The following is a 115343-nucleotide window of genomic DNA, read 5'->3' on the forward strand; positions in this document are numbered from 1 at the left end:
TGCGCAGCCGAGCGGGAGCAAGCTCCCTCGCCACAAAAGCCCATCAGCCATAGAGAAAAACAACCGTCTTATACATACGGTGTCCACAATTTCCCCGCCGCCCGCGCCGCCACCGTCTAAGCTTCAAACAAGTCCCGATCAATGCGTGAATGGATCAGTCGACTATGGGCGCGTTATGGCAAACCGATTCGAGTAAACCTGTGGGCCCGACTGAACGTATGGAAGAAGCACCTTTACCCCAAAAAAAACGCCGCGCAGGGCATGGCTGGCGAGCGTTCTGGTTGTTGCTGTTGATTATCGTGGTGGTGGTCGGCCTGGCGGTGGCCAAGGAAATGCGCACATCCAGGTTTCAGGCCCGGGAGATCAGCCGGTACGCCGCGTCTCTGACCTATTCGGTGCAACCGGGGCCCAGCGACGCCATCGTCTACCCTGGCGCAGGTCCGTTCGACCGGCGGTTGGGTTACAGCTCGCTGGATGAATTCCTGCCGCGGTTGCTCAAGCGCGATTATGTGATCCAGGCCCAGGCACGTTTCTCCCCGGCCTTGATGAACTACGTCGATAAGGGCCTGTTTGTCCCCTATGCGGAAAAGATCCAGGCCGGCCTGACGATCACCGATTGCCGCGTCGCGCCGCTGTACCAGTTCAAGTACCCGCAGCAACTGTACGCCAGCTTCGAGGCAATCCCCCCCGTGGTGGTGCAAAGCCTGTTGTTCATCGAGAACCGCTTTTTGCTCGACCCCAAGCACCCCCAGGCCAACCCGGCGGTGGACTGGCCGCGCTTCGGCATGGCGGCGTGGTCCCAGGTGGCCAAGCTCCTGAGTTTGCCGGGTCAGTCCGCCGGCGGCAGTACATTGGCTACGCAGCTGGAAAAGTATCGCCACTCCGCCGATGGCCTCACCGGGTCGGGGGCGGAGAAAATCCGCCAGATGATTTCCGCCAGTGTGCGGGCCTATCAGGCAGGCCCACAGACCCTTGAGGCCCGGCAGAAAATCATCCGTGATTACCTCAACAGCGTGCCGCTCTCCGCCGTGCCGGGGCATGGCGAAGTCCACGGCATGGCCGAAGGTTTGCGGGTCTGGTACGGCGCCGATTTCAAGCGTGCCAACGAACGCTTGTCCAGCACCGCGACAGACCCCGCCAGCCTCGCGGAAAAAGGCCTGGCCCTGCGGGAAATGCTGTCGTTGATGATCGCCCAGCGCCGCCCCTCCTATTACCTGTCCAAAGGCCGGGACGAACTGGCGCGCCTGACCGACAGCCACGTCCGGCTGCTGGCCCAGAACGGCGTGATCGACACCTCCTTGGCCGAAGCGACCCTGGCAAGCAAGGTCAGTTATCGCGACTGGGTGCAGCAACCCACCATTCAGCCCAACGAAATCAACAAGGGCATCAGCGCCGCCCGCAGTCGTCTGGCCACGTTGCTCAACCGCTCGTTCTACGATCTCGATCGCCTGGACCTCTCCGCCACCAGCACCTTGCAAAACGACTTGCAGACCCAGGCCACCGATTACCTCAAGCGCTTGGCAGACCCGGCGTTCGCTGCCGAAATCGGCCTGATGGGCGAACGTCTTCTGACGCCGACCAGCACCGCCCAGGTGCGCTACAGCTTCACCCTGCTGGAGCTGACCCCGGACGGCTCGCGCGTGCGCGTGCAGACCGACAGCACCGACCAACCCTTTGATATCAACGAAGGCAGCAAACTGGAACTGGGCTCCACCGCCAAGTTACGGGTGCTCACCACCTACCTGCAGATCATCGCCGAACTGCACGAACGTTATGCCCACGAACCCCCGGCAACATTGAAAAAAGCCGAGATCGCCGACCAGGACCGCCTCTCCCGCTGGGCCGTCGACTACCTGATCCAGCACAGCGATCGCAACCTGCCGACGATGCTGGAGGCGGCGCTGGATCGTACCTATTCAGCCAGCCCCGGCGAGGCGTTTTTCACCGGCGGCGGGCTGCACACCTTCAATAATTTCCGTAAGGAAGATAACGGCCGTAATCCCACCTTGCGCGACGCCCTGCGCGAGTCGATCAACCTGCCATTCATTCGCCTGATGCGTGACTTGGTGCGCTACGCCACGTACGCGGGTCCCGACAGCAGTTCGGAGCTGCTCAAGGACGACAAGAATCCGCGCCGCCAGGAGTACCTGGCCCAGTTCGCCGACCGCGAAGGCACCACCTTCCTGCTCAAGTTCTGGAAGAAGTATCAGAAAAAGGACACGGGCCAGCGTCTCGAAACCTTCCTCGACAGCATGCGCCCCACGGCGATCCGCCTGGCCGCCGTGCACCGCTATTTCTTTCCCGGCGACAGCCAGGAAAGCTTCAACCACTTTGTGCGTTCGCACCTCAAGTCGGCCAAGAGCGCCGAAAAGCTCACCGACGAACGCCTGGAACGGCTTTACCGCAGTTATGGCCCGGGCAACTATGACCTGCCCGACCAGGGCTTTATCGCCAAAGTCCATCCGCTGGACCTGTGGCTGGTGGGTTATCTGCTGAACAATCCTGATGCCAAGTTCAGCCAGATCGTCAAAGCCAGCCGGTTCGAACGCCAGGAGGTCTACAGTTGGCTATTCAAAAGCCGGCACAAGAGCGCCCGCGACAGTCGTATCCGCACCATGCTGGAAGTCGAGGCCTTCCTTGATATCCACCAACGCTGGCAGAAAGTCGGCTACCCGTTCGACCATCTGGTGCCGTCGCTGGCCACCGCCATCGGCAGCTCCGGCGACCGCCCCGCCGCGCTGGCGGAGCTGGTGGGCACCATCCTCAACGACGGCATCCGGCTCCCGGCGCTGCGCGTGGACAGCCTCGACTTCGCCGTCAATACCCCTTATGAGACACGGCTGATCAGCGATCCGGATAACGGCAAACGGGTGATGCCGATGGAAGTGGCCCGGGCCTTGCGCGGTGCGTTGTCCCAGGTGGTCGATGCCGGCACCGCGAAACGGGTGGCCGGCAGTTTCACCCTGGCCGATGGCACGCCGTTATCGATGGGTGGCAAGACCGGCACCGGCGACAACCGCATCGAAGCCGTTGGCGCCGGCGGGCGGGTCATCAGTTCCAAGTCGATCAACCGCACCGCGACCTTTGTGTTCTACATCGGCGACAGCCATTTCGGCACCCTCACTGCCTATGTACCGGGGGCTTCGGCGCAGAATTTCAAGTTCACCTCGGCCTTGCCGGTACAAGTGCTCAAGGGCATGGCGCCGTTCCTCTCGCCGTACTTGCAACCGGGTAGCCATACCCAGTGCCAGCCTTTGGTGGCGCGCCATTGACTCAATCCAACCCCTTAGGAGCGATGGTGGACCGCTAGACCTCCGAATCCCAGATCACCGTCACATTGCCTATGTAACTCTTGGCATCGCCGGCCAGCATTTCCTCGACCTGGTTGCGGGCGACTTCGAAATGCATCGTTCCCGACCGACGCTCGATGTAATGCCCCGGCTGGAACAACTCGGTGCCGCTTCCATCGAGATAGAGCCGACGGCGGTTGACCGGTTGGCCACCAGCGTCGGTCAGGCCATTGGGCAGGGTCACACTGATATTCACCGGTACCATCTGGCCGGAGTTGGGCGCCCAGAGCAGGCAGGTGTTATCACTCGAACCGGCGAATTGGCATTGCAGGCCCATCTTGAAACGCGACGAGGCTGAGATGTGGAAGGTCTGGTCACGAAACAACCGCGTCGGTTTTTGCCCCTGGCTCAACCAGGCCTGCCAACCGCCCTGAGGTTCGAGCACGACCTTGTTGCCGCCAGGAGGCACTTCGACCTTGAGGGTGTGTTCGACATCCAGTTTGAAATTGAACGCGATTATTGAATCATTCGGGATCATCACATCGCCCATATCGAAGTCCTGCCCCGGACCAACGCTATACGTCAGCGAGCCCGTGTATTGACCGGTCGACATGGTCAAGGGATTGGGGGTACGCAGTTCGTAGGCAAAATCCAGATAACGGTAAGTCATGCTGGGGATCAAGTAACGAGCCCTTTTGGCGCACACACCTTCTACCGGGGTGGTCCAGAAAAAACCGTACCAATTGACGTTATAAGGTGCATTACCGCCGAATCGACATGGCGAGGGCGCACTGACCCAGCTAGAACCCCATAACAGGTTATGAGCCTTTAAAGCGTCAACACCTCCACCGACCAAGTCGGCTGCGTTAACAGGAAGTCGGTATTCCGAACCTATGCCGGACAAACGTATTTCAACGACTTCAGTTTCACCCGTACTTGCATGGGTTACTTGTAGAGAGCGCCAACCGGCAGGCACTTTGAACATCGCACCTTGCCGAGCGTCCCCATGATTCGCTTCGATCGGAAGGGTCGAACTGAAAGTGATAGGCAAGCGAATGCTGAACATCGTCTTGCATTGATTTGGAAATGACGCGCAGTAACCCGTGGTCGGAGTGGTATTGCGAAATTTATTCTCCTGAGGCTTAGCTGGGTCCGGCCTGAAGACTGCAGTGATCTCCCGGGTCAGCGCATTGGCCGTCGGAACGCCTGTCAACAACAAGGCAAAAACCGTGACTGCGCGGCACAACGAAACACCGCGCCCGAAGATGTTTGAACGACTCATTTTCACTCCAATAAAACTGCAACGAGCAAGGCCGCTCCCGCAAGGGATCACCTAAACCTCTGAATCCCAGATCACCGTCACATTGCCTATGTAACTCTTGGCCTCCCCAGCTAGCATTTCCTCAACCTGATTGCGGCCGACTTCAAAATGCAGGGTGCCCGGCTTGCGGTCGATGTAGTGCCCCGGCTGGAACAGTTCGGTGCCGCTGCCGTCGAGGTAGAGCCGACGGCGGTTGACCGGTTGGCCGGCGGCGTCAGTCAAGCCGTTGGGCAGGGTCACGCTGACATTCACCGGCACCAGAAGGCCGGAGCTGGGTGCCCAGAGCAGGCAGGTGTTATCGCTCGTATCGGCGAATTGGCATTGCATACGCATCTTGAACCGCGATGAAGCCCAGATATGGAAGGTCTGGTCACGGAACAACCGGGTCGGTTTTTGCCCTTGGTTCAACCAGGCCTGCCAGCCGCCTTGGGGTTCGAGCACGACCTTGTTGCCGCCAGGAGGTACTTCGACCTTGAGCGTGTGTTGGACTTCGAGATTGAAATTGAGCGTGATCACCGAATCGTTCGGGATCATCACGTCACCCATGTCGAAGTCCTGGCCCGGCCCGACGCTGTAGCTCAACGTCCCAGTGTAATGACCGGCCGACATCTTCAAGGGGTTGGGGGTGCGCAGTTCGTAGGCAAAATCCAGATAGGTGTAGCGCATATCGGGCACCAGGTATTTGGCCTGTTTGGCACAGACGCCCTCTTGCGGCGTTTTCCAAAAAAATGCGTACGTGAGCGTGTTGTAGGTCGCAACACCACTGTAGCGGCACGGCGAAGGCGCATACACCCAACTGCCGCCCCATAGCCTGTAATGGGCCGTCTTGAGATCCTCCCCCCCTCCCACCAGCTCGACAGGACTCACGCTGAGGCGATATTGCGAACCGATACCGGATACGCGCACTTCAACCTCTTCACTTTCGCCGGTGCTTGAATTGAAGACGGTTGCCGGACGCCAGTTGGCGGGCACCTTGAACATGGCGCCTTGCCGATTACTGGGGTGGTTGGCCTGAATAGGCGCGGACGAATCAAAGGTAATGGGCATCCGGATACTGAACATGCCCGTGATTTCACATTCCCTGGGGTGCTGGGAACAATACCCACTCACCGGTGTGGTATTGGTGAACTTGTTCTCCATGGGCTTCGCCGGATCAGGCCGGAAACGCGCACTGATCTCCTGGGTCAATGCATTGGCCGTCGGCATGCCTATACACAACAAGACAAAAGCCGTGGCAACGCGGCACAGCGAAACACCGCGCCCGAAGATGTTTGAACAACTCATTTCGATCCACTCCAATAAACCGCAATTGCCCTACGGCGCAATGGCATCGAACACCATGTGCACGGTGCCGAAATAATCCCCAGGCGCATACTCCTCCTCGGTCTTGACGGCGATGATTTCCAGCCCCACACGCCGACCGGGCCGGGCCTCGGCGGCCGAGACCACCTGGGCCGAATCCAGGGTCAGTTGGACGTTGTTGAACGTCACCTGCAGGTCGATGCGCTCACGGCCATTGGACAGGTAAGCCTCTTGCCCCAGACGGGCGCCAATGGCCCCGTTGATGTTCTTCACTTCGTAATTGGCCCGCAGCGGCAGGAGCCCGGAGGTCAGGGTGCTGAACAGCATCGGTTGTTCACGCTCGACCAGTTGCGGGTCGACCGGCAGCACGTGGAAGTCGATCGTCGGGATGGTGACGAAGAGTTCGAACGTTTCCCGCTCCAGCGCTGCCCACGCGGGCAAACCCGGCAGCGTCAAGGCGGTGAACAGGAGAGTACGTAACAGCGTCTTGAACATGATGATTACCTGTGGCGCCAACGGCGGTTCAGTGACGGCATACCGTCAGCCTTTGATCTCAATGGCTTTTTCCTCGCGACCTTCGATCAGGCTGAAGCGGTACTCACGCCCAGGCTCCTTGTCGAACGAAAAGGTGCGACCGGCCATGACGTGGTGCTTGGTGGTCGGCCGGCAATCGTTGTCTTTTTGCGCAGCGCAATCCTTGAACTCATCGATCACCACCACGCTGTTGCCGTTGTTGCGCACCAGGTAGCGATCGGCGCTGTCATCGATGGCCGTCTCGAAACGGGTCTCCTTGGGCCTGACAAAAAACACCGTGCCGAAGCCCGCCAGCACCTTGACCCCGGCGGCGATCCGTTCCTTCTTGTATTGCTCGCGTTCCTCGGTGCTGACGGCGAACTCGTCCTCGGCCTCCGGCACCACCGGTACGAAGCGAACCCGGAAGTACCGCTCTTTGCTGCGATCGCCCATGAACAGCAAACGCGTGCCCTGCATGCCGTTGGCCGGCACGATCAGGCGCGCCGGGCTCGCCATCAGACCATTCCTGGCGAGCACGCCGTCCTGATCCTGCAGCGGCACCTCCAGGTAGCTGCCGTCGTCGCTGTAAAGAATCTCGAGGATGTCGACCTTGACGAATGCGGTGGACGTTCCGCCGTTGAAGATCCGTTTCATGTAGGTGCTCTTGTCGCCTTCGAGATAGTCGTAGACCACCCCAACATTAATCTGCGGCCCGGCCTGGGCCATCAGCGAAAACAGCGACAAACCACACAGAATCAATAAGCGTTTCATTACCAAAACCTCATGAATGGAAGGCGGCCGATGGCGACCGTTTCACGGAACACTGCTTGCAATGCTGAAGGGCGCACCACGCTGGCCGGCGCGCCAGGATCAAGTTCAACCCGCCGTCTCGATCGGGTTGTTGCTGTCGGCCAGGGTGTCTGGCGTGCAGCGCAAATCACCGATCATCAACACATCGCCCTCGCTGTTGGCGTTATCCGGGTCGAGGCGGAACTGGCAAAGCAAGTCATTGCCATAGCGCACTTCAAGCGTCGGGGAGCTGGCGTTCATCTCCATGGAGAAGAAACCGTCCACCTCGCTGACTCCACGGCTGGCGTGGTTGATCACGTGATGGCCCTTGAGCGGCTGGCCCTGCGCGTCCAGCAGACGACCGAGCACGGTCACGCTTCTCATCACGCTGACTTTGCGGTAGTCCACGCCCCCTTTGTTCAAGTGATAGCGGCTGCGTGAAGGCTCTATGTTGGCCGCCGGTGGATGCACGCCGTCGAAGTCGAAGGTCAACAGGCTGTTCTGATAGGCGGTGATGGGCACGAAGTTGCGGCCGGGACGCAAGGTGGTGGTGCCACCCGTCAGGTCGTCGGCGAGCAGGACGATGTCGTCCAGGTCGGTTTCCACATCCACGATCATGCCCGCGCCGCCACTCTGGGGCAGGCCGGTGAAGGCGACTTTCTGGCCACCCACGGCCACCGTGCTGCTCAGGTTCAAGCCACCGGTGAGGTTGTCGTTGTAGGAAGAGCGCTGGATGAAACCGTCGCCGTACACCGTATCGGTGTCGAAACTGGCGAGGCCGGACAGACCCACGCCATAGGTATCGGCCAGTACCGTGGCGGACACGCTTTGCAGCACGTGATCCTGCAGGTCCCGGCGATAGCTCAGCGACCCATTGTTGTCCCGCGTTCCGTCACGGGATGTGCGGGTGCCGATACTGCCTGACCAATACTCGCCCGGCCCGCCCAAGGCCACGCTGACGCTCAGGTCCACGCCGCGATTTCGTCGATCGGCGGTACTGGAGGTGCCCGGACGGTCGAACACCGACCACCGCCAGTTGGCATCGCTGCCGCCAAGCTTGCCACGCTGGGTCCATCCCAGGTCCACACCGGCGCCCTCGACATTGCCTTCGCTGTAGAACAGCCGCCCGTTGATCGACGACTTGTTGCTCAGTCGATGGGAGACCGACAGCGACGAATTGCTGGTCTGGCCGACGAACACGTCGCGCTGGCGGATACGAGTGCCGTCAGGCAGGATTTCGTAAGTGTTGCGCGTGTCCAGCCAACTGCGGTTATGGCTGGCTACCACACTGCCCAGACCGTAGCTGTACAGCGCCTGCAGGTCCATGCCGGTGCCGTATTGCTCGGTCTGGTAAACGTTGGCAAAGAGGCTGGTGTTGTTGGGCAGCGTCCAGTCCACCGAGGTGCCGTACTGCAGCTTGTCCTGCACCTGGCGCGTGGAAAGCCCCAACACCACTCGCGGGTGCAGCAAGTAATTGAGACCGACCCCGGCAGTCGTGAAGCCCGAGGGTTGATCGTCCCAGTTGCTCAGCAGTTTGGTTTCACGGCCGGCAAACAGGTTGTAGCGCCAGCGATCATCGGCGCTGCGCCAGTTGTTGGGCTTGTAGACCAGCTCCTGGGACGTGGCGGTGGTCTGCCCGTCTTCAATCAGCCGCACTTCCACTTCATAGATGCCGCCAGGCAATGGCCGGGTATCCAGGCTCTGCAAGCCGGCGCTGACGGCCTGGGTATTGAGCAACAGGCCGTTGCGATAGATCTCTACCGCCGCCTGACGACTGGCGGTGACATAAATGGGGTACACGCTGGGCTTGGGATTATTGATCACCAGGCTGTCGGAACTGCCGTACATGACCCCCAGCGCGGTATCCGGGTTGGCCCCGAACGAACGGATCTGACGGTTCAAACCATCGGAGCCCGGCATGAAATAACCCAGGCGCAAAAAACTGTCTTGCATCTCGCGCTGGGTGTGCAACTCATGAACGGCGTGGTAGAGCTTATCGTCCGGCCCGCCCAAGCGCGAAAGCTGCAGATCGAACGACTGGGTCCAGTTACCCACGCTGGAACTGGCATTGAGGCCATAACGCCCGCCCGTATCCTGCTCCTGACCACCGTTGAGATTGAGTTGGTTATTGACGATCAAGCCCAGACTGCCCCCCTGTGGCTGATCGTAATAACGTTTCTCCACGCTGCCGCGCTCCACTTTTTCAGTGAGGATCGACACCAGTGAATGTTCAAGGCTGTAATGCACCGCCAGCAGCCCCGCCGTGCATTTGGCTTCGCAGGCACCCAAGGCGCGCCCCTGTTTGAGCAGTTGCTCCCATTGCCCGCGCTCGACGGGCGGGATCGGGCTGTCTTGGGTGTCGGTGAATTCGAGCAAGGTAATACGATCATCGCGTGTCAACACCACCATGGCTTCGCCGAGGTACTGTTGATCGAGTTCCATACGAACCGCCAGAGGCACATCGAAAAAGTGGGCTTCAAACTCCTCCGGCAGCCCCTTGGCCTGGGACAACAGACTTCTGGGCGTCGTACCCGGGGCGGTCGGCGCAGCCAATGCACTGGCGCACAACAACAGCGCCAGCGCACCCACGATGGGTGTCATCGCAAACATCAATGGATTCTCATATCAGCAAACTATCGGGACGTTCCAGATACAGGCCGGCCGGGCGGCCGACCTGCGTTCATGCCCGCAGGACGAGAAAAGCCTCATCGGGCAGTGAAGGGTTTACGGGCGAGGCACCGCGTCGAAGATCACGGTGAAGTCGGCGGTGTATTGACCGACCTGGCTCTCCAGAGGCACGGTCGAGGCCATGATGAGCATGTCGGCCTGGGTACCTGGAGTGGATGCCGCGTCAGTCACCACTTCCTGAGGAAACTCGGTCAGGGTGACATTGTTGAACCGGGTCAGCAGCGGAATGGCGTCCGTACCATTGGTCAGCGAAGCCTGGCCGCCCAGGATATAGGCATGCACCGAACCGTCGGTGTTCTTCACGTCGAAGGTCTGACGCAAAGGGCTCAAGGAGTTGGTTACCGGATTGTAGTGCATGACTTCATCCTTACCGAAGTCAGAGTTGCGTGGCAGTACATGGAACTGCTTGGTGGGAATCGTCGCGGTGATATGAATAGAAGAGCGGGCATCGTCCAGAGCGAAGACCAGCGAGGAACTCAGGGCTGCGGCGATCAGAGCAGTACCGGATACGATTTGTTTGAGCATGTTTGACACCTGTTCATAGCATAAAGAGAAGGCTTGAAGTTGCAGACCCACTACAGCCTGGCCTGACCTCAACGCCGGAGCATGATCCACTCTCTTTAATTAAAAATAAGCAGGCCTATTCCCAAAGGCACGTAGCCAAACCGCCATGCGCAATAACGAAAAATACGTTGTTTTATATAAAACCGAAGTTTGGATGTAAGAAACAACCCACACCTGCAAGCCACACCCTGGATTTAACACTGCGAATGCAGACAGTGGCCTACTTTGCCGCCCGTACAGGCAAGGGATTCGGGTAAGGTCTTATCTTTTTCAAACAATTGGAACCCAACTTCGATATATCTTAGTTCCAAGATATATCGAGGGTCAAAGATATATCTACGGATAAAGATATATCTCAGTTCTATCTTATGCAGAACGGAGAGCAGGCATATGACAGTCCCCCCTTCCCATCCCAGCCGAAAACACGATGAACACGATGGTTTCGAACGTCGACCCGCAGGCCGTGAGCGTGGTAGCCGGGGCCCCCGGGTCTTCGCCTCCGGTGACCTGAAATTGTTGTTGCTGGCGCTGATTGGCGAACAGCCCTGCCACGGCTACGACTTGATCCGCCGGATCGAAAACATGTTCGACGGCGCCTATAGCCCCAGCCCCGGCGTGATTTATCCGACGCTGACCTTCCTGGAAATGGGCGCATTGATCGCCGGCAACGCCGAAGGTGGAAAAAAACGCTACAGCGTGACCGACGCCGGACGTCTATTCCTTGAAGACCAGGCCCCGGCGTTGAATGAGGTACGCATGCGCATTGAAGCGAGCAAGCGCTCCCTGCGCGGCCAAGACCGCCCCCCGGAAATCCACGAAGCGGTGTATAACCTGCGCAATGCGCTGCACAAACACCATGGCCGGTGGAGCCCGGAAGAAACCCTGCGGATTCGCGACCTGCTCAACAACACCGCCAAAGCCATTATCGACGGTCCCGACCGTCCACCTGTTTCGGAGTCCAGCCAATGACTGAAGTCGATCAAAACACCATTCACCGTGTCAGCCACGAGATCAAGCGCCGCCGCCTGCAGGTGTTGCGAGTGCAGGACCTGACCCCGCGCATGCGCCGCATCACCCTGGGCGGGCCGGAACTGGCCGGGTTCACCAGCCTCGGCAGCGACGATCACGTAAAACTGCTGTTCCCGCAGAATGCCGAGGAACACGCCGCCCTGGAAAACTTCGCCCCCGGCGCTGGCAAGGATCAGGGCCCGATGCCGCAAATGCGCGACTACACCCCGCGCCGTTATGACCTGCAGACGCTGGAGCTGGACATCGACTTTGTGCTGCATGGCGATGGGCCTGCCGCGACCTGGGCGACCCAGGCGACGCCCGGGCAATACCTCAACATCGCCGGGCCAAGGGGCTCGATGATTGTCCCGGACATCTTCGACCACTACCTGCTGATCGGCGACGAAACCGCCCTGCCCGCCATCGCCCGTCGCCTGGAAAACCTGGCGGCCAACCGGCGTGCGCTGGTGGTGGTGGAAGTGGAAAACGGCGCCGAGCAGCAAATCCTTCACAGCCCCGCGCAAGTACACGTGATTTGGGTGCTGCGCGAAGGCCGCCAGAACAATCTGCTGACCACCGTGCAGCACCTGGAAATGCCCGGCGGCAAGCTGTACGCCTGGGTCGCCACCGAGAGCAAGGTGTCGCGACAGATTCGCAAGGTGTTGTTGGAGGAGAAAGGGTTGGATCAGGATTTTGTGAAGGCGGTGGGGTATTGGAAGGCGGATGACAGCGAGGAAAATTGAGGGACTAGCGGTGGCTGAAGTACCCTCCACCATTGACTGAACACAGCCCCTGTGGCGAGGGAGCTTGCTCCCGCTGGGCTGCGCAGCAGTCCCCCAAAGCAGTCACCTCGATATATCTGATCCATCGATTTGTCAGGTTTTGGGTCTGCTTCGCAGCCCAGCGGGAGCAAGCTCCCTCGCCACAGGGGCTATCGCACTTTATCCGTCACCACCAGGTACCCCGATCCATGCTTTTCCTGATCGCCTATATCAGCAGCGTCGTGCTGATCAACTTCGCGTTTTCCGCCGCGCCGCACCTGGACATCATCTGGTCGGCCTGGGGCGGGCTGGTGTTTGTCCTGCGCGACATGGTGCAAACTCGATTCGGCCACGGCGCCATCGTGGCGATGCTGGTGGCGCTGGTGTTGTCCTACGTCACCTCCGACCCGACCATTGCCCTGGCCAGCGCCACGGCGTTCGCGGTATCCGAATGCATTGACTGGCTGGTGTTCTCCATCACCAAGCGTCCGCTGCATGACCGGTTGTGGATCAGTTCGGCCCTGAGCATTCCCCTGGACACCTTCATTTTCTTCGGCATGATCGATGCCCTGACACCGGCCGTGGTGATCACCGCGCTGGTCTCGAAATTTGCCGGGGTCACGGCAGTGTGGCTGATCATGGCCTGGCGTTTGCGCAAACAGGCCGTCACCGGCTGAAGCCAAAACCTGCGGTTCATGTAAAATGCCGCGCTTTCTCCCCATGGGAAGCTCGCCCGGCGCGCGACCCTCGACGCTCCGCTCCTGTTTGAGGACCTTCAGATGACCCGTATCGGAACTCCATTGTCGCCCACCGCGACCCGCGTTTTGTTGTGTGGCAGCGGTGAACTGGGCAAGGAAGTGGTAATCGAACTGCAGCGCCTGGGCGTTGAAGTGATTGCCGTGGATCGCTACGCCAACGCGCCGGCCATGCAAGTGGCCCATCGCAGCCATGTGATCAACATGCTCGATGGCGCGGCCCTGCGCGCGGTGATCGAGGCCGAGAAGCCGCACTTCATCGTGCCGGAAATCGAAGCCATCGCCACCGCCACGCTGGTGGAACTGGAAGCTGAAGGCTTCACCGTGATCCCCACCGCTCGTGCCGCGCAACTGACCATGAACCGCGAAGGCATCCGGCGCCTGGCCGCCGAAGAGTTGGGTCTGCCGACCTCGCCGTATTTCTTCGCCGACACCGTGGAAGACTACCGCAAGGCCGTTGAAACCCTGGGCTTCCCGTGCGTGGTAAAGCCGGTGATGAGTTCCTCGGGCAAGGGCCAGAGCCTGCTGCGCAGTGCCGATGACGTGCAGAAAGCCTGGGACTACGCCCAGGAAGGCGGCCGTGCCGGCAAGGGCCGGGTGATCATCGAGGGCTTCATCAATTTCGACTATGAAATCACCCTGCTTACCGTGCGCCATGTTGGCGGCACCACCTTCTGCGCACCGGTCGGTCACCGCCAGGAAAAAGGCGACTATCAGGAATCCTGGCAGCCTCAGGCCATGAGCCCGGTGGCCCTGGCTGAATCCGAGCGCGTGGCTAAAGCCGTGACCGAAGCCTTGGGTGGTCGCGGCCTGTTTGGCGTCGAGCTGTTCATCAAGGGTGACCAGGTGTGGTTCAGCGAAGTCTCGCCGCGCCCACACGACACCGGCCTGGTGACGCTGATTTCCCAGGACCTGTCGCAGTTCGCCCTGCACGCCCGCGCCATCCTCGGCCTGCCGATCCCGCTGATCCGCCAGTTCGGCCCATCGGCCTCGGCGGTGATCCTGGTGGAAGGCCAGTCGACCCAGACCGCTTTCGCCAACCTCGGCGCTGCCCTGGCCGAACCGGACACCGCCCTGCGCCTGTTCGGTAAACCGGAAGTCAACGGCCAGCGCCGCCTGGGCGTGGCCCTGGCGCGAGACGAGTCCATCGACGCCGCCCGCGCCAAGGCGACCCGGGCTTCCCAGGCGGTGAAGATCGAGTTGTAAAACCTGAGGTGGATACAATCCCCTGTGGTGAGGGGGGTGTACTGTGGCGAGGGGATTTATCCCCGCTGGGCTGCGCAGCAGCCCCCAAACAACCACCTCAAACGACCTGATCCACCGAGTTGTCAGATTTTAGGGCTGCTTCGCAGCCCAGCGGGGATAAATCCCCTCGCCACAAAGACTTGTTGCGTTCACAAAGGCCAGTGTGAAATCGAAGCATTAAAAAAGGCGACACCCGCAAAGGTGTCGCCTTTTTCATGAGCGCCGGTTTTGCTTAATCCGGCAGCTTGTAAGCGATCACATAGTCACCCTGCTTGGTACCCAGGGAACCATGGCCACCGGCGACGACCAGCACGTACTGCTTGCCGTCCTTGCCGGTGTAGGTCATCGGCGTGGTCTGGGCGCCCGCTGGCAGGCGGCCTTCCCACAGTTGCTTGCCGTTTTTCACGTCATAGGCACGCAGGTACTGGTCGAGGGTACCGCTCAGGAACGCCAGGCCGCTGGCGGTGGTGAAGGCGCCGCCCAGGCTCGGTACGCCCATGCTCAGCGGGATCGGTACCGGCGAGCTATCACGCACGGTGCCGTTCTTGTGCATCCACAGGGTTTTGTTGTTGGTCAGGTCGACGGCCGCCACATAACCCCAGGCCGGTGCCTGGCAAGGCAGGCCCATTGGCGAAAGCAGCGCTTCGAGGATCACGCCATACGGCGCGCCTTTGTTCGGCTGCACGCCTTCGGTCTCGCTCTTGCGCCCCGGACCGCCGGCCACTTCGGCCGCAGGAACCAGTTTCGACTTGAACGCCATGTAGCTCGGATTGACGAAAGCGATCTGGCGTACCGGATCAACCGAAATACCGCCCCAGTCAAACACGCCGAAGTTACCTGGGTAGACGATCGAGCCTTGCAGCGACGGCGGCGTGAACATGCCTTCGTAGCGCAGCGACTTGAAGTCGATCCGGCACAGCATCTGGTCGAACGGGGTCACGCCCCACATGTCGCGTTCCTGGAGGACCGGCGGCACGAAGTTCAGGTCGGACATCGGCTGGGTCGGCGAGGTGTAGTCACCCTCTACCGCGCCTTGCGGCACCGGGATCTCCTTGATCGGCACGATCGGCTGACCATTGCTGCGGTCCAGCACGTAGATGCTGCCCTGCTTGGTCGATGCCAGTACCGCCGGCTTCACGCCATCGGCGGTTTTCAAGTCCATCAGCGTCGGTTGCCCGCCTACGTCCATGTCCCACAGGTCGTGGTGGGTGAACTGGAAGTACCAGCGCACCTTGCCGGTGGCGATATCCAGCGCGGTCAGGCCGGCGGCGTATTTCTCCGATTCTGGTGTACGGAAACCACCGAACTGGTCGGGCGTCTGGTTACCCATCGGCAGGTAGAGCATGCCGAGTTTTTCATCGACGCTGAACATGGACCACATGTTCGGCGAGTTACGGGTGTAGGTCTGGCCTTCGGCAATCGGCGTAGTGTCGTCCGGGTTGCCGCTGTCCCAGTTCCACACCAGCTCGCCGGTGTGCACGTCATAGGCGCGGATGACCCCGCTTGGCTCGTCGGTGGAGACGTTATCGGTGACGTGGCCACCGATCACCACCAGGTTCTGGGTCACGGCCGGTGGCGACGTGGAGTAGTAACCGCCGGCCGTGAAGCCGCCAATGTTGGCGGTCAGGTCGACCTGGCCCTTGTCACCGAAGTCTTCACACATCTTGCCGGTGTCGGCGTTCAGCGCGATCAGGCGCGTGTCGGCGGTCGGCAGGAAGATCCGGCGTGGGCACACGGTGCTGGCCGGCGTGGTGCTGGCCACGCCGGTCGGGCTCTGCTCGGCCGAGGCGTACACCGCGTCATCGTGATAGGTCACGCCGCGGCAGGTCATGTGGGCCCAGCCCTTGAAGTTTTCCGCTTTCTGCGTGGAAAGCTTCGGATCGAACCGCCAGATTTCCTTGCCGGTTTCAGGCTCCAGAGCAATCACCTGGCTGTGGGGCGTGCACACGTAGAGCATGCCGTTGACCTTCAGCGGTGTGTTTTCCGCCGTGGTCTCACCCGGGTCGTTCGGCCCTGGCAGGTCGCCAGTGCGATAGGTCCAGGCCGGTTCCAGCTTGCTGACGTTCTCGGGGGTGATCTGCGCCAGGGGCGAATAACGGTCACCATGGGCACTGCGGCCATAGGAGTTCCAATCCCCGTCCGGCATCGCCGGGGCGGTGTTGGTCATGCCAGGCACGCTGTCGCGGTCCAGTTGGCCCTCGATTTCACCCGGATTGGTGAACTGGCTGGCGAGCGCGGTGATGCCGGCAATGACCACGGCGGCGCCCAAAGCACGGGTGCCCATGGGCGAAGCGTCGGGGGTCAACAGTGGACGGCGGAACCACGGCAGCAACATGACGATGCCCAAGGCAAACAGCATTGCCAGACGCGGCACCAGTTGCCACCAGTCCAGGCCCACTTCCCACAGCGCCCACACCGTGCTGGCGAACAGCACCAGCGCGTACAGGCCCAGGGCCGCACGCCGGGCCATGATCAGCAGCACGCCGGTCAGCGCCAGGCCGATACCGGCCAGCAGGTAATACAGCGAGCCGCCAAGCGTGCTCAGCTTGATTCCCCCCGCCAACAGGGCCAGGCCCATCAATAGAAGCAGAATGCCGAGCAGGCTCGGTAGCAGACGGCTTCGACTCATAGCACCCTCAGTGCTCATAGTGTGATTCTCCGTGAGGTTTTAAGGAGTCCCGCGCAAGTAGTCACTGTAGATGACGATCTTGAGGGGGCATGGTTCAGTTGAAAGAGGTAATTGGGTTGAAGCGGTTGCTGTGGGAGCGAGCCTGCTCGCGATGGCGGCGTGACAGTCGACTTCAATGTTGGATGTGAAATCGCTATCGCGAGCAGGCTCGCTCCCACAAGGGTCTTGTGCACTGACTAGAACGACGACTGAATCTTGATCCCGCCAATCAGCGCGTCATCGACCTTGTCCACGCCGCCCGGATGGCGGATGTACTGCAGGTTCGGGCGCACGGTCAGCCAGTTCGTCACGTGTACGCCGTAATACAACTCGGCGCTGTACTCGGTGTCCTGGGGTGGCAAAAAGGCCGGGTTGTCGTAACCCTGGGCGGCGCGGGCCTGGTTGGTGGCCTCGGCGTTCTTGCGGTAAGCCGGGTTGACGTGAACCCGAGCCAGGGCAAAACCGATGTCATCCCTGGCGCGGGCGTCGAACAGCCCCTTGTAGACGAGACCGGCCTGGACATAGTGGTCGATGGCGTTGGTTTTCTTGTCGTGCATCGTGGCGTTGGCGAACACACTCAGGCCACGGGAATGGTCACTGGCGAGGCTGGTCAGTTGCTGTTGCGCCCCCAACCACACGCCATGCTTGCTCGACGCGCTGCGATACGCCTCGCCGCTCAGGGCGGCCGGCTGGCCGTTGCGATCCTTGTAGGCGTCGGTGGCATTGGCACTGCTGTAGTAATAACCGGCGCGGTATTCGCCCGGCAGGCCATTGAACTTGGGCGACCACACCAGCTCCACCGGCACTACGGCGCCCTGGGTGCCGCTGCCGCTGAGCTTGAAGCCGTTACCGGTTTCCAGGTTCGAGGGGTTTTGTTCATAAGCCCCGATCTGCGCATACAGCTCAGGCGTGAGGTGATACTTGACCCGCAGCGCCCACTGGCTGACCGGCCAGTTGTACCAGATGCCGCCCACCCAGTTGCCCACTTGCGAGCCGCAGAACGCCAGGTTCTGGAAGTCGCAGGGGAAGCTGTTGAAATCCTCGCCCTCACCGAAACGACCGGCCTTGATATCGAGCCGGTCATCGAAAAATGCCTGCTGATACCACATCTGCGTCAACCGCCAGGTCTGGCCACGGCCCCAGACTTCCTGGGCGGAAGTGAAACCGCCAACGCGCGGGTCGTTGATCCGGTCGTTGCTGATGTTATTGCCGCTGCGCTCGGTGACCGTCAGTTGAAACTCGGCGGCGTGCCAACCGAGGATTTTCTGCAGGTCCAGGTGCGTGCCGAAGGCGAACTGGTCGCTGTAGCGAGCGGTGCGGTCATGGTCGTAGCCGCCGTGCAGGTTGCTGCCCATTTCGCCGGTGTAATCGAACTTGAAGTCGTAGCCTTGTTTCGCGAGTTCGCTTCGCGTGCCGTTCCAGTCACCCAGCATCCAGGGTGAGTCGCTGTCGAACGCGGGAGCGGCCTGAGCGCCGATGGCAATGCCCAAGACGCCGAGACCGGCCATCAGGTGAAGGGTGTTTCTGGCGGCAATACAGTGCCGGACAGCGCTGTCTTGCAGAGTCTGAACATCGAACATAAAGAAGGAATTCTTGATCTTTTTAGGGGAATCGCTGAACGCCGGGGGGCTTTGGCACGGCAGAAGAAGCGTTTCAGCAGGCGGTGCAAGGATAATGTCCTGTTACAAATAGAGAAAGGCCTTTTACTGACATGAATCATTTCGGATTCGGTAACAGTAGGCGTTGCGCAAAGCCGCGAAACAAACAGGCAGCGTTTCAGTGATACTTCCACCACGCGGGCACCTCGGCTAAGGTGCGCGGCTTTACACCTCTTTGCGCGAAGGCCTCCCATGACCGAATCCAACAACAACCCGCTGCACGGCGTGACGCTGGAGCAGATCCTCAACGCCCTGGTGCAGCACTACGAATGGTCGGGTCTGGCCGAGCGCATCGACATTCGTTGCTTCAAGAGCGACCCGAGCATCAAGTCCAGCCTGACCTTTTTGCGCAAGACGCCGTGGGCGCGGGAGAAAGTCGAGCGGCTGTACATCAAGCTGATGCGCACCAAACGACCGGTCTGAGCCGTGGACATTCAGATCCGTCGGCGCCCCGCGCTGCGACAATGTTTCGTGTCAGTGGCGGCCCTGTTGGGCTGGGCGGGGTTGAGCATCCAGTTGTACCTGATCCTGCTCGGTCGCTGGGAACTGGGCGCGAGCTTGCTCGGCGGCCTGGTGAACTTTCTCAGTTTCTTCACCGTGCTGACCAACACTCTGGTGGCCGTGGTGCTGACCTGGGAACTGATCCAGCGAGAATCGCCGGCCCGGCGCTGGTTCTTGCAGCCGGGGGTCAGCAGCGGCATTACCGTGAGCATTACCTTGGTCGGCCTGGCCTACAACCTGCTGCTGCGACATCTGTGGCAACCCGAAGGCTGGCAGTTCGTGGCCGACGAATTGCTGCACGACGTCATGCCGTTGCTGTTCATGACCTACTGGTGGTTCTGCGTGCCCAAGGGCACCTTGCGCATGAAGCACATCGGGCTGTGGATGATTTACCCGGTGGTGTACTTCGCGTGGCTCCTGCTGCGGGGGGAATTACTGGCGGCGTACCCCTACCCTTTCATTGACGTGGCGAACCTGGGTTATCCACAGGTGCTCATCAATGCCGCAGGGATATTGGCGGGGTTTGTCGCGATTGCGCTGGGGGTGGTGGGATTGGATCGGTGGCGTCGCTGAAATAAAGATTTTGGGGAACAGCATCTGTGGAAGCCAAACCTGTGGGAGCAAGGCTTGCCCGCGATGAACGATCTCGCGGTCCACCTGACGACCTGGGTGCCTGCATCGCGAGCAAGCTTTGCTCCCACAGGTATGTGCTCCTACAGAGTCTTGTGTGGGCGTCAGCGCCTCACCGGCAACATCCACACCAACCCACTGGCCTTGGCCCTTTCATGACACAACGCCAGAACACTGCGTCGCTCATCGTTGTCCATCCGGCTCCAACGGGTGATTTCCGCCACGGTGCGCTGGCAGCCGGTGCAGATGTCGTCATCGTCCAGGGCGCAGATGTTCACGCAGGGCGACGGAACCGGGCGTTCTGGCGGGTTCATTGCTCTTGCTCGGCCAAGTCGCGGGCGTAGCGCTGCGCGTTGTGAACATAGTGCGCCGCGCTGGCCTCGAGCATCTTCTTCTGCGCTTCGGTCAATTCCCGCACAACCTTGCCGGGTGAGCCCATCACCAGCGAACCGTCAGGAATCTCCTTGCCTTCGCCGATCAGCGAGTTGGCGCCGATGATGCAGTTCTTGCCGATCTTCGCGCCGTTGAGGATCACCGCATTGATGCCGATAAGGCTGTAGTCCCCCACCGTGCAACCGTGAAGCATGGCGTTATGGCCGATGGTCACGCCGGTGCCGATGGTCAGCGGGAAGCCCATGTCGGTGTGCATCACCGTGCCGTCCTGCACGTTGCTGTTTTTGCCGATCAGGATCAGTTCGTTATCGCCACGCAGCACCGCGTTGAACCAGACATTGGCGCCTTCTTCGAGGCGGACCTTGCCCACCAGTGTGGCGTTGGGGGCGACCCAGCTCTGTGGGTGGGTTTCGACACGGGCATCACCCAGGCGGTATTTCATGAGGTTCCTCGGGGCTTCAGGTATTGATGAAAGTCTTGGGCGGGGTGTGCAGGTCGATGCCGGCGTCGAACATCAGGTTGACCAGCTCGACCACCATGATCGCCGTCAGGCCCCAGATCTTGTACTCGCCAAAACGATAGCTGGGCACATACCAACTGCAGCCCTGGTAGTCGATGCGATGAGTGTGCTCGCGCGGGTCCTTGCGAAAGAACTCCAGCGGTACGCTGAACACCGCGGCGATCTCGGCATCGTTGGCCTGGTATTCGACGTAATCGGGAATCACCCCCACGTAGGGCGTGACCTTGATGCCGTGCAGCGAGATCAAGGGACTGAGGGGGCCGATCACTTCCACCAGGCCGGGGGGCAGGCCGATTTCTTCTTCGGCTTCGCGCAAGGCGGTGAAAATCAGGTCCGGGTCTTCCGGGTCGCGACGCCCACCGGGAAATGCCACTTCGCCGCCATGGGTCGAAAGCCCGCTGGCGCGCAGGGTCAGGACCAGTTCCGGCTCGTCACTGCGGGTAATGGGCACCAGCACCGCCGCTTCAGGGAAACGTCGGTCAGTCTCCAGATCACGTGGGGTATGGTTGCTTACTCGATGCAGTAGCTCGTCCAGCATGAGACTTCTCGATTTATTCGCTACCTTGCATCATGCACCAATCAGGCAAGCCGCCCAACCCCCGCACTGCGACGTGTCGCGAAACGACAACTTGCCGACAGCCGCCCGCAGACGCCAAGATAGGCGCAGCATTCAGGAACCCAAGCATGAAATTCTGCAGCCAGTGCGGTAACCCGGTAACCCAGCGTATCCCCGAAGGCGACTCGCGCTTGCGCTTTGTCTGCGATACCTGCCACACCATCCACTACCAGAACCCCAATATCGTGGCCGGTTGCGTGCCGACCTGGGGCAGCAAAGTGCTGCTGTGCCGGCGTGCCATCGAGCCACGGCGCGGTTACTGGACATTGCCGGCAGGTTTCATGGAGAACGGCGAAACCGTCGAGCAGGCCGCCGTGCGCGAGACCGCCGAAGAAGCCTGCGCCCGCGTGCGCAATCTGAGCATTTATACGTTGATCGATGTTCCGCATATCAGCCAGGTGCATGTATTCTTCCGCGCCGAGCTGGTGGACGAAGATTTCGCCGCCGGGCCCGAGAGCCTGGAAGTGAAACTGTTCGACGAAGCGGACATTCCCTGGGACGAGCTGGCTTTCCGCACGGTGGGCCGTACCCTAGAATACTTCTATGCTGACCGGCGAACCGAGGACTACCCGGTGCGATCCGAATCGATCCCGCCGCTGGCCCAGCCTGCCAATACCTAAAAATCCATAATAGCCGCGACACCTCTAGGGATATCGTTTCAATGCGCTGGTTGCTTGTCCTGTTCTGCTTGTCGTTCGCTGCGGTGTCCCAGGCTTCTGCGGTGGGAACCTACAACGGCAAGACCATCGAAAAAGTGCTGGTGCTCAAGTCCGCCCATCAATTGCAATTGATCAACGACGGCAAACCACTGAAGACCTATCGCATTTCATTGGGCAAAGGCGCCAAAAAAGGCCCCAAGCTCATAGAGGGCGACAAGCGCACGCCTGAAGGTTTCTATTGGCTGGACTGGCGCAAGACCAGTGATCGCTTCTACCTGTCGATGCACATTTCCTACCCCAACATCAGCGACGCCGCCCGCGCCCGCCGCGAAGGCGTGGAGCCGGGGGGCATGATCATGATCCACGGCACCCCGGATTCCGAAGAAAACCCTGAGCAGTTGTTCCACACCCTGGACTGGACCGATGGCTGCATTGCTATGCGCAATGTGGACATGCGCGAGGTGTGGAACCTGGTGCCGGATGGCACCATGATCGAGATCCGTCCATAACTCCACGCCCTTACTGCAAGAAGCCTTTGTGGCGAGGGAGCTTGCTCCCGCTGGGCTGCTCAGCAGCCCCACAGCAGTCAACTCAATTTGCCTGACACACCGAATTGTCAGGTCTTGAGACTATGTCCCTCCCACTTCTTGTTACAAGTCCCCGGAAGCGCAACGCAACCGCCTCACCCACCTTGATCTACCCTCAGGACTGATGTGGTGGGTCGAGGCCCTGCCCAGCAGGTCGCCCCCCGCAGAATCCATAGTGAAACGTGTCACGTCGAAGCATAGGCAGTCATGACGTATGTGATTCGACAGGGCTTCACCGTTCCAGATGAGACATCAAATCATGACAACTCATAACGGTTTTACCCGGGCGACAGCTGTCGTCGCGGTAGCGTGCGCGTGTGTGTGGCAGCCCAGCCACGATGCATGGGGCGCCGGAACACCGGCAGATGGCAAAGAGGAGCCGTGGTATACCGCCTGGCTTCAGGTCACGGCGGATCCGAGCGGTCCAGGGCGCGGATGCGCTTGCCAATGGGTTACGGGCCTGGAACTCTTTGCCAGCGAATTTGAGAGCGGTGAGGTGGCCGGAGTCTCCCCGGGCCCAATCGGTCATTGTGGCATTTCGCGACTATAGCGAAGCCAAGCTCTGGGCAACCCAGGAAGCAGAAAACGGCGGTTGGGTGTATGAAGTCAGGCCTAATGTCACGGCGGTGGATTTGTCGGTACGTAGCGCTGGTTCCCGTGAAGGTGCCTTCGCATTCATCGGCGGTATCAAGGGAGGCCTGTTGATGAATGCACGCCGCTTCGAGAAAGGCGTGAGTGAACCGGTCGAGTGCATTGGCATCGAGAAAGAAGCTTGCCGGCTCGAAAACATCCACCAGTAGTTTTCAAACCCATGCCATCTACCCGACAGGGTGGCTGATGCTGTCACTTGAGGCTTGCTCGCTACAGGTTCAGTGCTCTGCCGGGATTGTTGTATTCATCTTTCGATTTATCGCGAGCAGGCTCGCTCCCACAGTGGATTTGTGGTGTTCACAACTTGTGGTCGACACCCGTCCCTTGTGGGAGCGAGCCTGCTCGCGATGAGGCCGGCACTTACTTGCATCAGGTCCGAAGCTCTACCCGATCCAAAGCCTTGTTCGCCAACAACGTCCCTAATTCAATTATCTGCGCCACTCCCAACAACATGTGCCGCCGCGAGCCTTCCAGATCGAAGGCAAGGTCGCTGAGAATGGCATTGGCTGAAGCAAGGGTTTCGCTGAGGTTGGCTAGCAGGGCTTCGGTATCGACGTTGTCCGAGACGGTGAACAACTGCGTCGAGGGTTGGGGTTCTGGTTCGCTGTCGTCGGGCTTGAGGTAGTGGTCCATCGCACGGTCGGCGGCTTCTTTCAGCTTGTCGGGGGCGTAGTCGCCGTAGGGGAAGGTGGATGCGGGTTTTGGAGGGTTGGGGGTTTCTTTGATCATGTGCAGCTCCTTGTGTTGATGGAGCCACCACCATTTCGCGGTCAAACAAAAAAGTGGCAGCTGTACGCGGGTTGACCGACCGATTCACAAGGAAACCGGCACGTCCGAAGACGTCCCACGCACAGCCGCCGCGACACGATACCTCAGACGAAAGAAAAACGCCTGAAATAGGTCCTGGTGCGCTGGTGCGTCTTGTGAGTTCGGACGGTCAAATCCGGTCGCTGAATTGGCAGCGACACCCAAAGGCTAGAGCCCTCGCTTCCGAGGGACAACCTTAAAAACATGTCGGAAACTTCGGCGCGTCTGACAGACCAGGATCCTTGTGGCGAGGGGATTTATCGTGGGCAATAAAAAACCCGCTGATCTAATCAGCGGGTTTTTCATTCGAGCGGGGGAAGGTCAAAAATCCTCCAACCGCCACACTTCATAAGCCGGTGTCTCATAGGGATGGCTCTGCTTCAACGCCGCCACCGCCGCACGAATCAACTCATCGGCCACGACAAGCTCCACTTTCCATTCCTCGACCTGCTCGACCTGCCCCGCTTCGCCAATGAACGGCTGGCTGCCGTCCAAGGGGCGGAACTGGCCCAGGCCCAGCACTTCCCAGGCGCAGTGATCATAGGCGCCGATCCGTCCGCCACCGGCGGCGAATACGGCGCTTTTGACCACGTCCAGGTGGCTGGCCGGGACGAAGAAGCAGAGCTTGTACACCGTCTTAGTTCACCCAGACGCGGGCGTTGCGGAACATGCGCATCCATGGTGCGTCTTCGTTCCAGTCGTCCGAACGCCACGAGTTCTGCACCGCGCGGAACACACGTTCCGGGTGCGGCATCATGATCGTGACGCGGCCGTCGCGGCTGGTCAGGCCGGTGATCCCGCGCGGCGAACCGTTCGGGTTGGCCGGGTAGGTTTCGGTGACCTTGCCGTGGTTGTCGACGAACCGCAGCGACACGCAACCGGACAAATCGGCTTCGAGCAGGGCTTCTTCGCTTTCGAATTCCGCATGGCCTTCGCCGTGGGCGATGGCGATCGGCATGCGCGAACCGGCCATGCCCTGCAGGAAGATCGAGTTGGATTCCTGGACCTGGACCATCGCCACGCGCGCTTCGAACTGCTCGGAACGGTTACGCACGAAGTGCGGCCAGAACTCGCTGCCCGGGATCAACTCGTGCAGGTTGGACATCATCTGGCAACCGTTGCACACGCCGAGGGTGAAGCTGTCGGTGCGTTCGAAGAAGCCCTGGAACGCGTCGCGGGCGCGGCTGTTGAACAGTGCCGACTTGGCCCAGCCTTCACCGGCACCCAGCACGTCGCCGTAGGAGAAACCGCCACAGGCGACCATGCCCTTGAAGTCGTTCAGGTCGACACGGCCGGCCAGGATGTCGCTCATGTGCACGTCGATCGCGTTGAAACCGGCGCGGTCGAACGCAGCCGCCATTTCCACCTGACCGTTGACGCCCTGCTCACGCAGCACCGCCACTTGTGGGCGAATGCCTTTCTTGATGTAAGGCGCGGCCACGTTTTCGTTGACGTCGTAGCTGAGCTTGGCGCTCAGGCCCGGGTTGTCTTCTTCCAGCAGCGCGTCGAATTCCTGCTCGGCGCAGTCGGCATTGTCGCGCAGGCGCTGGATCTGGTAGCTGGTTTCCGCCCACTGGCGCTGCAACAGACGGCGCTGGCCTTCGAAGACGGTGTCGCCGTTGAAGGTGATGTTGATGTGGGCGTTGTTGATCGGCTGGCCGATCACCGAGACGCAGTCGGCCAGGCCAGCTGCGCTGAACTGGGCAAGGATGTCCGGGGTGGCGTCCTGGCGAACCTGGATCACCGCGCCCAGTTCCTCGTTGAACAGGATGGCCGGGATTTCAGCCGTAGACTCGGCAACGCTGTCGAGGGTCAGGCTCAGGCCGCAATGGCCGGCGAAAGCCATTTCCACCACGGTGGTCAGCAAACCACCGTCGGAACGGTCGTGGTAGGCCAGCAGATGACCGTCGGCGTTGAGGCCCTGGATGACCGCGAAGAACGCCTTCAGGTCTTCGGCATCGTCGACGTCCGGCGCTTGCGAGCCGAGCTTGCCGTGCACCTGGGCGAGGATCGAGGCGCCCATGCGGTTCTGGCCACGGCCCAGGTCGATCAGGATCAGGTCGGTGGTGCCCTTGTCCATGCGCAGTTGCGGGGTCAGGGTCTGGCGGATGTCGGTGACCGGGGCGAAACCGGTGACGATCAGCGACAGCGGCGAGGTGACGCTCTTGTCCACGCCTTCGTCGTTCCAGCGCGTGGCCATGGACATGGAGTCCTTGCCCACCGGAATGGTGATGCCCAGCTCCGGGCACAGCTCCATGCCGACAGCCTTGACGGTGTCGTACAGGCGGGCGTCTTCACCCGGGTGACCGGCGGCGGACATCCAGTTGGCCGACAGTTTGATGTCGGAGATCTTGCCGATGCGCGAGGCCGCGATGTTGGTCAGGGTCTCGCCAATCGCCATGCGGCCCGACGCCGGAGCGTCCAGCAACGCCAACGGCGTGCGCTCACCCATGGCCATGGCTTCGCCGGTGTAGACGTCGAAGCTGGTGGCGGTCACGGCAACGTCGGCCACCGGCACCTGCCACGGGCCGACCATTTGATCACGGGCCACAAGGCCGGTGATGGTGCGGTCGCCGATGGTGATCAGGAAACTTTTGCTCGCCACGGCCGGGTGGTGCAGGACGCGTTCGATGGAATCGGCAACGTCGAGCGTCGACGGGTCGAAATCATCGCCCAGCTCGGCTTCGCGAACGGCCGAACGGTGCATGCGCGGAGCCTTGCCCAGCAGCACTTCCAGCGGCATGTCCACCGGGCTGTTGCCGAAGTGGCTGTCGGTGACGGTCAGTTGCGGCTCGGCAGTGGCTTCGCCGACCACGGCGAACGGGCAGCGCTCGCGTTCGCAAATGGCCTGGAAACGCTCGAAGTCGGCCGGGCCGACCGCCAGGACGTAACGTTCCTGGGATTCGTTGCTCCAGATTTCGTGCGGGGCCATGCCCGGCTCGTCGTTCGGAATGTTGCGCAGTTCGAAGCGGCCACCACGGCCACCGTCGTTGACCAGTTCCGGGAAGGCGTTGGACAGGCCGCCCGCGCCGACGTCGTGGATGAAGCTGATGGGGTTGTGTTCACCCAACTGCCAGCAACGGTCGATGACTTCCTGGCAACGGCGTTCCATTTCCGGGTTTTCCCGCTGGACCGAGGCGAAGTCCAGGTCCGCCGAGCTGGTGCCGGTGGCCATGGAGGAAGCGGCGCCACCGCCCAGGCCGATCAGCATGGCCGGCCCACCGAGGACGATCAGCTTGGAACCGACCAGGATCTCGCCTTTCTGCACGTGTTCGGCGCGGATGTTGCCCATGCCGCCGGCGAGCATGATCGGCTTGTGGTAGCCGCGCACTTCTTCACCGCGAGGGGTGGTGATGGATTGCTCGAAGGTACGGAAGTAACCGGTCAGGGCCGGACGGCCGAATTCGTTGTTGAACGCCGCGCCCCCAAGAGGACCTTCGATCATGATGTCCAGGGCGTTGACGATGCGCTCGGGCTTGCCGTACGGCTTTTCCCACGGCTGTTCAAAGCCGGGGATCTGCAGGTTCGATACGGTGAAGCCGGTCAGGCCAGCCTTGGGCTTGGCACCGCGACCGGTGGCGCCTTCGTCGCGGATCTCGCCACCGGAACCGGTGGACGCACCCGGGAACGGGGCGATGGCGGTCGGGTGGTTGTGAGTCTCGACCTTCATCAGGATGTGCACCGGCTCCTGGACCGCACCGTACTGGCGGGTCTCAGGATTCGGGTAGAAACGCCCGGCGACGTTGCCGACGATCACCGCGGCGTTGTCCTTGTAGGCCGAGAGCACACCTTCGTTGTGCATCTGATAGGTGTTCTTGATCATGCCGAACAGGCTTTTTTCCTGGCTCTGGCCATCAATGTCCCAACTGGCGTTGAAGATCTTGTGCCGGCAGTGCTCGGAGTTGGCCTGGGCGAACATCATCAGTTCGATGTCGTGGGGGTTGCGCTTCAAGCCCTGGAAGGCGTTGACCAGGTAATCGATCTCGTCTTCGGCCAGGGCCAGGCCCAGTTCGGCGTTGGCTTTTTCCAGTGCGGCACGGCCACCGCCCAGCACATCGATGGCGGTCAGCGGTTTTGGCTCGGCATGGCTGAACAGGCCCGCGGCCTGCTCCAGGTTGCCCAGGACGATCTGGGTCATGCGGTCATGCAAGCCCTCGGCGATCAGTTGGGCCTCGGCCTCGCTGAACTCACCGGCAACATAAAAGGCAATGCCGCGCTCCAGGCGCTGGATTTTCGCCAGGCCGCAGTTACGGGCGATGTCGCTGGCCTTGCTCGACCATGGCGAAATGGTGCCGAAACGTGGCAGCACCAGGAACAGACGACCGGTCGGCTCCTGGACAGGAACACTGGGACCGTACTTCAGAAGGCGCGCGAGCACCTGCTGTTCGTCGCCGGTCAAACCGCCGGTGACTTCGGCGAAGTGAGCGAATTCAGCATACAAGCCACTGACAGCCGGAACCTTCTGGCTCAGTTGCTCAAGGAGTTTGCTGTGGCGAAAGGCAGAAAGGGCAGGAGCGCCGCGCAGGATCAACATCTTCGGGACAGCCTCGGGAAGGGGGTGTGCTTTGAGGCCGTGCATTCTAGCCTAAACCGCTGGCGACGGCACCCGAAACGGCACGTACGATGCTGGCCGAATGTCGGTCCTTGCAGGAATGGCTCTTCCGGCCCCCTTTTGCACGGTCGTACCGAGATATTTTTCATCGGGGCAAAACACGGCGCCCCCCGGCCCGCCTGTGTTGCGGACACGTTTTGCAACCGCTAGCAGACTGGCCTTCTGCTGTCGAGATATGGCGGTCGGGGCCGTTTGCGTATACTGCGCAGATGTTTTCCCCAACGGCTTTGCGTCCGCGGTACGCCAAGTGGCTGATCGCAACCGGACTCTTCCTGGTGCTCAGTGGTTGTGTTGAGAAACCCAACACACTGGAGCGCGTGAAGGAGGATGGCGTGCTGCGGGTGGTTACCCGAAACAGCCCCGCCACCTACTTCCAGGATCGCAATGGTGAAACCGGCTTCGAATACGAGCTGGTGAAGCGTTTCGCCGACGATTTGGGGGTGGAGCTGAAAATCGAGACCGCCGACAACCTCGATGACCTTTTCACCCAGCTGGGCAAGCCCAACGGCCCGGTACTGGCTGCCGCCGGCCTGGTCAGCAGCGAAAAACGCAAGAGTCAGGTGCGATTTTCCCACTCCTACCTCGAAGTCACCCCACAAATCATCTACCGCAACGGCCAATCACGCCCCACCGACCCGGCCGCCCTGGCGGGCAAGAAGATCATGGTGCTCAAGGGCAGCACCCACGCCGAACAATTGGCGCAGTTGAAACAGAAATATCCCGGCATCGAATACGAAGAGTCCGACGCGGTAGAAGTCGTCGACCTGTTGCGCATGGTGGATGAAGGCCAGATCGACCTGACGCTGGTGGATTCCAACGAAGTGGCAATGAACCAGGTGTACTTCCCCAACGTGCGGGTCGCTTTCGACCTGGGCGATGCCAGCAACCAGAGCTGGGCCGTGGCCCCCGGCGAAGACAACAGCCTGCTCAACGAAATCAACGCCTACCTGGACAAGGTGCAGAAGAATGGCACCCTGCAACGCCTGAAGGATCGCTACTACGGGCACGTTGATGTCCTGGGTTATGTCGGCGCCTACACCTTCGCCCAGCATTTGCAGCAGCGTCTGCCCAAGTACGAGAAGCATTTCAAGAACTACGCCAAGGCCGAAAAAGTCGACTGGCGCCTGCTGGCGGCCATCGGCTACCAGGAATCACTGTGGCAGCCGACAGTCACGTCCAAGACTGGTGTGCGCGGCCTGATGATGCTGACCCAGAACACCGCCCAGGCCATGGGCGTGTCCAATCGCCTGGATCCCAAGCAGAGCATCATGGGAGGCGCCAAGTACCTGGCTTATATAAAGGGCCTGCTGGACGACAGCATCGAGGAGCCGGACCGCACCTGGTTCGCCCTCGCCGCCTACAACGTGGGTGGCGGTCACCTGGATGACGCTCGCAAACTGGCGGCCAAGGAAGGGTTGAACCCGAACAAGTGGCTGGATGTGAAGAAGATCCTGCCGCGCCTTTCCCAGAAGAAGTGGTACAGCAAAACCCGCTACGGCTACGCCCGGGGCGGTGAACCGGTGCATTTCGTGGCAAACATCCGCCGCTACTACGACATCCTGACCTGGGTCACACAGCCGCAGCTCGAAGGCGACCAGGTGGCCGAGGGCAACCTGCACGTGCCGGGCGTCGACAAGAGCAAGCCAAATCCGGAAACCCCGCCGCTCTGAATCCCCAATACACTGAGGCCCCCTTGTGGGAGCGAGCCTGCTCGCGATAGCGGTGTGTCAGTCGACATCAATGGTGAATGTCAGACCGCTATCGCGAGCAGGCTCGCTCCCACATGGGCCCTGCGTATGCATCAAACTTTGGCGGCTGCCAGGATCAGCGCTTTCATTTCAGCCACCGCCGACTTGAACCCGACAAACAATGCATGGGCCACCAGCGCATGGCCAATGTTCAGTTCGTTGATGCCCTTGATGGCCGCGACGGCCTCGACGTTGTGGTAATGCAAGCCATGGCCGGCATTCACAATCAGGCCCTGGGCCAGGCCGAAGGCAACGCCATCGGCTACCCGCTGCAGCTCTTCAGCCACCTCGGTGGGCGTTTGCGCATCGGCATAACGGCCAGTGTGCAGTTCGATGGCCGGGGCACCGACGCGCCTGGAGGCTTCGATCTGCCGCTCGTCGGCGTCGATGAACAGCGACACCTCTGCGCCGATCTTCGACAAACGCTCCACCGCCGCCCTGATCCGTGCTTCCTGCCCCGCTACGTCCAGGCCGCCTTCGGTGGTCAGCTCCTGACGTGTCTCGGGCACCAGGCAAATGTGCGCGGGGCGGATGCGTTCGGCAAACACCATCATTTCTTCGGTCACGCCCATTTCGAAATTCATGCGCGTTTGCAGCACGTCCTTGAGCAGCAGTACGTCGCGCTCCTGGATGTGACGGCGGTCTTCACGCAGGTGCACGGTGATGCCGTCGGCGCCTGCCTCTTCAGCATCCAGCGCGGCCTTGACCGGGTCCGGGTAGCGGGTACCACGGGCTTGGCGCAGGGTGGCGACATGGTCGATGTTCACGCCGAGAAGAATGCGATTGCTGGTGCTCACGAAAAGCGCTCCTGAGATGGACAGAGATTCGGCCCACAGCATACGGGTTGATCAAGGCTTGCGAAACAGCTCGCGACTGACCAGCGGCCGACCGCCCAAATGAACCGCCAGGGCCTGGCGCATCAGACGCTTGGCCGCCGAGAGCGCGCCCGGCGCACTCCAGTCGGCCTCGGACATGGCCAGAAGTTCGGTGCCATTGAACAACCCAGGTTGCAGCAGGTAGACCTGTTCCAGACCGGCATCCACCTGCAGGCGATACAGACCGTCCGCTGCGATGGGCTCGCCATGCAGATCGGTGTTCAGGGCAAAACCGTAGCCCAGATCGTCCAGTAGCCGCCACTCGAAGGAACGCAACAGCGGTTCCAGAGGGCGACCTTCGGCCAGGGCCAACAGTGTGGCGGCATAGTGATCGAACACTGCGGGATGGGGGTCTTCGGCGGGCAGCAGGCGGATCAGCAGCTCGTTGAGATAAAGGCCGCTGAACAACGCCTCGCCGTTAAGCCAGGCCGCAACACCGTTACTTTCCATGCGCCCGACGTTCTTCAACTCGCCCCGCCCCCGGAATTCCACTTCCAGCGGCACGAACGGCCGCGCCAGCGTTCCGGCCTTGCCACGCGCGCTCCGCAACACCGCCCGCAGTCGCCCCTGGGGCGTAAGAAAGTCCACCAAGGCGCTGCTTTCGCGGTAGGCGCGCGAATGCAGGACGTAGGCGGGTTGGGCGGTGGGTTGGGTTGGCGGCATGGGATCGCAGCTCTCAATGAGTAAACGCAGTATTACTGACAACCACAAACCACTGTGGGAGCGAGCCTGCTCGCGATGAGGGACTGATATTCAACAGGAATGTTGACTGACAGACCGCTATCGCGAGCAGGCTCGCTCCCACAATGGAAATTCATGCACTCAGGAAGAGCTTTACAGGTCGCCGTAACCCAACGACCGCAGCGCCCGCTCATCATCGGACCAACCACCCTTCACCTTGACCCACAGGTTGAGCATGATCTTGGAGTCGAACAACAGCTCCATGTCCTTGCGCGCTTCGGTGCCGATGCGCTTGATACGCTCGCCCTTGTCGCCAATGATGATTTTTTTCTGGCCGTCGCGTTCGACGAGGATCAGCGCATGGATGTGCAGGGTCTTGCCCTGCTGCTTGAACTCTTCGATTTCCACGGTGATCTGGTACGGCAGCTCTGCGCCCAATTGGCGCATGATTTTCTCGCGCACCAGTTCGGCGGCCAGGAAGCGGCTGCTGCGGTCGGTGATCTGGTCTTCGGGAAAGAAGTGATCGTTTTCCGGCAGGTGCTCGGCGATCACTCGCTCCAGCGCATCGAGATTGTGGCCGTGCTGGGCCGAAATGGGCATGATCTGGGCCTTGGGCAATTGCTCCTGCAACCAGCTCAGGTGCGGCATCAATTCGGCCTTGTCTTCGATGCGGTCGGTCTTGTTCAGCGCCACGATCAAGGGACCTGTCACGTACTGGACGCGTTCGAGAACCATCTGGTCTTCTTCGGTCCACTTGGTGCGATCAACCACGAAGATCACCACATCGACGTCTTTCAGCGCCGCCGAAGCAGTCTTGTTCATGTAGCGGTTCAGCGCTTTTTCGCCACCTTTGTGCATGCCGGGGGTATCAACGTAGATCGCCTGTACGGCGCCTTCGGTCTTGATACCCAGCATGTTGTGGCGGGTGGTCTGGGGCTTGCGCGAAGTGATCGCCAGCTTCTGGCCCAGGATGTGATTGAGCAGCGTGGACTTGCCCACGTTCGGCCGGCCGACAATGGCGACATAGCCGCAGCGGGTGACGGTTGTATCAGTCATTGCCATTCTCCACGCCCAGGGCAATCAGTGCTGCGGCGGCCGCTACCTGTTCGGCAATACGACGACTCACACCCTGACCCCGGCTTTTTTCATTCAATAAGACCACTTCGCATTCGACGAAGAAGGTTCGGCAATGCGGCTCGCCCTGGATATCCACCACTTCGTAACGCGGCAACTCGCAACTGCGCGATTGCAGGAATTCCTGCAAACGGGTTTTCGGGTCCTTGTTGGTATCCACCAGCGTCAGGCTGTCGATCTCGGAGGTCAGCCAGGCCAGCACGCGCTCGCGCGCCATTTCCATGCCGGCGTCCAGATAGATCGCGCCAATCAGCGCTTCCAGGGCATCGGCCAGAATCGACTCACGACGGAAACCGCCGCTCTTCAATTCACCGGAGCCCAGGCGCAGGTACTCACCCAGGTCGAAACCGCGGGCCAGCACGGCCAGGGTCTCACCTTTGACCAGGCGCGCGCGCAAACGCGACAACTGGCCTTCCCGAGCCAGCGGGAAGCGTTCGAACAATGCCTCGCCAGCCACGAAGTTGAGGATGGCATCACCCAGAAATTCCAGGCGTTCGTTGTTGCGCCCGGCAAAACTGCGGTGAGTGAGAGCCAGAAGCATCAGCTCCTGATCCTTGAAAGTGTAGCCGAGCTGACGCTCGAGACGGCTTAGAGAAACGCTCACGGTTTACCCACGCTGAGTTCGTGGCTGGATTCCACCACCACGGCCGCGAAGCGCCGTTGGCTTGGGACAATTAACGCTGTGTTCAAAAATGACGTCCTGACTATCGTTGGCTTCATGCCTTCGGGCAACCTTGTGCAGGCTCCAGAAATGCATTCGGCGCTGTGTTCAACAGCGCCGTGTGTGATTACTTGATCAGGCCAACCCGCGAGAAATTCGGCAGGTGACTGAGTTTGGGTTCCGGCCAGCTCATCCAGACCGCAAAGGCCTTACCGACGATATTACGGTCGGGGACCATGCCCAGCATGTCCTTGGGAATGTTCGGATCATCCCAGTACCGGCTGTCGTTGGAGTTGTCGCGGTTGTCGCCCATCATGAAGTAGTGCCCGGCCGGTACGGTCCACGAATGGTCCGGTGCAGCGCGGTAGCGGCTCATTTCCTTGCGGATCAGGTGTTCGGCCTCGCCGAGTTTTTCCTGGTAGAGCTCAGCGCTGCCCAGTGTGCCCGGCTCGGAGCCGATCAACCGTTCGGCTACCAGTTCGCCGTTGACGAACAGGCGCTTGTCGGCGCTGTAGCGAATCTTGTCTCCCGGCAAGCCGACCACACGCTTGATGTAGTTGACGTTCGGATCGCTCGGAAAACGGAACACCATGACATCGCCGCGTTGCGGGTCACCGATTTCGATGACCTTCTTGTCGATCACCGGCAGGCGGATCCCGTAGGAGAACTTGTTCACCAGGATGAAATCGCCCACATCCAGGGTCGGCTTCATTGAGCCGGACGGGATCTGGAACGGTTCCACCAGGAACGAGCGCAGCACCAGTACGATGAACAACACCGGAAAGAACGACTTGCCGTATTCGACCAGCAGCGGTTCCTTGTTGAGCTTTTCGACCACCACCCCATCAGGCTGGCTGACGCTGCCCTGATAGGAGGCGATGGCAGCCCGGCGCCGCGGCGCCAGGAACAACAGATCAAGCAACGCCAACAGGCCGCAGACGAACACGGCGATAACCAGCAACAGCGGGAAATTTAGCGACATAGGACCTAACTATCCAACCTGAGCACCGCAAGGAAGGCTTCCTGTGGAATTTCCACGTTACCAACCTGCTTCATGCGTTTTTTACCGGCCTTCTGCTTTTCCAACAGCTTGCGCTTACGGCTGACGTCGCCGCCATAGCATTTGGCCAATACGTTCTTTCTGAGCGCCTTGACGGTTGTACGCGCCACAATCTGCCCACCAATGGCGGCCTGGATTGCCACATCGAACATCTGCCGCGGAATCAGTTCCTTCATCTTCTCGGTCAATGCACGACCTTTGTAGTGCGCGTTGTCACGGTGCACGATCAATGCCAGGGCATCGACTTTCTCACCGTTGATCAGCACATCCAGCTTCACCAGATTAGCCGATTGGTAACGATCGAAATGATAGTCCAGCGAAGCATAGCCGCGACTGGTGGATTTCAGGCGATCAAAGAAGTCCAGCACCACTTCGTTCATCGGCAGGTCGTAGGTCACCTGGACCTGGGTACCGAGGAACAGCATGTCGTGCTGCACGCCACGCTTTTCGATGCACAGGGTAATGACGTTGCCCAGATGCTCCTGCGGCACAAGGATGTTGGCCCGCACGATCGGCTCGCGCATATCCTCGATGGCCGACAGGTCCGGCAACTTGGACGGGTTGTCGACGTAGATGGTTTCGCCGTTCTTGAGCAGCAGCTCGAAAATTACCGTCGGCGCCGTGGTGATCAGGTCCAGGTCGTACTCGCGCTCCAGGCGCTCCTGGATGATCTCCATGTGCAGCATGCCCAGGAATCCGCAACGGAAGCCAAAGCCCAGGGCGTCGGAGCTTTCCGGGGTGTATTGCAGGGACGAGTCGTTCAGGGTCAGCTTTTGCAGGGCTTCGCGGAAATCCTCGAAGTCGTCGGAGCTGACTGGGAACAGGCCGGCGTAGACCTGAGGCTGGATACGCTTGAAGCCGGGCAGCACATCGACGTCGGGGGTGGAGCTCAAGGTCAGGGTGTCACCGACCGGTGCACCGTGAATGTCCTTGATGCCGGCGATGATGAAACCCACTTCACCGGCCTTCAGATCAACGGTGGCGGTGTGTTTCGGGTTGAAGACACCGACGCTGTCCACCAGGTGGATCTTGCCGGTGGATTTGACCAGGATCTTGTCACCCTTCTTGACGCGGCCGTGGCGCACGCGAACCAGGGAGACGACGCCCAGGTAGTTGTCGAACCAGGAATCGATGATCAACGCTTGCAGCGGATCTTCGATATTGCCGGTCGGCGCAGGAATGGTGGTCACCAGGCGCTCGAGCACTTCGTCCACGCCCAGGCCGGTCTTGGCGCTGCAAGTGACCGCGTCGGTGGCATCGATGCCGATGATTTTCTCGATTTCTTCCTTCACGCGGTCCGGATCGGCCTGGGGCAGGTCGATCTTGTTCAGCACCGGCATGACTTCCAGGCCCTGCTCGATGGCCGTGTAGCAGTTGGCAACCGATTGCGCCTCGACGCCCTGGCCGGCATCGACCACCAGCAATGCACCTTCACAGGCCGCCAGCGACCGGCTGACTTCATAGGTGAAGTCGACGTGGCCCGGGGTATCGATGAAGTTCAGCTGATAGGTAATGCCGTCGCGGGCCTTGTAGTAGAGCGTAACGCTGTGGGCCTTGATGGTGATCCCGCGCTCACGCTCCAGATCCATGGAATCCAGGACCTGGGCCTCCATTTCACGCTCGGCCAGGCCGCCGCACATCTGGATGAAGCGATCAGCCAGCGTCGACTTACCATGGTCAATGTGGGCGATGATGGAGAAATTGCGGATATGACTCAAATCACTCACGGATCAACACTCAAAAAGGCTGCAGGCATGGCCCGCCGAAAAATAGCCGGGAATTGTACCTGATACACCGCGCAAGTGGGAGCAAGCTTTGCTCCCACACAGCCTTGCCCCCGCAGCCCCCTCGCCATCGGTGCGCTGATCAACCGGCCCGGCGCAACAGCCAGAGCCCGGCCAAGGCGCAGACGGCGGCCGGTACCAGCACCGCAAACAGCGGCGAGAAACCGAATACCAGGCTCGACGGCCCCAGCAAATCCTGGGCAATACGGAAGGTGAAACCCACCAGTACGCCGGTAAACACACGCTGACCGAGGGTCACCGAACGCAGCGGGCCGAAGATGAAGGAAATCGCCATCAGCACCAAGGCTGCGGTGACCAGCGGCTGCAACACCTTGACCCAAAAAGCCAGCCAGTAGCGACCGTTGTTCAAACCCTGATCCGCCAGATAGTGGATATACCCCCACAAACCGGTAATCGACAGGGAGTCCGGCGCCATCACCACAGTGCTGAGCAACTGCGGGCTCAGCGCCACGTCCCAACGCTCTTGCGGCGCGGCGACCACTTCGGTGCGCTTGTCATGGAACAACGTGGTGGTGACATCATTGAGCTGCCAGTGATCTTCAACAAACTTGGCGCGCTTGGCGAAGCTCGACGACAGCATGTGCCGCTGGTCGTCGAAACGGTAGCGGGTCACGCCATACAGGACACCGTTGGGCTGGACCGAGTTGATGTGGATGAACTCGTCACCCTGACGGTGCCACAGGCCGTGCTTGGCGCTTTGTGCGTCGCCACCACCCTGGGCCAGGGAACGGTTGGCCTGAGCGGTGTTTTCGGTGGCCGGGGCAACGTATTCGCCGACCAGCAAACCCACCAGCATCAGCACCAGCATCGGTTTCATCACGGCCCAGACGATCCGACCAACGGAAACACCGGCGGCGCGCATGATGGTCAGCTCGCTGTTGCTCGCCAGGCTGCCCAGGCCGATCAGGCAACCGATCAGCGCCGCCATCGGCAACATGTCGTAGAGCCGCCGTGGGGCGGTCAGCAATACGTAGCTCAACACGTCCATCAAGGTATAGGTGTCGCTGACATCACCCATTTCATCGATGAAGGCGAACAGGGTCGCCAGGCCAAGAATGATCCCCAGCACCGCGAGAATCGCCATGAACACACTGCTGCCGATGTACCGATCGAGTTTAACCACGGGCCACCTCCAGCGCGCTGCGACGACTGGCCAGCTTCAGGCGCAGTGGTTCCCAGTAGAGCAACCCGAGGCCAATCGCCAGGAAGATCGAATGCACCCACCAAAGGCCCAGCGCGGGCGGGATCTTGCCTTTCTCCAGCGCGCTACGGGCGGAAATCAGGATGGTCAGGTAAGCCATATACAGAAGAATCGCCGGTAGCAGCTTGAGGAAACGGCCCTGGCGCGGATTGACTCGCGCCAGCGGGACCGCCATGAGGGTCACGATGAATACCAGCAGCGGCAGCGAAAGGCGCCATTGCAATTCAGTGCGCGCCCGAATGTCGTTGTTGCCCAGCAAGCTGGAGGTGGGCATGGCATCGCGGTCGGTGACTTCGTCGCTGACCTCGGGCTTGGGCAGCAATACGCCATAGGTGTCGTACTTGATGGCCCGGTAATCGGCCTGCCCCGGCTTGCCGTCGTAGCGGTAGCCGTTTTCCAGGATCAGGTAGCGGTTGCCGTCGGGGTTGATTTCCTGACGCCCCTTCTCAGCCACCAGCACCGAAATGCCGCGGTCCTTCTTGGTGTCGGAAGACACGTTCTTTTGCGTAATGAAGACGCCGCCCAGGTCGACCCGGTCTTCCGAGAGTTCTTCGGTATAGGTGACGCGAGTCCCGTCGCGCAGGGCCTGGAAGCGCCCGGGCACCAAGGTGTCGAACTCGGTCAGGGCGTCCTGCTGGTTGATCAGCATCTGGAACTGGTTGGCTCCCTGGGGCGCCAGGCTAAGACTCAGCCAGGCCACAACCAGCGCCACCAGAGTGGCCGGGAAGAGGGTCATGCGAAACAGGCGTTGCTGGCTCATGCCGGTGGCCGACAGCACGGTCATTTCGCTGTCCAGGTACAACCGGCCGTAGGCCAGCAGAATACCCAGGAACAACCCCAGCGGCAGGATCAATTGCAAAAAGCCCGGCAGGCGGAACCCCATGATCAGGAACAGCGAGCCTGGATCCAGCGCGCCGGAGGCCGCCTGGGCGAGGTATTTAATGAAGCGCCCGCTCATGATGATGACCAGCAGCACGGCGCTGACGGCGCTCAGGGTCAGCAGGACTTCGCGGGATAGATAACGGAAGACGATCACACCAGACACTCCAGGGCTGTCAGGCTAGGATTTGTACGAAAAGTGCCTGCGCGATGATCATGCTGCGTTGAAAACAGGCTCGGAATGCTCATTGACAACCAGTCAACTCCGCTTCCTCGCCTGTTTTCGCCTTGCCTGATCGCCGCTCGGCGACTTTTAATACAAACCCTAAGGCGGCCAAACAAGCAAACGTATCGAGCCGGCCCGCCACAGCGCGCCGCCGAAAAAAGAGCCGCATTATCCTGTGATTGGGGGCGCCTGTCACTTCGCACGCTTTAACCCGGTGCTTAAAGCCACAATTTAGCGCTGTCGGTGGGGTTGTCAGGCCCTGGCGCCGGGGTTCAAACTGCGGCCTTTGTCGCCGGCAAGCACCGGCGCTTCTCTTATATAGAAGAAGCTCGCTCAGCGCGCCATTGTGTCGGCGCCTGGCATCTTGACCATTCATTCAGGGATCCGGACATGGAACTGGTTGTAAAAAGCGTCAGCCCAGAAACGTTGAAAACCGCCACGCTGGTGGTTGCCGTCGGTGAAAACCGCCAGCTCGGCGTCGTCGCCACCCAACTCGACAGCCTGAGCGGCGGTGCCATCAGCGCTGTGCTCAAGCGCGGCGACCTGGCTGGCAAAGTCGGCCAGAGCCTGTTGCTGCACAACCTGCCCAACCTCAAGGCCGAGCGCGTGCTGCTGGTGGGCGTGGGCAAGGACGCCGAACTGGGCGACCGTCCGTTCCGCAAAATCATCGCCGGCGTGTTGGGCACCCTCAAGGGTCTGGGTGGCGCTGATGCCGTCCTGGCGCTGGACGAGTTGGTGGTCAAGGGTCGCGACAGCTACGGCAAAAACCGCCTGCTGGCTGAAACCCTGGTGGACGGCGAATACCAGTTCGACCAGTTCAAGAGCCAGAAAGCCGAACCCCGCGCCCTGAAAAAAATCACCCTGCTGACCATCAAGGCTGCCCAGGCTGAAGTTCAGCGTGCCGTGACCCACGCCACAGCGATCGCCAACGGCATGGCCTTCACCCGCGACCTGGGCAATCTGCCACCGAACATCTGCCACCCGACGTTCATGGGTGAACAGGCCAAGGCGTTGGGCAAGGAATTCAAGGGCCTGAAAGTCGAAGTCTTCGACGAAAAGAAAATCAAAGACCTGGGCATGGGCTCGTTCTATTCCGTCGGCCAGGGCAGCGCACAGCCGCCACGCCTGATCGTCATGCAATACAACGGTGGCAAGAAGTCCGAGAAGCCGTACGCACTGGTCGGCAAGGGCATCACCTTCGACACCGGCGGCATCAGCCTCAAGCCGGGCGCCGGCATGGATGAAATGAAGTACGACATGGGCGGCGCCGCGAGCGTGTTCGGCACCCTGCGCGCCGTGCTCGAACTGCAACTGCCGATCAACCTGGTGTGCATCCTGGCCTGCGCCGAGAACATGCCCAGCGGTAACGCCTCGCGTCCAGGCGACATCGTCACCACCATGAGCGGCCAGACCGTGGAAATCCTCAACACCGACGCCGAAGGCCGCCTGGTGCTGTGTGACGCCCTCACCTACTCCGAACGCTTCAAGCCGCAAGCGGTGATCGACATCGCCACCCTGACCGGCGCCTGCGTCGTCGCCCTCGGCGCCCACACCTCGGGCCTGCTGGGCAACAACGACGAGCTGATCGGCCAACTGCTCAGCGCCGGCCAGCAAGCCGACGACCGCGCCTGGCAATTGCCGCTGTTCGACGAATACCAGGAGCAGCTGGACAGCCCGTTCGCCGACATCGCCAACATCGGCGGCCCGAAAGCCGGGACGATCACCGCGGCGTGCTTCCTCTCGCGCTTCACCAAGAACCTGAACTGGGCGCACCTGGACATCGCCGGCACAGCCTGGACCAGCGGCGGCAAGGACAAGGGCGCCACCGGCCGGCCGGTTCCCCTGCTGACCCAATACCTGCTGGACCGCGCCAAGGCCTGACACCGATGACCGGCGTTGGCGTCGCCTTCGGGCGGCGCCAATGGCGGCTCAGGAACTGCAATGACCAAAGTCGATTTCTACATCCTGCCCAGCGCCGATCCGGCGGCGCGGCTGGATTTCGCCTGCAAGCTCACCGAAAAGGCCTGGCGCATGGGCCACCGCATCTACCTGCATTGCAGCGATGCCGCCCAGCGCGATGACCTCGATGCACGTCTGTGGGCCTTCAAGGGCGAGAGCTTCGTACCCCATGGCCCGGCCGAAAACGAACCCGAAGGATTGATCGTGCTCGGGCTGGGAGATGACTGCGGTCAGCACCAGGACTTGCTGGTCAACCTTGACCTGAAAGTGCCGCCTTTTGCCCAGCGCTTCGCCCGTGTGGCGGAAGTGGTGGTGGAAGACCCGGGCATCCGGCAAGCCGCGCGGGAGAGTTTCCGTTTCTACCGCGAACAGGGCTATCCTCTGCAAGACCACCGTTTACAGCGACTCTGAGCCCACGATGGACACTCCAAAACCGCCACAAAAGCCCACGCACCTGCTGGACGACCTCGAGTCGATCCGCCAACTGCTCGGCGACGACAACCTGCAACCACCGCTGTTGACCGATACGGTGGAGCACGAGCCCGAGCATGACGAGCAGATTCCACTGCTGTTCGAGCCGATCAACGGCCAGCCCGAACCCAAGCCGGCGCCCAAGGCCGAGGCCAAAGGCCCCGATGCGCTGTTGCACCTGGAAAGCGAACTGCGCGCCGCCGCACAATTGATCATGCAAGACGTCATCGACGACTTCGCTCCGCACATCGAGACCGAGATCAAGCGCCGGCTGGATGCGCGGATGGAGCGATTGCTGAGTCAGTACGAATAACGCCCTCTGCCTCATTGTGAACATCCTGTGGGAGCGAGCCTGCTCGCGATAACGGACTGTCAGTCCCCATTGATGTTGAATCTGCTGGCCTCATCGCGAGCAGGCTCGCTCCCACAGGGTTCAACCGTGTCCGGCTTCTCGCTTGCTGCGTGTGGCTTGCATCTCCCCCGCCCGCTATACTTCCCGGCTTTTCCTGAATAAATGCCAATAGGGTCCCGCCGCGCATGGATAAGACCTACCAGCCGCACGCCATTGAAACTTCCTGGTACAACACCTGGGAGTCCGAGAATTATTTCGCTCCGCAAGGCGCGGGCGATTCCTACACCATCATGATCCCGCCGCCGAACGTCACCGGCAGCCTGCACATGGGCCACGGTTTCAACAACGCGATCATGGATGCCCTGATCCGTTTCCGCCGTATGCAAGGCCGCAACACCCTTTGGCAGCCGGGCACCGACCACGCTGGCATCGCCACGCAGATGCTGGTGGAACGTCGCCTCGAAGCCCAGGGCCAGAACCGCCATGACCTGGGACGCGAGAAATTCCTCGAGAAAGTCTGGGAATGGAAAGACGAGTCCGGTGGCAACATCAGCCGCCAGATCCGTCGCCTGGGCTCGTCCGTGGACTGGAGCCGCGAACGTTTCACCATGGACGACGGTCTCTCGGAAGCGGTGAAAGAAGCCTTCGTGCGCCTGCATGAAGACGGGCTGATCTATCGCGGCAAGCGCCTGGTCAACTGGGACACCAAGTTGCATACGGCCATTTCCGACCTCGAAGTGGAGAACCACGACGAGAAAGGCTTCCTGTGGAACCTGAAGTACCCGCTGGCCGACGGCGCCAAGACCGCCGAAGGCAAGGATTACCTGATCGTCGCCACCACGCGCCCGGAAACCATGCTGGGTGACTCCGCCGTTGCGGTAAACCCGAACGATGAGCGCTACCAAGCCCTGATTGGCAAGTTCGTCGAGCTGCCCCTGGTTGGCCGGCGCATTCCGATCATCGGCGACGATTACTGCGACCCCGAATTCGGCACCGGTTGCGTGAAAATCACCCCGGCCCACGATTTCAACGACTACGAAGTCGGCAAGCGCCACAACCTGCCGCTGCTGAACATCTTCGACAAGAACGCCAACGTGTTGCCGGCGGCCCAGGTGTTCAACCTCGACGGCACGCTGAACGAAAGCGTCGACGGCCAGATCCCGGCCGAATACGCCGGCCTGGACCGCTTTGAAGCGCGCAAGCAGATCGTCGCGGCATTCGACGCAGCCGGCCTGCTGGTCAGCGTCGATGATCACGGCCTGAAAGTGCCGAAAGGCGACCGCTCCGGCACCATTATCGAGCCGTGGCTGACCGATCAGTGGTACGTGTCCACCAAACCGCTGGCCGAGCCTGCGATCGCTGCGGTAGAAGATGGCCGCATCCAGTTCGTGCCCAAGCAATACGAAAACATGTACTTCTCGTGGATGCGTGACATCCAAGACTGGTGCATCAGTCGCCAACTGTGGTGGGGCCACCGCATCCCGGCCTGGTACGACGAGTCAGGCAAAGTCTACGTCGGCCGCGATGAAGCCGAAGTCCGCGCCAAGCACAACCTCGGTCCGGACGTAGCTCTGCAACAGGACAACGACGTACTCGATACCTGGTTCAGCTCGGGCCTGTGGACCTTCTCCACCCTGGGCTGGCCGCAGCAGACCGAGTTCCTGAAGAAATTCCACTCCACCGACGTACTGGTCACCGGCTTCGACATCATTTTCTTCTGGGTCGCCCGGATGATCATGCTGACCATGCACCTGGTGAAAAACGAAGACGGCACGCCACAAGTCCCATTCAAGACCGTCTACGTGCACGGCCTGGTGCGCGATGGCCAGGGCCAGAAGATGTCCAAGTCCAAGGGCAACGTCCTGGACCCGCTGGACATCATCGACGGCATCGATCTGGAAACCCTGGTGCAGAAACGCACTTCGGGCCTGATGCAGCCAAAACTGGCGAAGAAGATCGAGAAGGCCACCCGCGAAGAATTCGCCGACGGCATCGCCAGCTACGGCACCGACGCCCTGCGCTTCACCTTCTGCTCGCTGGCGTCTACCGGTCGTGACATCAAGTTCGACATGGGCCGCGTTGAGGGTTATCGCAACTTCTGCAACAAGATCTGGAACGCCGCGCGCTACGTACTGGACAAAGGCGAAGACTGCGGCCAGAACGGCGAAGCCTTTGAGCTGACCCTGGCTGATCGCTGGATTATTTCCCAGCTGCAACGCACCGAAGCCGAAGTGACCCGCCAGCTCGATCAGTTCCGTTTCGACCTGGCGGCACAAGCGTTGTACGAGTTCATCTGGAACCAGTACTGCGACTGGTACCTGGAACTGTCCAAACCAGTGCTGTGGGACGAAAACGCCCCGGTCGAACGCCAGCGCGGCACCCGCCGCACCCTGGTGCGCGTGCTGGAAGTCGCCCTGCGCCTGGCGCATCCGTTCATGCCGTTCATCACTGAGGAAATCTGGCAGCGTGTCGCTCCGCTGGCGGGCGCCCAAGGCAAGACGATCATGCTGCAACCGTGGCCGGTGGCCAACGAAACCCGCATCGACCCGGCCGCCGAAGACGACATTGAATGGCTCAAGACCTTCATGTTGGGCCTGCGTAACATCCGCGCCGAAATGAACATCGGCCCGGGCAAACCGCTGAACCTGTTCCTGAACAATGCCAGCGCCGAAGACCTGCGCCGCCTCCACGAGAACGAAGCACTGCTCAAGAAACTGGCCAAGCTCGAATCGGTGACCGTCCTGGCCGCTGGCGAAGAAGCACCGCTGTCCGCCACCGCCTTGGTTGGCGAGATGGAAGTGCTGGTGCCGATGGCCGGCCTGATCGACAAGGCTGCCGAACTGGCGCGCCTGGATAAGGAAATCCTGCGTTTGAAGGGCGAAGTCCAGCGCGTCGGCGGCAAGTTGTCCAACGCCGGTTTCGTTGACAAGGCACCGGCCGAAGTCATCGAGAAGGAACGCGCCAAACTGGCCGAGGCTGAACAGGCCTTGGGCAAGCTGGCCGAGCAACATGCGCGGATCTCCAGCCTGTAACGGGGATTTGCAATGAAGAAGGAGGTCCTGATGGACCTCCTTTTTTATGCCTGGTACTTTCTAGTGAACACGCTTGCCCCCTGTGGGAGCGAGCCTGCTCGCGATGACGGCGGTACATTCAACATTGGTGCAAGCTGACCCACCGCTATCGCGAGCAGGCTCGCTCCCACAGTAGATCGCGCCGATCGTTGCAGTTGGGTTCGCAGGGGCAGGATGTGGGACAATGCCCGCCACTTTTTGAACCCTCCCCGAATCGACCCGCACATGACCGCCCCTCGCACGCCCAAGCCAGCACGTTCCAAGCCCAAACCCGCCACGGAGGCCAAAGTGCCGCGGGAGAAGGCCACCCTGCACCCACGCAATCGCCACCAGGGTCATTACGACTTCCCGGCATTGATCAAGTCCACGCCCGAATTGGCGAAGTTCGTGATCATCAACCCCTATGGCAAGGAAAGCATCGATTTCGCCAGCCCGGAAGCCGTACGGGTGTTCAACCGGGCGCTGCTCAAGTCCTTCTACGGCATCGCCCATTGGGACATTCCGGCCGACTACCTGTGCCCTCCGGTGCCAGGACGTGCGGACTACGTGCATTTCCTCGCTGATTTACTGGCCAGTCACAACGAAGGAACGATTCCACGCGGGGCGGCGGTGAAGGTGCTGGACATCGGCACGGGGGCCAACTGCGTGTACCCGCTGATCGGCTACAGCGATTACCGCTGGCATTTCCTCGGTTCGGAAATCGATCCGACGGCCATTGCCTCGGCCAAAGCCATTGTCCAGTCCAACGGGCTGAACAAAGCCATCCAACTGCGCCAGCAAGCCAACCGCAAGCAGATCCTGTTGGGTTTGCTGGAAGAGGCCGAGCGGTTCGACCTGACAATGTGCAACCCACCCTTCCACGCCTCCCTGGAGGAAGCCACCAAGGGCAGCCAGCGCAAATGGCGTGCGCTGGGCAAGGCCGACCCGAAGCGCAAGCTGCCGGTGCTGAATTTTGGCGGTCAGGCGGCGGAGTTGTGGTGCGAGGGCGGAGAGGCCCGGTTTGTGACGCAACTGATCGGCGAGAGCGCACAGGTGGCCAGCCAGGTGCTGTGGTTCAGCACGCTGGTGTCAAAGGCGTCGAATCTACCGGCGATTCAAACCGCCTTGAAAAAGGCCGGGGCGCTGCACAGCCAGGTGGTGGAAATGTCCCAGGGGCAGAAGCAGAGCCGCTTTGTGGCCTGGACCTTCCAGACCGAGGCACAGCAGCAGGCGTGGCGCCAGTCGCGTTGGGTTCGCAAGGGCTGAGTGGGAGCAAGGCCTTGCTGCCACAAATGCCCTGACCACAGACCACTTTTTCCAAGGCAATAAAAAACCGTGCCCGGATCACTCCGCAGCACGGTTTTCTTTTAAACGCGATCTTACTTGTTGATGCCGTCGGTCAGCGCTTTGGCTGGAACGAACTTAACAACTTTCTTGGCAGCGATTTCGATGGCTGCGCCAGTCGAAGGGTTGCGGCCGGTGCGGGCAGGACGCTCGGTGACTTTCAGCTTGCCGATGCCTGGCAAGGTGATTTCGCCGCCATTTTCCAGCTGATCGGCAACGATCTGACCCAGTTGGTCCAAAGCGTTACGCGCGGTGGTTTTAGGCGCGTCGATAGCTTCAGCGATGTCAGCGATCAGTTGGTCTTTAGTAAGAGCCATGTAGTGTTCCTTCCCTATCAAATTCATATGGATTGCAGAGTGCAGTGTCAGCCATCGAGCCCGATCTCAGAGGATCAGACACCCTCGGTAATCACCACGACGGATCGGGGTAATAGATGCCGAAAACCGGGTTTGGTTCGACCTGACAAATGCTGAATGCACGCTTAACGCAGTGACTTCGCGTAAGACCGGGCAAAACTAGCACAACGCCTGTGAAATATCCGCCTCTAGCTACCCATTTGGTCAGCTTTCTTGCGCGAAAACGGTAAAAAAATGCATATGGCATGTCGGACGGGTCTGAAAGGGGCTTTGCAGGGTTCCAAAACCAGTGATTGCGGTACACTGGGCCTTTTTGGGGGAGCGCGCCCTCCTCTCTTTCATCAGCCGAGAAATCCATGCCGATCCGTCATTGCATCGTCCACCTGATCGACAAAAAACCCGACGGCACGCCCGCCGTGCTCCATGCCCGTGACTCCGAGTTGAGCGAGTCCACGGCCATCGAGAACATGCTCGCCGACCTCAACGAGAGCTACAACGCCAAACAAGGCAAGGCCTGGGGCTTCTTCCATGCCGAGTCCGGGGCGCACCCGTTCAGCGGCTGGCTGAAGGAGTATCTCGACGGCGGCAAGGACTTCACCGCATTCAGTCGCGTAGCGGTGGAACACCTGCAAAAGCTGATGGAAGAGTCCAACCTCTCGGTGGGCGGCCACGTGCTGTTTGCCCATTATCAACAGGGCATGACCGATTACCTGGCGATCGCCCTGCTGCACCACAGCGAAGGCGTGGCGGTCACCGACGAGCTGGACGTGACCCCGTCCCGTCACCTTGATCTGGGCCAACTACACCTGGCAGCGCGGATCAATGTGTCGGAATGGCAGAACAACAAACAGTCCAGGCAGTACATCTCGTTCATCAAGGGCAAGAACGGCAAGAAGGTCTCGGAATATTTCCGCGACTTCATCGGCTGCCAGGAAGGCGTCGACGGCCCCGGCGAAACCCGCACCCTGCTCAAGGCCTTCAGTGATTTCGTCGAAAGCGAAGACCTGCCCGAAGACGACGCCCGGGAGAAAACCAAGACCCTGGTGGATTACGCCAGCAGCCAGGCCAAGCTCGGCGAGCCGATGGGCCTGGAAGAGCTGTCCGAACTGATCGACGAAGATCGCCCGAAAGCCTTCTACGACCACATTCGCAACAAAGACTACGGGTTGTCGCCGGAGATTCCGGCGGATAAACGCACCCTCAACCAGTTCCGCCGCTTCACCGGCCGCGCCGAAGGCTTGTCCATCAGTTTTGAAGCCCACCTGCTGGGCTCCAAGATCGAATATGACGAAGAAGCCGGCACGCTGATCATCAAGGGCCTGCCCACGGCGCTGACCGATCAGCTCAAGCGCCGTAACTGATGCTCGCAAAGGTTCTGAAGAAGTTTCTGCTGATTTTGCTGGTGGTTGTGGCATACCAGAACTGGGGCAAGATCGAGCGGGTACTCACCCCCTCGCAGATGCTGCCTGAACAGATCCGGGCCAATGCCCGGGTCGTGCTGTATGCCACCGACTGGTGCGGTTACTGCAAGGCGACCCGACGGTTCCTGGATGAAAAAGGCGTGCCCTATCGCGAGTTCGATATCGAGAAAGACGCTCAGGCGCGCAAGGCCTATGAGGCGCTGGGCGGGCGCGGGATCCCGATTCTGGATGTAAATGGCACGCTGATTCGTGGTTTTGAGCCGCAGAACATCCTCGAGGCACTGTCCGCGAAATAGGTTTGTCCGCTAGCGATGATGCTGGATCTGATGGCCTCATCGCGAGCAGGCTCGCTCCCACAGGGATTCGCGGCGGACGCCAATCCTGTTACCACTGCAAACCCAGGGTGGGAGCGAGCTTGCTCGCGATGGCGGTGGTCCAGTCAGAGCGCCAGCCCTGGGTAGACGGTAAGCGCCCATTAGTCGGGACTGTCAACTCCTACAGTATCAATGCCTGAAATAGCGTTCATTTTTTATATGCCCCCTCAGCCGAAGCCGTCGCTGAGCCGAACCTCTTGCGAGAACGCCTGAACAGACGGAGCATATAAAATGAACGCGATACAGCACTACCCAGCCCGAAACCGCGTTATAAAAATCACCCACCGCGCCCTGGTGTTGTCTTTCATTGCGATCTACGCCGGTTCCGCCTCTGCCGCGCAATACACCTGCCAACTCTTCCTGCCACCGAACCAAACCGTCATACAGACCACCACCGTTTTCAACGGGAGCAGCACGAGCGATGCAATCCGCCGCGCCACAACGATCTTCGACCTGCAAGGCCTTATTCCTCCCAATGCGCCACACCTGGTTCAATGCGAGTTGTAATATCGGGTGATCGCTTCTGGAATAATCGCCCGGAATTGCCTGCTCCGGGCGACAGATCGACTTTAATCGAGCGCCTGACCTTCTTATCAGGTTGATAATTGAAAACCCAGCCGTGGAAAGTGCACATGCACCACCCCGCCAAGCGCGTCTTCGCGACGCAGGATCAGCTCTTCACGACCGGCAAACAACAACTCTCCGGCCACCGGGTCGACGCCATAATCGGTTGCGGCAATCGTCACCGGCTGCCCTTTCGTGAACCCGTTCGGTTCCTCGAATGACTCATCCGGCAGCGCTGCCGGCGCAGCGTTGCGAGCCACTTCCAAAGCCTCTTCGGAACTCATCGCGTTCGACGCGCCATGGCCAAAACCCAGCACTCGCGCCAACCATGCCGAGATCGCCGGGTAGGTGTCTACCAGCGGCGAAGTCACCGCAGTGCCTTTGAGAAACCACAGAGGGTGAGCCATGGCGAAGTCGGCAATCGATGGATCGCCCAACAGAAAGTCACCCTCCTCGCGCTGCAACTGTTGCTCAAGACGCGCCATGATCGTGGGCCATTGGTGCTTGGCCTGTTCGGCAGACAGATGCTTGGTCGTACCGCCACTGAACAGCCCGGCCCGATCGCTGATAAACGTCTTGATGACTTCAGGCGGCAACTTGGCGAAACGCACCGCCACCGACTCCGGCTGAAACACCAGGCTTACCGCATGTTGAAACACCACCGAATCGGCCCATGCGGCAAAAGACGCTGCAATCATCTCCCGGCCTTCGGGAAACAGCGCCGGCGAAGCTTTTTCCTGCTCTAACCGACGGGCGATCAGCGCCGTGTCGCAATAGATATCCGCGCCGATCTGCAATACCGGGGTCTTGCGGTAGCCGCCCGTCAGTGCCGTCAGGTCGGGCTTGGGCATCATTGGCGGGATATGCACCGAACGCCAGGATAGGCCCTTGAAACCCAGTAACAAGCGGGCTTTCTCGGCGAAGGGAGACGTCGGGTAATGATGAAGAATCAGCTCTGACATGAGGTTCGCCACTGCGGGGAGGAAGTCCCGCAGCTTAGCGTGCCAGGGCCCGACAGCCTACCCTTCTGATGAAGCCGTATCAGCGCGGTTGATGGAACATCGATGCGCTCGCCACCAGGCACTCCTTGGCGCTTTTCTTGAGTTTCTTGATCAATCGCTCCTGGCGCAGGGCTTCGCCCTTGTCGCGACAGGCTTCGGTGTACACCAACGCCACCGCCGGGCTGGAAAGGAAAAAACGCGCGCCCTTGCCGCTTTGATGCTTGGCGAAACGCCGAACCGGGTCATCACTGATGCCGCAGTACAGCGAACCGTTGGCGGCCCGCACCAGGTAGACGAACCAGGGTTTGCCCGGTTCGGCTGCAGCTTGCCCTGGCAGGTCGGAGGATGGGTTGGCGGTCGTCACAGGATGTTCAGCAGACGTGTAGAAAACAAGCCGCAATCTTATCAGCGACTGGCCTGAAACGCCCGTAGCCCCTTGAGGGCCTGGGCTCTGACGGCATTGCGCACCAGCGGCGTCCAACCCAGCAGCAGGCCCTTGGTGCCCAATGCCTGGCGGGACCAGCGCCACAGATCAAAACTGTCATGGTGCTCGCAAATCTTGCCGTCGCGAAACACGAACCGTGCCTGAATGTCATTGACCACCGTGTTGCCGGTCTGGCTGAACAGATAAGTCGCGACCCAGTGGGCGCCGCCGGTACGCTCATCGCTGCGCACGTTATCGAAGGTCAGGGAAAAATCCTTGGCCCGAGTGGTGAGCATGCGCCACATGTCGCCGGCATCGCGCCCGCGCAGTTCACCGAACGCCGGGTCGCTGAACACCACGTCGTCGGTGTAGCAGGCGCTCATGGCGTCGGCATCCAGACGCTGGAAGGCCTGGTAGAAGCGGGTGATCAAGGCGTTGTGGGCATCACTCATGGACAAGCTCCGAAAATCTTCAGTAGAGCTGCACGATAATCTGCTCTGGCGAGGAACACTATCGTCATTCGCCATGAAAATAACATCAGCGAAGATCACTGACTCTTTCGCTGCTGACCCCAACGTATAGCGCCCGGCCGGCCCCGATGCCCGCGATGATCGCGCCCAGGCCAATCACACCGAAGATCCAACCCAGAGCACTCCAGCCGCCGGTCCAGTCGTGGACCACCCCGACCGCGAACGGCCCCATGGACGCCAAGGTGTAGCCGAACCCCTGGGCCATGCTGGAAAGATTCGCGGCCACATGGGCGTCCCGCGAGCGCAGCACGATCAGCGTCAGCGCCAGGCTGAACGTTGCTCCCTGCCCAAGCCCCAGTAGGATCGCCCAACCCCACAAACCTTCAATGGGCGCATAGAGGCATCCAAACAGCCCGCCCAGAGTCATGACCATGACGATCACAATGGCCAGGCGTTGATCCTTGCCCCGAGTCGCCAGCCAGGGCGCCGCCAGGGAACTGATCAGTTGCACGATGACCGAGCCGGACAACACCAGCCCGGCCTGGGTCGGCGTCAGGCCACGGCCAATGAGGATCGACGGCAGCCAACCGAACACGATGTAGGCCAGGGACGACTGCAACCCCATGTACAACGTCACCTGCCAGGCCAACGGGTCACGCAGCAAACCGCGAACCCGATATGCCACCTGATGAGCACCGTGTTTCTGGCCCACTTGCGGCAGCCAGAACACGGCGGCCAGCAGCGCCGGCACCACCCAGAAACCCAGGCCCATCGCCCAGCTGTGATTCAGATGCTCGCTCAACGGCACGGTGGCCCCGGCCGCCATCGCCGCCCCCAGGCACAGCGCCATGGTGTAGACGCCGGTCATGGCGCCGGCGTGTTTGGCGAAGTCACGCTTGACGATGCCCGGCAACAGTACACCGATCACACCAATGCTCGCGCCGGCCAGGATGCTGCCAGCAAACAGGCCGATCTGGCCGAAAGAACTGCGCAAAATGATCCCACCGGCCAGGGCCAGCAAGATTCCCAACACCACCCGCTCAGCTCCAAAGCGCCGCGCCAGCACCGGCGCCAGCGGTGCGAACAGGCCCAGGCAAAGCACTGGCAGCGTCGTCAGCAAGCCGGCCTGGGCAGCCGACAAACCAAGGCTTTTTGAAACTTCACTAAGCAATGGGGCCATGCTTGACAGCGCCGGACGCAGGTTCAGCGCCACCAGGATCAACCCGAGCAGTAACAGCCAGGGTTTGCGCAGCAATGGAGGGGCCTGCTGGGTCTGCTCATCGTCGGTTTCGGCGTCGATCAGCAAATGCTCAAGCTCTGCGGCGCGTTTGGGCGTCGTCGGGGTCATGCGGTCAAGCGTATCGCGGGACATGGAAAGCTCTGGTTCAAGGTTCAAGGTTCATTGATCAACTGTCGACGGAGGGCCTTGGCCCATTGCCGAACCTGTTGTTCGACAGCGTCGAGGATTCGATGTGCAGATCGAACACCGGTTGAGGACGAGGATGAAGCTCTGGCGCCACTGCGCGCCGATGACGCTTGGGAAGTCACGATAGCGTTCGCTGAGCGCAGGGGTAGGCAGCATGGGTTGAATTTTCTGACAGATTAGTCAGCTTCTTGTAGGACGGCAACCGCCTAAGGTCAATGCGAGGGAAAAGGAGCGAAATTTTCGATTGGTCAAAATTACCCCTTAAGGGTAATTTTAAGGACAAGGCATACAGTTCTATGGAAAAGAGCACACCCCACTACGACCTGGCAGTCGTCAAGGCCGAAGTCCTCAGGCTGGGGAACAAGGCATTCACAATGAGCACTCAGCAAGGCGCTCGAAGAATGTCGTTAAGCACTGCCCGGATGCTGCAAATCATGGCCTCGCTGGAGTACAGGATGTTGCACAAATCGATGACGACCTATGCCGATCATCGAATCTGGCAGGACGTTTATCACACCACATTTCAGGATCGGGAGATTTACATCAAGGTGACCTACCGCCCTGGCGGTGGGCATCCGGTAGTCTCCTTCAAGGAGAAAGACCAATGAAAACGCAGCAATGTGTCAACTGCGGTACTCAAGACGCCATGCAACACTTTGAGGGCCGAAGCTTTACCATCGACTACAAGCAGGTAGCACGGCAGGTGCACGACATCGCCGGATGGGAGTGCCGGGGCTGTGGTGAAATCGAATTTGATCACGACACCGACAGCGCGCAACGTTATTCCCAGGCGAGCGATCAGTTGCTCGAAGATTGTGCCCAGGCGATGGCGGCGGAGATGAAACGCATCCGTCGCAAACTGCACCTCACGCAAAAAGACGCGGTGAAACTGCTGTCTGGCGGCGGACACAACGCCTTTTCCCGTTACGAGCGTGGCGAAGTCGCCCCACCGCAACCACTGTTCATGCTGATGCGCCTGCTCGATCGTCATCCCCACCTGATGGCGGAAGTACTCGCACTGAGCGAGGGCACCGATTTGAAGCAGTTGTTGACTACCCGCCATCCGGAACAGGCAACCGTTCTGACACCCTGAATCCCAGGCAAAAATAAACCCGGACAAGTCCGGGTCTATTTCAATGCCTAAGGCCGGATCAATGCAGAATCTGGCTCAGGAACAGCTTGGTGCGGTCGTTCTGCGGGTTATCGAAGAAGTCGTTCGGCGCGGCCTGTTCGACGATTTCGCCCTTGTCCATGAAGATCACACGGTTGGCCACGGTGCGGGCAAAGCCCATTTCGTGGGTCACGCAGAGCATGGTCATGCCGTCTTCGGCCAGGCCGATCATGGTGTCCAGAACCTCTTTCACCATTTCCGGGTCGAGCGCTGAAGTCGGTTCATCGAACAGCATGATTTTCGGTTTCATGCACAGGGCACGGGCGATGGCCACACGCTGCTGCTGGCCGCCGGAGAGCTGGCCCGGGTATTTGTGCGCCTGCTCTGGAATGCGTACGCGCTCCAGGTAATGCATGGCGATTTCCTCGGCCTTGCGCTTGGGCATCTTGCGCACCCACATCGGCGCCAGGGTGCAGTTCTGCAGGATGGTCAAGTGCGGGAACAGGTTGAAGTGCTGGAACACCATGCCGACTTCACGGCGGATCGCTTCGATCTGCTTGAGGTCGTTGGTCAGTTCCACGCCATCGACCACGATGCGACCCTGCTGGTGTTCTTCCAGGCGGTTGAGGCAACGGATGGTGGTGGACTTGCCGGAACCCGACGGGCCGCACAGCACGATACGCTCGCCCTGCTGGACGTTCAGGTTGATGTCTTTCAACACGTGGAACTGGCCGTACCACTTGTTCACGCCCTGCATCTGAATAATGCCTTCAGGGCTCACAGGCTGTTTGATCGCTTCACTCATAAACTACGCTCCTAACGCTTGTGGCCAGTGTCCAGCTTGCGTTCCAAATGCATGGAATAGCGGGACATACCAAAACAGAAAATCCAGAACACCAGGGCGGCGAACACATAGCCTTCGGTGGCCATGCCCAGCCATTTCGGGTCGGCGGCAGCTTGTTTCACGCTGTTGAGCAGGTCGAACAGGCCGATGATGATCACCAGGCTGGTGTCCTTGAACAACGCGATGAAGGTGTTGACGATACCCGGGATCACCATCTTCAGGGCTTGCGGCAGAATCACCAGGCCCATGCTGCGCCAGTAGCCCAGGCCCATCGCCGCGGCCGCTTCGTACTGACCTTTGGGAATGGCTTGCAAGCCGCCACGCACCACTTCAGCCACGTAGGCCGACTGGAACAGGATCACGCCGATCAGTGCCCGCAGCAGCTTGTCGAAGTTCATGCCTTCAGGCAGGAACAGCGGCAGCATCACCGAGGACATGAACAGCACCGTGATCAACGGCACGCCGCGCCAGAATTCGATGAAGGTCACGCAGACCACACGGATCGCCGGCATGTTCGAACGCCGCCCCAAAGCCAGCACGATGCCCAACGGCAAAGCCCCGGCGATACCGACGGTGGCGATCACCAGGGTCAGCATCAGGCCGCCCCATTGGCTGGTCGACACGGTGGCCAGACCGAACACACCACCGTGCAACAGGCACCAGGCGATGATCGGGTACAACACCAGGAAACTCAGGCCGTAGACCGCCTTGCGCGGGAAGCGCGAGATGAACAGCGGAGCCACACCAATGACCGCCAGCCACACGGTCAGGTCCACGCGCCAGCGCAGATCCGCCGGGTAGTAGCCGTACATGAACTGGCCAAAGCGCTGCTGGATGAACACCCAGCAGGCGCCCTCCTTGGTGCAGTCAGCCTGTGTGGTGCCGACCCAGTTGGCGTCGAGGATCGCCCAACTGATGATCGGTGGAACGACCAGGTAAATCAGGTAGAACGCAAACAACGTCAGCAAGGTGTTAAGCCAGCTGGAGAACATGTTCGCGCGCATCCACGCCACCACGCCGATGCTACTGCTCGGTGGGGGCATGTCAGGTTTGAAAGTATGGGATGTCATGCGCGTTTTTCCTCACCGCTCGATCAGCGCAATGCGCTTGTTGTACCAGTTCATCAGCAGGGAAATGCTGATACTGATCGCCAGGTACACGCTCATGGTGATCGCAATAACTTCGATCGCCTGCCCGGTCTGGTTCAGCACCGTACCGGCAAACAGCGAAACCATTTCCGGATAACCGATACCGGCCGCCAGCGAGGAGTTCTTCGCCAGGTTCAGGTATTGGCTGGTCAACGGCGGGATGATCACGCGCAGGGCTTGCGGGATGATCACCTTGCGCAGGGTCGGACCGTTACGCAGGCCCAGGGAATGGGCAGCTTCGGTCTGACCGTGGCTGACCGACTTGATGCCCGAACGCACGATCTCGGCAATGAATGCCGCGGTGTACACCGTCAGTGCCAACGTCAATGCCAGCAATTCGGGAATCAGTACCCAGCCACCGACGAAGTTGAAGCCCTGGAGTTCCGGCATTTCCCAGTGCACAGGGGCACCGAAGACCAGGGCGCACAGCGCCGGGATCACCAGGAACAACGCCAGGCCCACCCAGAATTTATGGAACGGCTCGCCCGTGGCTTCGAAACGCTTATTGGCCCAGCGGGTCATCAGCACGATGGCGATGATCGCCAGCACGACGCTGATCACGAATGGCCAGAACCCGTCCGCCACCAGCGCGGCCGGCATGTTCAGGCCCCGGCTGCTGACAAAGAAGGTGTCGCCGAAGTTATGGGCAGCGCGTGGGCCCGGCATGGTCAGGAATACGGCGAAGTACCAGAACAGGATCTGCAGCAGTGGCGGGATGTTACGGAAAACCTCCACGTACACCGTTGCTACTTTGGCGATAATCCAGTTTTTCGACAGTCGGGCCACGCCGACAATGAAACCGAGAATCGTCGCCAGGATCACGCCGATGAACGTCACCAGCAGTGTGTTGAGCAACCCGATGACGAAGACGCGGGCATAGCTGTCCGCTTCGGTGTAGTCGATCAGGGTTTGAGCGATGCCGAATCCGGCACTGCGCTCCAGAAAGCTGAAACCGGAGGTGATGCCCCGGTGCTCAAGGTTGGTTTGCGTGTTGTCGAACAGAAACCAGCCCAGTGAAACCACCGCCACAATGGTGACGATCTGAAATACCCAGGCACGCACGCGTGGATCGCTGAGGCTAAGCCTCTGCTTAGGTGCGCCGATTGAATTTTGCATGAAGTGCCCCGCAAAGAATGGAACAGAACATCACCCGGTGGTTGGCCCACCGGGTGATAGAACCATCAGCGCACTGGTGGTGCGTATTGAATGCCGCCGTTGGTCCACAGCGCGTTCAGGCCGCGATCGATTTCCAGCGGGGTGCCTTTGCCGAGGTTGCGCTCGAACACTTCACCGTAGTTACCGACTTGTTTGACGATCTGGACAACCCAGTCTTTGGGCAGCTTCAGGTCTTTACCGTATTCACCGTCAGCGCCGAGCATACGGGCGACGTCCGGGTTCTTGGTGGATTTGGCTTCAGCTTCAACGTTCTTCGAAGTGATGCCGGCTTCTTCAGCGTTGAGCATGGCGTAGCCAGTCCAGCGCACTATTTTCGCCCACTCTTCGTCGCCATTACGCACGACCGGGCCCAGTGGCTCCTTGGAAATGGTTTCCGGCAGAACCACGTAGTCCTTCGGCGCGGCCAGCTTGCTGCGCTGGGCAAACAGCTGGGACTTGTCGGAGGTCAGCACGTCGCAACGACCGGATTCCAGCGACTTGGCGCTTTCATCGGAGGTGTCGAAGGTGATCGGGGTGTATTTGAGGCCATTGCCACGGAAGTAGTCGGAAACGTTCAGCTCGGTGGTGGTACCGGCTTGGATGCAGATGGTTGCACCGTCCAGTTCCTTGGCGCTCTTGACGCCCAGCTTTTTGTTTACCAGGAAGCCGATGCCATCGTAGTAGGTGATGAAGCCTGGGAAAACCAAGCCCATACCCGCGTCACGGGAGCTGGTCATGGTGGTGTTGCGCGACAGGACGTCAATTTCACCGGACTGCAGCGCGGTGAAACGCTCCTTGGCGTTCAATTGACTGAATTTCACCTTGTTCGCGTCGCCGAATACGGCAGCGGCCACTGCGCGACAGAAATCAGCGTCGATACCGAGGATCTTGCCGGAGGCATCAGGCACCGAGAAACCCGGCAAGCCATCGCTCACGCCACATTGCACAAAGCCTTTCTTCTGTACGGCATCCAGGGTTGCACCCGCCTGAGCGAACCCGCTGACGCCGAGTACTGCAGCTGCAGTCACGACGGCCAGGGTGGATTTCAGTAACTTCATTCAAACCTCCAGTTTTGCTCTTGTTGTGTCGGAGCTCGAGCCCTGTCGCACCCTTATGGGGCATTGCCGACCCTTGTTGGCTTTTTTTAGGGTCAACCGACGTCTGGACCTTCGCTATGAGTCTAATAATGAGAATGCCCCTAAACAGGGCGCCTGCCTCATCTCTCACCAATCGGCCGAACGGGCTGTAGCCCTTCACGTTCGCGAAGCCCGTAGCGGCTATTGGCGAACATCCATCACCGGATTTCTGATATCCCATGCGGCGCGTCAAGCTGATAGTGTTACCGCGCAGCGTAAGAATCATCACTCAAGCTACCTCAAAGCAAACGCCGTACCACACCGCTGCGCTTGACCCTTATGAGACACGTCAAGACAAAAACTTTTAAGATTGCGACATCTAATTAACTGAGGCACCGGGCCCGCACTGTAATAACGCACTGAATGAGCGCGCCCGCACAGATTTGGAGCAGACCATGACCGACCCCTTGATTCTCGAGCCCAGCGGCACCGCCGACGCGTGCGTCATCTGGCTCCACGGCCTGGGCGCCGATCGTTACGACTTCCTGCCGGTGGCCGAAATGCTGCAGCAAAGCCTGCTCACGACACGTTTCGTTCTGCCTCAAGCGCCGACCCAGCCGGTGACCATCAACGGCGGCTACGCCATGCCGAGTTGGTACGATATCCGCGCCCTGAGCCCCGCGCGGGCCATCGACGAGCAACAGCTGGAAGTGTCGGCGCAGCGGGTCATCGACCTGATCGAAGCCCAGCGAGCCCTTGGAATAGACGCCTCGCGGATTTTCCTCGCAGGTTTTTCCCAAGGCGGCGCGGTGGTCTATCACACCGCGTTCGTGAAATGGCAGGGTCCATTGGGGGGCGTAGTCGCGCTGTCCACTTATGCACCGACTTTCAGCGAAGAACTGCAATTGTCGGCCAGCCAGCAGCGCATTCCGGTATTGGCGCTACACGGCCAGTACGACGAAGTGGTACTCAACCCCATGGGGCGGACCGCGAAAGAGTATTTGAAACAGCATGGTGTCACCGTGACATGGCAAGAATACCCAATGGGCCATGAAGTGTTACCCGAAGAGATTCGCGACATCGGCACCTGGCTGAGCGAGCGGTTGCGCTAAGCGGGCGTGAGGACATGTCAACCCCTTGACGATCACACTACGCCGCGCCCGTTTCTTGCATTACACTGGCCGGCGTACATTCCTTAACCAATCGATGAGATGACCGTGCTCAAAGCACTCAAGAAGATGTTCGGTAAAAGCGAGGCCGAGCAGCTCGTGCCTGGCCCCAGCGCACCTGCCCACAGCCCGAGTCGTGCCGAGGTGCAAAAAAAGCCGCGGCGGACAACGCCTGTTGCGAACACAGAAAAAGACGCGGCCACCGCGCCTGTCGCTCCCGCGCCGCAACAGCCACACAACGAAGCCCCCAAGCCACGCCGCGAGCGCGCCCCAAAACCGCCGGTCGTCGCCTGGAAGCTCGAGGATTTCGTCGTAGAACCCCAGGAAGGCAAGACCCGCTTCCATGATTTCAAACTCGCCCCTGAACTGATGCATGCCATCCAGGACCTGGGCTTCCCCTACTGCACGCCAATCCAGGCGCAGGTGCTGGGATTCACCCTCGCCGGTAAAGATGCCATCGGCCGCGCCCAGACCGGCACCGGCAAGACCGCCGCGTTCCTGATTTCCATCATTACCCAGTTGCTGCAGACCCCGCCGCCCAAAGAACGCTACATGGGCGAGCCACGGGCGCTGATCATCGCACCGACCCGCGAGCTGGTGGTGCAGATCGCCAAGGACGCCGCCGACCTGACCAAGTACACCGGACTGAACGTCATGACGTTCGTCGGCGGCATGGACTTCGACAAGCAGCTCAAGCACCTCGAAGCCCGTCACTGCGACATTCTGGTGGCAACACCGGGACGCCTGCTGGACTTCAACCAGCGCGGCGATGTGCACCTGGACATGGTCGAGGTGATGGTGCTGGACGAAGCCGACCGCATGCTCGACATGGGCTTCATCCCGCAAGTGCGCCAGATCATTCGCCAGACCCCACCGAAAAGCGAACGCCAGACCCTGCTGTTTTCCGCCACGTTCACCGAAGACGTGATGAACCTGGCCAAGCAATGGACCACCGACCCGTCCATCGTCGAGATCGAAGCGCTGAACGTCGCGAGCGAAAACGTCGAGCAGCACATCTACGCTGTGGCCGGCGCCGACAAGTACAAGCTGCTCTACAACCTGGTCAACGACAACGGTTGGGAGCGCGTGATGGTGTTCGCCAACCGCAAGGACGAAGTACGCCGTATCGAGGAGCGCCTGGTACGCGATGGCGTCAACGCAGCCCAGTTGTCGGGCGACGTGCCGCAACACAAGCGTATCAAGACGCTGGAAGGCTTTCGCGAAGGCAAGATCCGTGTGCTGGTGGCCACCGATGTGGCCGGGCGCGGGATTCATATCGACGGGATCAGCCACGTGATCAACTTCACCCTGCCGGAAGTGCCGGATGACTATGTGCACCGGATCGGGCGTACTGGGCGTGCAGGCGCCGCTGGCGTATCGATCAGCTTCGCCGGTGAGGATGACTCCTATCAGTTGCCGTCCATCGAAGCGTTGCTGGGGAAGAAGATCAATTGCGAAACCCCACCGACTCATCTGCTTCGGCCGGTTGAGCGCAAACGCCCTTAACCGTCGTCAGGAACCAGAAAGCGCAGCCGCAAACGCTGCGCTTTTTTTTCGTCCGGGATATTGCCCAACAGAACTATAAGTCCATAATGGACAAATTAGTTTACACAAAGCACCCCGGAGTCCCGATGTCCAGCACGCCCTACGTGATGACCCAAGCCCAGGCCCGAGAGCTGCTCGGCCAAGTCGACGTACCGCAGATTTTACGCAAGCTGTTCCACGACCTTGCCGCCGGACAGGCCGTCCAACCGCCCCAGCAACTTGTGGCGTTTCCCCAAGGCGCCGGGGATTTCATCAACTACCTGGGCGTGCTGGCTGAAGAGCAGGTCTACGGGGTCAAGACCTCACCGTATATCGTGCGCGAGCAAGGTCCATTGGTGACCGCCTGGACCCTGCTGATGTCGATGCAGACCGGCCAGCCACTGCTGCTGTGCGACGCCGCCGAACTGACCACCGCCCGCACCGCAGCCACCACTGCCGTCGCCGTGGATGCCCTTGCCCCATTCCAGGCCCGGCGCTTGGCAGTCATCGGCAGCGGCGCAGTGGCAAGGGCCCACGTGCAATACGTCAAGGGTCTGCGGGATTGGCAAAGCATCAGCCTCTATTCGCCCAGCCTACAGAATAAATCGGCGCAAGAGCGTGCTTCGCTCACCGAGCTGGATCCGCGCCTGCAAATCGCTGCCAGCCTTGAAGCGGCGCTGCACGACGCCGATGTGGTGATGCTCTGCACCTCGTCCGCCAAGGCAGTGCTCGACCCACAGACACTGAGCAAGCCAGCCCTGATTACCTCCATCAGCACCAATGCTCCGCGCGCCCACGAAGTGCCCCCCCAGAGCCTCAACGACATGGACGTGTTCTGTGACTATCGTCAGACCACCCCCGGTTCGGCCGGTGAAATGTTGATTGCCGCTGAACAGCACGGCTGGGACGCGTCACGCCTGGTTGGGGATTTGCCTGAACTGCTCAGCGAACACGTAGCGCGTCCCGGCTATGAGCGCCATGTGTTTTTCCGCTCCATCGGCCTGGGGTTGGAAGACGTTGCGCTGGCGAATGCGCTTTATCAGTTGCACAACTGACACAGCCGATTTCCCCACAAGGTTTTACTAACTCCCGGCACCGCGCTCCACAGGAGAGCTTCATGACCTCAGCAGACTTCATCATCATCGGCGGTGGCATCGCCGGTGCTTCCACCGGCTACTGGCTGGCCCCCCACGGTCGGGTCATTGTGCTCGAGCGCGAATCCCATCCGGGCTACCACTCCACAGGGCGCTCGGCGGCGCTGTACAGCGCGGCCTATGGCACGCCTCAGGTGCGGGCGCTGACCCAGGCCAGCCGTGACTTTTTCGACGCCCCACCAGCCGGTTTCTGCGAGCACCCGCTGCTCACCCCACGGGGCGAAATGACCGTGGATTTCACCGGCGACCCGGCCGAGCTGAACAACCAGTACCTCAGCGCCAAGGCCACGGTGCCGCAGATGCAGCTACTCAGCGCCGAAGAAGCCTGTGTGCGACTGCCGATCCTGCGACGGGACAAGGTGCATGGTGCAATCTACGACCCCACCGCCTGTGACATCGACACCGATGCGCTGCACCAAGGCTACCTGCGCGGTATCCGCCGCAACGGCGGTCAGGTGCACACCGACACCGAAGTGCTGGGCCTGAGCCGCGACGATCAGGGGATGTGGCAGGTAGCAACCGCTGGCCAGACCTTCAGCGCTCCGGTGCTGATCAACGCGGCCGGCGCCTGGGCCGATCACATTGCCGAAATGGCCGGCGCGCGAAAGCTGGGCCTGCAACCCAAGCGGCGGGCGGCATTCATTTTTGCCGGCCCCGAGGGCGTGGACATTCATGACTGGCCGATGCTGGTGAGCCTCGACGAGTCGTTCTATATGAAGCCCGACGCCGGCATGTTCCTCGGCTCGCCGGCAAATGCCGATCCGGTGGAACCTCACGACGTGCAGCCTGAAGAACTGGACATTGCCATGGGCATCTACCAGATCGAAGAAGCCACCACCCTGACCATCCGCCGTCCGACCCGCACCTGGGCCGGGTTGCGCAGTTTCGTCCCCGACGGCGACCTCTTGTCCGGTTTCGATCCCCAGGTACCGGGGTTGTTCTGGGTCGCGGCCCAGGGCGGCTACGGCATCCAGACGTCCCCGGCCATGGGTCAGGCCAGCGCGGCCCTGGTGCGCGGTGAGCCATTGCCCGAGACCTTGACCCGTTTCGGCCTGAGCACCACCCAGCTGTCGCCGGCACGCCTGGCTTGAACCCACCCAGGTGACGCATCGCCACGATTGCGGCACACTCCTGCGCGCCCCTGCTTCACGGGGCGCTGACGCTGCCCGGAGCCCTGTCATGAATGCCCCGCAACCTGATCCGACACTGGATAATTTCCGCACCATCGCCGACGCCATCGCCACGCTGTTCTACCCTCACGCCGAAGTGGTGCTGCACGACCTGCGTACGCAGAAAGTCGACTACATCGCCAACAACCTGTCCAAGCGCGTGATAGGGGATGACTCGTCCCTGGAGGACATGCTCAGCGAAGAGATCAGCGAACGGAACATCGGCCCATACGAAAAACTCAATTGGGACGGGCAGAAAATCCGCAGCCTCAGCAGCATCCTGCGCGATGCAGGGGGGCGCCCGCTGGCGGTGCTGTGCATCAATCTGAATATTTCGCTGTTCGAGAATGCCAAGGCCGCGCTGGACCTGTTCCTGTCGCCGGGCAAGTTGATCCCGCAGCCGGACTCACTGTTTCGCGATGACTGGCAGGAACGGATCAACACCTTCCTCCACGCCTGGATGCGCGAGCGTCAGTTGAGCCTGAACCTGCTGACCCGCGACCATAAACGCGAACTGGTGCTGGCGCTGCATGCCGAAGGCGCGTTCAAGGGCAAGAGCGCGTCCAACTATGTGGCGAATGTGCTGAACATGGGACGAGCGACGGTTTACAAGCATTTGAAGGAGTTGAAGGGCTGAGGTTTTTGTTGCCTGGCCTGGCCTCATCGCGAGCAGGCTCGCTCCCACAGGGGTCTGTGTCGAACACGCTATTTGTGTTCAATGAGATCCAATGTGGGAGCGAGCCTGCTCGCGATAACGATCAATCAGTCGCCATAGATATCCGACTTGAAATACTTGGCCTGAATCTTCTGATACTCCCCACTGGCCCGAATCCCGTCGATGGCCTTGTTCAAGTCCGACACCAGTTGGGTATTGCCCTTGCGCACCGCGATACCCGCGCCTTCACCGACGTATTTCGGGTCCTTGAGCTCCGGCCCGACAAACGCGTAGCCCTTGCCCCGGGGCATCGACAGAAAATCCTCCAGCGGGATGGTGTCAGCGAATATCGCGTCCAGTCGACCGGACGCCAGGTCCATGTAGATTTCTTCGTTGTTGCTGTAGCGCTTGACTGTCACGCCCTTGGGTTCGAAGACCTCCGTAGCGAAGCGGTCGGTGGTGGTCGCCCGTTGCACACCCACGGTCTTGCCTTTGAGACTGGCGTACTGATCATCGACCACCGCGCCCTCCTTCATGACCAGCCGCGACGAGGTGAAGTAGTACTTGTGAGTAAAATCCACCGACTTCTTGCGCTCTTCGGTGATGGTCATGGACGACAGCGCCATGTCGATTTTCTTCACCTTGAGCGACGGAATCAGCCCGTCAAACTCACTTTCGATCCACTGGCACTTGACCTTCATCTGCGCGCACAGCGCATTGCCAATGTCATAGTCAAAGCCCTCGATCTTTCCTTCGGAGGTCTTGGAAGCAAACGGCGGATACGCCGCCTCGATGCCGATACGCAAGGTCTTCTCGGCGGCGAACAGGCTGCTGGAGGCCAGCAGGCTCAAGGCCAGGCCGGTGATGAGGGGGAGCTTTTTCATGATCGATCTCTCGCGGGTTTGTTGTTGGTTTTGGCAGAGAAAGGTGAAGCGACGGATTTTATGTACTTATAAATCCATACTGGACTTTAATGTACATATCGTCAATTGGGGAAACCGCGAAAAGTGATGGGAGGCTGATGGCCTCATCGCGAGCAGGCTCGCTCCCACAGGAGGCCTGCGTCGAACACGAATACTGTGTACAACCTGGATCCCTTGTGGGGGCGAGCCTGCTCGCGATAGCGGTTGGCAGGCAATCAATCAGCAACAGGCTATCTACCGCTTCCAGCGATCCGCCGCCGCATGATCACTGTCACGCCCTTCGACCCAGCGCGGGCCATCGGCGGTGTTTTCCTTTTTCCAGAACGGCGCACGGGTCTTGAGGTAGTCCATGACAAAGGCGCAGGCGTCGAATGCCGCCTGGCGATGGGCACTGGCGGCCGCCACGAAGACGATCGGTTCGCCCGGCTCCAGGGCACCGATGCGATGCAGGACCTCCAGCTTGAGCAACGGCCAGCGCTGCTCGGCCTCGGCAGCGATCTTGCCCAAGGCTTTTTCAGTCATGCCCGGGTAGTGCTCCAGGAACATCCCGGACACATCAAGGCCGTCATTGAAGTCACGCACGTAGCCGACAAAACTCACCACCGCCCCCACGCCGACATTGGCCGCGTGCATCGCGTTGACTTCGGCGCCCGGGTCGAACGGATCGGCTTGCACCCGAATCGCCATGGCTCAGCCTCCGGTCACGGTGGGAAAGAATGCCACTTCGTCACCATCGACCAGCGGCTCGTCGAGCTGGCACAGGTCTTCGTTGCGGGCGCACATCAGGTTTTGTTCTTTCAAGACATCGAAACCATCTCGTGCGGCCAACAGTATCCGCACGTCGTCCACCGTGGAGAAATCGCCCTCGACCCTCTGCGAATCAATGCCCAACGCTTCGCGATAACGCGCAAAGAACTTCACGGTAATTTTCATGGTGCATCCGCCTGGAAGTGGCCGCTCTTGCCGCCGAGTTTCTCCAGCACCCGCACGCCTTCGATGGTCATGCCCCGATCCACGGCCTTGCACATGTCGTAGATGGTCAGCGCGGCAACACTGGCGGCGGTGAGGGCTTCCATCTCCACGCCGGTCTGCCCCGACAGTTTGCAACGGGCAACAATGCGCACCCGGTCCTCGCCTTCGGCATTGAGCTCGACCTTGACGCTGGTGAGCATCAGCGGATGGCAGAGCGGAATCAGGTCACTGGTTTTTTTCGCCGCCTGAATGCCGGCAATGCGCGCGACGGCGAACACATCGCCTTTGGGATGACCACCGCTGACGATCATCTGCAGTGTTTCGGGCAGCATGCGCACAAAGGCTTCGGCCGTGGCTTCACGGAACGTCACGGCCTTGTCGGTCACATCGACCATGTTGGCGCGACCTTGGGAATCGAGATGAGTCAGCACAGGGTTACTCCTGATCGGGAGCATCGATTGTAAACCTGTGAGTCAGATTCCGGCAGGCCTGATTGTCGCACCTGTGGCGAGCGCAATTGCCCAATCACCGCAAATCCCCCTTGGGAGCGGGCTTGCTCGCGAAGGCGGTGTATCAGATAAAAATAGGTGGCTGATGCACCGCTATCGCGAGCAGGCTCACTCCCACAGGGGTTTTCGTACAGTCATAAAAAACCGGGCGACCTTGAGGTCGCCCGGTTCTGATGGTCAGTTACAGGTGAGATTCGGCGTATTCGGCCAGGATCGAGCGCGGTACGCCCTGCAGGGTGATGTGGACCCCGTTGGGGAAGTCTTTGAAGCGTTCGGTCAGGTAGGTCAGCCCGGAACTGGTCGCGGACAGGTAAGGGGTGTCGATCTGTGCCAGGTTGCCCAGGCACACCACTTTGGAACCGGCGCCAGCACGGGTGATGATGGTTTTCATCTGGTGCGGGGTGAGGTTCTGGCATTCGTCGATCAGGATCAGGCTCTGCTGGAAGCTGCGGCCGCGAATGTAGTTGAGGGATTTGAACTGCAACGGCACTTTGCTGAGGATGTAGTCGACGCTGCCATGAGTGCTTTCGTCATCCATGTGCAAGGCTTCAAGGTTATCGGTGATGGCGCCCAGCCAAGGCTCCATTTTTTCCGCTTCGGTGCCGGGCAAAAAGCCGATTTCCTGGTCCAGGCCCTGCACGCTACGGGTGGCGATGATGCGCCGGTAGCGCTTGCTGACCATGGTCTGTTCGATGGCGGCGGCCAGGGCCAGGATGGTCTTGCCCGAACCGGCGGCGCCGGACAGGTTGACCAGGTGGATATCCGGGTCGAGCAAGGCGAACAAGGCCAGGCTCTGGTAAATATCCCGCGGCTTGAGGCCCCAGGCCTCCTGATGCAGCAGGGGCTCCTGGTGCAGATCGAGAATCAGCAGCTTGTCGACCTGGATTTCCTTGATCCAGCCGACGAAACCCTGTTCGTCGATGATGAACTCATTGATGTGCACCGCCGGCAGATTGTCGATCAACTGCACCTGGTGCCAGGTGCGACCATGGTCCTGACGGGTCTCGACCTTGCTCACCCGGTCCCAGAAGGAGCCGGTCATGGTGTGATAGCCGTTGGGCAGCAGTGATACGTCGTCGACCAGTTGGTCGGTGCTGTAGTCCTCTGCCGCGATCCCGCAGGCGCGGGCCTTGAGGCGCATGTTGATGTCTTTGGTCACCAGCACCACGGCCTGATCCTGGTTGCGCGCGTGCAGGTCGATCAACTGGTTGATGATGATGTTGTCGTTCAGGTGTTCGGGCAGCACCAGGTTGGGTTCGGTGCGCTTGCTCATCAGGATCGAGAGCAGGCCTTTGGGACCACTTTTGCCACGCTGGATCGGCACACCCAGTTCAACGTCCTCGGGCGACGCGTCTCCCAGGGTCTTGTCGATCAGGCGGATCGCCTGCCGGCATTCGGCGGCGACGCTGTGATGCCCGCTCTTGAGCTTGTCCAGCTCCTCGAGCACGGTCATCGGGATGGCAACATGGTGTTCTTCGAAGTTCAGGAGTGCGTTTGGATCGTGGATCAATACGTTGGTATCGAGTACATAGAGGATTGGCTGGTTGGAGGAAGGGCTACGTCCGTGGTCATCCATACTCGGTCACCTTTGTGGGGGCCATTCGACGCAATACCGTGACAGTGCTGCGCCTCGAAGTAGCCACCGAATTCACCCGCAAGGCTTGAGGTGAACTGCACACAACTGGGTCTTGGAAGACGCCACCTGTGTTGCAGGTTTCGGCGGTCTGACTTCTTGATACTCCAAAACACATGACAGGAAAAAGCACTTTGACGCTTTTTTGAAGTTTATTTTTCAGAGTGACGAATAACGCTTGGCGTTGCGCCGTTGCGCCGTTAAAGTCGGAAGTCCGGTCGTCATGAAAGTGCGCCGAATTCTCCTCCTCCCCCAGTGTTTCCGGGCCTTTGGCCAAATCAGCGAAACGCGACCCGACAATCTTCCCAGCCGATCCCGCTTTGCGCCGTTTGCGTAATGAGCCAGGGCAGCGCCGTTTTCAGCGCATCCTGCTTGACGTTGAAATTGATCACGCCGCGGCGCCACAAAAGCATCAGGGTCAGTGTGCGCTGGGCGCTTTGCTCGGGGTTGAGCCGGCCGGCGCTGTCCTGAGGGTCGATATCCCAGAGCGCCACCTGCAGGCCCTGGTTGCGGAAAAATGCGCCGGCATCGCCACGGCGCTGGCCCTGGGGCGGGCGAAACAGCGGCACGTAGTTTTCCGGCAGCTTGCCCTTGACCAGATCGACGCTGCGCCGCACCGAGTCCTGCCAATCCTGCCAATGGCTGTGGGAGCGGAACTCCCACCCCTGGACACCGACGCATTGCCCCGAATACAAGGCCTGGAGGTGGTTGACCGAGCGCTCTGCAAGCCGCGCCTGGATGTCCTTGCCCAGCACGAAGAAGGTGCCGTTCATGTTCGACTTGCGCAGGTATTCAGTCAGCCACGGGGTATTGTCCGGCGTGATGTTGGCCGCGCTGTCGAAGGTCAGCAGGAACAGCCGGTCATTCAGATCATCACCGTTGCGCTCGTAATCGCCGAAACGCGCAATTTCGCTGCTGGTCTGCGGAAACAACGCGGCCTTGCGCAGCAACTCGTCCAGATATTGAGCGTGGAAGATCCGGCTCGGCTCAGCCCACTTGATGTAGTAGGAGTTTTCATCGAGCGTGAGCCTGCCCGCCTCTTCGCGCAACGTCGCCAGGTCTTCCACCAGAAAACAGAACGAAGCGTCCTGATCGCAGCTTTGCTGAGCGAAGTTGTAGTTGCTCAGCAGTCGCTGCCACAACCGCGCGCGCAGGGTGTCGATCGCCGCCATATTGATTGTGCGCAGCCCCAGGTGCTGCTTGAGGGCGATTTCGTCCATGGCATCGGTGTCCAGCAGGACCCGGGCGAACATCAGGATCTCAGCTCGCGAGGCCACGTCGAACAGCGTCGGGCTGGTGAGCTGTTCCGGCCAGGTGCTGCGGTCCAGGGTGGCGATGTCGCTGGGTGCGGCAATGGCCGCGAAACTCAGGAACCAGGCCGACAATAGAAGGACGATGCGCAAAAGGGATGTCTCCATAACGAAACCCGCGCCGCATCATAGCCGATCCTGAAGCAATACCCTTGTGGTCAGAGGACTCGGTGGAAGCAAGGCTTGCCCATCCATCACCTATCACCCCAATAGCTGGAGTCCACCCGGACAACCCCCTAGAATCGCCGCACCTTTGAAGGAGACGATTACATGCTGATGGTGATTTCCCCCGCCAAGACCCTCGATTACGAAACACCGCCGGCCACCGAGCGTTTTACCCAGCCGCAGTACCTGGATCATTCCCAGGAACTGATCGAACAGTTGCGCGAACTCTCGCCGGCACAGATCAGCGAGCTGATGCACGTCTCCGACAAGATCGGCGGTCTCAATGCCGCACGATTCGGCAGCTGGACGCCGGCGTTCACCCCGGCCAATGCCAAACAGGCTCTGCTGGCTTTCAAGGGTGATGTGTACACCGGCCTCGATGCACAAAGCTTTGCCGAAGCCGATTTCGACTATGCCCAGGAGCATCTGCGCATGCTCTCCGGTCTTTATGGCTTGCTGCGCCCACTGGACCTGATGCAACCCTATCGCCTGGAGATGGGCACGAAGCTGGCCAATGCCCGCGGCAAAGACTTGTATGCCTTCTGGGGCACACGCATCAGCGAATGGCTGAACGAAGCGCTGGCTGACCAGGGCGACGACATACTGTTGAACCTGGCCTCCAATGAATACTTCTCGGCGGTCAAACGCAGCGCGCTCAAAGCACGGGTCATTGATACCGAGTTCAAGGACCTGAAGAACGGCCAGTACAAAATCATCAGCTTCTACGCCAAGAAGGCCCGCGGCCTGATGAGCCGCTTCGTGATTCAGGAACGCATCAACGATCCAGCAGCACTCAAGCAGTTCGATGCCCAGGGCTACCGTTTCAATGCTCAACAATCGAGCGCGGACAAACTGGTGTTCCTGCGTGACCATGCCCCCGAATAAAGCACATCTTTATATGGCCCCTTGATCAGGGGCCTTGATCAAACCCGAACACGTCATCCAACTTCCCCGCCCACTTCGTCAGTTCCATGACGCCAATAAATCGCCCCCTTCCCTCGCTAACTTTTGTTTCACTCGACACCTGTCAGTTTTTTACGTAGTGGCACCAAATTTTTTATTCGGTAGTGGCACAAAAATATCTACCCCTCTTAACTCCCCGTTATCAAAGGTCAAAACGGCAAGTGCCATCATCATGAGGTCAGTGCCATCTTTCATAATATTTCGAAAAATTTCGAAAATCGCGATGAGCGGATCGGAACTATGTGAAATTGCACGGCTCATACCACCCGTAACGATTCTCGCCGTGCGTGTAAGAGATGACTTACATAGGCCGTCGATCCAAGTAACCAAGTTGTCATGGCAATTTAGCGAAACGGTCGCCTATTTGGATCCATCTTATAAAGGACAGGAGATAACGCACCATTACTATCCCCTACAAGGCCAAGGCTGCGCCCCTATAACGTGCTCGCCAGAGCACACAAGCTTCTGATTTTGTGGGCTTTTTGCCAGGGATCGGAGGTGAAGGACCTTTGCACGAACGTTCCCGAATACGAGGACTGGCTGCATAACAGGGCAGGTCATAACAACTAGGCCGCATTGCGCACAACTTGAGTGCACTTATTTAGACACTCGGAACTTAGTATGCCTGCACACGGCACTGTGGCGCCTGCATTCCACACTTCCGAGTGCACTATGACCGCTGAACACTATTAACTCCGGCCATTTAATGGCGTGAAAAACAGAGGTAAATGCGATGCGCATTAGCATATTTGGTTTGGGTTACGTCGGTGCAGTATGTGCCGGTTGCCTGTCTGCACGGGGCCATGATGTCGTTGGCGTAGATGTCGCCAAAGACAAAATCGACATGATCAACGCCGGTAAATCGCCGATTGTTGAACCCGGTCTGGGCGAGCTGTTGGCACAAGGTATTGAAACAGGCCGTCTGCGCGGAACCACCAACTTCGCCGAAGCGATTCGTGATACTGACCTGTCGATGATTTGCGTCGGTACACCGAGCAAGAAGAACGGCGATCTGGAACTCAACTACATCGAAGCGGTGTGCCGCGAGATCGGTTTTGTTCTGCGCGACAAGACCACCCGCCACACCGTCGTGGTTCGCAGCACCGTGCTGCCAGGCACCGTGGCGAATGTGGTCATCCCGATTCTGGAAGACTGCTCCGGCAAAAAAGCCGGTGTCGATTTCGGCGTCGCGGTCAACCCTGAGTTCCTGCGTGAAAGCACCGCGATCAAGGACTACGACCTGCCACCGATGACCGTTATCGGCGAGTTCGACAAAGCCTCCGGCGACGTTCTGCAATCGCTGTACGAAGAGCTCGATGCGCCGATCATCCGCAAGGACATCGCTGTCGCCGAGATGATCAAGTACACCTGCAACGTCTGGCACGCCACCAAGGTGACCTTCGCCAACGAGATCGGCAACATCGCCAAGGCAGTCGGCGTCGATGGCCGTGAAGTGATGGACGTGGTCTGCCAAGACAAGACCCTGAACCTGTCCCAGTACTACATGCGCCCAGGCTTCGCCTTCGGCGGCTCGTGCCTGCCCAAGGACGTTCGCGCCCTGACCTACCGCGCCGGTTCCCTGGACGTGGAAGCGCCGCTGCTCAACTCGCTGATGCGCAGCAACGAATCCCAGGTGCAGAACGCCTTCGACATCGTTTCCAGCCACGACAAGCGCAAAGTCGCCCTGCTGGGCCTGAGCTTCAAGGCCGGCACCGACGACCTGCGTGAAAGCCCATTGGTGGAACTGGCGGAAATGCTGATCGGCAAGGGTTTCGACCTGAAAATCTACGACAGCAACGTCGAATACGCCCGCGTCCACGGTGCGAACAAGGATTACATCGAGTCGAAGATTCCTCACGTCTCGTCCTTGCTCAACGCCGACTTCGACTCGGTGATCGACAGCTCCGACATCATCATCCTGGGCAACCGCGACGAGAAGTTCCGCGCGCTGACCGAGAACGTACCGGAAGGCAAGCAGGTCATCGACCTGGTTGGCTTCATGTCCAAGGCCACCAACCCGAGTGGCCGGACCGAAGGCATCTGCTGGTAAGTCTGTTTGCCGGCCGGGCCCAGGCCCGGCCGGCCTTTCGCCTGCCTTAACCCATCGGGCCGCCCACAAGGCCCGCCCGAGATAGAGACGGATGCAGATTATGCACAGGCTAAAGCACGGCCTGCTTCAGGCCGCCGGTTGGCTGTTTTACTTGAGTTTATTGATGGGCATCGCCATGGCGTTGCCCACGTCCACGTTCGACTCCGAATCCAAGGATTTCATTTTCCTGATCGGCGCCGTGGGCATTTGGCGTTACTCCATGGGAGCGACGCATTTCGTGCGCGGCATGATCTTCCTGTACATCGTCTACCCGCATCTGCGCCGCAAGGTACGCAAGCTGGGCAAGGCGGCGGATCCGTCCCACGTGTACCTGATGGTCACCAGCTTCCGAATCGACGCACTGACGACCGCCCAGGTCTACAGTTCGGTAATCCGCGAAGCCATCGACTGCGGGCTGCCGACCACTGTGGTCTGCTCCATCGTGGAAATGTCCGACGAACTGCTGGTCAAGAGCCTCTGGGCCCGCATGAACCCGCCAGAGCACGTCAAGCTGGACTTCGTGCGCATTCCTGGCACCGGCAAGCGTGACGGCCTGGCCTTCGGTTTCCGCGCCATCTCCCGCCACTTGCCGGACGACCGTGCAGTGGTCGCCGTGATCGATGGCGATACCGTGCTCGGCGAAGGCGTGGTGCGCAAGACCGTGCCGTGGTTCCAGCTGTTCGGCAACGTCGGCGGCCTGACCACCAACGAGTTCTGCGAGGTGCGCGGTGGCTACATCATGAGCGAATGGCACAAACTGCGCTTCGCTCAGCGCCACATCAACATGTGCTCCATGGCCCTGTCCAAGCGTGTGCTGACCATGACCGGCCGCATGTCGGTGTTCCGCGCCACCGTGGTCACCAACCCGGACTTCATCGCCGACGTGGAAAGCGACTCGCTGCAACACTGGCGCCTGGGCCGCTTCAAGTTTCTCACCGGCGACGACAAATCGAGCTGGTTCAGCCTGATGCGCCTGGGCTACGACACGTTCTACGTACCCGATGCGGCGATCAACACCGTCGAGCACCCGCCGGAAAAAAGCTTCATCAAGGCCAGTCGCAAGCTGATGTTCCGCTGGTATGGCAACAACCTGCGGCAGAACTCCCGGGCACTGGGCCTGGGCATGAAGCGTCTGGGCCTGTTCACTTCGGTGGTGCTGTTCGACCAGCGCGTGTCGATGTGGACCTCGCTGCTGGGCCTGACCGTGGCGCTGATTGCCAGCTTCAAGTACGGCACCGCGTTCATCCTGGTGTACCTGCTGTGGATCGGCATCACTCGGTTGCTCTTGACCCTGTTGCTGTCGTGCTCCGGACACCGGATCGGTCCGGCCTACCCGGCGATTCTGTATTACAACCAGATCGTTGGCGCGCTGGTGAAGATCTACGTGTTCTTCCGCCTCGACCAACAGTCCTGGACTCGCCAGCCCACCCATCTGACCCGTGATCTCGCCAGCTTTCAACGTTGGTTCAACACTTGGTCGTCTCGGACCATGACCTTCTCCGCCGGCAGCGTTTTCGTTGCCGTGCTGCTGATGATGGTCTGACCGAACTCGCCTGAATTAACTAGGAAATCGCCCCTATGAACACCGCCGTGAATGTCAACGTAGTGCATGAATCCGAAGCCCAGCGCCAACACGCCCGAGTGAAAATCCCGGCCAAATTGCGCTTCTTCGGTCCCGACCGTACCCCCATGGAAGTCAAGGTCCTGGACCTGTCGGCCGGAGGTCTGTGCTTCAACGCCGGCCAGATGCCGCTCAAGGTCGGCGAAGCGTACAAAGGCCGCCTGCAATTCGTGATCGACAACCTTGGCCTGGCCATGGACGTGGAACTGCAGGTTCGCTCCTACGACCGCCAGACCGGTCGTACCGGTTGCCAGTTCCAGAATCTGGAGCCTCGGGACATCTCGACGCTGCGTCACATCATCACCTCGCACCTGGCCGGCGACATCGTCGGCGTCGGCGATGTGCTGGCGACTTTGCAACGCGACAACTTCACCAAGGCGCGCAAGCAGAAGGACGACAACGGTGGCATGACCGCCCTGGGCCGCCTGCGGGCCGTGACCTTCAGCCTGGCGATTTTTATCGTCGGCCTGGCGGCATTCGGCTTCATCTTCAAGTCGGTGTACGGCATGTACTTCGTCAGCCACGCCCAGGCGGGCCTGGTGAACGTACCGGGCATGGCTATCACCATGCCGCGCGACGGCACCGTGCAGAGTCTGGTCAAGGCTGACGGCGTTGCCGCCAAAGGCGCCCCGCTGGCCACGTTCAGCACCAGCATGCTCGATGTGCTCAAGGGCCATCTGGACGACAACCAGCTGCAACCGGCCAAGGTCGAGGAGCTGTTCGGCAAGCAAATGACCGGCACCCTGACCTCGCCGTGCGACTGCATCGTGTCCCAGCAACTGGTGTCCGACGGTCAGTACGCCAGCAAGGGTGACGTGATCTTCCAACTGGTCCCACGGGGCACCGAAGCCAACGTCGAAGCACGCTTCTCCTATCGCCAGTTCGGCGACGTGCGCCCAGGCACTCCGGTCAGCTTCCAGGTTGCCGGCGAAGACACCACCCGTACCGGCAAGATCGTCAGCAGCACCAGCCTGAAAAGTGCCGACCTGTCGTCCGATATCCGCGTACTGATCCAGCCTGACGAACCCCTGGACAGCTCGCTGGCCGGCCGGCCGGTAGAAGTTACCAGCGACCGTGGCCCGAACCTGAACTGGCTGATCGACAAAGCCATGGCTGTCGGTATTTAAGCGGAGGACATGCTCGTGACGACTCCACAAGACAACAAGACGCCGCATACCCTGTGGGCGCGAGCCTGCTCGCGATGGGATCAAAGCGGTGTGCCTGGTGTATCGAGCCGCCCGCATCGCGAGCAGGCTCGCTCCCACACAGGGTATGCGTTGTGTGCGCTGGCGCTGGCAATCGGCCTCAGCGGCTGCGCCGGTCTGCCCGACCAGCGCCTGGCCAACGAAGCCCTCAAGCGCGGTGACACGACGCTTGCACAGCAGAACTATCAGCAACTGGCAGACCTGGGCTACAGCGAAGCCCAGGTCGGCCTGGCCGACATCCAGGTGGACAGCCGCGACCCCGAGCAGATGAAAAAGGCCGAGGCGACTTACCGCGCCGCGGCCGATATCTCGCCACGGGCCCAGGCTCGTCTGGGCCGCCTGCTGGTGGCCAAGCCCGGCTCCAGCGAAGCGGAAAAGCACGAAGCCGAAGGCCTGTTGAAGAAGGCCTTCGCCAACGGTCAGGGCGGCACCCTGATCCCGCTGGCGATGCTGTACCTGCAATATCCCCAAAGCTTCCCGAACGTCAACGCTCAGCAGCAGATCAGCCAATGGCGCAGCGCCGGTTACCCGGAAGCGGGCCTGGCGCAGATTCTGCTCTATCGCACCCAGGGGACCTACGACCAGCATCTGGATGAAGTGGAAAAAGTCTGCAAGGCGGCATTGGCCACCACCGACATCTGCTACGTCGAACTGGCCACGGTCTATCAGAAACGCGGCCAGCCTGAACAGCAGGCCGAGTTGCTCAAACAAATGCAGGCCGGTCACCAGAGTGGCACCGTCTCCGCCCAGCGTGTGGACAGCGTCGCCCGCGTCCTGGCCGATACGAGCCTGGGCAAGACCGACGAAAAAACCGCACAGTCGTTGCTCGAAGGCATCGCCCCTGGCTATCCCGCTGCCTGGGTCAGCCTGGCGCAGATTCTCTACGACTTCCCCGAGTTGGGTGACGTCGACAAGATGATGCAGTACCTGGAAAACGGCCGCGCCGCCGATCAGCCACGTGCAGATCTGTTGCTGGGCAAGCTGTACTACGAAGGCAAATGGGTGCCGGCTGACGCCAAGGTCGCCGAAGCGCATTTCCAGAAAGCCGTTGGCCGCGAAGTGGCCGCCGATTACTACCTGGGCCAGATCTATCGCCGTGGTTACCTGGGCCAGGTGTATTCGCAAAAGGCTCTGGACCATCTGCTCAAGGCCGCCCGTAACGGCCAGAACAGCGCCGATTTCGCCATTGCCCAGTTGTTCTCCCAAGGCAAGGGCACCAAGCCCGACCCGGTCAATGCCTATGTGTTCAGTCAATTGGCCAAGGCCCAGAACACCCCGCAAGCCATCGAGCTTGCCCAGACCCTCGAAGCCCAATTACCGCCGAACCAGCTTGCACAAGCCCAGCGCCTGCTACAACAAGAGCAGGCCATTCGCGGCGCCATGAGCCCCGATACGCTGGAACTGCAAGCCCTAAAAGAAGATGACGGCGAGGAACCTCTATGAAGCCTTTGAAGCTCAATCCTTTTGTGCAGGCCGGTATTGGCCTGTCGTTTGCCCTGCTGTGGTCCTGTCCGACCCTGGCGGCCCTGACTGAAGACCAGAACTTCGGTCTGGACGTGAAAATCACCGCCCAGTCCGAAGACGATCGCGACCTCGGCACCCAGCGCGGCGGCGACGTCAACGGTATCGGTCTGGACCTGCGTCCCTGGATCTACGGTGAGCGCGGTGCCTGGAGCGCCTACGCCATGGCCCAGGCCGTGACGTCTACCGACACCATCGAGACCGACACCCTGCAACAGTCCGATGACGCGACCGCGCAAACCGACAGCGGTGATCGCGAAGTCAAGAAGAACTACTTGGCCATGCGCGAATTCTGGATTGGCTATCGGGGCCTGACCCCTTACCCGGGCGAACAGCTGAAATTCGGTCGCCAACGCCTGCGCAACGAAGACGGCCAATGGCGCGACACCAACATCGAAGCCCTGAACTGGACCTTCGATACCACCTTGTTGCGGGCCAACCTGGGTGTCGCCGAGCGCTTCAGCGAATACCGCACCGACCTCAAGGAATTGTCGCCTGACGACAAGGACCGCCTGCACGTCTACGGTGACGTGGGCTACCAGTGGATGCCAGGCCAGTGGGCCGGAATCCGTGCCCACCATACCCACGACAATGGCAGCCTCGATTACCCGACCCCGGGCGAAGCCACCGATTCCCTGGACAAGACCCAGAACGGTGACCTGTCCTGGCTGGGCCTGGAAGCCAACAGTGACGCCTACAACTGGCGTAACACCAACACCGTCAACTACTGGGCCAGCCTGACCGGCATGACCGGCGATCGCGACACCGTCAACCCGCTCAACGCCGATGGCACGCGCCCCACGCAACTCAAGCGCAGTGACGACGTCGATGGCTGGGCCACCGACCTGGGCATCCGTCTGCGCCTGGATCCGCAGTGGCAAGTCGGTGCGGCCTATGCCCGCGCCAGCGAGGACTACGAACAGAACGGTCTGCAAAGCAACCGCTCGAACTACACCGGTACCCGTTCGCGGGTCCACCGTTTCGGTGAAGCCTTCCGTGGCGAAATGGCCAACACCCAGAGCGCCAGCCTGTTCGGTTCCTGGCAGTTGCGTGACGAATACGACGCAAGCCTGGTGTACCACAAGTTCTGGCGCGTGGACGGCAACAAGCCTGTGGGCAGTAACGGCATCAACGCGGTGGAAAACAACACCGACGATGTGACCGGCGCAATCCTGTCCACCTCGTCCCTGCCACTGCGCGACGGTAACAAGGACCTGGGCCAGGAAGTCGACCTTGTGGTCACCAAGTACTTCAAGCAAGGCCTGCTGCCGGCAGCGCTGAGCCAGTCCATCGACGAGCCGTCGGCGCTGGTGCGCTTTCGCGGCGGTGTGTTCAAGCCTGGCGACGCCTACGGCAAAGAGGTCGATTCATACATGCATCGCGCCTTTGTCGACGTGATCTGGCGCTTCTGATGCGAATGACCATGGGAGTGCCCGATATGAACCGCTACCTCAGGAACAGCCAGGCGATGAAAGGTTCGATCAGCCTGTTGGCCGCAGCGATGCTGCTGGCCGGCTCGTCGGCGTTCGCCAACGTTGAACCGGTGGTCAAACCGGGCAACGTGGTCAAGGAACTGCAGCAGGCCAAGACCTACACCGTCAGCAGCGCGCCGACCGCTCCGCTGGAACTGGCTGCGCCGACCCTGCCCGACCTCACAGGCTTCACCGCCGAAGCGGCCGCGGCCAAGATCGTGCGCAGCAAGCCCGGCAAGGTCAGCGTGCGCCGGATGATGCAGGAAAACGCCTTGAAGGACTTCATCGGCGGTGACAACAAGATGGCCGAGTGGGTGGTGCGCCAGCACGGCATCCCACAGGCCATCTTCATCGACGATGGCTACATGAACCTCAAGGACCTGGCCAAGAAAGTGCCCAAGCAGTACCTCAGGGAAACCTCGCCAGGTGTCTTCCTGGCCAGGATTCCGATTGTGGTGGGTGAAAAAGGCATTCTGGAAATCGACCAACAGACCCAGGAACTGCGCCTGTCCCAAGAGGGCGGCTCCTTCCTGGTCAACGATGGAAAGATGTTCATCCGCGACACCAAGGTCACCGGCTGGCGCGAAAAGGACAATGGCCCCGCCACGTTCCGCTCGGCCAACGAATTCCGTCCGTTCCTGCTGTCCTGGGGCGGCACCGAGACTTACATCGTCAATACCAAAATGGCCAGCTTCGGCTACGCCAACAGTAAGTCGTACGGGGTCAGTATTTCCCAGTACACGCCCAACATGGCCAAGGTCCTCAAGCGCCCGGAACCGACCGGCTGGATCATCGATTCCGAGTTCTCGGACATGTGGTACGGCTTCTATTGCTACGAAACCAACGACTTTGTGGTCAAGGGCAACACCTACAAGGACAACATCGTCTACGGCATTGACCCCCACGACCGTTCCCATCGGCTGATCATCGCCGACAACACCGTCTACGGGACCAAGAAGAAGCACGGGATCATTATTTCCCGTGAGGTCAACGACAGCTTCATTTTCAACAACCGCAGCTACGACAACAAACTCTCGGGCCTGGTGATCGACCGTAACAGCGTGAACAACCTGATCGCCTACAACGAGATCTACAAGAACCACACCGACGGCATCACGCTTTACGAGAGTGGTGACAACCTGTTGTGGGGCAACAAAGTGATCAGCAACCGGCGCCACGGCATCCGGATTCGTAACAGCGTGAACATCCGCCTTTACGAAAACGTGTCCATGGCCAACGGCCTGACCGGTCTTTACGGCCACATCAAGGACCTGTCCGACACCGACCGGGACATCAAGCTCGACCCGTTCGACGCCCAGGTCTCGCTGATCGTGGTCGGTGGTGAACTGGCTGCCAACGGCAGCGGCCCATTGTCCATCGACTCACCGTTGAGCGTTGAGCTCTACCGCGTGTCCATGCTCGCGCCGACCAAATCCAGCGGCATCAGCTTCTCGGGGATCCTGGGCGAGCGCCAGGATGAAATTCTCGACCTGCTGGTGCGCCAGCAGAAAGCCGTGCTGATCGACCCTGTCGAACGCCAGACTGAATTGCGGGACTGAGGATGACCTTTATGAACCCACAGATGATCAAACTTCTGGGCCTGTCCGCCCTGACTGCCGGCATTCTCGCCGCCACAAGCGGCGCGCGCGCCGCTGAAACCACAGCGCCTGTGTTCACTGCCGAACCGTGCTGCAACCTGTGCCCGGCTGCTTATGACGCGAAGAACTACACCACGCGCTATCAGCAGAACTTCACCACGCTGGTACAGGCCCAGGGCGATTGGCTGTTCCGTACCCAGGAAGACCTGCGTACCGAATTCAATACCACCCCGGCCGGCTACAAGCGCATGCAGCAGTTGCACGACGCGTTCAAGAAAAAAGGCGTTGAGCTGGTGCTTGTGTATCAACCGACCCGGGGCCTGGTGAACCGCAACAAACTCAACCCTCAGGAAAAGGCCAGTTACGACTTCGACAAGGCCCTGACCAACTACAAGAGCATGCTCGGGCGTTTCGCGCAGATGGGTTATGTGGTGCCGGACCTGTCGCCACTGACCAACGAAAACCTGCCCGACACCCTGCCGGCCCACGATTTCTACTTCCGTGGCGACCAGCACTGGACCCCGTACGGCGCCCAGCGCACGGCGAAGATCGTGGCCGAGAAGGTCAAGCAGATCCCGGCCTTTGCCGACATTCCCAAGCGTGAGTTCGAGACCAAGAAGTCCGGCCGCATGGGCAAGACCGGCACCCTGCACAACATGGCCGGCCAGCTGTGCGGCACCAGCTACGCGGTCCAGTACATGGACCAGTTCACCACCGAGCCTAAAGGCGAGGCCGGCGACGGCGACCTGTTCGGCGACTCCAGTGATCCGCAGATCACCCTCGTGGGCACCAGTCACAGCGGCAAGAACTACAACTTCGCCGGCTTCCTTCAAGAAGCCATCGGCGCTGACATCCTCAACGTCGCCTTTCCCGGCGGCGGTCTGGAAGGCGCGATGATCCAGTACCTGGGCAGCGAAGAATTCCAGAAGAGCCCGCCGAAAATCCTCATCTGGGAATTCTCGCCGCTGTATCGCTTGGACCAGGAAACCATCTATCGCCAGATGATGGCGCTGCTGGACAACAACGGTTGCGAAGGCAAGCCCGCGCTGATGAGCAGCAAGACTGCCCTCAAGCCCGGCAAGAACGAATTGATGGTCAACAGCAAGAACATGGACCTGCGTAACGGCAGCCACCAGATCGATATCCGCTTCGCCGATACGTCGGTGAAAACCTTACAAGCCACCCTCTGGTACATGAATGGGCGCCACGAGGATATCAAGATCGAAAAACCGGACACTTCCGAAACCGACGGACGTTTCGCCTTCCAATTGCGCACCGACGAGGACTGGGCTTCCCAGAACCTGCTGGCTGTAGAAGTCCAGGGACCTGAAGCCGGTGCCGAGCCACAGCAAATCGAAGCGAAAGTCTGCAAACGCAACGCATCTCCGCAAGCCGGGCAACAAACGGCTCAAATCGGACAATGAGGTCTCGTCTCATGACTAGAACCATGCGCACCCGAACGTTGAAAACGCTGCTGGCGCCGTCCCTGCTGACCCTGGCGATATTCGCCGGCGCGACGCAGGCCGCGGCCCCGCTACGCCCGCCCCAGGGTTACTTCGCACCGATTGAAAAATTCAAGACGGGCAGCTCTGACGAGCGCTGCGAGGCAGTACCGACGCCCTACACGGGCGCCCTGCAATTTCGCAGCAAGTACGAGGGTTCCGACAAGGCCCGCGCAACGCTGAACGTGAAATCGGAAAAAGCCTTCCGTGATGCCACTTCCGACATCACCCGGATCGAACGCGGCGTCAGCAAGCAAGTGATGCAATTCATGCGTGACGGCCGCCCCGAGCAGCTGGAATGCACCCTGAACTGGCTGACCGCCTGGGCCAAGGCCGATGCGCTGATGTCCAAGGACTTCAACCACACCGGCAAGTCCATGCGCAAATGGGCCCTGGGAAGCATGGCTTCGGCCTACGTACGCCTGAAGTTCTCCGAGTCTCGCCCACTGGCCAATCACCAGGAGCAGGCGCAACTGATCGAAGGCTGGTTCAGCAAGATGGCCGATCAGGTGGTGAGCGACTGGGACAACCTGCCGCTGAAAAAAATCAACAACCACTCCTACTGGGCCGCCTGGTCGGTGATGGCCACCGCCGTGGCGACCAACCGCCGCGACCTGTTCGATTGGGCCGTCAAGGAATACAAGGTCGGCGCCAACCAGGTCGACGCCGAGGGCTTCTTGCCCAACGAACTCAAGCGCAAGCAACGAGCCCTGTCCTACCACAACTATGCCCTGCCGCCCCTGGCGATGATCGCCAGTTTCGCCCAGGTCAACGGCGTGGACCTGCGCCAGGAAAACAACGGCGCCCTCAAGCGCCTGGGTGACCAAGTGCTGGCCGGGGTGAAAGACCCGGAGATATTCGAAGACAAGAACGGCGACGAGCAGGACATGAAGGATCTGAAAATCGATTCCAAGTTCGCCTGGCTGGAACCGTTCTGCAGCCTCTACACCTGCCCCGAGGATGTGCTGGAACGCAAGCATGAAATGCAACCGTTCAAGACGTTCCGCCTCGGCGGGGACTTGACCAAGGTGTACGACCCGTCATGGGAAAAAGGCGAAAAGGGTAGCTGATGCCGTATCCCCTGCCTGGCAGGGGAGCTGTGGGAGCAAAGCGTCTGAAATGTAATAAAACCTCCCGGTTTTCATGGGGGGGTTTGGGGGGGCTCTGGCCCTTGACTGTTGATTCAACATGGAGAGATCGGGATGGTATTTTCATCCAATGTGTTCCTGTTCCTGTTCTTGCCGATCTTTCTCGGCTTGTACTACTTGAGCGGGCAACGCTATCGCAACCTGCTGTTATTGCTGGCCAGCTATGTGTTCTATGCCTGGTGGCGCGTGGACTTCCTTGCGCTGTTCGCCGGCGTCACCCTGTGGAACTACTGGATCGGCCTGAAAGTCGGCGCCGCCGGCGTGCGCACCAAACCGGCCCAGCGCTGGCTGTTGCTCGGCGTGGGTGTGGATCTGTGCATCCTGGGCTACTTCAAGTACGCCAACTTCGGTGTGGACAGCCTCAACGCGATCATTACCGGCTTCGGTCTCAATCCGTTCATCCTGACCCACGTGTTGTTGCCGATCGGGATCTCGTTCTACATCTTCGAGTCCATCAGCTACATCATCGACGTGTATCGCGGTGATACCCCGGCAACTCACAACCTGATCGACTTCGCAGCGTTCGTGGCGATCTTCCCGCACCTGATCGCCGGCCCCGTGTTGCGTTTCCGCGACCTGGCCGATCAGTTCAACAACCGCACCCACACCCTGGACAAGTTCTCCGAAGGCTGCACGCGCTTCATGCAGGGCTTCATCAAGAAGGTGTTCATCGCCGACACCCTGGCGGTGGTGGCCGATCATTGCTTTGCCCTGGAGAACCCGACCACGGGCGATGCCTGGCTCGGCGCCCTGGCCTACACCGCGCAACTGTACTTCGACTTCTCCGGCTACAGCGACATGGCCATCGGCCTGGGCTTGATGATGGGCTTCCGTTTCATGGAGAACTTCAAGCAGCCCTACATCAGCCAGTCGATTACCGAGTTCTGGCGGCGCTGGCACATCAGCCTGTCGACCTGGCTGCGCGATTACCTCTACATCACCCTGGGCGGCAATCGCAAAGGCACGCTGATGACCTATCGCAACCTGTTCCTGACCATGCTGCTCGGTGGTCTGTGGCACGGCGCGAACATCACCTACGTGATCTGGGGTGCCTGGCACGGTATGTGGCTGGCCATCGAAAAAGCGGTGGGTATCAACACCACGCCACGCAGCATCAACCCGATCCGTTGGGCACTGACGTTCCTGCTGGTGGTGATGGGCTGGGTGATCTTCCGTGCCGAGAACCTGCACGTGGCCGGCCGCATGTATGGCGCCATGTTCAGCTTCGGTGACTTGTCGCTGTCGGAACTGACCCGTGCCAACCTCACCGGCCTGCAAATCGCCACGCTGGCGGTGGCCTACGCCACCCTCGCCTTCTTTGGCCTGCGCGATCTCTACACCAATCGTCCACCGGTCAAGACCAAGCCTGAAGTGAACACCGAGGCCGATGGCCCGGCCACTGCACAACCTGGACTGATCAAGGCTGTACCGGGCGACAACCCGTCGAGCATTCATCAACCGGGCTACACCGTGGGCGTCGAAGCCCAGGTGCAACCGGCGTACTGGGTCGCTGACTGGCCGCGCTACGTGATGCGCACGCTGGTGCTGGTGCTGTTCATCGCCTCGATTCTCAAACTCTCGGCGCAAAGCTTCTCGCCGTTCCTTTACTTCCAGTTCTGAGGGATCTGAACATGACCCGCTCATTACGCATCTTCTACATCGCACTGTTCCTGCTGACCTTGACGGTCCTGGGCCTGTGGTCGGTGCGCAGCTTCTTCGGCTTCAGCACCAACCCTGATGCGACCGTGCTCAACGGTCGTTGGAGCAAAGCCGTCGAGACGCACTACGACGACGAGTTCCCGATCAAGCGCCTGGGCACCAACATCTGGGCGGCACTGGACTACAAGCTGTTCAACGAGGGCCGCAAAGGCGTGGTCCTGGGTCGCGATCAGTGGCTGTACAGCGACGAAGAGTTCAATCCGATCGTCAACGAAGAGCAAAACCTGCAAGGCAACTACGCGCTGGTCGAAGGCGTGCGCCAGAAGCTCAAGGAACAGGGCATTACCCTGGTGATGGCGATCGTGCCAGCCAAGGCGCGCCTCTACCCGGAACACTTGGGTGAAGTGAAGCCGTCCAGCATTCACGCCAACCTCTATCAGGATTTCCATGCCCGTGTGGCGGCAGACAAGATCCTGGCCCCTGACCTGCTCGGCCCGATGCAACAGGCCAAGCAAAACGGCCAACAAGTGTTCCTGCGCACCGACACCCACTGGACTCCCGAAGGCGCGCAGGTCGCCGCCGAGATGCTGGCGAAGACGATTGCCGAGCGCACCCCACTCAACGGCGAGCCACAACGTTTCGTGACAACGCCAGCGGAAAAAATCATCCACAAGGGCGACCTGCGTCAGTTCCTGCCTCTGGACCCGCTGTTCGAAAACCTGATGCCAGCCCAGGAGCCGCTGGTCAAGCGCACCACCCGTGAAGCCGACGATCAGCCGGCCGAAGGCGACGCGCTGTTTGCCGATGCCCAAGTGCCGGTGGCGCTGATCGGCACCAGCTACAGCGCCAACCCCACCTGGAACTTCGTCGGCGCCCTCAAGCAGGCCCTGAACAGCGACGTCGTGAACTACGCCGAAGACGGCCATGGCCCGATTCTGCCGATGCTCAGCTACCTCAAGAGCGACGCCTTCAAGAACAGCCCGCCCCAGGTACTGATCTGGGAGTTTCCTGAACGTTATCTGCCTGTGAACAACGAAATCGGTGACGCCGACCCGCAGTGGGTCGCAGAACTCAAGCAAGCCGGCGCACGCCAACAGAACGTAGCCGCCAACACCCCATCCGAGACGCCCGACCGGGCGCAAAACTGAAAGAGAGGTCCACCATGACTTTCACTACAACTCCTCGCCGTCTCGCCGCTCGCTCCCTCAAGGCCGTTGCCCTGGTTGCCAGCATGAGCGCCCTTTCACTGTCCGCCTTTGCCGGAGGTGACTCGGCCCTGTATGGCCCGGTTGCGCCAAAAGGGTCGAGCTTCGTGCGGATATACAACGCCAGCAACGCCGAAGTCAGCGCCACCGTTGGCAGCACCAACCTGAGCGACGTAGCACCACTGGCCAGCACCGACTTCAGCTTCATGCCTGGCGGCGACTACAGTGCCAAGGTCGGCAGCCAGACCGTCCCGGTAAAACTGGCTCCCGATCACTATTACACCCTGGTCAACAACGCCAGCGGCCAGCCTCAGTTGATCGAAGAACCGCCATTCAAGAACAAGCAGAAATCCCTGGTTCGCGTGCAGAACCTTAGCGACAAGCCGCTGACCCTCAAGACCGCCGACGGCAAGACCGAAGTGGTCAAGACCGTAGCGGCCAAGAGCCGTGGCGAGCGTGAAATCAACCCGGTGAAAGTGAGCCTGGCGCTGTTCGACGGCGACAAGAAAGTCGGCGACCTCAAGCCCGTGGCCCTGGAACGCGGCGAAGCGGCCGTGCTGTACGTCACCGGCTCCGGCAGCAGCCTGTCGCCAGTGTGGGTAAAACGCCCGGTGTCGACCCGATAAGAGCAGCGGCAAGTTTCCAGCTTCAAGCGGCAAGCTTTTGCTTGCAGCTTGAAGCTCAAGGCTTGCCACTGCCGCAGGAACAACAACAAGAGAGTGAAACGACAGAACGCAGTAGCTCTAAAAACCATTTCGATTTGTAGGAGTAACAAACATGATTCCGGTGATCTTGTCAGGTGGTAGCGGCTCACGTCTTTGGCCGCTTTCGCGCAAGCAATTCCCTAAACAGTTCCTGGCCCTGACCGGCGAACATACCCTGTTCCAGCAGACCCTCGAGCGCCTGGTGTTCGAAGGCATGGACACCCCGATCGTGGTCTGCAACAAAGACCACCGGTTCATCGTCAACGAGCAGTTGACCAACCGCAAGCTGGAAGCCCAGCGCATCCTGATGGAACCGTTCGGGCGCAACACCGCGCCGGCCGTGGCCCTGACGGCGATGATGCTGGTCAATGAAGGCCGCGACGAGCTGATGCTGGTCCTGCCAGCCGACCACGTGCTGGAAGACCAGAAAGCCCTGCAACGTGCGTTGGCCCTGGCCACCGTGGCCGCCGAGCGTGGCGAAATGGTGCTGTTCGGCGTACCGGCCACCAAACCGGAAACCGGTTATGGCTACATCAAGTCGACCAACGATGCCCTGCTGCCTGAAGGGGTGAGCCGCGTTTCGCACTTCGTCGAAAAACCCGACGTCAAGCGCGCCACCGAGTTCGTCGAAGCCGGTGGTTACTTCTGGAACAGCGGCATGTTCCTGTTCCGCGCCAGCCGTTTCCTCGAAGAGCTGAAAAAACACGATCCGGACATCTACGACACCTGCCTGCTGACCCTGGAGCGCAGCGAACAGACGGCCGATACCATCACCTTTGACGAAGCCACTTTCGCCTGCTGCCCGGACAACTCCATCGACTACGCGGTGATGGAAAAGACCCAGCGCGCCTGCGTGGTGCCACTGTCGGCCGGCTGGAGCGATGTCGGCTGCTGGTCGTCGCTGTGGGAAGTCAACGCCAAGGATGCCAACGGCAACGTCACCAAGGGCGACGTCGTCGTCCAGGACAGCCGCAACTGCATGATCCACGGCAATGGCAAGCTGGTGTCGGTGATCGGCCTGGACAACATCGTGGTGGTCGAAACCAAGGACGCCATGATGATCGCCCACAAGGACAAGGTCCAAGGCGTCAAGCAAATGGTCAACACCCTCAACGCCCAGGGCCGCACCGAAACCCAGAACCACTGCGAGGTCTATCGTCCATGGGGTTCCTATGACTCGGTGGACATGGGCGGTCGTTTCCAGGTCAAGCACATCTCGGTCAAGCCGGGCGCATGCCTGTCGCTGCAGATGCACCACCACCGCGCCGAACACTGGATCGTGGTCAGCGGCACCGCTGAAGTGACCTGCGACGAGAACGTGTTCCTGCTCTGCGAAAACCAGTCGACCTACATCCCGATCGCCTCGGTTCATCGCCTGCGCAACCCGGGCAAGATCCCGCTGGAAATCATCGAAGTGCAGTCCGGCAGCTACCTGGGCGAAGACGATATCGAACGCTTCGAAGACATCTACGGTCGCTCCACCCCGGTCGAACGCGGCGTGTCGGTGAAAACCATCGCTCAATAACGATCAGCAACGATCAGCAGAACAAGAAGCCCCCGTCCAGCCCACTGCGTCCCCTATCCGCAGTGGGTTGGGTGGGGGCTTTTTTATTGATTGACCACTCGCTTGGCATCAAACTTTTCGGCAATCCTGGCCGAGCGCGGATTGACCGCGTCCGTTCTGATTTTTCTGATGTCCGCGCCCTTCGAAATGGCCTTGATTGCATGCACCGTCAAGAATGTACCCACCCCCTTCAGGATCGGCAGTCGCGCCACTGAAGTGGCCTGCGCCAACGCCTCTTTCTTCAAGGTCCCGCCATCCTGGGTTTCAGGGTGGACGACCACTTGCACAACATCCACTTCGGTTTTTCCCTTCGTTGTAAACGCGTTCAATTCGGCCAGACCATAAATCTGTCGCTCTTCAGGTGGTTTCAACTTGTCGGATTTTTTCATGACCGCGAAAAAGCGCCGCTCAACGACGAAATCAGGGTGCCTGTTCAACGCGTCCGGATCGATCGGCTCGTCCACGAATACATCATTGGCACTGCGCAACATGTAACTGGAAATGCTTGCCCCCAGACCGAAGTTTGAAGGTTGCCCAACTACCTTCGAACTCGATGTTTCGCTGGAGAGGGCTTTATAGCGTTGCTTGTAGCGTTGTAGATTCTGTTTGACCTCATCCCCTCCCACCAGATAGTCATTGAATGCACCGACCTCCACCACTTTGAAGTCATTCACATCGCTGAACTTTCCTGTGGCTTCCTTGAACACGCCAACCCTGCTCGTAAGCGCTGCCGCTGTGAGCTTCAGTCGGTTTTTTACGCCCACTTCTATTTCGTACTTGCCAGTCTTGTTGAGCCCGTCGGCGTCCCGAAAAGTCAGCGGGTTATTGCTCACCATCGCGTACAGATTCAGCCCATCGATATCTCCCGCAGGGTCCGGATTCAGCCAGCGCTGCAGACCGGGCATGTAGTAGCGATAGCCGTAGTAATAGAACCCTGTCGCATCCCGCTCCTTGCCCGAGTAACGAACCGTCTTGTAACTGACCTCGATCACATCTTCCCCGGCCAGGTACGCGGTCTCGCCAAAAGGATAGAAGTGCTCGCGGCTGATGATTCGCCCGTCCTGGGCAAGCTCCAGGCTGGTCGAACCCAAGTAGTCGGTAAAACTGTATCGATAGAGGTCATTGGCCCCCGCAGGTGATGGGCTTTCCCAATGCAATACCCGCACACTGTTGAGCCCACCCTGGACGATGATGACCTGGAGAGACTCCCCGGTGCCGCTGTCGGCACGCAGTTCCAGCCCAGGCAAATAACGCACCTCGGCGGTCAACGTCCGGGCACCGGCTTGCAGAGTGCGCAATTTGCGAACGCGCAGACCGCTGCCGTCGTAAACATAAATCTCACCGTCGTTAAGCCTTGAGGCGCGTTCGATGGGGGTGACCGAACTCAACTGGTTGCGCAGATCCCAAGCCAGGAAACGCCCCCCGTCCTGTTCCAGACAATTGCCCCGCGCATCGAACGCGGCGCAGATTTCATCTTCCGTTGGGGGCACGCCGTTGCGGTACGGCAAACAACGATTGCTGTAGCGGGCCGCTTGCAACTGGCGGCCATGATTCTGAGCGCCGACATGGGTCAGCTCCAGCAGGTTGCCGCTTTCGTCGTAGCGATAGGTCTGCCGGTAGTTGCTCACCGCCGCCGGGTCGACGCGACCAACGGACTCCGGTCCCTGATTGGCAGCGCCCGCCTCCCAGCCGCTGGCTTCAAGCAATTGGTAGAGACTGTCGTAGATAAAACGACTGATCGGGTTGATACGCTGATTGGCGAAGTAGCGCACCGGCAGGGCCTTGTCCTCGATACTCAGCACGTTACCCATGGGGTCATAGGTGTAGAACAGGTCTTGCAGCACCTGATCAGCGCACCTGGCGTGGCGTTCCATCAGCCGGCCATCATCGGGACTGTAGCTAAGTGTGGTCTGCACGCCGTTACCGGCCGTTTCTTGCTCTATTTGCCCCTCGGCGCTGTAACGGATATCCCTGACCAGCGGCTGCCATGTGTCCTGCCCGTTTAATAACAAGTGATTTTCATGCAACCGGCCATCGCGGGTCAGTCTCTTGCGTTGTCGATGGCCCAGGGCATCCATTTGCTCCAGCACGTCGCCCTGGGGGCCAAGGCACCAGGTTGACCGGGCTCCCTCGCCGGGCTCGAGCAGTGTTTCGCGCTCGGCTTCCGGCTCCGGCCAGTCGGGAGTGACGGCATCAAGGATGAAGCGACGGTTCTGGACAAGGTTTTGCGCGGTGAGGGAAAACGACTCCAGCAGCACGCTACCCGCCGGGTCATCGTGGCGGATCAACTGCCCGTACTGGTTATGGTCGCGATCGCCCCGGCCCGGGGAACCGTACTTCAACCGCTCCATGCACCGACGCAGTTGCCCGGCGCCTTGTTCGAGCACCACCACGGGACGGAGCAGGTCGTCGTAGCCCACCTCGCGATGCGTGCCCCGACCGTCCCACGCCCGCAAACCCTCGCCGGCGAGCCCAGGCAGATCGATCTGCCTGCCCGCATCGACGCTATCGGTACGCAGCGCGGCAGCGGACAGCGAATAAACCGTCGTAAGGTTGGCCGGCGCCGACTGATCGTCTGGTTGCAAGCGCCACAATCGAGGATCCCACTGTTTTGCCAAACGACCGGCGGCATCGAAAAGGCTGCGAGTGACGCGCTCTTGCGTGGGCCCGTTCTCGATGTTGCGCCAATAGTCGACCGAACGAACCGGTAAATTCCTTGGGTCAAAGGCCATCAGCCTCGGGGTTCTCTGATCCATGCCCATCTAATCAGACCTCTTGGTCGTAGCACCGCTGCGTCGTAAACGGCATCTAACAAGGGCAGACAACCCTTGCCTACTGTCAGATATGACAGCGGCGACCGACGGCCCGAGACGGATGAATACCCACGGCCCGCCCCCTCCGGTAGGATGGTGTGACGGTAACGGAGGCTTCAACCATGCTTATCGGCGTCTTGCTGGTCATCACCTGGCTCATCCTGCTGCTGCGCTACCCGGCCAAGGCGCTGCCGGTGTCCTTGGCAGCGTTCCTCGGACTGGGGCTGGTGGCCGCATGGGTAGTCTGGGAGGACAGCCGCGAAACCCGGCAACTGGCGCGCCTGGATCTGCGCGTCACCTACGCCCCCGAACGCTGCCCGGCCGACCGTCCGCTGTTGCTGAACATGACCAATGGCAACGATGTACCGCTGATCGAACTGCGCTGGCGGATCGCGGCTTATGCACCCGGCGACACCATCAACCTGGCCGACAATCAGTACACCGCACCTCGTTACAGAGGCCCAGGCGAGTTGCAGCCCGGCGCGGACTGGCAGGATTGCCTGCCCCTGCCGCCACTGCGTCCCGGCTACCGCCCACAAACCCTGGAGTTTCGCGCCGAACGATTGCAAGGCAGCTTCTCCAACTGATCCCCTCTCACTGTTTGCATAAGGAATGGCTATGCCCGTTGCGTTGATTACCGGATGTTCCAGCGGCATCGGCCGCGCCCTCGCCGATGCCTTCAAGGCCGCCGGCTATCAAGTATGGGCCAGTGCACGCAAGGATGAGGACGTGGCGCTGCTCAGTGCTGCCGGGTTTACCGCCGTACAACTGGACGTCAATGATGGCCAGACCTTGGAACAGTTGAGCGAACGCATCAACCAACAACACGGCGGTCTCGATGTGCTGATCAACAATGCCGGTTACGGCGCCATGGGTCCATTGTTGGACGGTGGTGTGCCGGCCATGCAGCGCCAGTTCGAAACCAACGTGTTCGCGGTCGTCGGAGTGACCCGCGCACTATTCCCGGTGCTGCGCCGGGCCAAGGGATTGGTGGTGAACATCGGCAGCGTTTCCGGCGTGCTGGTGACGCCATTTGCCGGCGCCTATTGCGCCTCGAAGACGGCGGTGCATGCCTTGAGCGATGCGCTGCGCATGGAACTGGCACCGTTCGGCATCCGCGTAATGGAAGTCCAGCCCGGCGCCATCGCCTCCAGCTTCGCCAAAAATGCCGGCCATGAAGCCGAGCAACTGATCAGCGAACAGTCACCCTGGTGGCCTCTGCGCGACGGCATCCGCAGCCGCGCCAAGGCGTCCCAGGACAACCCGACCCCGGCCAGCGATTTTGCCGCAGGACTGCTCAAGGCCGTGCAGCAACCCAGGCCCCCGCGCCTGCTGCGCTTGGGCAATGGCAGCCGGGCGTTGCCGTTGATGGCCGGTTTGCTGCCCAAGGGGTTGCTGGAAAAAGGCTTGATGAAGCGGTTCGGGTTGGGTGGGTCGCTGTAAAACACAGGGTAAACACGCATGAAACCCTGTGGGAGCGAGCAGGCTCGCGATAGCGACGGCACAACCAACCTCCTTGCCCACTGAAACACCGCTATCGCGAGCAGGCTCGCGCCCACAATTATCCGTGGGCGTCAGCGCTCGGTTTGGGATCGACCACCACCGTACAGGTCATCCCCGCCGCCAGCAGCACGCCGTCCGGCACTTCGTCGATATGGATCCGCACCGGCACCCGCTGCGCCAGGCGAACCCAGTTGAAGGTCGGGTTCACATCGGCGATCAACTCGCGGCTTGCGGGGTTGTCACGGTCGTAGATGCCCCGCGAGATGCTTTCCACATGCCCCTTGAGCACCTCGCCGCTCATCAACTGCAACTGCGCCGAATCACCGACCCGCACCTTGGGCAGCTTGGTTTCTTCGAAGAAGCCGTAGACCCAGAACGAATTCATGTCCACCACGGCCATTTTCGCCTCGCCGATGCGCGCATAGTCGCCCCGATGCACGTTGAGGTTGGTGACATAACCGTCCACCGCCGCGCGGACCTGGGTACGGGCGAGATTCAGTTCGGCGGCCTCCAGTTGCGCCTGGGCGTGCTGGTAATCGGCCAGGGCCGAGTCGGCAATGTTACTGGCGTCGTCACGGTTTTCCCGGGAGATCACCAGGCTGTCCAGGTCGGCACGCCGATGCGCGTTGACCTTGCGCATTTCCCAGGTCGCCTTGCGCGAGGCCACCAAAGAGCGAGCCTGTTTCACCGCAATGCGGTAATGCTCGGGGTCGATGCGCATCAGCAGGTCGCCCTTTTTTACCAACTGGTTATCACGCACCGGTACCTCAACCACCTCGCCACTGACGTCGGCGGCGACGTTGATGATGTCGGCGCGTACCCGACCATCACGGGTCCACGGAGTGTTCATGTAGTGCACCCACAACACCCGGCCGATCCACAGGGCAAGGGCCAGCACCAACAGCGTCGCAAGCAGGCTGAAAAACTTTTTCATCGCATTGATCTCAACGGTAGACCGTCAGCGCCAGCGCGCCAAACAGGCAGGTAAACAGACTCAGGCGCAGCAGCGCCGGGTGCCAGAAGAAGCGGTACAGGTCCAACCCCGACAGAAAACGATCCAGGGCCCAGGCCAGGGCGGCGGCGATGAAAAACATCAGGGTCATGGTGGGCATGTACACGCCATGGAAGGCGATTTCACGAGGCATGTTCGGGTTCCTGGGGCAGCGGCATGGCGTAGGCCGCCAATGGCGATTGCGGGTCCAACAGCGAGGTGCGGATGAAATGCAGGTAGCTTTTCACCCGGCGCAGGGCCGAGGTGTCGAAGTGCGGGGCGAAGGGTTCGTCACTGGCCTGTACGCGGCTGATGGCATGGTCGACCGCCAGCAGGGCGCGCTCCAGATTGCTCTGGCCGGGCTGACGAAACAGCCGCACCAACGCCCGCCCCATCACGCGGATCGCCTGGCGCCAGGGCTGGCTTGGGGCATAGGCCGGATGCACGGGCAAGATCGCCTGTTCCTTGCGCAATTCGATAATCGCGTGGCCGACTTCCAGGACCACAAACATCCAGCGCAACAGATCCCGCTGCACCCCAGGTTGCCCCGCCGCCAGCCCATAAGCCTGATGCAGCAAGTCCCGGGTGCGACTTTCAAAGCCCGAGGCCAGGCCCTTGAGCCGGCCGCTGATGGCAAACACCACCTGCTCGCGCAGGTCTTGTTCGAGCCGGCGCCACAACCAGCGACTGTTGGGCGGCAGAATGATTGCCCCGGCAGCGGCACATACCAGCATGCCAAGGATCATCGCGAGGTAATCGTTGATGAAGGTGTAGGGGTTGTAGACCGTCAGGTTGTCGGGCACCGAGCCTGTGCAGAAGAAGATCAACAACCCCAACCCGACCCCGGCGTACTGCGGTCGCGAGCTGAGGAATGAGCCCAACATGATCACCGGCGCCAACATCACGCAGAGCAAGGGGAAGCCATCGATCAGCGGGAAGATGAAAAACATCTCGACGAAACCGATCAAGGCCCCGAGCAGCGTGCCACACGCCATCTGGAACGCCATGCGTTTGGGGTTGGGCGTGGCGGCCGACAAGCCCACCGTGGCGGCGGCAATCATCGTCATGGTCGCACCGCTCGGCCAGGCCGTGGCGACCCAATAGCTGCCCAGCACCAGCAGGATGAACGCTGCCCGAAACCCCGACGCCGCAGCCGCCAGACCGTTGGTCTGCGGCATGAAAGGTTGGTCCCATTGCTCGCGTTCGTGGCGATGATCAGCCAGCGATGCATGGGTCTGGGCGTACCCGTGCAAGTCATCGACGAAGCGATACAGCAGCTCATAGGCGGTGTGGAAATCCAGCCGTTCTGCCTCGCTCGGATCTGTTTCTTCGAACACCCCACGCAGCCTGCGGACCTGTGCCGGCAAATCGGCTTTATAGGTTGCCAGCTCCGCCGCCAGGCGCGCGGCGTCTTTATCGGTCAAGGCGCGGGCGCTAAAACCGTCCAGCAACTCGGCCAACGTTTGCAAACCCGGTTTAATGGCATTCACCACCCGTTCATCTCGACGGCTACGTAGACGTTCGAGCAACTGGTGCAAGGCGTTGAATCGGGTGGTGATGCCCATGAACTCGCTGTTCAAGCGGCTGAGCCGACCGTTGCGCCGACGCATGTGCGGGTCTTCGAACACCGTCACGCTGCGCAGGCTTTCCAGGCCCACGGCTTCGGCAATGAAGCCGACGTTACGCGCCTCGAATGCCTCGCGTTTGCTGCGTCCACGCAAGCCATCCGTGACAAACAGGGCGAACACTCCAAAGCGTTGGTACAGGGCGTTGCGCATGGCGGCGCTGGCGGTTTGCGGCAAGATCGCGGCGCTGATCAGGGTCGCGCAGAGAATCCCCAGGGAAATTTCCAGCACACGCCAGACCGCCGCCATGAACGCGCCTTCCGGATGAGCCAGGGCCGGCAGACCGATCATCGCCGCGGTGTAGCCTGCCAGCACAAAACCATAGGCCCTGAAGTTGCGATAACGCGCCGCGCCCGCGGAACAGACACCGACCCAGATCGCCAGGCTGCCCAGAAACAGTTCGGTGTTCTGGGCGAACAAGGCAATCAGCGCCACCATCACCGCCGAGCCGGCCAGCGTGCCGAGCAAGCGATAGAAACTCTTGGCGAACACCTGCCCGCTCTGGGGCTGCATGACGATAAACACCGTGATCATGGCCGTGCGCGGTTGCGGCAGCTCCAGACGCATCGCCAGCCACAATGTCAGGAAGGCGGCGAGCAGCACTTTGAAAATGTAGACCCACGTCACACCGTCGCTGCGAGCCCAGTCGAAGAAACCACGGCGCCATTCGAGGCGGTACAGCCAGCGGGCAGGAGCGAATAAAGACATCACAATAGAACTACTCAACATGGCTCAAGTCAGGGAGGTCCTTGCCGGCGTCCAGGCCACCGCCCAACGCCGTCACCAGGTCGGCGTGGGCCGTCAGGCGCGCCGCCTCCACTTGCTGCTGCACCTGTTGCTGCTTGAACAACAGGCTTTGGGCGTTGAGCACGTTGAGGTAGTCAGTGAGCCCGCGCTGGAACGCAACCATCGCGATGTCGTAGGTGCGTTGCGCGGCGGCCACCGACTCAGCAGCGAAGACGTGTTGTTTGTCCATGGACTCACGGCGGATCAACTGATCGGAAATGCTCTTGAGTGCATCGACCAGCGTCTGGTTGTAGTGGGCCACGGCGATGTCATAACCGGCCGCCGCCTCCCCCAACTGTGAGCGCAGGCGCCCACCGTCGAAAATCGGCAGTGTGATGGCCGGTCCGACGCTGTAGTTGAGCTTCTTGCCGGTCAAGAACTCCAGCGCCCCGCCACCGGTCGCCATGTAGCCGATACTGCCCACCAGGTCGACATTGGGATAAAACCCGGCACGCGCGACATCGATACCCCGCGCCTGAGCGGCCACTTGCCAACGCCCGGCCACCACGTCCGGACGCTGGCCGAGCAATTCGGCGGGCAAGGCCGACGGCAACTTCAAGGGCGCACCGAGGGCCAGGGTCGGGCGCTGCAGCCGCGCCCCGTCTCCTGGCCCTTTGCCCGCCAGCGCCGCCAGTTGATTGCGGCTCAAGGCAATGGCTTCGTCGAGGGCGTCGAGTTGCCGATGGGTCTCAGGCAATGGCGCCTGGGCCTGGCTGACTTCGAAATGGGTGCCGATGCCGCCGTCCAGACGCTTTTGCGCCAGTTCGAGAATCTGCTCCTGCTGATGGAGGGTCGCCACGACGATATCGCGCTGGGCATAGTGCAACGCGAACTGGATATAGGTGCGCACGATGTTGTTCTGCAACTCCAACTGCGCCTGCCGCGCCTCGGCCACGCTGACATGAGCCAGGTCGACGGCCCGCTCACTGGCGTTGCGCTCGCGGCCCCACAGGTCCAGGGCATAGCTCAAGCCCAGGCCCGCGTTATTGTCCCAAGTGGTGGTGTCGGCCAACTCGCCAGGGCCATAGAACTGATCGGTGGGCCAGTTGTGGCGCTTGAGGGTCGCTTGACCATTGATCTGTAGCGACTCGGCAGCCTCGACGACACCGGCCATGGCCTTGGCCTGCCGCACGCGGGCAGCGGCCAGGGCCAGGCTCGGGCTGTCATGCACGGCCAGGTCGATCCAGCGACCCAGTTGCCGGTCGCCATAGGCATTCCACCACTGGCCGGTGGGCCAGTGAGCATCACGGGCAGCCTCGCGGATCGCTTCATCGGTGGCCAGTTGATTGGCCGACAATGCCTGGCCTTGCGGCGCAATCCCTCCCGTGCCGATGCAACCGCTGATGGTGAACGTTAAAAGCCAAACACTGAGAGTCTTCAGCTCTCTGCTGATGCAACGCGGCACTTGCGCAAAATTCCTGAGATGGGGAGGCGTGAAGAGGCTGAATGCCCGGTGACGCAACTGTGGGAGCGAGCCTGCTCGCGATAGCGTCCAGGCAGACACATTGAGGGGAATGTGATGCCGCCATCGCGAGCAGGCTCGCTCCCACAGCAATCAGCGATCCAGGATTGGCCGCAATTCTAGGCACCCCATCGAACGGCGATAAGCCGACCTTTCTGCGAATCTTTGTTACCGTTACTGCGATAATCCATTAGTCGGGGTCCGCTGCGCTGTAACTTCGTGTCACAATTTGCCATCTCCCAAGAGAGCCTCCCATGGACACTTTGCAAAACATGCGTGCGTTCAGCTGTGTTGCTGAAGCGGGCAGTTTCACCGCCGCCGCCGTGCAACTGGATACCACCACAGCCAACGTTTCGCGTGCGGTTTCCAACCTGGAAGCCCATCTGCAAACCCGCCTGCTCAACCGCACCACCCGCCGCATCGCCCTGACCGAGGCCGGCAAACGTTATCTGCTGCGTTGCGAGCAGATCCTGGCGTATGTCGAGGAGGCTGAAGCCGAGGCCAGCGATGCTCACGCACGTCCTGCCGGGCAGTTGAAGGTCCATACCATGACCGGCATCGGCCAGCATTTCGTGATCGATGCCATCGCCCGCTATCGTAAAACCCATCCCGACGTGACTTTCGACCTGACCCTGGCCAATCGTGTGCCGGACATCCTGGACGAGGGTTACGACGTTTCCATCGTACTGGCCAGCGAATTGCCGGACTCGGGCTTTGTCTCCCAGCGCCTGGGGATCACCTACAGCATCGTCTGCGCATCACCTGCCTACGTGAAAGCCAGCGGCTGCCCGCAGAAACCCGGCGACCTGCTCAACCACGCCTGCCTGCGCCTGGTCAGCCCGGTCATTCCGCTGGAGAAATGGGTATTTGACGGCCCCGAAGGCCAAGAGATGGTCACCATCAGCAACTCACCGTTCCTGGTGAACTCCGCCGATGCCATGAAAACCGCGATCACCAGTGGCATGGGTGTGGGCGTGTTGCCGGTGTATGCCGCCATCGAGGGCTTGCGCAATGGCACGCTGGTGCGGGTCATGCCCAACTACCGCTCCCAGGAACTGAACCTCTACGCCATCTATCCTTCGCGCCAGTACCTGGATGCGAAGATCAAGACCTGGGTCGAGTACCTGCGCGGCTCGCTGCCGGAAATCCTCGCGGCGCACCAGGCCGAACTGACGGCCTATGAGTTGAGTGGCAGTCTGGCCGGTGCACGGGTCGCGAACTGATTTCGCGCCCGTGCTCCAAGGGTGATATCAGCGCTTGCCCATCGAGCGACGCGTGCCGGGAGGCGCGGCGCCAGGGGTCTTGGTATGACCGTTCTTCGCGCCGTTCTTGTACCAAGGCTGCTGCCCGGCCCCTTTGGCCGCGGCCAGCTCACCGGGCTTGAACGGAAACTTGAAGGTCGGGATCGCGTTGACGCTCTCGCCGCTGGAAACATCGCTGTCGGGCCGGTCGGCCTGTTCGCCGTTCGGGCGTTCGTCCGCGGGCGAAGGTGTTGGGGAAGTCATGTAAAGCTCCGGGTAATGCGTGCAAGTCGGGCCCGGAGAGCGAGCCGCGAAAGTCGGCAGTATACCCGCCCGATACCAGCGCGCGCAGGGCGGATTCAATCGGCCCTTCACTCGTCTGACAGCAAGTCGGGACAAAACTGACAAGCCCGTCAGTTAGGCGTCACCTTCCTGACCACCTCACAACGCTATATAAGAAAGATAAAAATCCCTCTGTCCTGAACCGGCCTCCCACATCCATGCACATCCAGAAAAAACCCGTCTTGCTCGTCGCGCTCCTGGTCGCTCTGGCAGCTGTCGCCCTCTGGTATGTCATGAAGCCTGTCACCGCCAAGCCCGGCGCGCCCGTGGCCGTGCCGGTAAGGGTCGTCAGCGTGGTGCAAAAGGATGTGCCGCGCTTTGCCAGTGGCATCGGCACGGTGTTGTCACTGCACAGCGTGGTGATCCGCCCGCAGATCGACGGCATCCTCACTCAACTGCTGGTCAAGGAAGGGCAACAGGTCAAGAAGGGGGAACTGCTGGCCACCATCGACGACCGCTCGATCCGCGCCAGCCTTGACCAGGCCAGGGCCCAACTCGGTGAAAGCCAGGCACAACTGGCGGTCGCCCAGGTCAATCTCAAGCGTTACAAATTGCTCAGTGTCGACGACGGCGTATCGAAACAGACCTACGACCAGCAACAGGCACTGGTCAACCAGCTCAAGGCCACCGCCCAGGGCAATCAGGCGGCCATCGATGCCGCCCAGGTGCAGTTGTCCTACACCCGGATCCGCTCCCCGGTGACCGGTCGCGTCGGCATTCGCAACGTGGACGAAGGCAACTTCCTGCGCACCAGCGACACCGAGGGCTTGTTCACCGTGACCCAGATCGACCCGATCGCAGTGGAGTTCGCCCTGCCCCAACAAATGCTGCCCACCTTGCAACGGTTGATGGCCGCCCCCGAGCAAGCGCTGGTCCAGGCCTACATAGGCGCTGATGGGACCTCCGGTGAAATGCTCGGCGAGGGCCGCCTGAGCCTGATCGACAACCAGATCAACGCCAACACCGGCACCCTGCGGGCCAAGGCTGAATTCAGCAACGCCGCGCAACGGCTATGGCCAGGGCAGTTGGTGACATTGAAAATCCAGACCGCCCTCGACAAGGACGCCCTGGTGGTTCCACCGACCGTGGTTCAGCGCGGCCTGGAGCAACCTTTCGTGTACCGAATCACCGGCGACCAGGTAGAGAGCGTACCGGTGGTGATGGTGTACCAGGACAGTGACCTGCACATCATCAAAGGGGTGAGCGCGGGCGATCAACTGGTGAGCGACGGCCAGTCACGGCTCAAGCCGGGCAGCCGCATCCAGGTGCTCGGTGACCCAGTGGCCCAGGCCAATGTGTCGGAGCCAAAACCATGAAGGGCCGCGGTTCGATTTCGGCGTGGTGCATCGACCATCCCATCGCCACGGTCCTGATGACCTTCGCCCTGATACTGCTGGGATTGATCGCCTTTCCTCGCCTGCCTGTCGCGCCGTTACCTGAAGCGGAATTCCCGACCATCCAGGTCAGGGCTCTGTTGCCCGGCGCCAGCCCCGAAACCATGGCTTCGTCGGTGGCGACCCCACTGGAAGTGCAATTCAGCGCCATTTCCGGCATTACCCAGATGACCTCCAGCAGTGCCCTGGGCTCGACCAACCTGACCTTGCAGTTCAGCCTGGACAAAAGCATCGACACCGCCGCCCAGGAAGTGCAAGCGGCCATCAATACCGCCTCCGGCAAACTGCCCCAGGACATGCCGAACCTGCCCACCTGGCGCAAAGTCAATCCGGCCGACAGCCCGGTGTTGATCCTCAGCATCAGTTCCAGCCTGATGCCCGGCACCGAATTGAGCGACTACGTCGAAACCCTGCTCGCCCGGCAACTCAGCCAGATCGATGGCGTGGGACAAATCTACATCACCGGCCAGCAACGTCCGGCGATCCGGGTACAGGCCTCGGCGGACCGACTCGCCGCCATCGGTCTGACCCTGGCCGACATTCGCGTGGCGCTCCAGCAGGCCAGCCTCAACCTGGCCAAGGGGGCGCTTTACGGCGAGTCGAGCGTTTCCACCCTGTCCACCAACGATCAGCTGTTCCAGCCAGAGGAATATGGTGAGTTGATCGTGTCCTACAAGGATGGGGCACCGGTTCATCTCAAGGACGTCGCCAAAGTCATCAATGGTTCGGAAGACGCCTACATTCAGGCCTGGTCCGATGAGCAACCGGGGCTCAACCTGGTGATTTTCCGTCAGCCGGGGGCGAACATCGTCGACACCGTCGACCGCATCCAGGCAGCCTTGCCGACCCTGGAAGCCATGCTGCCTGCGGCCGTGCAAGTCAAGGTACTGAACGACCGTACACAGACTATCCGCGCTTCGCTGCATGAGGTGGAGATCACCTTGCTGATCGCGGTGCTGCTGGTGGTGGCGGTGATGGCGCTGTTCCTGCGCCAGCTCTCGGCGACCCTGATTGTCTCAGCGGTCCTGGGCGTGTCGCTGATCGCCAGTTTCGCCCTGATGTATGTGATGGGCTTCAGTCTGAACAACCTGACCCTGGTGGCTATCGTGATCTCGGTCGGGTTCGTGGTGGACGATGCGATTGTAGTGGTGGAGAACATTCACCGGCACCTGGAGGCGGGTGATGGCATGCGCGAAGCGGCGATCAAAGGAGCTGGCGAAATCGGCTTCACGGTGATCTCCATCAGTTTTTCGCTGATAGCCGCGTTCATTCCCCTGCTCTTCATGGGTGGCGTGGTCGGGCGTCTGTTCAAGGAGTTTGCCCTGACCGCCACTTCGACCATCCTGATTTCGGTGGTGGTGTCCCTGACCCTGGCACCGACCCTGGCCGCGCTGTTCATGCGCGCCCCGACGCCTCATGCCCACGGCAAGCGAAGTTTCGGCGAACGCCTGCTGGGTGGGTATGAACGGACACTGCGCTGGGCCCTGGCCCATCAGAGGCTGATGATCGGCGTGTTCGGCGTGACCCTGGCGCTGGCAGTGGCGGGCTACGTATTCATTCCCAAGGGGTTCTTCCCGGTACAAGACACCGGCCTGGTGCTGGGCACCAGCGAAGCCGCCGCCGACGTGTCATTCCCGGACATGGTGGCCAAACACAAGGCCCTGGCCGAGATCGTCGCCGCCGACCCGGCGGTGCAGAGCTTTTCTCACGCTGTCGGCGTCTCGGGTTCCAACCAGACCATCGCCAATGGTCGCTTCTGGATCGCCCTCAAGCCCCAGGATCAGCGTGACGTGTCGGCCAGCGCGTTCATCGACCGGATCCGCCCCAAACTGCTGGGCATCCCCGGCGTGGTGCTGTACCTGAGGGCCGGGCAGGACATCAACCTCAGTCCCGGTCCGAGCCGCGCCCAGTATCAATACGTGCTCAAGAGCAACGACGGACCGACGCTCAACACCTGGACACAAAAACTCACCGACAGGCTGCGCGGTAACCCTGCGTTCCGGGACATCTCCAACGACCTGCAACTGGGCGGCAGCATCACCCACATCAACATCGACCGCAGCGCGGCGGCGCGCTTTGGCCTCACCGCCAGCGATGTCGACCAGGCCCTGTACGACGCCTTCGGCCAGCGGCAGATCAACGAATTCCAGACTGAAACCAACCAGTACAACGTGATCCTGGAGCTCGACACCGCGCAACGCGGCAAGGCCGAGAGCCTGGCCTATTTCTACCTGCGCTCGCCGCTCAGTGGAGAGATGGTCCCGCTCTCGGCCCTGGCCCGCTTCGATGCGCCGACCAACGGCCCGCTGTCCATTGCCCACGACGGCATGTTCCCGGCCGCCAATCTGTCGTTCAACCTGGCGCCTGGCGTGGCATTGGGGGATGCGGTGCGCATGCTCGACCAGGCCAAGAACGAGGTCGGCATGCCGGCCTCCATTACCGGCAACTTCCAGGGCGCGGCCCAGGCGTTCCAAAGCTCCCTGGCCAGCCAGCCATGGCTGATCCTCGCCGCGCTGTTGGCGGTGTACATCATCCTCGGCGTGCTCTACGAGAGTTTCGTACACCCGTTGACGATCATCTCCACCCTGCCCTCGGCCGGCCTCGGCGCGCTGGTCATGCTGTGGTTGCTGGGCCAGGATTTTTCGATCATGGCGCTGATCGGGCTGGTGCTGCTGATCGGCATCGTCAAGAAAAACGGCATCCTGATGATCGACTTCGCCCTCGACGCGCAGCGCAAGGGTGGCTTGACGCCCCAGGAAGCGATTTTCCAGGCATGCCTGACCCGATTTCGCCCGATCATCATGACCACCCTGGCCGCCCTGCTGGGCGCCCTGCCGCTGATGCTCGGCTCCGGCCCCGGCGCAGAACTGCGCCAGCCGTTGGGCATTGCAGTGGTCGGCGGCCTGCTGGTGAGCCAGGCGCTGACGTTGTTCACCACACCGGTCATATACTTATGGCTCGAGCGATTGTTTCATCGGCCCGTCCAGCAGCCCGGACCTGCGCCGACGACGCTGGCGACCACAGACTGAGGCGGGGCCATGCGCGTTCTGATCATCGAAGACGAAGAAAAAACCGCGGACTATCTGCATCGCGGCCTGAGCGAACAGGGCTACACCGTGGATGTGGCGCCGGACGGCGTCGAGGGGCTGCACCTGGCGCTGGAAAGCGACTACGCGGTGATCGTGCTGGACGTCATGCTGCCAGGCCTGGACGGCTTCGGCGTGCTGCGGGCCCTGCGCGCCCGCAAACAGACGCCGGTGATCATGCTCACCGCCCGTGAACGTGTCGAAGACCGCATCAAGGGCTTGCGAGACGGCGCCGATGATTACCTGGGCAAGCCGTTCTCCTTCCTGGAGCTGGTGGCCCGCCTGCAAGCCCTGACCCGCCGCAGCGGCAGTCATGAACCGGTGCAGGTCAGCATCGCCGACCTGTGGATCGACCTGATCAGCCGCAAGGCCACCCGAGCAGGCCAACGCCTGGACCTGACGGCCAAGGAGTTCTCGCTGCTCAGCGTCCTGGCACGTCGCCAGGGCGAAATACTGTCGAAAACCGCCATTGCCGAAATGGTCTGGGACATCAACTTTGACAGCGACGCCAATGTGGTGGAAGTGGCCATCAAACGCTTGCGTGCCAAGCTCGACGGGCCGTTCGAACAGAAACTGCTGCACACGATTCGTGGAATGGGTTATGTGCTGGAGAGCAGAGAGTGACTTTGCCTGACAGTATCGCCCTGCGCCTGAGCGGCATGTTCACGCTGGTGGCGGCATTGGTGTTCCTGTTGATCGGCGGAGCCTTGTACCAGCAAGTCGAAAAGGGTCTGGGCCTGTTGCCGGAAGCCGAACTCGATGCGCGCTACAGCGTGCTCGAATCCACGGTCGGTCGCTACGGCACACCCGAGCACTGGGTGAAGATCAATAACAAGTTGCGCCTGCTGGGAGAGGAAGACAAACGCATTCACTTCTGGATCGTCAGTGGCGACCCGCGCTTTGAATATGGCAACCCCGATCCACAGATTCGTGCCTTCGCCGAAGGTTCGCTGGGCAAGCGCGACCTGAAACTGGTGGCCCAGCAATACCCGATGAAAGTGCTCGTCAGCCAGTTCCCGGCCAAGGACCAACGTCCACCGTTGCGCTTCATGATCGGCATCGACACCCAGACGTTCTACCAGACCCAACACTATTTGCTCGTGGCACTGGTGAGCTTGGCGATTGTCGGGGTGATCCTGGCCTCCTTGCTGGGCTACTGGGTAGCGCGTATCGGCCTCAAGCCGCTGATCAAACTGTCCGATGAGGCCAGACGCCTGACACCACCGCGCTTGTCCGGGCGCTTGCAGATGTCACCGTTGGCGCCGGAGCTCAGTCAATTCGTCAGTTCCTTCAACGCCACCCTCGACCGGGTCGAACAGGCGTACTCGCGACTGGAGTCGTTCAACGCCGACGTCGCCCATGAACTGCGCTCGCCCCTGACCAACCTGATCGGCCAGACCCAGGTGGCGCTGACCCGTGGGCGCTCGGCCGAACATTACTTCGAGGTGCTGCAATCGAATCTCGAAGAGCTGGAGCGACTGCGCTCGATCATCAACGACATGCTGTTCCTCGCCAGCGCCGACCAGGGCAACAAAGCCACCAAACTTACCAGCACCTCCCTGGCCGGCGAAGTGGCGACCACCCTCGACTACCTGGACTTCATCCTTGAAGACGCCCAGGTCCAGGTCAGGGTCAGCGGTGACGCCCAGGCCAACATCGAGATCGCCCACCTGCGCCGCGCACTGATCAACCTGCTGAGCAACGCGGTGCGACACACCGCCCCGGGGCAAGTGATCAATGTGCGCATCGAGGCCTTGGGCGACCAGATCACCCTCGCCGTCACCAACCCCGGCGAACCGATTGCCGATGAACACCTGCCACGCCTGTTCGAACGGTTCTACCGGGTAGATGCCTCCCGCAGCAACAGTGGCGCCAACCACGGGTTGGGGCTGGCCATCGTCAAGGCGATTGCGCTGATGCACGGCGGGGATGTCTTCGTGCGCAGTGACCGGGGCGTGAATACCTTCGGGATCCGCTTGCCGGCCTGACACCCCACGCTGTTTAGATCGTATTGGGATGAATTCCAGGCGATTGAATGCTGGATGAAAGCCAAATCAAGCAAAGTAAAAAGATCTGCGCCTTCGGCAGCGCTCACGCGTTATTGCGCGAACACTGATTGCCCGCTCTCACCGATCCAAGCACAATCAGCAAAAGGCCAGCATCTGGTGCATTGCCGGTTATGCAACCCTTTGGGACGGATCCCAGCCACATGACAAATGCAGACATCGGAACCATGAGCGCGAGCAGTGCGACCCCCGGCAATACCCCGTTTTCGATACGCTAGGAACGGGTACTCGTACTGGCCAGTTCGTTGTTTGTCATTGCCATCCTGAGCATCGTGACCTTCCTGCTGATCCGCGAATACGCCGCCGCCCAACAGGCCGCGACACGTTCGGCGACCAATATCGTGCAACTGATTGATGCCGACGTGCTGCGCAACGTGGAGCTCTACGATCTGTCGCTACAAGGTTTGGTCGCCGCCACCCAACGCGACGACCTGAAAGACGTTTCGCCGACGATTCGCCACTTGGCCCTCTTCGACCGTGCCACCGCCGCCCCCTATAAAGGCGACATCCTGCTGCTCGACAAGCGCGGCAATGTAGTCGCCGACTCCGCCTCGATCGAGCCACGAAAGGGCAACTACGCCGACCGGGAATATTTCCAGTCCCATGTCCAGAACCCGAGCCCGGGCATGATGATCAGTCGCCCGTTTCGCTCCAGAAGTGCCGCGCAGGACTGGCGTATCAGTTTCAGCTACCGAGTGAACGACGAACAAGGGGAGTTCCTGGGCGTGGCGGAAGCCGCGATGCGCTTGAACTATTTCAACCAATTGTTCAAGAGCCTGAACATCGGTCGTGGCGGCACAGTCAATCTGGTCAGCAGGGACGGCTTTCTGTTGGCCCAGGAGCCGCCCCTGGCCGAGGACCTGATTGGCAAGGATTTCAGCAACCGCCCGAACTTCATGCGCATCCTGCGCGAAGGCAACGGCAGCTTCACCAGCGTATCCGGTCAGGACCAGAAGCCGCGCCTGTACACCTTCTCCCAAGTGGGCGACCTGCCTTTGATCGTGGTGGTAGCGCTCTCCTCCGATGAAGTCTTCGCCTCCTGGAAACGCACGGCGCTGCTGGTCAGCGGTGCTACGGGGGCATTGTGCATCGGTTTGCTCTGGCTCACCTGGCTGCTGCGTCATGAACTTAGGCGGCGCCACCATGCTGAACGGGAACTGGCGCAACTGGCGTCCATCGACTCGCTGACGGGCCTGGCCAACCGCCGGACTCTGGACGAAACACTGCAACAGGAATGGCTGCGGGCCCAGCGTTCGGGCCAACCGCTGTCAGTCATGATGATCGACGCCGATCACTTCAAGGCATTCAACGATCGCCACGGCCACCCAAGTGGTGATGAGGCCTTGCGCACCCTGGCGCATCTGATCGGCAGGCATGTCCGCCGACCGGCAGACCTGGCAGCGCGCTACGGCGGTGAGGAGTTCGCGGTGGTACTGCCGGAAACCACCACCGCCGGAGCCTTTACCATGGCCCAGAACATTCGCGAAGCGGTGGAACAGTTGCCCCCCTTCATTCCCGGCGCAGCCCCCATGACCGTCAGCATTGGCATTGCCACCTGGGCCCAAGGACCTTATGGCGAACTCGAGCAGCTCATGTTCGCTGCTGACAAGGCGCTATACCAGGCCAAGGCCAGTGGGCGCAATCGTGTGGTTTGTGCGATGTAACGGACCTCCGCCCCCGCCCCTGTAGTTGTCCCGTACATTGCCCCCACCACTCGGTACCTCGCCCAGGCTCGGCATGCCCTCACTCCGGCCTGCGTGCTTTAACGGGGCATCGAGATCAAATCAAAGAGTTTTCGGGCGTTCACGGCATCTGGGTACGACACAAAATATTGTGGGAGCGAGCCTGCTCGCGATGACCCCGGCACGTCCAACATCACCGCAAACTGACACGCCGCCTTCGCGAGCAGGCTCGCTCCCACAGGGTGTCGGGCGTTCACAGTATCTGGGTACGGCACAAAAAAAATGTGGGAGCGAGCTCCTACAGGTCCTGCCCAACAGGTCTGATTGGTGACACCCGCAAGAGACTTCGCGGGGTAAGGGCGGAACCCTAAGCAGCCGTTACCACAGCAACGGATATGTACCCCAACCAACCCAACCGAAAAAACAGCATTACCCCCTATCGCCACCGAGGTCCCAGAAAGCAGCCATAAAAAAAGGCCACCCAAAGGCAGCCTTTAAAAACTAGAGAGGTTTTTATGCTTACACGGCCGCTACAGGGCGCATGTAAGAGATTGGTGCGGTGCTGGCGTCTTCGAACGTCACGACTTCCCAAGCATCTTTCTGCTCAATCAACTTGCGCAGCAGCTGGTTGTTCAGCGCGTGGCCGGACTTGAAGCCTTTGAACTCACCAATCAGGCTATTGCCCAGCAGGTAGAGGTCGCCGATTGCATCGAGAATCTTGTGCTTGACGAATTCGTCTTCATAACGAAGGCCGTCCTCGTTCAACACACCATCGGAATCGACCACGATCGCGTTTTCAACACTGCCGCCGAGTGCGAGGTTGTGCTTGCGCAGGTACTCGATGTCACTCATGAAACCAAAGGTACGGGCGCGGCTGACTTCTTTTACGAACGAAGTGCTGGAAAAGTCCACGCTTGCACTCTGGGTGCGGTCACGGAAAACCGGGTGATCGAAATCGATCTCGAAGCTCACCTTGAAACCTTCGAAAGGCACGAAAGTGGCGCGTTTGTCGCCGTCTTCCACTGTCACTTCCCGCAGGATACGGATGAACTTCTTGGCTGCGTCCTGCTCTTCCAGGCCAGCCGATTGAATCAGGAATACGAAGGGTCCGGCACTGCCATCCATGATCGGGACTTCGGACGCGGAGAGCTCGACGTAGGCGTTATCGATGCCCAGGCCAGCCATAGCCGAGAGCAAATGCTCCACCGTATCCACTTTGGTGTCACCGTTGACCAGTGTGGTCGACATAGTGGTTTCACCAACGTTTTCCGCGCGAGCAGGGATCTGCACCACAGGGTCGAGGTCGGCACGACAAAACACGATGCCAGTATCGACAGGCGCGGGCTTGAGGGTCAGGTAGACCTTCTCGCCGGAGTGCAAGCCGACACCTGTGGCACGGATAATATTCTTCAGGGTGCGTTGTTTAATCATGGCATGGGCCGCTTCAGCGCAAATTGCGAACTGGTATCAACAAAGGCTGGCGATAATAGCAGACCAGACCTTTGCTGAACACCAATCACCCGTATCCCCCTGATACATTTCATCAATCGGCCTGACGACGCAGGAATGCCGGGATGTCCAGGTAATCCAGATCGTCTTGCGGATTCATCTTCGCGGCAGTCGCAGCACCGGCCTGAGCCTGGTTGCGCATGACGGTCGGACGGTCCAGGTCACGGTAGTTCACCGCGGGTTGTTCCTGACGAGCGGCTGCTTGTTGCTGCGGCTGCGATGCCAGGGAGGTCTGAACGGTGTTGTCGATCACCTTCATCGGTTTCTCGATTTTCGCGCCCAGGCCAGTGGCAACCACGGTCACGTGCAGCTCGTCACGCATGTCAGGATCGATCACGGTGCCGACCTTGACCATGGCGTGGTCGGAAGCGAACGCTTCGATGATGCTACCCACGTCGGAGTACTCGCCCAGGGACAGGTCCGGACCGGCGGTGATGTTCACCAGGATGCCACGGGCGCCCTGCAGGTTGACGTCTTCGAGCAACGGGTTGCGGATAGCCGCTTCGGTAGCTTCGCGAGCACGGTTCGGACCGCTGGCGCAGCCAGTGCCCATCATCGCCATGCCCATTTCGGACATCACGGTGCGTACGTCGGCGAAGTCGACGTTGATCATGCCTGGACGCTTGATGATGTCGGAGATACCGCGAACGGCACCGGCCAGTACGTCATCGGCCTTGGCGAAAGCCGACAGCAGGCTTGCGTCCTTACCCAGGATGGTCAGCAGCTTCTCGTTGGGAATGGTGATCAACGAGTCGACGCTTTCGCTCAGTGCGCGGATGCCCTCATCGGCAATCTGCATGCGCTTGCGGCCTTCGAACGGGAATGGACGGGTCACCACCGCAACGGTGAGGATGCCCATTTCCTTGGCTACTTCGGCGATGATCGGCGCCGCACCGGTACCGGTACCGCCGCCCATGCCAGTGGTGATGAACACCATGTTGGTGCCAGCCAGGACTTCAGCGATGCGCTCGCGGTCTTCCAGGGCAGCCTGACGGCCAACCTCGGGATTGGCGCCGGCACCCAGGCCTTTGGTCACGCCGGTACCCAGTTGAAGGATGGTTCGCGCGCCGATGTTTTTCAGCGCTTGAGCATCAGTGTTGGCGCAAATGAATTCGACGCCTTCGATGTTGCTCTTGACCATGTGGTTGACAGCGTTGCCGCCGCCACCGCCGACACCGATTACCTTGATAACCGGGCTAGCGGGGATGTTGTCTACGAGTTCGAACATTTTCCCTCTCCTTTCATTCTCTAGTTTTTTCGCCTACTGCGTTTGTTGCATCTTCCAGTGCCAAGCCAGAGGCTCGTCGCTTGAAGCTTTAAACCTGTTGCTAAAAATTGCCCTTCACCCAAGCCTGGAGCCGCTCGAAAAGCGGCGCCTTCGGCTCGTCGCTGTTGTAGCTGTCGCGGCTGCCGATGCCCGAGAACGAAACCCCGTCGGACTGCTTCTGCAGGCCGTACATCAACAGGCCCACGCCGGTGGAGTAAATCGGGTTGCGGACCACGTCATCCAGGCCCTTGACGCCATGGGGCACGCCCAGGCGCACCGGCATGTGGAAAATCTCTTCGGCCAGTTCGACCGCGCCTTCCATCTTCGACGTACCGCCGGTCAGCACGATGCCGGCCGGGATCAGGTCTTCGTAGCCACTGCGACGCAGCTCAGCCTGGATCAGCGTGAACAGCTCGTCGTAACGCGGCTCGACCACTTCGGCCAACGCCTGGCGGGACAACTCGCGCGGAGGACGTTCGCCAACGCTTGGCACTTTGATGGTTTCACCGGCACCGGCCAGTTTCGCCAGGGCGCAGGCGTAGCGGATCTTGATTTCTTCGGCGTACTGGGTCGGAGTGCGCAAGGCCATGGCGATGTCGTTGGTGACCTGATCACCGGCAATCGGGATCACTGCCGTGTGGCGGATCGCGCCTTCGGTGAAGATCGCGATGTCGGTGGTGCCGCCGCCGATGTCCACCAGGCACACGCCCAGTTCCTTCTCGTCGTCAGTCAGTACCGAGTAGGCCGAGGCCAGTTGCTCGAGGATGATGTCGTCGATTTCCAGACCGCAACGGCGTACGCATTTCTCGATGTTCTGCGCGGCGTTCACGGCACAGGTCACCACGTGGACCTTGGCTTCCAGGCGCACGCCGGACATGCCCAGGGGCTCCCGCACGCCTTCCTGGTTATCGATCACGTAATCCTGCGGCAGGGTGTGCAGCACACGCTGGTCGGCCGGGATCGCCACGGCCTGCGCCGCGTCGAGCACGCGCTCAAGGTCAGCGGAGCTGACTTCACGGTCACGAATCGCCACGATGCCGTGGGAGTTCAGGCTGCGGATGTGATTACCTGCCACACCGACGAACGCCGAGTGGATCCGGCAACCGGCCATCAGCTGCGCTTCTTCAATGGCACGCTGGATCGATTGCACGGTGGACTCAATGTTCACCACCACGCCTTTTTTCAAGCCACGGGACGGGTGGGTACCGATCCCGACGATGACCAGCGTGCCGTCGTCCGCGACCTCGCCTACCAGCGCAACCACCTTGGAAGTGCCGATATCCAGACCGACGATCATTTTTCCGCTTTGCACGTTTGCCATGGGTCCTGCCTCTTCTTAATTCTTCGCGACGGCGGGTTCAGCCGTCGTGGGCGCTACAGGTTCCCGCCAGCCAACAGCCAGGCCGTTGGCGTAGCGCAGATCGATGCGCGCGATGTTCGTAATCTGGTCTTTGAGCGTCTTGTCATAGATGGCAATGAAGCGGCGCATCTTTTCCACCTGGTTGCCGCGCCCGAGCAGCAGCTCAATGCCCGGCCCCGAGCTGCCCGCGCCAGTGGTCAGGAACCAGCTGCCGCGCTCACGCAACTCCAGGCGCGCGATGGAGAAGCCCAGCGGCCGCAACATCTGACTCAACACCTGGTACTGCTGCATTACTTTCTGCTGGGCCCGCTGAGGACCGAACAGTTGTGGCAAATGTTCGTAGTTGGCCAGTTCCCGCGGCGTGAACGCCTGGCCCTGGTTGTTCAACAGCGACTCGTCACCCCAGCGGGCCACGGGCAGTTGTTCTTCCAGGCGGATCGATACCTGGTCAGGCCATACCCGCCGCACTTCGGCATGGGCGATCCAGGGCATCTGCTCCAGTTCCTTGCGCATGCCCGCCAGGTCGATGGTGAAGAAGCTCGACGCCACGAATGGGGCGATCCGCTGCTGCACTGCTTGCTGGCTGATGTAGCTCAGGTCGCCCTGCACATTGATCCGGGCGATCGGCCGATCCGCATAGGGCAGCAACCGCTGAGCCCCTTCATACGTACCGAACCCCAACGCCACCAACAACACCGGCCAGAACAGACTCTTGAGAAAACCGAAGTTGGCTTTCGGCAGGCGCGCCGACATCGGCTCTTTGGCCACCATTCGGCTGGCACCCCGCGGCACCGGCTTGCGACCGGGTGCGGATGGCTGATGACGAAGCGATGCGCCTTGCATGCTTAACCTCTTGGCTCTTGAGAGCCGACACTGGCGGCCAGGATCGACAGCACCAGTTGCTGGAAATCCAGGCCGGCGGCACGGGCAGCCATCGGTACCAGGCTGTGATCGGTCATGCCTGGGGCGGTGTTGACTTCCAGGAACCAGAACTGCCCGTCGGCGTCCTGCATCACGTCCGCCCGCCCCCAACCGGCAATACCCAGCGCCTCACAGGCCTTGGCCGTGAGGTCCATCAGTTGTTTTTCCTTGGCGCTGTCCAGCCCGCATGGAATGCGGTACTGGGTGTCATTGGCCACGTACTTGGCGTCGTAGTCGTAGAACGTGTGCGGCGTGCCCAGGGCAATCGGGGGCAACACCTGGTCACGCAGGGTGGCGATGGTGAACTCGGGACCGGTGATCCACTGCTCGACCAACACTTGCGAGTCGTAGGAACTGGCGTCTTTCCATGCCGCGGTCAACTCAGGCAGCGAAGTCACTTTCGCCATGCCGATACTTGAACCTTCATGGGCCGGTTTGACGATCAAAGGGAAGCCCAGTTCCGTGGCCGCCGAAATACAATCGGCCTCGGATGCCAGCACGGCGTGACGGGGCGTGGGAATGCCGAGACTGTGCCAGACCTGCTTGGTGCGCAGTTTGTCCATGGCCAAGGCAGACGCCAGGATGCCGCTGCCGGTGTAAGGGATACCCAGGCATTCGAGCAGGCCCTGCATGCTGCCGTCTTCGCCGCCGCGGCCATGAAGAATGATGAACGCGCGGTCGATTTTTTCGTTCAGCAGGCGCTGCAAAAAGTCGTCGCCTACGTCGATGCCGAACGCGTCGACACCGGCGCTTTGCAGGGCTTGCAGCACGGCGTTGCCAGACTTGAGGGACACTTCGCGCTCGGCGCTCTTGCCGCCGAACAGCACGGCGACGCGGCCGAAGGCTTTCGGGTCCAGGGTCGAAACCAGGTTGGCGTAGGCAGCAGTCATTTCAGTTTCCCCTCGCTGGATGCCACGATTGCCCCGGCGAATAACGGACTTTTCAACAGTTTCGGGGCCAGGCCACCGATGTCACCGGCGCCTTGGCACAGCAGGATGTCGCCAGCGCGCAGCAGCGGTTTGACCAGCGGTGCGAGGTCCACGCCGCGCTCGATGTAGATCGGGTCCAACTGACCGCGTTGGCGAATGCTGTGGCACAGCTGACGGCTGTCGGCACCCGGGATCGGCTCCTCGCCGGCCGGATAGACTTCCATCAGCAGCAGCACATTGGCGTCGGCCAAAACCTGGACGAAATCGTCGTACAGGTCGCGGGTACGGCTGTAGCGGTGCGGCTGGTAGACCATCACCAGGCGACGCTCCGGCCAGCCACCGCGCACGGCCTTGATCACCGCCGCGACTTCGGTCGGGTGGTGGCCGTAATCGTCCACCAGCATCACGTTGCCGCCGTCCACCGGCAGTTCGCCGTAGACCTGGAAACGTCGTCCCACGCCCTGGAACCCGGACAGGCCCTGGACAATGGCTTCGTCACTGACACCTTCGTCGGTGGCGATGCAAATGGTGGCCAGGGCATTGAGCACGTTGTGGTTGCCCGGCATGTTCACCGACACATCCAGCGGCTCGCGGTCAGGGCGCAGCACCGTGAAGAACGTCTGCATGCCCTGCTGGCGCACGTTGATGGCGCGCACGTCGACTTCTTCGCCAAAACCGTAGGTCACGGTCGGGCGCTTGATCAGCGGCAGGATCTCGCGCACCACCGGATCGTCCAGGCACACCACTGCCAAACCGTAGAACGGCAGGTTGTGGAGGAACTCGACGAAGGTTTTCTTCAGTTTGTTGAAGTCACCGTCGTAGGTCGCCATGTGGTCGGCGTCGATGTTGGTGACCACGGCCACCAGCGGCTGCAGGTGCAAGAAGCTCGCATCGCTTTCGTCGGCCTCGGCGATCAGGTAACGGCTGGTGCCCAGCTGGGCATTGGTACCCGCGGCATTCAGGCGACCGCCGATCACGAAGGTCGGGTCCAGACCACCGGCAGCGAACACCGAGGCGATCAGGCTGGTGGTGGTGGTCTTGCCATGGGTACCGGCAACGGCGATGCCGTGGCGATAACGCATCAGTTCGGCCAGCATCTCGGCACGCGGCACCACGGGAATGCGCCGCTCCAGGGCGGTCGCGACTTCCGGGTTGGAGGTGTTCACGGCGCTGGAGACCACCAGCACATCAGCGTTGGCGGCGTTCTCGGCACGGTGGCCGATGAAAATCTGCGCGCCAAAGGACTCCAGGCGCTCGGTAACCGGCGAGGCTTTCAGATCGGAACCGGAAACCTCATAGCCCAGGTTCAGCAACACTTCGGCGATCCCGCACATGCCCACGCCGCCGATACCGACGAAATGGATACGGCGGATACGGCGCATTTCCGGTTGCGGCATCGCTTTGCGATTCTCAACCATGGGCCACCTCCAGGCAGGTATCGACCACTTGGGCCGTGGCGTCGGGTTTGGCCAGGCGACGGGCGGCGCGGGCCATGTCTTCGATTGTTTGCGGTTGCATCAAAACCTCTGTCAGGCGCGCGGCAAGATCCGCGGCACCAGTCGTTCTTTGCGGCATCAGGAAGGCAGCGCCTTCACGGGCCAAATAATCGGCGTTGCGGGTCTGGTGGTCGTCGATGGCGTGGGGCAAAGGCACCAGCATCGAGGGCAGACCGGCGGCAGCCAGTTCGCTGATGGTCAACGCGCCTGCGCGGCAGACCACCAGGTCGGCCCAGCCATAGGCTTGGGCCATGTCTTTGATGAAAGGCTGCACTTGCGCCTCGACGCCTGCGGCGCGATAACGCTGGGCGGTGATTTCATCGTGGTTTTTGCCGGCCTGGTGAAACACCTCGGGCCGCAGTTCGGGAGCGACCTGCGACAAGGCTTCGGGCAGCAATTTGTTCAACGGCTCCGCCCCCAGGCTTCCGCCCAGGATCAGCAAACGCGCCTTGCGTCCGGCCAGGGCCGGGCGCGGTGTATCGAGGAACAGCTCGGTACGCACCGGGTTACCGGTGGTACGACGGCTGCCCGACAGGGTAAAGGTGTCGGGAAAGGCTTCACAGACTCGAGCGGCCAACGGCACCAGTAACCGATTGGCGGTACCGGCCACGGCGTTCTGCTCGTGAACGATAACCGGCACGCCGGCCAGTTTTGCCGCGACACCGCCAGGACCGGTCACGTAACCACCAAAGCCCACCACGCATACCGGCCGCAACCGACGAATGATCGCCCGGGCCTGCCAGATCGACTTGAGCAGCATCAGCGGTGCCTTGAGCAGCGACAACTTGCCTTTGCCCCGCAGGCCGCTGGCGTTGATCCGGTGCAGTTCCAGGCCGGCGGCGGGCACCAGCTCGTTCTCGATGCCCCGTGGCGTGCCCAGCCAGTGCACGGTGTAACCGCGCGCCTGGAACTCCCGGGCACAGGCCAGCGCCGGGAACACATGCCCCCCGGTTCCGCCGGCCATGATCAGCACGTTAGCGCCCATGAGTCGGCTCCTCGGCGAAGTCGCTCTCCTGGAATTCCATCTCTTCGCTGCCCAGGTGGGTTCGACTCTCCCATTCGATGCGCAACAACAAGCCCAGACAGGCACAGCAAATCACCAGGGAACTGCCGCCGTAACTGAGGAACGGCAGCGTCAGGCCTTTGGTTGGCAACAGGCCGACGTTCACGCCGATGTTGATCAGGAACTGACCGATCCACAGGAACGACAAGCCATACGCCACGTACGCGGCGAAATACTGCTTGGCCCGCTCGGCCCACAAACCGATGTACATGCCGCGCACACAGACAAATACGAACAACCCGACGGTGAGCAGCGAACCGACCACGCCCAGTTCTTCGGCCAATACCGAGAACACGAAGTCGGTATGGGCTTCGGGCAAATAGAACTGCTTCTGTACGCTGTTGCCCAGGCCTACGCCCAGCCATTCGCCGCGACCGAAGGCGATCAGGGCCTGGGTCAATTGATAGCCGGAACCGAACTGGTCGGCCCACGGGTCGGTAAACGTGATCAGACGCGCCATCCGGTAAGGTTGCGCCTGCACCAGCACCGTCACCGCTCCGACCGCCAGCGCCACCATCAGGGTGAAGCGAAACAGCCCGACACCGCCGAGGAACAGCATCGCCGCCGCGGCGCCCATCATCACCACCGTGGCGCCGAAATCCGGCTCCATCAGCAGCAGGCCGGCCATCGGCAGCAACACAATGAACGGCTTGAAAAAACCCATCCAGCTCTCGCGCACTTCTTTCTGACGACGCACCAGATACCCAGCGAGGTAGATCACCACGAAGACCTTGGCGATTTCCGAAGGCTGTACGTTGAAGAAGCTGAAGCCGATCCAGCGCATCGAGCCGTTGACCTCGCGACCGATGCCCGGCAACAGCACCATCACCAACAGACCAAAGGCACCGAGCAACATCATCCAACCCAGGCGTTGCCAGGTGGCGATCGGCACCATCATGGTGACAATGCACGCGACCAAACCGATCACCAGGTAAATCAGGTGACGAATCATGTGATAAAGGGTGTTGCCCGATTGCACGGCAGCCACTTCCGACGATGCGGAAGTGATCATCACCAGG

At 60.7% G+C, this 115343-nt stretch carries 98 protein-coding genes and 1 pseudogene (1 of these 99 running past the window's edge); 47 read left to right on the forward strand and 52 right to left on the reverse strand.

Translation table 11 applies throughout. From position 1 onward, the window contains the following. The first annotated feature begins 164 nt into the window (after positions 1-164). A complete protein-coding gene (locus tag MKS85_RS04030; protein ID WP_310662758.1) occupies positions 165-3272 on the forward strand; it encodes a transglycosylase domain-containing protein in 3108 nt (1035 codons plus the stop codon). A 34-nt stretch (positions 3273-3306) separates the two neighbouring features. Here the strand turns inward: MKS85_RS04030 and MKS85_RS04035 are convergent, their stop codons facing one another. From MKS85_RS04035 to MKS85_RS04060, 6 genes are all read right to left on the reverse strand, one after another. Continuing rightward, a complete protein-coding gene (locus MKS85_RS04035) occupies positions 3307-4572 on the reverse strand; it encodes a hypothetical protein (protein WP_310662759.1) in 1266 nt (421 codons plus the stop codon). 51 nt (positions 4573-4623) lie between these two features. Further along, positions 4624-5895, reverse strand: coding sequence for a hypothetical protein (locus MKS85_RS04040; protein ID WP_310662760.1), 1272 nt, complete (start codon positions 5893-5895; stop codon positions 4624-4626). A 30-nt stretch (positions 5896-5925) separates the two neighbouring features. Beyond that, positions 5926-6408: a CS1 type fimbrial major subunit gene (locus MKS85_RS04045; protein WP_047228905.1), complete on the reverse strand. Its 483-nt coding sequence runs from the start codon at positions 6406-6408 to the stop codon at positions 5926-5928. Positions 6409-6453: 45 nt separating this feature from the next. Beyond that, entirely contained in the window at positions 6454-7197 is a 744-nt protein-coding gene (locus MKS85_RS04050) for a molecular chaperone (RefSeq protein WP_310662761.1), read from the reverse strand. Between the two features lie 105 nt (positions 7198-7302). Next, a complete protein-coding gene (locus tag MKS85_RS04055) occupies positions 7303-9825 on the reverse strand; it encodes a TcfC E-set like domain-containing protein (RefSeq protein WP_076383642.1) in 2523 nt (840 codons plus the stop codon). 114 nt (positions 9826-9939) lie between these two features. Continuing rightward, positions 9940-10428 carry a CS1 type fimbrial major subunit gene (locus MKS85_RS04060; RefSeq protein ID WP_310662762.1) on the reverse strand — a complete coding sequence of 163 codons (489 nt, stop codon included), beginning with the start codon at positions 10426-10428 and terminating at the stop codon, positions 9940-9942. A gap of 429 nt (positions 10429-10857) precedes the next feature. On the opposite strand from MKS85_RS04060, the gene MKS85_RS04065 reads away from it, so the two are divergent. The 4 genes from MKS85_RS04065 (at position 10858) to purT (ending at position 14197) form a co-directional block, all read left to right on the forward strand. Continuing rightward, positions 10858-11436, forward strand: a complete 579-nt coding sequence (locus MKS85_RS04065) for a PadR family transcriptional regulator (RefSeq protein WP_188250921.1) — start codon at positions 10858-10860, stop codon at positions 11434-11436. Further along, positions 11433-12218: a siderophore-interacting protein gene (locus MKS85_RS04070; protein WP_139049224.1), complete on the forward strand. Its 786-nt coding sequence runs from the start codon at positions 11433-11435 to the stop codon at positions 12216-12218. Before MKS85_RS04065 ends, MKS85_RS04070 begins: the two co-directional genes overlap by 4 nt. Before the next feature lie 227 nt (positions 12219-12445). Next, positions 12446-12913, forward strand: a complete 468-nt coding sequence (locus tag MKS85_RS04075; protein ID WP_047228899.1) for a preQ0 transporter — start codon at positions 12446-12448, stop codon at positions 12911-12913. 102 nt (positions 12914-13015) lie between these two features. Beyond that, complete coding sequence (gene purT, locus MKS85_RS04080; protein WP_188250922.1) at positions 13016-14197, forward strand: formate-dependent phosphoribosylglycinamide formyltransferase; 1182 nt, start codon at positions 13016-13018, stop codon at positions 14195-14197. Between the two features lie 271 nt (positions 14198-14468). Here purT and MKS85_RS04085 read toward each other — a convergent pair whose 3' ends face one another. Then, positions 14469-16883, reverse strand: coding sequence for a glucose/quinate/shikimate family membrane-bound PQQ-dependent dehydrogenase (locus MKS85_RS04085; RefSeq protein WP_139049223.1), 2415 nt, complete (start codon positions 16881-16883; stop codon positions 14469-14471). Positions 16884-17101: 218 nt separating this feature from the next. After that, a complete protein-coding gene (locus tag MKS85_RS04090; protein WP_188250923.1) occupies positions 17102-18484 on the reverse strand; it encodes a carbohydrate porin in 1383 nt (460 codons plus the stop codon). Between the two features lie 270 nt (positions 18485-18754). Here MKS85_RS04090 and MKS85_RS04095 point away from each other — a divergent pair, with 270 nt between their 5' ends. Further along, on the forward strand, positions 18755-18985 hold the full coding sequence (locus tag MKS85_RS04095; protein ID WP_047228895.1) for a VF530 family DNA-binding protein: 231 nt from the start codon (positions 18755-18757) through the stop codon (positions 18983-18985). A 3-nt stretch (positions 18986-18988) separates the two neighbouring features. Continuing rightward, the gene (locus MKS85_RS04100; RefSeq protein ID WP_047228894.1) at positions 18989-19636 is read left to right on the forward strand and encodes a Pr6Pr family membrane protein; all 648 of its coding nucleotides are present in this window, start codon (positions 18989-18991) and stop codon (positions 19634-19636) included. A gap of 161 nt (positions 19637-19797) precedes the next feature. Here MKS85_RS04100 and MKS85_RS04105 read toward each other — a convergent pair whose 3' ends face one another. Genes MKS85_RS04105 through MKS85_RS04115 form a run of 3 tightly spaced genes read right to left on the reverse strand, consistent with a single transcriptional unit; the run spans position 19798 to position 21144 of the window. Further along, entirely contained in the window at positions 19798-20007 is a 210-nt protein-coding gene (locus MKS85_RS04105) for a DUF1289 domain-containing protein (RefSeq protein WP_047228893.1), read from the reverse strand. Next, a complete protein-coding gene (locus MKS85_RS04110) occupies positions 20004-20528 on the reverse strand; it encodes a gamma carbonic anhydrase family protein (RefSeq protein ID WP_092456398.1) in 525 nt (174 codons plus the stop codon). The genes MKS85_RS04105 and MKS85_RS04110 overlap by 4 nt, the downstream gene beginning before the upstream one ends. Positions 20529-20544: 16 nt before the next feature. Then, positions 20545-21144, reverse strand: a complete 600-nt coding sequence (locus tag MKS85_RS04115; protein ID WP_047228891.1) for a CoA pyrophosphatase — start codon at positions 21142-21144, stop codon at positions 20545-20547. 146 nt (positions 21145-21290) lie between these two features. On the opposite strand from MKS85_RS04115, the gene MKS85_RS04120 reads away from it, so the two are divergent. From MKS85_RS04120 to MKS85_RS04130, 3 genes are all read left to right on the forward strand, one after another. Continuing rightward, a complete protein-coding gene (locus tag MKS85_RS04120) occupies positions 21291-21842 on the forward strand; it encodes an NUDIX hydrolase (RefSeq protein ID WP_047228890.1) in 552 nt (183 codons plus the stop codon). A 41-nt stretch (positions 21843-21883) separates the two neighbouring features. Further along, positions 21884-22390, forward strand: a complete 507-nt coding sequence (locus MKS85_RS04125; protein WP_092456392.1) for a murein L,D-transpeptidase family protein — start codon at positions 21884-21886, stop codon at positions 22388-22390. 608 nt (positions 22391-22998) lie between these two features. Continuing rightward, positions 22999-23268, forward strand: coding sequence for a hypothetical protein (locus tag MKS85_RS04130; protein WP_139049221.1), 270 nt, complete (start codon positions 22999-23001; stop codon positions 23266-23268). A 220-nt stretch (positions 23269-23488) separates the two neighbouring features. Here MKS85_RS04130 and MKS85_RS04135 read toward each other — a convergent pair whose 3' ends face one another. From MKS85_RS04135 to purL, 3 genes are all read right to left on the reverse strand, one after another. After that, positions 23489-23848: a DUF6124 family protein gene (locus MKS85_RS04135; protein WP_139049220.1), complete on the reverse strand. Its 360-nt coding sequence runs from the start codon at positions 23846-23848 to the stop codon at positions 23489-23491. 399 nt (positions 23849-24247) lie between these two features. Then, a complete protein-coding gene (locus MKS85_RS04140) occupies positions 24248-24559 on the reverse strand; it encodes a YqfO family protein (RefSeq protein WP_139049219.1) in 312 nt (103 codons plus the stop codon). A gap of 4 nt (positions 24560-24563) precedes the next feature. Next, entirely contained in the window at positions 24564-28460 is a 3897-nt protein-coding gene (gene purL, locus MKS85_RS04145; protein ID WP_139049218.1) for a phosphoribosylformylglycinamidine synthase, read from the reverse strand. 287 nt (positions 28461-28747) lie between these two features. On the opposite strand from purL, the gene mltF reads away from it, so the two are divergent. Beyond that, on the forward strand, positions 28748-30208 hold the full coding sequence (gene mltF / locus MKS85_RS04150; RefSeq protein ID WP_139049217.1) for a membrane-bound lytic murein transglycosylase MltF: 1461 nt from the start codon (positions 28748-28750) through the stop codon (positions 30206-30208). 131 nt (positions 30209-30339) lie between these two features. Here the strand turns inward: mltF and pdxJ are convergent, their stop codons facing one another. From pdxJ to lptF, 8 genes are all read right to left on the reverse strand, one after another. After that, positions 30340-31083 (reverse strand): pyridoxine 5'-phosphate synthase, encoded by a 744-nt coding sequence (pdxJ, locus tag MKS85_RS04155; RefSeq protein ID WP_047228885.1) that lies wholly within the window; start codon positions 31081-31083, stop codon positions 30340-30342. 51 nt (positions 31084-31134) lie between these two features. Beyond that, positions 31135-31824, reverse strand: coding sequence for a DNA repair protein RecO (recO, locus tag MKS85_RS04160; protein WP_310662763.1), 690 nt, complete (start codon positions 31822-31824; stop codon positions 31135-31137). A gap of 171 nt (positions 31825-31995) precedes the next feature. Continuing rightward, complete coding sequence (gene era, locus MKS85_RS04165) at positions 31996-32898, reverse strand: GTPase Era (RefSeq protein ID WP_139049216.1); 903 nt, start codon at positions 32896-32898, stop codon at positions 31996-31998. Continuing rightward, positions 32891-33580, reverse strand: a complete 690-nt coding sequence (gene rnc / locus MKS85_RS04170) for a ribonuclease III (RefSeq protein WP_047228882.1) — start codon at positions 33578-33580, stop codon at positions 32891-32893. Before rnc ends, era begins: the two co-directional genes overlap by 8 nt. A gap of 184 nt (positions 33581-33764) precedes the next feature. Then, positions 33765-34619 carry a signal peptidase I gene (gene lepB / locus MKS85_RS04175; RefSeq protein WP_047228881.1) on the reverse strand — a complete coding sequence of 285 codons (855 nt, stop codon included), beginning with the start codon at positions 34617-34619 and terminating at the stop codon, positions 33765-33767. Positions 34620-34624: 5 nt separating this feature from the next. Then, positions 34625-36424: a translation elongation factor 4 gene (gene lepA, locus MKS85_RS04180; RefSeq protein ID WP_047228880.1), complete on the reverse strand. Its 1800-nt coding sequence runs from the start codon at positions 36422-36424 to the stop codon at positions 34625-34627. Positions 36425-36563: 139 nt separating this feature from the next. Then, entirely contained in the window at positions 36564-37625 is a 1062-nt protein-coding gene (gene lptG, locus MKS85_RS04185) for an LPS export ABC transporter permease LptG (RefSeq protein ID WP_047228879.1), read from the reverse strand. Beyond that, positions 37618-38739: an LPS export ABC transporter permease LptF gene (gene lptF, locus MKS85_RS04190; RefSeq protein WP_047228878.1), complete on the reverse strand. Its 1122-nt coding sequence runs from the start codon at positions 38737-38739 to the stop codon at positions 37618-37620. Before lptF ends, lptG begins: the two co-directional genes overlap by 8 nt. A 459-nt stretch (positions 38740-39198) precedes the next feature. Between lptF and MKS85_RS04195 the strand changes: the two genes are divergently transcribed. The 5 genes from MKS85_RS04195 to rlmF all read left to right on the forward strand — a co-directional run bounded on the left by MKS85_RS04195 (position 39199) and on the right by rlmF (position 45906). Continuing rightward, entirely contained in the window at positions 39199-40689 is a 1491-nt protein-coding gene (locus MKS85_RS04195) for a leucyl aminopeptidase (RefSeq protein ID WP_047228877.1), read from the forward strand. A gap of 60 nt (positions 40690-40749) precedes the next feature. Continuing rightward, on the forward strand, positions 40750-41178 hold the full coding sequence (locus tag MKS85_RS04200) for a DNA polymerase III subunit chi (protein WP_139049214.1): 429 nt from the start codon (positions 40750-40752) through the stop codon (positions 41176-41178). Between the two features lie 7 nt (positions 41179-41185). After that, a complete protein-coding gene (locus MKS85_RS04205; RefSeq protein ID WP_047228875.1) occupies positions 41186-41551 on the forward strand; it encodes a hypothetical protein in 366 nt (121 codons plus the stop codon). A gap of 224 nt (positions 41552-41775) precedes the next feature. Further along, positions 41776-44622 carry a valine--tRNA ligase gene (locus tag MKS85_RS04210; RefSeq protein WP_139049213.1) on the forward strand — a complete coding sequence of 949 codons (2847 nt, stop codon included), beginning with the start codon at positions 41776-41778 and terminating at the stop codon, positions 44620-44622. A 264-nt stretch (positions 44623-44886) separates the two neighbouring features. Further along, positions 44887-45906 (forward strand): 23S rRNA (adenine(1618)-N(6))-methyltransferase RlmF, encoded by a 1020-nt coding sequence (rlmF, locus tag MKS85_RS04215; RefSeq protein ID WP_139049211.1) that lies wholly within the window; start codon positions 44887-44889, stop codon positions 45904-45906. Between the two features lie 113 nt (positions 45907-46019). Here rlmF and MKS85_RS04220 read toward each other — a convergent pair whose 3' ends face one another. Further along, a complete protein-coding gene (locus tag MKS85_RS04220; protein WP_047228872.1) occupies positions 46020-46301 on the reverse strand; it encodes an HU family DNA-binding protein in 282 nt (93 codons plus the stop codon). 395 nt (positions 46302-46696) lie between these two features. Here MKS85_RS04220 and yejK point away from each other — a divergent pair, with 395 nt between their 5' ends. From yejK to MKS85_RS04235, 3 genes are all read left to right on the forward strand, one after another. Next, the gene (gene yejK / locus MKS85_RS04225) at positions 46697-47701 is read left to right on the forward strand and encodes a nucleoid-associated protein YejK (protein ID WP_139049210.1); all 1005 of its coding nucleotides are present in this window, start codon (positions 46697-46699) and stop codon (positions 47699-47701) included. Beyond that, entirely contained in the window at positions 47701-48057 is a 357-nt protein-coding gene (locus tag MKS85_RS04230; RefSeq protein ID WP_139049209.1) for a glutaredoxin family protein, read from the forward strand. The genes yejK and MKS85_RS04230 overlap by 1 nt, the downstream gene beginning before the upstream one ends. Positions 48058-48366: 309 nt before the next feature. Continuing rightward, complete coding sequence (locus tag MKS85_RS04235; protein ID WP_139049208.1) at positions 48367-48642, forward strand: hypothetical protein; 276 nt, start codon at positions 48367-48369, stop codon at positions 48640-48642. An 86-nt stretch (positions 48643-48728) separates the two neighbouring features. On the opposite strand, the gene MKS85_RS04240 is transcribed toward MKS85_RS04235, so the two are convergent. The 4 genes from MKS85_RS04240 to MKS85_RS04255 form a co-directional block, all read right to left on the reverse strand. After that, positions 48729-49661 (reverse strand): glutathione S-transferase family protein, encoded by a 933-nt coding sequence (locus tag MKS85_RS04240; protein ID WP_139049207.1) that lies wholly within the window; start codon positions 49659-49661, stop codon positions 48729-48731. Between the two features lie 79 nt (positions 49662-49740). Next, on the reverse strand, positions 49741-50064 hold the full coding sequence (locus MKS85_RS04245) for a GIY-YIG nuclease family protein (protein WP_076383632.1): 324 nt from the start codon (positions 50062-50064) through the stop codon (positions 49741-49743). A gap of 41 nt (positions 50065-50105) precedes the next feature. Then, entirely contained in the window at positions 50106-50576 is a 471-nt protein-coding gene (locus MKS85_RS04250; RefSeq protein ID WP_047228866.1) for a nuclear transport factor 2 family protein, read from the reverse strand. Between the two features lie 85 nt (positions 50577-50661). After that, the gene (locus MKS85_RS04255; RefSeq protein WP_107321922.1) at positions 50662-51990 is read right to left on the reverse strand and encodes a CynX/NimT family MFS transporter; all 1329 of its coding nucleotides are present in this window, start codon (positions 51988-51990) and stop codon (positions 50662-50664) included. Between the two features lie 326 nt (positions 51991-52316). Here MKS85_RS04255 and MKS85_RS04260 point away from each other — a divergent pair, with 326 nt between their 5' ends. After that, on the forward strand, positions 52317-52628 hold the full coding sequence (locus MKS85_RS04260) for a type II toxin-antitoxin system MqsR family toxin (RefSeq protein WP_188250926.1): 312 nt from the start codon (positions 52317-52319) through the stop codon (positions 52626-52628). After that, positions 52625-53113: a type II toxin-antitoxin system MqsA family antitoxin gene (locus MKS85_RS04265; RefSeq protein WP_188250927.1), complete on the forward strand. Its 489-nt coding sequence runs from the start codon at positions 52625-52627 to the stop codon at positions 53111-53113. Before MKS85_RS04260 ends, MKS85_RS04265 begins: the two co-directional genes overlap by 4 nt. 58 nt (positions 53114-53171) lie before the next feature. Here the strand turns inward: MKS85_RS04265 and MKS85_RS04270 are convergent, their stop codons facing one another. The 4 genes from MKS85_RS04270 to MKS85_RS04285 form a co-directional block, all read right to left on the reverse strand. Continuing rightward, complete coding sequence (locus tag MKS85_RS04270) at positions 53172-53936, reverse strand: amino acid ABC transporter ATP-binding protein (RefSeq protein ID WP_047228862.1); 765 nt, start codon at positions 53934-53936, stop codon at positions 53172-53174. 11 nt (positions 53937-53947) lie between these two features. Further along, positions 53948-55045 carry an amino acid ABC transporter permease gene (locus tag MKS85_RS04275; protein WP_139049204.1) on the reverse strand — a complete coding sequence of 366 codons (1098 nt, stop codon included), beginning with the start codon at positions 55043-55045 and terminating at the stop codon, positions 53948-53950. A 12-nt stretch (positions 55046-55057) separates the two neighbouring features. Then, positions 55058-56239, reverse strand: coding sequence for an amino acid ABC transporter permease (locus MKS85_RS04280; protein ID WP_139049203.1), 1182 nt, complete (start codon positions 56237-56239; stop codon positions 55058-55060). 65 nt (positions 56240-56304) lie between these two features. Further along, the gene (locus tag MKS85_RS04285; RefSeq protein ID WP_139049202.1) at positions 56305-57336 is read right to left on the reverse strand and encodes an amino acid ABC transporter substrate-binding protein; all 1032 of its coding nucleotides are present in this window, start codon (positions 57334-57336) and stop codon (positions 56305-56307) included. A gap of 473 nt (positions 57337-57809) precedes the next feature. Between MKS85_RS04285 and MKS85_RS04290 the strand changes: the two genes are divergently transcribed. The 5 genes from MKS85_RS04290 to MKS85_RS04310 all read left to right on the forward strand — a co-directional run bounded on the left by MKS85_RS04290 (position 57810) and on the right by MKS85_RS04310 (position 63007). Next, a complete protein-coding gene (locus MKS85_RS04290) occupies positions 57810-58466 on the forward strand; it encodes an alpha/beta hydrolase (protein WP_047228858.1) in 657 nt (218 codons plus the stop codon). Positions 58467-58565: 99 nt separating this feature from the next. Beyond that, the gene (gene rhlB, locus MKS85_RS04295; RefSeq protein WP_047228857.1) at positions 58566-60029 is read left to right on the forward strand and encodes an ATP-dependent RNA helicase RhlB; all 1464 of its coding nucleotides are present in this window, start codon (positions 58566-58568) and stop codon (positions 60027-60029) included. Between the two features lie 125 nt (positions 60030-60154). After that, complete coding sequence (locus tag MKS85_RS04300) at positions 60155-61102, forward strand: ornithine cyclodeaminase family protein (RefSeq protein ID WP_047228856.1); 948 nt, start codon at positions 60155-60157, stop codon at positions 61100-61102. Between the two features lie 62 nt (positions 61103-61164). Further along, on the forward strand, positions 61165-62292 hold the full coding sequence (locus MKS85_RS04305; protein WP_139049201.1) for an FAD-binding oxidoreductase: 1128 nt from the start codon (positions 61165-61167) through the stop codon (positions 62290-62292). 88 nt (positions 62293-62380) lie between these two features. Next, positions 62381-63007, forward strand: coding sequence for a transcriptional regulator (locus MKS85_RS04310; protein WP_188250928.1), 627 nt, complete (start codon positions 62381-62383; stop codon positions 63005-63007). Between the two features lie 125 nt (positions 63008-63132). Here the strand turns inward: MKS85_RS04310 and MKS85_RS04315 are convergent, their stop codons facing one another. From MKS85_RS04315 to MKS85_RS04340, 6 genes are all read right to left on the reverse strand, one after another. Continuing rightward, the gene (locus MKS85_RS04315) at positions 63133-63909 is read right to left on the reverse strand and encodes an ABC transporter substrate-binding protein (protein ID WP_047228853.1); all 777 of its coding nucleotides are present in this window, start codon (positions 63907-63909) and stop codon (positions 63133-63135) included. 273 nt (positions 63910-64182) lie between these two features. Beyond that, positions 64183-64635, reverse strand: coding sequence for a molybdopterin synthase catalytic subunit MoaE (gene moaE, locus MKS85_RS04320; protein WP_047228852.1), 453 nt, complete (start codon positions 64633-64635; stop codon positions 64183-64185). A 3-nt stretch (positions 64636-64638) separates the two neighbouring features. Then, on the reverse strand, positions 64639-64881 hold the full coding sequence (locus tag MKS85_RS04325; protein WP_188250929.1) for a MoaD/ThiS family protein: 243 nt from the start codon (positions 64879-64881) through the stop codon (positions 64639-64641). After that, on the reverse strand, positions 64878-65351 hold the full coding sequence (gene moaC / locus MKS85_RS04330; RefSeq protein ID WP_076383624.1) for a cyclic pyranopterin monophosphate synthase MoaC: 474 nt from the start codon (positions 65349-65351) through the stop codon (positions 64878-64880). The genes MKS85_RS04325 and moaC overlap by 4 nt, the downstream gene beginning before the upstream one ends. Positions 65352-65610: 259 nt before the next feature. Continuing rightward, complete coding sequence (locus MKS85_RS04335; protein ID WP_047228849.1) at positions 65611-67005, reverse strand: PhoH family protein; 1395 nt, start codon at positions 67003-67005, stop codon at positions 65611-65613. Positions 67006-67340: 335 nt separating this feature from the next. Beyond that, a complete protein-coding gene (locus MKS85_RS04340; protein WP_047228848.1) occupies positions 67341-68465 on the reverse strand; it encodes a polysaccharide deacetylase family protein in 1125 nt (374 codons plus the stop codon). 177 nt (positions 68466-68642) lie between these two features. Here MKS85_RS04340 and yaaA point away from each other — a divergent pair, with 177 nt between their 5' ends. Then, positions 68643-69422 carry a peroxide stress protein YaaA gene (yaaA, locus tag MKS85_RS04345; protein ID WP_047228847.1) on the forward strand — a complete coding sequence of 260 codons (780 nt, stop codon included), beginning with the start codon at positions 68643-68645 and terminating at the stop codon, positions 69420-69422. 150 nt (positions 69423-69572) lie between these two features. Here the strand turns inward: yaaA and MKS85_RS04350 are convergent, their stop codons facing one another. Further along, positions 69573-69761: a hypothetical protein gene (locus tag MKS85_RS04350; protein ID WP_139049198.1), complete on the reverse strand. Its 189-nt coding sequence runs from the start codon at positions 69759-69761 to the stop codon at positions 69573-69575. A gap of 472 nt (positions 69762-70233) precedes the next feature. Between MKS85_RS04350 and MKS85_RS04355 the strand changes: the two genes are divergently transcribed. From MKS85_RS04355 to MKS85_RS04410, 12 genes are all read left to right on the forward strand, one after another. Further along, positions 70234-71550: a nucleotide sugar dehydrogenase gene (locus MKS85_RS04355; protein WP_139049197.1), complete on the forward strand. Its 1317-nt coding sequence runs from the start codon at positions 70234-70236 to the stop codon at positions 71548-71550. Between the two features lie 100 nt (positions 71551-71650). Further along, complete coding sequence (gene alg8, locus MKS85_RS04360) at positions 71651-73132, forward strand: mannuronan synthase (protein ID WP_370695168.1); 1482 nt, start codon at positions 71651-71653, stop codon at positions 73130-73132. 35 nt (positions 73133-73167) lie between these two features. After that, the gene (locus MKS85_RS04365; RefSeq protein WP_047228844.1) at positions 73168-74337 is read left to right on the forward strand and encodes an alginate biosynthesis protein Alg44; all 1170 of its coding nucleotides are present in this window, start codon (positions 73168-73170) and stop codon (positions 74335-74337) included. A gap of 9 nt (positions 74338-74346) precedes the next feature. Next, positions 74347-75858, forward strand: a complete 1512-nt coding sequence (gene algK / locus MKS85_RS04370) for an alginate biosynthesis TPR repeat lipoprotein AlgK (RefSeq protein WP_188250930.1) — start codon at positions 74347-74349, stop codon at positions 75856-75858. Positions 75859-75863: 5 nt separating this feature from the next. Beyond that, a complete protein-coding gene (locus MKS85_RS04375; RefSeq protein WP_047228909.1) occupies positions 75864-77348 on the forward strand; it encodes an alginate export family protein in 1485 nt (494 codons plus the stop codon). A 26-nt stretch (positions 77349-77374) separates the two neighbouring features. Further along, positions 77375-78967 (forward strand): mannuronan 5-epimerase AlgG, encoded by a 1593-nt coding sequence (algG, locus tag MKS85_RS04380; protein WP_047228842.1) that lies wholly within the window; start codon positions 77375-77377, stop codon positions 78965-78967. Between the two features lie 11 nt (positions 78968-78978). Further along, positions 78979-80430, forward strand: a complete 1452-nt coding sequence (locus MKS85_RS04385; protein WP_139049195.1) for an alginate O-acetyltransferase — start codon at positions 78979-78981, stop codon at positions 80428-80430. Between the two features lie 23 nt (positions 80431-80453). After that, on the forward strand, positions 80454-81578 hold the full coding sequence (locus MKS85_RS04390) for a mannuronate-specific alginate lyase (RefSeq protein WP_139049262.1): 1125 nt from the start codon (positions 80454-80456) through the stop codon (positions 81576-81578). Between the two features lie 132 nt (positions 81579-81710). Further along, positions 81711-83276 (forward strand): MBOAT family protein, encoded by a 1566-nt coding sequence (locus tag MKS85_RS04395; protein WP_047228839.1) that lies wholly within the window; start codon positions 81711-81713, stop codon positions 83274-83276. 11 nt (positions 83277-83287) lie between these two features. After that, the gene (locus MKS85_RS04400; RefSeq protein ID WP_107321917.1) at positions 83288-84463 is read left to right on the forward strand and encodes an alginate O-acetyltransferase; all 1176 of its coding nucleotides are present in this window, start codon (positions 83288-83290) and stop codon (positions 84461-84463) included. 14 nt (positions 84464-84477) lie between these two features. After that, positions 84478-85146, forward strand: coding sequence for an alginate O-acetyltransferase AlgF (locus MKS85_RS04405; protein WP_047228837.1), 669 nt, complete (start codon positions 84478-84480; stop codon positions 85144-85146). A gap of 151 nt (positions 85147-85297) precedes the next feature. After that, a complete protein-coding gene (locus MKS85_RS04410) occupies positions 85298-86749 on the forward strand; it encodes a mannose-1-phosphate guanylyltransferase/mannose-6-phosphate isomerase (protein WP_047228836.1) in 1452 nt (483 codons plus the stop codon). Positions 86750-86832: 83 nt separating this feature from the next. Here MKS85_RS04410 and MKS85_RS04415 read toward each other — a convergent pair whose 3' ends face one another. Then, complete coding sequence (locus MKS85_RS04415; RefSeq protein ID WP_188250931.1) at positions 86833-89550, reverse strand: RHS repeat domain-containing protein; 2718 nt, start codon at positions 89548-89550, stop codon at positions 86833-86835. 173 nt (positions 89551-89723) lie between these two features. Here MKS85_RS04415 and MKS85_RS04420 point away from each other — a divergent pair, with 173 nt between their 5' ends. After that, the gene (locus tag MKS85_RS04420; RefSeq protein WP_188250932.1) at positions 89724-90188 is read left to right on the forward strand and encodes a multidrug transporter; all 465 of its coding nucleotides are present in this window, start codon (positions 89724-89726) and stop codon (positions 90186-90188) included. Positions 90189-90219: 31 nt separating this feature from the next. After that, positions 90220-91044 (forward strand): SDR family oxidoreductase, encoded by an 825-nt coding sequence (locus MKS85_RS04425; RefSeq protein ID WP_188250933.1) that lies wholly within the window; start codon positions 90220-90222, stop codon positions 91042-91044. Between the two features lie 118 nt (positions 91045-91162). On the opposite strand, the gene MKS85_RS04430 is transcribed toward MKS85_RS04425, so the two are convergent. Genes MKS85_RS04430 through MKS85_RS04445 form a run of 4 tightly spaced genes read right to left on the reverse strand, consistent with a single transcriptional unit; the run spans position 91163 to position 95911 of the window. Continuing rightward, complete coding sequence (locus tag MKS85_RS04430; RefSeq protein WP_047228832.1) at positions 91163-92038, reverse strand: HlyD family secretion protein; 876 nt, start codon at positions 92036-92038, stop codon at positions 91163-91165. Between the two features lie 10 nt (positions 92039-92048). Beyond that, entirely contained in the window at positions 92049-92249 is a 201-nt protein-coding gene (locus MKS85_RS04435) for a DUF1656 domain-containing protein (RefSeq protein WP_024617598.1), read from the reverse strand. After that, positions 92239-94431: an FUSC family protein gene (locus MKS85_RS04440; RefSeq protein ID WP_188251017.1), complete on the reverse strand. Its 2193-nt coding sequence runs from the start codon at positions 94429-94431 to the stop codon at positions 92239-92241. The genes MKS85_RS04435 and MKS85_RS04440 overlap by 11 nt, the downstream gene beginning before the upstream one ends. Positions 94432-94438: 7 nt before the next feature. Then, the gene (locus tag MKS85_RS04445; RefSeq protein ID WP_188250934.1) at positions 94439-95911 is read right to left on the reverse strand and encodes an efflux transporter outer membrane subunit; all 1473 of its coding nucleotides are present in this window, start codon (positions 95909-95911) and stop codon (positions 94439-94441) included. Between the two features lie 311 nt (positions 95912-96222). Here MKS85_RS04445 and MKS85_RS04450 point away from each other — a divergent pair, with 311 nt between their 5' ends. Continuing rightward, positions 96223-97191, forward strand: coding sequence for a LysR family transcriptional regulator (locus tag MKS85_RS04450; RefSeq protein ID WP_047228829.1), 969 nt, complete (start codon positions 96223-96225; stop codon positions 97189-97191). 27 nt (positions 97192-97218) lie between these two features. On the opposite strand, the gene MKS85_RS04455 is transcribed toward MKS85_RS04450, so the two are convergent. Continuing rightward, complete coding sequence (locus tag MKS85_RS04455) at positions 97219-97473, reverse strand: hypothetical protein (protein WP_047228828.1); 255 nt, start codon at positions 97471-97473, stop codon at positions 97219-97221. A 236-nt stretch (positions 97474-97709) separates the two neighbouring features. On the opposite strand from MKS85_RS04455, the gene MKS85_RS04460 reads away from it, so the two are divergent. From MKS85_RS04460 to MKS85_RS04480, 5 genes and pseudogenes are all read left to right on the forward strand, one after another. Further along, a complete protein-coding gene (locus MKS85_RS04460) occupies positions 97710-98867 on the forward strand; it encodes an efflux RND transporter periplasmic adaptor subunit (protein WP_188250935.1) in 1158 nt (385 codons plus the stop codon). Continuing rightward, positions 98864-101974 carry a multidrug efflux RND transporter permease subunit gene (locus MKS85_RS04465; protein ID WP_047228826.1) on the forward strand — a complete coding sequence of 1037 codons (3111 nt, stop codon included), beginning with the start codon at positions 98864-98866 and terminating at the stop codon, positions 101972-101974. The genes MKS85_RS04460 and MKS85_RS04465 overlap by 4 nt, the downstream gene beginning before the upstream one ends. A 9-nt stretch (positions 101975-101983) precedes the next feature. Beyond that, positions 101984-102655 carry a heavy metal response regulator transcription factor gene (locus MKS85_RS04470; protein ID WP_047228825.1) on the forward strand — a complete coding sequence of 224 codons (672 nt, stop codon included), beginning with the start codon at positions 101984-101986 and terminating at the stop codon, positions 102653-102655. Continuing rightward, entirely contained in the window at positions 102652-104019 is a 1368-nt protein-coding gene (locus MKS85_RS04475) for a heavy metal sensor histidine kinase (RefSeq protein WP_188250936.1), read from the forward strand. The genes MKS85_RS04470 and MKS85_RS04475 overlap by 4 nt, the downstream gene beginning before the upstream one ends. A gap of 245 nt (positions 104020-104264) precedes the next feature. Beyond that, a pseudogene (locus tag MKS85_RS04480) lies at positions 104265-105761 on the forward strand (diguanylate cyclase). A gap of 537 nt (positions 105762-106298) precedes the next feature. Here the strand turns inward: MKS85_RS04480 and lpxC are convergent. From lpxC to ftsW, 8 genes are all read right to left on the reverse strand, one after another. After that, positions 106299-107210: a UDP-3-O-acyl-N-acetylglucosamine deacetylase gene (gene lpxC / locus MKS85_RS04485; protein ID WP_030139673.1), complete on the reverse strand. Its 912-nt coding sequence runs from the start codon at positions 107208-107210 to the stop codon at positions 106299-106301. A gap of 112 nt (positions 107211-107322) precedes the next feature. Beyond that, entirely contained in the window at positions 107323-108516 is a 1194-nt protein-coding gene (ftsZ, locus tag MKS85_RS04490; protein WP_047228824.1) for a cell division protein FtsZ, read from the reverse strand. A 100-nt stretch (positions 108517-108616) separates the two neighbouring features. Continuing rightward, a complete protein-coding gene (gene ftsA / locus MKS85_RS04495) occupies positions 108617-109876 on the reverse strand; it encodes a cell division protein FtsA (RefSeq protein WP_076383614.1) in 1260 nt (419 codons plus the stop codon). Positions 109877-109891: 15 nt separating this feature from the next. Further along, positions 109892-110758, reverse strand: a complete 867-nt coding sequence (locus MKS85_RS04500) for a cell division protein FtsQ/DivIB (RefSeq protein WP_047228822.1) — start codon at positions 110756-110758, stop codon at positions 109892-109894. A gap of 2 nt (positions 110759-110760) precedes the next feature. Beyond that, complete coding sequence (locus MKS85_RS04505) at positions 110761-111726, reverse strand: D-alanine--D-alanine ligase (RefSeq protein WP_076383613.1); 966 nt, start codon at positions 111724-111726, stop codon at positions 110761-110763. Next, entirely contained in the window at positions 111723-113183 is a 1461-nt protein-coding gene (gene murC / locus MKS85_RS04510; protein WP_047228820.1) for a UDP-N-acetylmuramate--L-alanine ligase, read from the reverse strand. The genes MKS85_RS04505 and murC overlap by 4 nt, the downstream gene beginning before the upstream one ends. After that, positions 113176-114246, reverse strand: a complete 1071-nt coding sequence (gene murG, locus MKS85_RS04515) for an undecaprenyldiphospho-muramoylpentapeptide beta-N-acetylglucosaminyltransferase (RefSeq protein WP_310662764.1) — start codon at positions 114244-114246, stop codon at positions 113176-113178. Before murG ends, murC begins: the two co-directional genes overlap by 8 nt. Continuing rightward, on the reverse strand, positions 114236-115343 hold the 3' portion of the coding sequence (ftsW, locus tag MKS85_RS04520) for a putative lipid II flippase FtsW (protein ID WP_047228818.1). It continues 110 nt past the right edge of the window; only the last 1108 of its 1218 coding nucleotides appear in the window; its start codon lies beyond the right edge, outside the window; it ends in the stop codon at positions 114236-114238. Before ftsW ends, murG begins: the two co-directional genes overlap by 11 nt.

Origin of the sequence: Pseudomonas sp. JL2, from assembly GCF_031570495.1 — a bacterium.
Classification (GTDB): Bacteria; Pseudomonadota; Gammaproteobacteria; order Pseudomonadales; family Pseudomonadaceae; genus Aquipseudomonas; species Aquipseudomonas rhizophila.

Bases quoted from the DNA above. Each gene is read 5' to 3' on its own strand.
- MKS85_RS04030 (WP_310662758.1), top strand. From the start codon at position 165: ATGGGCGCGTTATGGCAAACCGATTCGAGTAAACCTGTGGGCCCGACT.
- MKS85_RS04035 (WP_310662759.1), bottom strand. From the start codon at position 4,572: ATGAGTCGTTCAAACATCTTCGGGCGCGGTGTTTCGTTGTGCCGCGCA.
- MKS85_RS04040 (WP_310662760.1), bottom strand. From the start codon at position 5,895: ATGAGTTGTTCAAACATCTTCGGGCGCGGTGTTTCGCTGTGCCGCGTT.
- MKS85_RS04045 (WP_047228905.1), bottom strand. From the start codon at position 6,408: ATGTTCAAGACGCTGTTACGTACTCTCCTGTTCACCGCCTTGACGCTG.
- MKS85_RS04050 (WP_310662761.1), bottom strand. From the start codon at position 7,197: ATGAAACGCTTATTGATTCTGTGTGGTTTGTCGCTGTTTTCGCTGATG.
- MKS85_RS04055 (WP_076383642.1), bottom strand. From the start codon at position 9,825: ATGTTTGCGATGACACCCATCGTGGGTGCGCTGGCGCTGTTGTTGTGC.
- MKS85_RS04060 (WP_310662762.1), bottom strand. From the start codon at position 10,428: ATGCTCAAACAAATCGTATCCGGTACTGCTCTGATCGCCGCAGCCCTG.
- MKS85_RS04065 (WP_188250921.1), top strand. From the start codon at position 10,858: ATGACAGTCCCCCCTTCCCATCCCAGCCGAAAACACGATGAACACGAT.
- MKS85_RS04070 (WP_139049224.1), top strand. From the start codon at position 11,433: ATGACTGAAGTCGATCAAAACACCATTCACCGTGTCAGCCACGAGATC.
- MKS85_RS04075 (WP_047228899.1), top strand. From the start codon at position 12,446: ATGCTTTTCCTGATCGCCTATATCAGCAGCGTCGTGCTGATCAACTTC.
- purT (WP_188250922.1), top strand. From the start codon at position 13,016: ATGACCCGTATCGGAACTCCATTGTCGCCCACCGCGACCCGCGTTTTG.
- MKS85_RS04085 (WP_139049223.1), bottom strand. From the start codon at position 16,883: ATGAGCACTGAGGGTGCTATGAGTCGAAGCCGTCTGCTACCGAGCCTG.
- MKS85_RS04090 (WP_188250923.1), bottom strand. From the start codon at position 18,484: ATGTTCGATGTTCAGACTCTGCAAGACAGCGCTGTCCGGCACTGTATT.
- MKS85_RS04095 (WP_047228895.1), top strand. From the start codon at position 18,755: ATGACCGAATCCAACAACAACCCGCTGCACGGCGTGACGCTGGAGCAG.
- MKS85_RS04105 (WP_047228893.1), bottom strand. From the start codon at position 20,007: ATGAACCCGCCAGAACGCCCGGTTCCGTCGCCCTGCGTGAACATCTGC.
- MKS85_RS04110 (WP_092456398.1), bottom strand. From the start codon at position 20,528: ATGAAATACCGCCTGGGTGATGCCCGTGTCGAAACCCACCCACAGAGC.
- MKS85_RS04115 (WP_047228891.1), bottom strand. From the start codon at position 21,144: ATGCTGGACGAGCTACTGCATCGAGTAAGCAACCATACCCCACGTGAT.
- MKS85_RS04120 (WP_047228890.1), top strand. From the start codon at position 21,291: ATGAAATTCTGCAGCCAGTGCGGTAACCCGGTAACCCAGCGTATCCCC.
- MKS85_RS04125 (WP_092456392.1), top strand. From the start codon at position 21,884: ATGCGCTGGTTGCTTGTCCTGTTCTGCTTGTCGTTCGCTGCGGTGTCC.
- MKS85_RS04135 (WP_139049220.1), bottom strand. From the start codon at position 23,848: ATGATCAAAGAAACCCCCAACCCTCCAAAACCCGCATCCACCTTCCCC.
- purL (WP_139049218.1), bottom strand. From the start codon at position 28,460: ATGTTGATCCTGCGCGGCGCTCCTGCCCTTTCTGCCTTTCGCCACAGC.
- mltF (WP_139049217.1), top strand. From the start codon at position 28,748: ATGTTTTCCCCAACGGCTTTGCGTCCGCGGTACGCCAAGTGGCTGATC.
- recO (WP_310662763.1), bottom strand. From the start codon at position 31,824: ATGCCGCCAACCCAACCCACCGCCCAACCCGCCTACGTCCTGCATTCG.
- era (WP_139049216.1), bottom strand. From the start codon at position 32,898: ATGACTGATACAACCGTCACCCGCTGCGGCTATGTCGCCATTGTCGGC.
- lepB (WP_047228881.1), bottom strand. From the start codon at position 34,619: ATGTCGCTAAATTTCCCGCTGTTGCTGGTTATCGCCGTGTTCGTCTGC.
- MKS85_RS04195 (WP_047228877.1), top strand. From the start codon at position 39,199: ATGGAACTGGTTGTAAAAAGCGTCAGCCCAGAAACGTTGAAAACCGCC.
- MKS85_RS04200 (WP_139049214.1), top strand. From the start codon at position 40,750: ATGACCAAAGTCGATTTCTACATCCTGCCCAGCGCCGATCCGGCGGCG.
- MKS85_RS04205 (WP_047228875.1), top strand. From the start codon at position 41,186: ATGGACACTCCAAAACCGCCACAAAAGCCCACGCACCTGCTGGACGAC.
- MKS85_RS04210 (WP_139049213.1), top strand. From the start codon at position 41,776: ATGGATAAGACCTACCAGCCGCACGCCATTGAAACTTCCTGGTACAAC.
- rlmF (WP_139049211.1), top strand. From the start codon at position 44,887: ATGACCGCCCCTCGCACGCCCAAGCCAGCACGTTCCAAGCCCAAACCC.
- MKS85_RS04220 (WP_047228872.1), bottom strand. From the start codon at position 46,301: ATGGCTCTTACTAAAGACCAACTGATCGCTGACATCGCTGAAGCTATC.
- yejK (WP_139049210.1), top strand. From the start codon at position 46,697: ATGCCGATCCGTCATTGCATCGTCCACCTGATCGACAAAAAACCCGAC.
- MKS85_RS04230 (WP_139049209.1), top strand. From the start codon at position 47,701: ATGCTCGCAAAGGTTCTGAAGAAGTTTCTGCTGATTTTGCTGGTGGTT.
- MKS85_RS04235 (WP_139049208.1), top strand. From the start codon at position 48,367: ATGAACGCGATACAGCACTACCCAGCCCGAAACCGCGTTATAAAAATC.
- MKS85_RS04240 (WP_139049207.1), bottom strand. From the start codon at position 49,661: ATGTCAGAGCTGATTCTTCATCATTACCCGACGTCTCCCTTCGCCGAG.
- MKS85_RS04250 (WP_047228866.1), bottom strand. From the start codon at position 50,576: ATGAGTGATGCCCACAACGCCTTGATCACCCGCTTCTACCAGGCCTTC.
- MKS85_RS04260 (WP_188250926.1), top strand. From the start codon at position 52,317: ATGGAAAAGAGCACACCCCACTACGACCTGGCAGTCGTCAAGGCCGAA.
- MKS85_RS04265 (WP_188250927.1), top strand. From the start codon at position 52,625: ATGAAAACGCAGCAATGTGTCAACTGCGGTACTCAAGACGCCATGCAA.
- MKS85_RS04270 (WP_047228862.1), bottom strand. From the start codon at position 53,936: ATGAGTGAAGCGATCAAACAGCCTGTGAGCCCTGAAGGCATTATTCAG.
- MKS85_RS04275 (WP_139049204.1), bottom strand. From the start codon at position 55,045: ATGACATCCCATACTTTCAAACCTGACATGCCCCCACCGAGCAGTAGC.
- MKS85_RS04280 (WP_139049203.1), bottom strand. From the start codon at position 56,239: ATGCAAAATTCAATCGGCGCACCTAAGCAGAGGCTTAGCCTCAGCGAT.
- MKS85_RS04285 (WP_139049202.1), bottom strand. From the start codon at position 57,336: ATGAAGTTACTGAAATCCACCCTGGCCGTCGTGACTGCAGCTGCAGTA.
- MKS85_RS04290 (WP_047228858.1), top strand. From the start codon at position 57,810: ATGACCGACCCCTTGATTCTCGAGCCCAGCGGCACCGCCGACGCGTGC.
- rhlB (WP_047228857.1), top strand. From the start codon at position 58,566: ATGACCGTGCTCAAAGCACTCAAGAAGATGTTCGGTAAAAGCGAGGCC.
- MKS85_RS04300 (WP_047228856.1), top strand. From the start codon at position 60,155: ATGTCCAGCACGCCCTACGTGATGACCCAAGCCCAGGCCCGAGAGCTG.
- MKS85_RS04305 (WP_139049201.1), top strand. From the start codon at position 61,165: ATGACCTCAGCAGACTTCATCATCATCGGCGGTGGCATCGCCGGTGCT.
- MKS85_RS04310 (WP_188250928.1), top strand. From the start codon at position 62,381: ATGAATGCCCCGCAACCTGATCCGACACTGGATAATTTCCGCACCATC.
- MKS85_RS04315 (WP_047228853.1), bottom strand. From the start codon at position 63,909: ATGAAAAAGCTCCCCCTCATCACCGGCCTGGCCTTGAGCCTGCTGGCC.
- moaE (WP_047228852.1), bottom strand. From the start codon at position 64,635: ATGGCGATTCGGGTGCAAGCCGATCCGTTCGACCCGGGCGCCGAAGTC.
- MKS85_RS04325 (WP_188250929.1), bottom strand. From the start codon at position 64,881: ATGAAAATTACCGTGAAGTTCTTTGCGCGTTATCGCGAAGCGTTGGGC.
- MKS85_RS04335 (WP_047228849.1), bottom strand. From the start codon at position 67,005: ATGGATGACCACGGACGTAGCCCTTCCTCCAACCAGCCAATCCTCTAT.
- yaaA (WP_047228847.1), top strand. From the start codon at position 68,643: ATGCTGATGGTGATTTCCCCCGCCAAGACCCTCGATTACGAAACACCG.
- MKS85_RS04350 (WP_139049198.1), bottom strand. From the start codon at position 69,761: ATGAGCCGTGCAATTTCACATAGTTCCGATCCGCTCATCGCGATTTTC.
- MKS85_RS04355 (WP_139049197.1), top strand. From the start codon at position 70,234: ATGCGCATTAGCATATTTGGTTTGGGTTACGTCGGTGCAGTATGTGCC.
- alg8 (WP_370695168.1), top strand. From the start codon at position 71,651: ATGCACAGGCTAAAGCACGGCCTGCTTCAGGCCGCCGGTTGGCTGTTT.
- MKS85_RS04365 (WP_047228844.1), top strand. From the start codon at position 73,168: ATGAACACCGCCGTGAATGTCAACGTAGTGCATGAATCCGAAGCCCAG.
- algK (WP_188250930.1), top strand. From the start codon at position 74,347: ATGCTCGTGACGACTCCACAAGACAACAAGACGCCGCATACCCTGTGG.
- algG (WP_047228842.1), top strand. From the start codon at position 77,375: ATGAACCGCTACCTCAGGAACAGCCAGGCGATGAAAGGTTCGATCAGC.
- MKS85_RS04385 (WP_139049195.1), top strand. From the start codon at position 78,979: ATGAACCCACAGATGATCAAACTTCTGGGCCTGTCCGCCCTGACTGCC.
- MKS85_RS04390 (WP_139049262.1), top strand. From the start codon at position 80,454: ATGCGCACCCGAACGTTGAAAACGCTGCTGGCGCCGTCCCTGCTGACC.
- MKS85_RS04395 (WP_047228839.1), top strand. From the start codon at position 81,711: ATGGTATTTTCATCCAATGTGTTCCTGTTCCTGTTCTTGCCGATCTTT.
- MKS85_RS04400 (WP_107321917.1), top strand. From the start codon at position 83,288: ATGACCCGCTCATTACGCATCTTCTACATCGCACTGTTCCTGCTGACC.
- MKS85_RS04405 (WP_047228837.1), top strand. From the start codon at position 84,478: ATGACTTTCACTACAACTCCTCGCCGTCTCGCCGCTCGCTCCCTCAAG.
- MKS85_RS04410 (WP_047228836.1), top strand. From the start codon at position 85,298: ATGATTCCGGTGATCTTGTCAGGTGGTAGCGGCTCACGTCTTTGGCCG.
- MKS85_RS04415 (WP_188250931.1), bottom strand. From the start codon at position 89,550: ATGGGCATGGATCAGAGAACCCCGAGGCTGATGGCCTTTGACCCAAGG.
- MKS85_RS04420 (WP_188250932.1), top strand. From the start codon at position 89,724: ATGCTTATCGGCGTCTTGCTGGTCATCACCTGGCTCATCCTGCTGCTG.
- MKS85_RS04425 (WP_188250933.1), top strand. From the start codon at position 90,220: ATGCCCGTTGCGTTGATTACCGGATGTTCCAGCGGCATCGGCCGCGCC.
- MKS85_RS04430 (WP_047228832.1), bottom strand. From the start codon at position 92,038: ATGAAAAAGTTTTTCAGCCTGCTTGCGACGCTGTTGGTGCTGGCCCTT.
- MKS85_RS04435 (WP_024617598.1), bottom strand. From the start codon at position 92,249: ATGCCTCGTGAAATCGCCTTCCATGGCGTGTACATGCCCACCATGACC.
- MKS85_RS04450 (WP_047228829.1), top strand. From the start codon at position 96,223: ATGGACACTTTGCAAAACATGCGTGCGTTCAGCTGTGTTGCTGAAGCG.
- MKS85_RS04455 (WP_047228828.1), bottom strand. From the start codon at position 97,473: ATGACTTCCCCAACACCTTCGCCCGCGGACGAACGCCCGAACGGCGAA.
- MKS85_RS04460 (WP_188250935.1), top strand. From the start codon at position 97,710: ATGCACATCCAGAAAAAACCCGTCTTGCTCGTCGCGCTCCTGGTCGCT.
- MKS85_RS04465 (WP_047228826.1), top strand. From the start codon at position 98,864: ATGAAGGGCCGCGGTTCGATTTCGGCGTGGTGCATCGACCATCCCATC.
- MKS85_RS04470 (WP_047228825.1), top strand. From the start codon at position 101,984: ATGCGCGTTCTGATCATCGAAGACGAAGAAAAAACCGCGGACTATCTG.
- lpxC (WP_030139673.1), bottom strand. From the start codon at position 107,210: ATGATTAAACAACGCACCCTGAAGAATATTATCCGTGCCACAGGTGTC.
- ftsZ (WP_047228824.1), bottom strand. From the start codon at position 108,516: ATGTTCGAACTCGTAGACAACATCCCCGCTAGCCCGGTTATCAAGGTA.
- ftsA (WP_076383614.1), bottom strand. From the start codon at position 109,876: ATGGCAAACGTGCAAAGCGGAAAAATGATCGTCGGTCTGGATATCGGC.
- MKS85_RS04500 (WP_047228822.1), bottom strand. From the start codon at position 110,758: ATGCAAGGCGCATCGCTTCGTCATCAGCCATCCGCACCCGGTCGCAAG.
- MKS85_RS04505 (WP_076383613.1), bottom strand. From the start codon at position 111,726: ATGACTGCTGCCTACGCCAACCTGGTTTCGACCCTGGACCCGAAAGCC.
- murC (WP_047228820.1), bottom strand. From the start codon at position 113,183: ATGGTTGAGAATCGCAAAGCGATGCCGCAACCGGAAATGCGCCGTATC.
- murG (WP_310662764.1), bottom strand. From the start codon at position 114,246: ATGGGCGCTAACGTGCTGATCATGGCCGGCGGAACCGGGGGGCATGTG.